The sequence below is a fragment of the Stenotrophomonas maltophilia group sp. SKK55 genome (assembly GCF_057179845.1).
Genome location: NZ_JBXUHP010000048.1, coordinates 57212 through 170477, shown reverse-complemented (window position 1 = coordinate 170477; position 113266 = coordinate 57212). Strand labels below are relative to the sequence as shown.

Sequence of the window (113266 nt, the reverse complement as noted above, 5' to 3'; positions counted from 1 at the left end):
GCTGCCCAGCAGCATGGTGGCGATGACGGTCACTGCATAGGTTTCAAAGAGGTCGGCCGCCATGCCGGCGCAGTCGCCGACGTTGTCACCGACGTTGTCGGCGATCACCGCCGGATTGCGCGGATCGTCTTCGGGAATGCCGGCTTCGACCTTGCCGACCAGATCGGCGCCCACGTCGGCGCCCTTGGTGAAGATGCCACCGCCCAACCGCGCGAAGATCGAGATCAGTGAAGAGCCGAAGGCCAGGCCGACCAGCGCGTGCAGCGCCTGTTCCATCGGCAGGCCCATGCGCAGCAGCAGTGCGTAGTAGCCGGCCACGCCCAGCAGGCCCAGCCCGACCACCAGCATGCCGGTGATCGCGCCGCCGCGGAAGGCGACGTCCATCGCCGCACTGATGCCATGGCGTGCGGCCTCGGCGGTGCGCACGTTGGCGCGTACCGACACGTTCATGCCGATGTAGCCGGCCGCGCCGGACAGCACCGCGCCGACCGCAAAGCCGACCGCGGTGTACCAGCTGAGGAACACACCGACCAGTACGAACAGCACCACGCCGGCGATGCCGATGGTCAGGTACTGGCGGTTGAGGTAGGCACGCGCACCTTCCTGGATCGCGGTGGCGATCGCGATCATGCGCGCATTGCCGGTGGGTTGGCGCAGGATCCAGCGCGCCGAGACGATTCCGAACAGGATCGCGAGAATGGCGCAGCCCAGCGCCAGTGACAGCCCGTGACGTTCCAGCATTAGACCCCTCCGCAGAATGGATGTAGGCATCCAGTGGCGATGAACGGCACCACGAGGGGGACGACGGGCTGCAGCCTGGAACCAACCCGTACCGACCTGGGCGGTCGTCCGACGTATGGCGGTGTTCAGCATTCCCTGGTGCCCGCAGTATGCGTGCCGTCACTTGTAGAGTCGAGCCATGCTCGACTGGCTCCTGGGAGCCGCGGCGCATGCCGTCGGGCCCTGGGCATGATTGGCGAGCCAACGGCCTTTGCACCCCGTTAAGGCAGCCTCTGCAAGCCTGCGCACAGCCCCGTAGGAGATCCCCCATGCGCCTGTCCCTGTTGATGCTTGCCGCCCTGGTCCCGGCCGCACCGGCCTTTGCTGCGGAAACGCCGGAACTGCAGCGTGCGGTCGGTGCGCCGCAGGCGGTGGGCGCGGTGCATACGCTGCGGCAGATCCCCGAGGCCTGCGCGCGGCTGGAAGGTGCGTTCACCGGTGATGCCGCCGCGCCATATCGCTTCTCCGCCGTCCGGACCAGCGAGCAATGCCAGCCACGCGCGCGCTTCGTCGATTACACCAAGGCGCAGCCGAGTGCCGACAAGGGCTGGAAGCTCAATGATGTGATCCGCGTGCCCAATGCCGCGTGCCCGGCGCAGCAGGCGGTGGTGCGGGTGTGGCGCCTGCCGTCGAGCCACAAGGTCGAGCTGGACGGGCAGGGCCAATCGCGCATTTATCTGGAAGAGGCGAAGAAGCAGGCCGCCGCCGGCCAGATTCCGCAGGTGACGATGTTCGCCGCGCAGCTGCAGATGGAAGGCAAGGCTTGCAATTGAGGTGGCGCGGGCGCTGCGCCCACGCCGCCATCCACGCGTGGTAGTGCCAGCCGCTGGCCGGCATCCGGCTGATCAATCCGCCAGCATTGCCCCGCGCGCCACCAGCAGCTCGCGCAATGCCCTGCGGTGGCAGTGCGCTTCATCCTCGCAGTAGCAGCCCACGCTGATGTCGCTGTGTTGCGACATCGCGGCCAGAAGGTCCAGCGCGTGGGCGGCATCGGGCGCCTTCATCTCGGCCTTGTAATGGCGGAAGAAGGCGGTCCAATCGGCCGCCGTCGTTGCCTCATGTGCCCGCTTCACCAGCTCCGCGCTGGGTGACAGGGTCGGAAACCAGACGTCGTACCAGTCCTGTCGGGCGAACTCGCTGCGCGGCACGCCGCGCGGCGGCCGCCGCACCGTGCCGATGCGCAGTCCCTCGCCGGGTTGGCGCGGCGTACCGAGTCGAACAACACGCAGTGCCATGATGACCTCCATGAAAAGGGGACGGAGGGGATTAAGTCGTATCCGACCCACTGCTGATGCTGTTGGAGATGACAGAGGGGCGTATGCGACTTAATCCCCTCCGTCCCCTTTTTCAGGTCAGCCTTCGAAGGCCGGCAGTTTCTGCTTCACCGCCACGTTCTTCAAGGTGACGTACTTCGGCAGGCCATCGGTGCCATAGGGAAGCGGTGCTTCCCCCTTGATCAGTGGTGACAGGTAGGCGCGTGCCCTGGCCGTGATGCCGAAGCCATCGCGGCGGATGAAACCAGCCGGCATCTTCTTCTCGTGGTTGGCGATCTTCGACAGCGGCGCGGCTTCGATCTTCCAACGATACGGTGAATCGCTGCTGCGCACGATCACCGGCATCACGCCATTCCGGCCCTTCAGGGCCAGCTGCACCGCGGCCTTGCCCACCGCCTGCGCCTGCTCCCAGTCGGTCCTGCTGGCCAGGTGGCGGGCCGAGCGCTGCAGGTAATCGGGCAGTGCCCAGTGCACCTTCAGGCCCAGCTGATCCTTGACTCGGCCGGCCAGGTGCGCCGCCACGCCGCCGAGCTGCGAATGACCGAACGAGTCCTTGCCACCGCCGGCATCGGCAACGAAGCGGCCATCGGCGGTGGCAATGCCTTCCGACGCCACCACCACGCAGTAGCCGACGCGCTCGACCACGGCTTTCACCTTGGCCAGGAACGTGGCCTCGTCGTAGGCGCGCTCAGGCAGCAGGATGATGTGCGGCGCTTCGTCATCACCGTTGCCGGCCAGGCCGGCGGCGGCGGCCAGCCAGCCAGCGTGGCGACCCATCGCTTCGTAGATGAAGACACGGGTGGAGGTTTCGGCCATCGCCGCCACGTCCAGTGCCGCCTCGCGCACCGAGACCGCGGTGTACTTGGCCGCTGATCCGAAGCCGGGGCAGGTATCGGTAACGGCAAGGTCGTTGTCGATGGTCTTGGGCACGCCGATACAGGTCAGGTCGTAGCCGGAGGCCTTGGCCAGCTGCGAGACCTTCAGTGCGGTGTCGGCCGAGTCGTTGCCGCCGTTGTAGAGGAACCAGCGCACGTCGTGGGCCTGCAGCACCTCCAGCAGACGGTCATAGCGGGCGCGGTCGGCATCCAGCGATTTCAGCTTGACCCGGCACGAGCCGAAGGCGCCGCCCGGGGTATGGGCGAGGGCGCGGATCGCGGCGGCACTCTCCCTGCTGGTGTCGATCAGCTCCTCGCGCAGCGCGCCGAGGATGCCGTTGCGGGCGGCCAGGACCTTGATGCCCTTGGCCCGGGCCTGCTCGATCACCGCTGCCGCCGTGGCATTGATGACGGCGGTGACACCGCCGGACTGGGCATAAAGGAGAGTACCGTTGCGCATGCTTCTACCTGCTCGGGGGAGGGGACATTGCAGGGACATTACCCGGATGCGGTAAAGTGGCGCTATTGCGGTGCAGCGATACCGGACCGTCCGGGACGCGAACCTTCTTTGTTTTCAACACGTTGGAGTCAGGTCAATGCGATTGGTTCTGTTGGGACCGCCCGGTTCGGGCAAGGGGACACAGGCGACGCGCCTGAAGGAAAAGCTGGGGATCGCCCACATTTCGACCGGTGACATGCTGCGCGCGGAAATCGCCGCCGGCACCGAGCTGGGCAAGCAGGCCAAGACGGTGATGGATGCCGGCAACCTGGTGTCGGACGACATCCTGCTGGGCATGCTGGAGTCGCGCCTGACCCAGGCCGATGTCGCCAAGGGCTTCATCCTTGATGGTTATCCGCGCAACGTGGCCCAGGCCAATGCGATGGACGGCCTGCTGGCCAAGATCGGCCAGCCGCTGGACGCGGTGGTACAGCTGGATGTGCCCACCGAGCTGCTGGTCGACCGCATCGCCGGCCGCGCCAAGGAGCAGGGCCGCGCCGATGACAACCCGGAAGCGGTGCGCCAGCGCCTGCAGGTCTACAACGACCAGACCGCCCCGGTGGTCGATTTCTACGCCGGCCGTGGCACCCTGGCCCGCGTCGATGGCGTCGGTGAGCTGGACGAGATCGAAGCCCGCATCCTGGCAGCGATCAAGGCCTGATCCGGCGGGGCCGGCATGCTTCCGGTCCTTCGGGCGCAAAAAACACAGGCCTGGTCCGCGAGGATCAGGCCTGTGTCGTTTGATAGGCGCCAGCGAAGGGCTTGCTCAGGGCCCCGCAGCATGAGCTCCCTTGGGGATGGCCTCTTGGGGAGTAGGACCGGTTCGGGTACTGCGGCTGGCAGTTCGAATTGTGTCCGGGTTCACAGAACATCGCTATCGGGAATTCCCTGACAGCTGATTGGAGTTTTCTCACATCCCGTGTAGGGGTTGTCTTACCCGATAGCGGACATTGGCCCTATACAGCCGTCATCGGTCACAATCCTCGGTCATGAGCAGCGTACATATCCTTGCAATTGCCGGCACCTTCATGGGCGGCGTGGCCGCCCTGGCGCGGGAACTTGGGCATTCCGTCAGCGGCAGCGACCAGGCCATCTACCCGCCGATGTCGACCCAGCTCGAACAGCTGGGCATCATCCTGGACCAGGGCTACCGTGCCGACAGCGTGCCGGCCGGCACCGACGAGGTGGTGATCGGCAACGCGCTGTCGCGCGGCAATGCCGCCGTGGAAGCCGTGCTCGATGCCGGCCAGCGCTATATCTCCGGCGCGCAGTGGCTGTCCGAGCAGGTGCTGCCGGGCCGCGATACGCTGGCCGTGGCCGGTACCCACGGCAAGACCACCACCACCACCATCCTCACCTGGCTGCTGGAAAGTGCAGGCCGCTCGCCGGGCTTCCTGATCGGCGGTGTCGCCGAGGATTTCGGTGTCTCCGCCCGCTTGGGCCAGGGCCGCGAGTTCGTGGTCGAGGCCGATGAGTACGACACGGCCTTCTTCGACAAGCGCAGCAAGTTCGTGCACTACCGGCCGCTGGTGGCCATCCTCAACAACCTTGAATACGACCACGCCGACATCTTCCCGGACGTGGCCGCGATCCAGCGCCAGTTCCACCATCTGGTGCGTACCGTACCCGCACGTGGGCGGCTTATCGTCAACGGCGAGGATCCGTACCTGGCCGAAGTGCTGGCGATGGGCTGCTGGACCCCGGTCGAGCGTTTCGGATTCGATCCGGCGCTGGAGTGGCATGCCGAGCTGCTGGCCGCCGATGGCAGCGCCTTCCGCGTGCACCATCGTGGGCAGGCGCTGGGTGATGTGCAATGGTCGCTGCTGGGCCGCCACAACGTGCTCAACGGTCTGGCCGCGCTGGCCGCCGCGCACGCGGTAGGCGTGGCCCCGGCCGACGTGATCCCGGCGCTGGCCCGCTTCCGCAGCGTCAAGCGCCGCATGGAAGTGATCGGCAGCCATGACGGCATCACCGTCTACGACGATTTCGCCCACCATCCGACTGCGATCGCCACCACGCTGGAGGGCCTGCGTTCCAAGGTGGGTGATGCGCGCATCGTGGTCGCGATGGAGCCGCGCAGCAACTCGATGCGGCTGGGCGCACATGCGCAGGCGCTGGCTCCCTCGCTGGCGCTGGCCGATGAAGTGGTGTTCCTGCATCGCCCGGAACTGGCCTGGGATGCTGCGGCGGTGATCGCCGCGGTGCGTGGCCAGGCCCACGCGGTGCCCGATACCGACGCATTGCTGGCGCAGCTGCAGGCCAGCGCGCGCAGTGGTGACCACGTGGTATTCATGTCCAACGGTGGCTTCGACGGTGCCCCGCGACGCTTCCTCGCCGCGCTGCAGGCCCGATGAGCGGCGACGGCTCGCTGCCGCTGTTCCCGCTGCACACCGCGCTGGTACCGGGTGCAGCGGTGGGCCTGCGCGTGTTCGAGCGGCGCTATCTGGACCTGGTCCGCGACAGCGGCCGCAGTGGTGAGGGATTTGGTGTCTGCCTGATCCTCGAGGGCGAGGAGGTCGGCGCACCGGCCACACCGGCCGCCTTTGGCGTGCAGGTACGCATCGAAGACTTCGATGTCGGCGCCGACGGCGTGCTGCAGCTGCGCCTGCGCGGCACCCGTCGCTTCCATGTCGAGCGCACCCGCGTGCGCGACAACGGCCTGGTGGTGGCTGATGTGCGCTGGTGCGAGGAAGACCCCGATGACGAACTGCGGCCGCAGCATGCACTGCTGGCCACGGTGCTGGGGCACATCATCGAGCAGGCCGGCGAGGCCTATGCGCCGGCCAATCCGGCGCTGCTGGACCAGGCCAGCTGGGTCGGCTGGCGGCTGGCCGAACTGCTGCCGCTGAGCGAGCAGCAGCGCCTGCAGCTGCTGCAGATGGACGACCCGCACCAGCGATTGCAGCAGCTGCTGGGCTGGATGCCGTAGCAGCCATCCACGCGTCTCGTGGATCTACCTCCGCCGGGCATGGCCCGGCGCTACCCGTCCGTGTTCCGGTAGCGCCGGGCCATGCCCGGCGGCTCCATCACGGTGTGGTCTTCAACCGCAGCACCGGCAACCCGGTTTCGCTGTGCACGTCCTCGCGCTGCGGCAGGTCCTGCACGGCGTCCTTCACGGCATTCAATGCCGGGTCGACGCCACGCAGCGGGTGCCACATGCCGATCCACTCGAAATGGCGTTCGTAGCGCAGGGTCTGCGCACTGCCCAGCCACAGCGGCGTATTGCCCGGCTGCAACTGCGCAGGGGCCGGCCACAGGCGCAGTACGTAGCGCTCATCACGGTGTGTACCCGGGCGTACCATCAACAGCGCTTCCACGCGGGTGTCCAGCGTCGCCGGCAGCACCGGCAGTTCATCGGCGCCGGTGTTCTTGTCCAGCATCAGCAGCGCCTGCTGCCAGCCGGCCTGCTCCTGCCGCTTCCAGCCGCGCGCTTCCAGTTGCGCCTGCAGCGGTGCCAGCGGCCCGGCCACCTGCACGTCCAGCGGCCAGCGCTGGTCGTCATCGAACTCGTTGCGGCGCGCCGGCAGTGTCGCCCAGTCGTGCTGCCACCAGGCCTGCGTGTCCATTGCCTGCGGGGCCGGCAAGGTCGGCTCGAAGCGTTCCAGCTTCACCGGGATATTGCGCGGTGCGTACCACATCGCGGCGACGGCGAAGACGCCGTAGAACAGCCATGCCACCGGCTTCACCCAGAACGAGCGGTTGAAGCGGCGGCGGTAGGCGATGCCCAGCACCAGCAGCCAGAACGTGCCGAACAGCATGCCGCCGATCACATCGCTCAGCCAATGCGCGCCCAGGTACAGGCGCGAGAAGCCGATCAGGCTGACCACGATGCCCGACACCAGGTACGGCCAGACGCGGGTGCGGCCGGGCATCTCGCGGGCGATCAGCACTGCGAAGAAGCCGAAGGTGATGGTGGCCATCGTCACCGACACCGACGGGAAGCCGAAGCCGCTGCTGGCGTCGACCGGGCGCACAACATCGACGGTAGCGCCGAGCAGCATGGTCAGCGCCAGGCCGAAGGCCAGCGCGGCCAGCCAGTGCGCGGCCGCCATCCAGCGCCGGCGCCAGACCAGGTAGCCCATCGCCGCCGCAGTGGCCGGCAGCAGTACCTGCCAGGCGCCCAGTGAGGCCAGCGCGGCCATCGGGTAATCGGCCAGCGGGTTGCGCAGCGCCAGCATGGCTTGGTGCACCAGCAGGTCGATCGCCAGCGGCTCGCCATGCGCGACCACCACGGTCAGCAGCGCGAACCAGCCCCAGCCCAGCACCAGCAGCATCAGCGCCAGCATCGCCAGCGGCACCGACTCGCGCCGCTTCGGGTCCAGCACACCGACGGTGTAGCGGCCCAGCGTCGGATGGCGGTTGGACCAGTCAAGCAGGCGTGCCAGCCAGTTGTCCATGCGCGCGGCCGACCAGCGGTAGCCGTACAGCACAATGGCCCAGACCAGGCCGAGGATCACCGCCAGCAGGCCGACCACCACCACCAGCCGACCGGCTACCGCGGCCACCGCGTCATAGGCCTCGCCAAGAATCCAGCCCGGGGCCAGGAACAGCACCGCCCATGAAATGCTGGCGATGCCACTGGCCTGCACATAGCGGCTGGCTGGCATCTTCATCATGCCCGCGATGGCGGGCACGAACGGCCGGATCGCGCCGACGTAGCGTGCCACCAGGATGCTCTTGAAGGCATTGCGGCGGAACAGGTTTTCGCCGCGGTCGAGCAGCTGCGGGTAACGGCTGAAGGGCCACACGCCACGCAGGCGGTCACCCCAGCGGCGCCCGATCCAGTAACTGATGCCATCACCGGCGAACGCGCCCAGTGCGGCTGCGGCCACCGCGTACGGCCCGGAGATCTGGCCCAGGCCGATGAACACGCCCACCGCGAACAGCAGCGGCAGGGCCGGCACGATGGCACCGAGAATGATCACCGCATCGCAGAAGGCGATGAGGAAGATAACGGCACCCGCCAGCACGGGGTGAGCGGCAATCCACGCGAGCGTGGCGTCGATCCATGAAGAGTCCATTGCCCGATTATAGGGGCGTGAAGGTGACTGGTTCCCAGCCGCTTGGTGACCGTTTGCAACCGGCGCCATCGCCTAGAATGGGCCCATGCCGCATACGCCAGACACGCCACCGCATGCTTTGAAGGCCGACAGCTTCGGTCGCATCCTCCGTGTGGAAGGGCCGGCCGGCCCCTTCGTACGCCGTGACCTGGGCGCCACGCCGCTGTGGTTGCGGCTGCCGGCCTGGTGGCTGGCCCGCCGCGAAGCGCGCGCGCTGCGCCATATCCACGGCATGGCCGATGTGCCGCAGCTGCTGGCGTGGAATGGGCATCATCTCGACCGCAGTTTCATGGCCGGCGACGCCATGTACCAGCGCCCACCGCGTGGCGACCTGGCCTGGTTCCGCGCCGCGCGTCGCCTGCTGCAGCAGCTGCATCGGCGCGGCGTGGCCCACAACGATCTGGCCAAGGAAGCCAACTGGCTGGTGACCGAGGACGGCCGCCCGGCATTGATCGACTTCCAGCTGGCAGTGATCGGCAACCCGCGCTCGCGCTGGATGCGCCTGCTGGCCCGCGAGGACCTGCGCCACCTGCTCAAGCACAAGCGCATGTATTGCCGCGAGTCGCTCACCCCGGTGGAGAAGCGGGTGCTCAAGCGCACCTCGTGGGTGCGCGAACTGTGGTTCGCCACCGGCAAGCCGGTCTACCGCTTCGTCACCCGCCGCATCCTGCATTGGGAAGACAACGAGGGGCAGGGGCCCAAGCCGTGAGTCCACTGCAGGTAGTGACCGGCCCGCCGAGCGTGGGCAGTGTCCTGCGCCCACAGCTGGTCAGCGCCGACTTCGTGCATGCCTGCCAGGCAACGACCCATCGTGATGGGCGTTCGGCCTTGCAGGCCTATCGCGATATGGCCGCGACCATTCCCGGCTGGTTCGACGGATTGATGGCGCTGCGCAACCACGGCATGCGCCTGCTCGGCATGAAGGACCTGGGCTCGTTGCGTGCGGTGCAGGGTGTTGCGGATCCTCAACCCGGGCAGCGGCTGGGCATCTTCACCCTGCAGTCGCTGGATGACGATGCCATTCTGTCCCTAGGTGCAGACGTGATGGCGGCTGGTGAAGTTCGTTTTGTAAATGGTGCGGTACGATCGATTGACAATGCGTCCGGTCACTATAGGCCAACCGGAGCCTCTGCAAGACAGGCGGCAGAGGCTGCGTTCGGGCGTTCTGGTTTTGATGCTGTGGGTAAATATTCCGAGAAGGTTTTCTAATGGAGAATTCAGCGGCAGTTGAATTGCTTGATATATTGATTGGCAACTCTTCCCGCATTCTGTTGGCGGGATTTGGGCTGCGTGATGCAGAGTCAGCGTTTTTCGGCGTTGTCGATCTATTGAGGGAGGTCAAAGGTCTGAAGCCGTGCTTTCTGGATAGAGTGGGTGAGACATTTTCTAGACGGGCACTTGGCGGGTTGGGGCAGGGTGAAGTCCCGGTGGAGCTTATCGAGTTGGTGGCGCATGAGTTGCGCTGGCCAGAGCTAATCGAGCTTGCGAGGAGGCGACTTGATCTGGTATTCCATGGAGACACTAGCCTCGCCGTCGGAGACATAGCAGTTCGGTTGCCCTTGGCATATGTTGAGCAATGGGAGGACCGAGAGTTTTATCGGCGCTACGGATTTGACGAGAATGGAAAAAAAGCGCCGACATAATTGGCAAGCCTGGTTGCCAATGAATTTATATCAGCACGTTCTGCCAAGCGGTTCCAGCGAATGACTCTCCGCGAGTCCCGCCAATGCCGGCACGCGTATACCGCAGTCGGCCTCGCCGGGCATGGCCCGGCGCTACCAGAGCATCGCGACGCATAACGCCTTACGGCGTCGCCGGCACCACCTGCTGGCCAATGAAGTTGCGCTTGGCGTCGAAGTCATAGGCGATCTGCAACTGTCCCACGTCCGGGCAGGCGTGGCAGTCGCGCAGCGGCGTGCGGTACAGCAGGCGGATGCCGCCGTTCTCGAGCGGCGTGGCCCCGGCCGACTGCGCCGGTGCGAACGGCGTGGCCTGCGGGTGGTCCTTCAGCAGGGCCTGCACGGCGGGGTCGGCACGCAGGGTGTCGTCCAGCTGCACGGCATCCACATCGATGCGCTTGCCGGTGGCGTCGACCAGGCGGGTGCCCTCGTTGGTGTTGGCGCGGAACGGATACTCGACCGTGGCAATGCCCAGACCTTCATTCTCGTGCCAGGCCGTCACGTAGGCCAGCTCGCCGCCGGTGGACAGCTGTTCGGCGGCGGTGATCGCATCGGCGCTGGCGCCGCCGGCGCGCATCGCATCGCGCAGGCACTCACGCGTGGCCGCATTCTCGCCCTGGCGGCAGGCGTTGAGGTCGCCATCCCACACCACTGCCTCGCTCCAGCGCAGCTTGCCGTCCGCGGCGGCTTTTTCTGCGCTGGGCGTGTCACCGGCCGACGGTTCCTTGCCGGGTTCCGGCGAACGGCCTTGGCAGGCGGTCAGCAGGGCAAGCCCCAGGGCAGGCAGCAACAGGCGGGAACGGCGCATGGCGTGGACCTCGTGCGTTGGCTGGAGGCGCCAGTATCGTCAAGGCCGGGTGAACTCCACGTCGGCGCGGCATACTAGCGGCTCATTGCATACGCTGGAGTGTGGAACGTGGGCAGTCTGCAGGGCAAAACGCTTTTCATCACGGGTGCCTCGCGTGGCATCGGCTTGGCCATCGCACTGCGCGCTGCGCGTGACGGCGCCAACGTGGCGATTGCGGCCAAGTCGGCGGTGCCGAACCCAAAGCTGCCGGGCACCATCCATACCGCAGCCGAAGCCGTTACCGCGGCCGGCGGCCAAGGGCTGGCGCTGAAGTGCGACATCCGCGAGGAAGAGCAGGTGCAGGCCGCGGTTGCCGCCACGGTCGACGCCTTTGGTGGCATCGACATCCTGGTCAACAATGCCAGCGCGATCTGGCTGCGTGGCACGCTGGATACGCCGATGAAACGCTTCGACCTGATGCAGCAGGTCAATTCGCGCGGCAGTTTCCTGTGCGCGCAGGCCTGCCTGCCGTACCTGCTGCAGGCGCCGAATCCGCACATCCTGACCCTGGCGCCGCCGCCCAGCCTGGAACCGAAGTGGTGGGGCGCGCATACCGGCTACACGCTGGCGAAGATGGGCATGAGCTTCGTCACGCTCGGCCTGGCCGCGGAATTCGGCCCGCAGGGTGTGGCGGTGAACGCGCTGTGGCCGCGCACGGTGATCGCCACCGATGCAATCAACATGATTCCGGGCGTGGATGCCGCGGGCTGCCGTACGCCGCAGATCATGGCCGACGCCGCGCATGCGGTGCTGGTGCGCGAGGCGGCGGGTTTCCACGGCCAGTTCCTGATCGACGATGAAGTGCTGGCACAGGCCGGCGTCAGCGATCTGTCCGGCTATGCCGTGGACCCGTCGCGGTCGTTGTTGCCGGATCTGTTCCTGGACTGAGTGCTACATTGCGCAAGGGCCGAGGGCTGCGGCCCTCGGCCTGCTGCGCTAGAATGCAGGGCTGTAATCGTTTTCAACAGGGATGTGAACACATGACACGTACGCTTTCCATCGCGGCGCTGGCCGCTTCGCTGTCGCTTGTCCTGGCCGCCTGCGGTGGCAAGGCTCCTGCAGCCGCTGGCGACGCCGGCGCCTCGGGCAAACCGGAGGCCAACACGGTACCGTCCGATGCACAGCAGCAGTTGACTGCGAAGCTCAACGCCTACATCGGCTGCTTCAACGCGCTTGATTCGAAGACGCACGACAGCCTCCAGTCCTATACGCGCTGGATCAAGGACGTCGAGACCGGCCCGAGCGGGCGCGAGACACAGGTGTACGGTCCGTTCGAGATCAGCGATTACGACATGAAGCAGTGCGATGGCCCGGTGACCGAGGCGACGGCTGCCAAGCCGGCACTGGCCGAACTCGATGCTGCTGCCAGCCATTATCAGCAGGCGCTGAAGGCGCTGGTGCCGGTCAGCAAGGAGGCGCACGACTACTATGATCGCCAGGACTACGAAGACGACCAGTTTGCCAAGGGCAAGCAGCTGCACGCGCCCTTGATGGCCGCATTCAAGGACTTCGTGGCTGCCAGCGAAACGTTCAACGCCGAGCTGGAGCGCCAGAATGACGCTGCCCAGCGCGAGCAGCTCAAGGTATTGGAACAGGCCGAGGGGCGAACGCGCGAGTATTACCGTCTGGCGATGATGCTGGAAGCCAAGGCGATCGTGGAGCTGATGAGCGAGGACGACTTTGATCCGGCCCAAGCCCGTGAACGACTCGACGCCTTCAACCGTATTTCCGACGAGGCGCATGCCAAGGTGGCCGATCAGGAGCCGGGCAAGCTGGACTGGAACAGCTTCGAGCGCGAAGCCGAGAACTTCCGTCGGGAAGGCAAGGAGCGGCTGCAGCGGGTCAGCAGCAAGACGCCCTACAGCGATTTCGAACGGCGCATGCTGGATTCGCCCTCGATGGCACCGCGTGGCTCTGCCAGCAAGCTGATGCAGGAATACAACTCGCTCGTTTTCCAGAGCAACCGCCAGTAGGCGGGAAGCTCAACGCGTTATTTTTGTCGCAATTGAGCAGGTTGATCGCGACATGACACGCCCCGCAGCCCCGAATGCCAGCACCTTCCCGAGGTGCTGGAGCGCGCGCTCGCGCCATGCATGACGATGCCTGCAGTTTTCACTGGTGCAAGGAACTGATTTGAACGCATCCACACGCCTGATTCCTGTTCTCCTGCTCTGCGCGCTGGCCGGCTGCAACAACCCGGCCGGGCTGGCTGTCGCCGATCCCGGGCTGGAAAAGGTGAACGCCTATATCGAGTGCTACAACGGCGTCGAACAGCCCATCCACGAGGGTTTCCAGACCTACACCGGTTGGATGAAGGATTCCGAAGCCGGTCCAACCGGCAAGGAAGCGCAGCCGCGCTCACCTGGCAAGGTGTTGTCGCACCGCGTCGAGTACTGCGGCCAGCCGGTGACCGATGCGCTGGCAAAGACCCCTGCCACGCCGCTGGATGCACCCGCGCGACAGTACCAGCAGGCATTCCAGGCACTGAACACCCTGATCGAGCGTGCCGATGGGTACTTCACCCGCGAGGACTATCGTCGCGATGGTGGCGAAGGGATGCGCAGCCAGCATGCCCCGCTGATGCAGGCCTATGCTGATTTCTTCAAGGCCAGCGAAGCAATGGATGCGGCGCTGGAAAAGAACGAGAACGATCGCCGCGCCGCCCAGCTGAAGCAGATCGAGGAAAGCGAAGGCCGCTCGCTGGCCTATTACCACCTGCGCCTTGTCGGCGATGGCAAGCAGCTGGCGATGGCGTTCCAGAGCGACGCACCGGACGTTGCGGCGTTGCGCGGCCAGCTGGCCGACTATCAGGCGCTGGTGACGGAAATCCAGAACAGTGGTGTCGGCAAGGACGACCCGATGTGGGGCCATGTGCAGCGTTCGGCCGACAAGCTGGTGCGTAGCGCCGGTCGCGGAGTCGAGCGTCTGGAGCAGGGCAAGCCGATCACCGCCGATGCGTTGGCCGCCGAGCGCAAGGCGTCGGGCAGCTGGCTCACCACCGACCCTGAAGGCGCACAGTCGACGATTCTGGATGCCTACAACGACCTGGTGACCACCAGCAACCGCATGCGCTGAGGGCGATCCACACAGGGCGTGGCCCTGTCCACGGTGGCACCGGGCCATGCCCGGCGCGCACCCTGTTGGTCCGGTAGTGCCGGCCGCTGGCCGGCATCTGCCTCAATGGCTGAATGCATCCGGCAGTTCACCGCCACATCTGCGGCAATGCCGTGCATCCGGCTCGTGGCCTTCCAGCCCGCAGTGCGGGCAGCCGCGGGCATCCCGGCGCGCCGCCAGCTCGGCTTCGCGCATGGTGCTGGCCAGTTCGGCGGTGTAGATGCCGGTGGGCACGGCGATGATGCTGTAGCCGATCAGGATCAGCACCGAGGTGACGAAGCGGCCGAGCACGGTCTGGGGCACGATATCGCCGAAGCCGACCGTGGCCATGGTCACCACCGCCCAGTACATGCTGGCCGGGATGTTGGTGAAGCCGTGTTCGGGGCCCTCGATCACGTACATCAGCGCACCGGCGATGATGGTGATGGTGATCACCGTGAACAGGAACACCAGCACCTTGCGCCGGCTGCGCCACAGCGACGTCATCAGGACGCCGCTTTCCTCGATGTAGCGGGTCAGCTTGAGGATGCGGAATACCCGCAGGATGCGCAGCGCACGCACCACCAGCAGGCTCTGCGCGCCCGGGATGAACATCGACAGGTAGGCGGGCAGGATCGACAGCAGGTCGATGATGCCCCAGATGCTCACCGCGTAACGCAGCGGGCGCTTGACCACCGCCAGGCGCAGCAGGTACTCGGCGGTGAAGATGATGGTGAAGCCCCATTCCAGGATGTACAGGCCGGTGGACCACTCGGCATGCAGGTGCTGCACGCTGTCGATCATCACCACCAGGATGCTGGCGACGATCGCCACCACCAGGATCAGGTCGAAGTTGCGCGAGGGCCGCGAGTCATGGCGGTAGATGATGTCGAACCACCGACGGCGCCAGCCGGTCTCGGTGGCGGGGTTCAGCTGGGGGGCGGAAAACGGTCGCATGGGCGCATTGTGCCGCAGGGGTTCCGGCGCGAGAATGGGGATTCCTGAACCCTGCCGACTGCCATGACCGCCGCTACCGATCCGCTGATCTCCCTTTCGCACTATTACCTGCCGGTCTACAAGCCCCGCCAGGTGGTACTGGAACGAGGCCAGGGCGCCCGCGTGTGGGACAGCCAGGGCCGTGAGTTCATCGACCTGGCTGCGGGTATCGCCGTGTGCGGCCTGGGCCACAACGATCCGGACCTGGTGGCCGCGCTGGTCGAGCAGGCCGGCAAGCTCTGGCACACCAGCAATGTGTTCTACAGTGCACCGCCGCTGCACCTGGCCGAGGAGCTGGTGAAGGCCAGCCGCTTCGCCGAGCGCGTGTTCCTGTGCAATTCCGGCGCCGAAGCCAACGAAGTGGCGATCAAGATGGTCCGCAAGTGGGCCTCCAGCCAGGGCCGTCCCGCCGACAAGCGGGTGATCATCACTTTCCGTGGCAGCTTCCACGGCCGCACGATGGGCGCGGTGACCGCTACTGCCCAGCCGAAGTACCAGGAAGGCTACGAGCCGCTGCCCGGTGGCTTCCGCTACATCGATTTCAACGATGAGGTGCAGCTGGAAACCGCGATGGCCGCCGGCGACGTGGCGGCGGTGATGCTGGAGCCCATCCAGGGCGAGGGCGGCGTGATGCCGGCCAAGTCCGGCTTCCTCAAGCGCGTGCGCGAGCTGTGCGACCAGCACAACGCACTGCTGGTGCTGGACGAGATCCAGGCCGGCATGGGCCGCACCGGCACGCTGTTCGCGCACTGGCAGGATGATGTGGTGCCGGACATGGTCACCCTGGCCAAGGCACTCGGTGGCGGCTTCCCGATCGGCGCGATGCTGGCCGGCCCGAAGGTGGCTGAGACCATGCAGTTCGGCGCGCACGGCACCACCTTCGGCGGCAACCCCCTGGCCGCCGCGGTGGCCCGCGTGGCACTGCGCAAGCTGGCCTCGGCGGAGATCGCCGCCAATGTCAGCCGCCAGTCGAAGGCGCTGCGCGATGGCTTCGCCCGCATCAACGACGAGTTTGGTGTGTTCAGCGACGTGCGTGGCCGCGGCCTGATGCTGGGCGCGGTGCTGGGCAAGGACTTCGCCGGCCAGGCCGGGGCGATCCTCGACCATGCCGCCGAGCACGGCCTGCTGACCCTGCAGGCCGGCCCGGACGTGCTGCGCTTCGTGCCGTCGCTGAACATCACCGACGAAGAAGTGGCCGAAGGCCTCAAGCGCCTGCGCGCAGCGATTGCTGCGTTCATTGCCGCGCGCTGAAGCCGGCAGAGGCATCTGTAGAGCCGAGCCTACGCTCGGCTCATCGCGATGTCAGGCAACAGGAGCCGAGCATGGGCTCGGCTCTACAGCGCGTCACGCGATCCTATAGCGCTTCAACACCTTGCCCAATCCACGGCCATCGCGCACGGTTTCCGCGTGCAGGCCGGCGGCGCGTGCGCCGCGCACATTGGCGAACAGGTCATCGACGAACAGCGTGTGCGAAGGCGCCACGCCCAGTACGTCGAGTGTGCGCAGGAATACTGCGGGCTCAGGTTTGCGCAGGCCGAAATCGGCGCTGCAGAACACGCGTCCCTGCAGCGCAGGGAACAGTTCCGGCAGCAGGGTGGGCAGCGCCTGTGCCATCAGCGCGCCGTTGTTGGTCAGTACCGCCAGTGGCAGCTGCAGAACCTGCAGCCGCTGCAGCACCGCGTGCTGCGGATGGCTGGCCGCCTGGCGTGCGGCGATCCAGCTGGGTACATCGACGGTCCTGCCCAGGCACGCCCCCAGCTGCGCCAGATAGGGCGGACCCTGCAGCGTGCCGTTGTCATGCGCCGCTTCCAGTCCGCTGTCGAACAGCGCCGCCTGCACTGCGGCAGGGGTAACATCCAGTGCCTGCGCCAGGTGCAGCACGCGCTGCGCGCGCTGGTACTGCACCAGCACGCCGTCCACATCCAGCAGCAACAGGTCGATCCGCATCGGTCGAGCATGCCATTGCAGTGAGTGCGCGGGAAACCCTGGAGTGGGCATGCGACAGACGGTCGCAGACGCGGCCGCAGGGGCCTGCCTAGAATGGTGCTTGAACCGCAGGAGAGGCAACGATGAAGGCTTGGTGGGTGGCAGTGGGACTGGGCGCGCTGATGCTGGCGCCGTCGGCGATGGCGCGGGTGTGTGCGGTGAGCATCGACAGCACCGACCAGATGAGCTTCAGCAGTCGCGAGATCAAGGTCGCCGCTGATTGCACCGCCGTGGATCTGACCCTGCGCCATACCGGCAAGCTGGCCGCTACCGCGATGGGCCATAACTGGGTGCTGACCCGCACGGCCGACTACCAGCCGGTGGCACTGGCAGGCATGCGCATGACCCTGGCCGACAGCTACCTGCCGAAGGCCGACAAGCGCGTGCTGGCGCACACCAAAGTAATTGGTGGTGGCGAGACCACGCGCGTGCGCTTTTCCACCCAGGGCCTGCAGAAGGGCGGCGACTACACTTTCTTCTGCTCGTTCCCCGGCCACTTCGCGATGATGAAGGGCAAGTTCGTCTTCGGTTGAAAAAAGGGGACGGAGGGGATTAAGTCGTTTATGCACAAACGACTTAATCCCCTCCGTCCCCTTTCTTTGCGATCAGCCCTTGGCGGCCTTGAATGCCACGCGTGCAGCGGCGAGGGTGGCCTCGATCACCGCGTCATCGTGGGCGCTGGACAGGAAGCCGGCCTCGTACGCCGACGGCGCCAGGAACACGCCCTGCTCCAGCATCGCGTGGAAGAAGCGGTTGAACGCTGGGATGTCACAGGCGGTGGCCTGCGCATAGGTCTCCACCTTCTCACTGGTGAAGAACAGCCCGAACATCGCGCCCACGCGGGTGGTGGTCACCGCCACGCCGGCTTCGGCGGCGGCCGCTTCCAGGCCGGCGCACAGGCGTGCGGTGCGTTCGGCCAGGTCGTCGTGGAAACCCGGCTGCTGGATCAGCTCCAGCATCGCCAGGCCAGCGGCCATCGCCACCGGGTTGCCGCTCAGCGTGCCAGCCTGGTAGATCGGGCCGGCCGGGGCGATCTGCTGCATCAGCTCGCGGCGACCGCCGTACGCACCCACCGGCATGCCGCCGCCGATGATCTTGCCGAACGTGGTCAGGTCCGGGGTGATGCCGTAGTGCGCCTGCGCACCGCCGAGGGCGACGCGGAAGCCGGTCATCACTTCGTCGAAGATCAGCAGCGCGCCGTGTTTCGTGCACAGTTCGCGCAGGTGCTGCAGGTAGCCCTCGCGCGGCGGGATGCAGTTGGCGTTGCCGACCACCGGTTCGATGATCAGGCCGGCGATGTCATCGCCCTGCTGCTCGAACAGCGCAGTGGCCGCTTCGAAGTCGTTGTAGGGCAGGGTCAGGGTCAGTTCGCTCAGCCCGGCCGGGACGCCCGGCGAGGTCGGCACGCCCAGGGTCAGCATGCCGCTGCCGGCCTTGACCAGGAACGAGTCGCCGTGGCCGTGGTAGCAGCCTTCGAACTTGACGATGCGGTTGCGGCCGGTGGCGCCACGCGCCAGGCGGATCGCCGACAGGGTGGCCTCGGTGCCGGAGTTGACCATGCGCACCATCTCGCACGACGGCACCAGGCGGGTGATGGTCTCGGCCATGGTCACCTCGGCCGCGCATGGCGCGCCGAATGACAGGCCGTTGTCGATCGCCTTCTTCACCGCCTGGCGTACCGCCGGGTGGTTGTGGCCGACGATCATCGGGCCCCAGGAGCCGACGTAGTCGATGTAGCGGTTGCCGTCGACGTCGTACAGATAGGCGCCGTCGGCGCGCTCGACGAAGAACGGTTCGCCGCCGACCGACTTGAACGCGCGCACCGGCGAATTGACGCCGCCCGGCAACAGCTGCTGGGCGCGGGAGAACAGGGCGTGGGACTGGTCGTGGTTCATGGGGGAATATCCTGGGCGTTACGCGAACTGGGCGAGGAAGGCGCGCTGGGTCGCGACCGGGTCTTCGGCGGCGAACACGCTGCTGACCACGGCGACCAGATCGGCACCGGCGTCGATGATGGGACCGACATTGTCCGGCGTCAGCCCGCCGATCGCCACCCGTGGCACGCCCAGTGCGGCGCTTTGCCGCAGCAGGTCGGCATGGGCGCGGCTGGTGGTGATCTTGGTGGTGGTCGGGAAAAACGCGCCGAAGGCCACGTAGCTGGCGCCGGCGGCCACGGCCCTCTCGGCATTGGCCAGCTGGTCATAGCAGGAGGCGCCGATGATGGCCTCGGGGCCGAGCAGGGCGCGCGCGCTGGGGATGTCGCCGTCGGTGCCGCCCAGGTGCACGCCCGCCGCGCCCACGGCCTTGGCCAGCGCCGGGTCATCGTTGACGATCAGCGGCACGCCGTGGTCCGCACACAATGCCTGCAGCGCGGTGGCCTGCTCCCGCCGCAGCGCGTCGCTTGCGGTCTTGTTGCGGTACTGCAGCCAGGTGGCGCCGGCGGCCAGCAAGGGTGCGGTACGGGCCAGCAGGCGTGCGGTATCGGGCTCGTCCGGGGTGATCAGGTAGACGCCGCGGGGCGCCGGGGAAGCAGAAGTCATCGATGGCTACCGGTGAGTGGACCGCGATGGGACAATGGCGGCCCGTGAATCCAGTCCTGATTATCCGATGAGCGATGCCACCCCCACCACCTTGCGCACCTGGATGTGCGTGGTCTGCGGCTTCCTGTACAGCGAAGCGGAAGGCTTGCCGGAGGAAGGCATCGCGCCAGGGACGCGCTGGGAGGACATTCCCGAGACCTGGACCTGCCCGGATTGCGGGGTGACCAAGGCCGATTTCGAGATGGTCGAGGTCGATTGACTGGAGGGCCATCCGGCCCATCCGGTGGGTGTGGACCGTTGGTCCACACACCGACTCCCTCAATGCAGCCGCGGCATCGGCCCGCCGAGGTCGATCAGCTTCTCGCGCAGCCACTGCGCATCGCTGGCTTCCGGATTGCGCTTCAGGTACTGGCCCAGATCGTGGCGGGCACCGGCCAGGTACTCCAGCTGCAGATAGGCCAGGCCGCGGTCGCGCAGCGCATCGTCCTGCTCCGGGGCCAGCTTCAGCAGGCGGTCGGCACTGCGCGCGGCGCGGTCCCACTCGCCGGCTTCGGCATACACGCCGTGCAGGTTGCGCAGCATGCGCATCAGGATCGCGCGCGCGGGCGCCGGGTCGAGGATCTGCGCCAGCACCTGGTCGTCGGGCATCTGCCCGCCCAGATGTGACTTGGCCCGCTCGCGCAGTTCGTCCACGTCCAGCGGTCGGCCACCGTTGAACGGGTCCATCACCAGCACGCCGTCGTCCACCGGCAGGCGCACCAGGAAGTGGCCGGGGAAGGACACGCCATCGAGCGGAATACCCAGCCGGCGCGCGACTTCCATCTGCACCAGCGCCAGCGAGATCGGATTGCCCAGGCGGCGCTCGAATACCTGGTTGAGGTAGCTGTTGCGCGGGTCGTAGTACTCGTCGTGGTCGCCGCTGTAGCCCAGCTCGTCGAACAGGTGGCGGTTGATCGCCGCCATCTTCAGCGGGCTGTTGTCGATGCTCTCCACTTCCGAGCGGAGGTGCTCGACATGGCTCTGGATCAGCGCGTCGTAGGTGGACGGCTGCAGATCGGGGTATTCATCGCGCGCGATCAGCAGCGCGGTCGGCAACAGTGGCAGCGCCTCGTCTTCGAGGTCGGCCAGGGCATCCCAGTCGGGGAGTGTGATCCGGTCCTGCATGGCCACAGACTGGCGTCATTCGCAGGCGGTTTCAAGCGGTATCGCGTGAAAAATTCAGGGGTCAGATGCCTTTCGCGAGCGAATGGGATCTGACCCCTGCAGGGTTGCCGGCCAGCGGCCGGCACTACCGCGGGCAGAACCCTGTTACTCGATGCCTGGGCCGAATTTCAGCTCCGTGCCGTCCTTGAGCTGCAGCTTCTCGGCCTGGCCGGCGTTGAGTTCCAGTACATAACGCGCCGGGCCACCGCTGGGGTAGGGCGGACACATGTCGCCGGCCGAGCACGGCGGTACGTCGCGCTGCTGGCTGACCAGCCTGCGCTGGCTGTCGAAGTACAGGATGTCCAGCGCGATCCTGGTGTTCTTCATCCAGTACGCCTGCATTTCTTCGCGGTCGTGGATGAACAGCATGCCGTGGTCGGCCGCCATCTGGTCGCGGAACATCAGCCCGCGCGCGCGGGTTTCATCGTTGGTGGCCAGCTCGACCTGGTAGCGGGCGCCGTCCAGCTCGACCCAATGGCGGGCCGCGTCGGTGGCGCAGCCGGCCAGGGCCAGCAGCGGAAACATCAGCAGCGAACGCAACAGCGACATCGTCAGGCTCCTTCGGAAGGGTCAGAGCACGACCGGCGGCTCGCCGCCGACGATCACCACATCGGCGCGACGGCGCGCGAACAGGCCGACGCAGACCACGCCCGGCAGCTGGTTGAGCTCGCGCTCCAGCTTTTCCGGATCGGTGATCTGCAGGTTGTGGATGTCCAGGATCTGGTTGCCGTTGTCGGTGACCACGCCCTCGCGCCAGGTCGGCTGGCCGCCGGTCATGTCGCGGATCTGGCGGGCGACCAGGCTGCGCGCCATCGGGATCACTTCCACCGGCAGCGGGAACTTGCCCAGCACCGGCACCTGCTTGCTCGGGTCGACGATGCAGATGAAGCGCTCGCTGGCCTCGGCGATGATCTTCTCGCGGGTCAGTGCGGCGCCGCCGCCCTTGATCAGGCACTTGTTCGGGTCGCACTCGTCGGCGCCATCGACGTACAGCGACAGGTTGCCGCTGTGGTTCAGCTCGACCACCTCGATGCCGTGCTGCTTCAGGCGTGCGGTGCTCTGCTCGGAGCTGGACACGGCGCCCTTGATGCGGTGCTGGATGCGGGCCAGGGCATCGATGAAATAGGCCACGGTGGAACCGGTGCCGACACCGACGATCATGCCGTCTTCGACGTACTCGATGGCTTTCTCGGCGGCCAGGCGCTTGGCTTCGGACATGGGAAGAACTCTCAGGCAGGGAATCAGGATTTCTTTTCCAGCGACAGCAGCAGCTTCCACTGCGCGGCGGTCACCGGGAACACCGACAGGCGATTGCCCCTGGCAACCAGCGGGAAGCCCTCGCCCAGCTCGTCAGCGTGCAACTTGATCTCGTCCAGCGCGATCACCTGCTTGAGCTTGCGGTCGAAGGCCACGTCCACCAGCATCCAGCGCGGGTTCTCGCGCGTGCTCTTGGGGTCGTGGTAGTCGGATTTCGGGTCGAACTGGGTGTCGTCCGGGTAGGCTGGGCTGGCGACGGTGGCCAGGCCGACAATGCCGGGCACCTTGGTGTTGGAGTGGTAGAACAGGATGCCATCGCCCACCTGCATGCCATCGCGCATGAAATTGCGCGCCTGGTAGTTGCGCACCCCGTTCCAGGGTTCGACCTTGACCTTGGCCAGATCATCGATGGAGAAGGCGTCCGGTTCGGACTTCATCAGCCAGTAGCGCTTGCGGGCGGTCATGCGTTCACGGGGGCAGCGGAGGGGAACAGGGTGCCGTCTTCGGTGCAGATCGCATCCACCGGCACGTCCCACGACGCCACCGGCAAGGACTCGACCTGCTGCACCGCGAACGCAGCACCGACCAGCCAGGGCGGCGCCGGCCGGTCGTGGCGGAAGGCGAAGCTGCGATCATACCAGCCGCCCCCCATGCCCAGCCGGCGGCACTGTGCGTCGAACCCCACCAATGGGGTCACGACCAGCGCCATCCGTTCCGGTTCCAGGGTGTCTTCCACGGCCACGTCCGGCTCGGGGATGCCATAGCGGTTGCTGGTCAGCGGCTGCCCGGGCCGCCATGGTGCGAAGCGCAACACATCGCCGGCCAGTACCGGCAGGCAGTAGGTGAGTCCTTCGGGCAGTTGCAGCTGCCAGCGGTGCAGGGCGATTTCGCCATCCAGCGCCCAGTAGCCGGCCACCGCGCCTTCGCGCGGGGCGAACGGCAGGGCGAGCAGGGCATCGGCAAGCGATTCGGCGGCGGCGATGCGCTCACCAGCGTTAAGGTCACGGCGGCGTTGCCGCAGGTCGTGGCGCAGGGCCTGGCGCGGGTCGGTCATGGCAGCGAGCGGCAAGGATCAGCCGCCATTGTGCCGGAAAGAACAAGGGCGACGCCCGAAGACGCCGCCCTTGCTGGAATATTGCATTCTCCGCAATGTCGATGCATGCGAAACGACCTTGAACCCGGGGGCTCAAGTGGGAACGCTGGAGAACCATCGGGCTTCCCGCTACAAGGCGGACCTGCACTCCCGGCGCTGTCGCGCTCCCGGTGTCGTTCTTAAGGGACAAGGCGAATGTTTGCACATGCCGTCGAGTACCGCAGAGAACGCGTGGTCATTATAGCCAGCACGCAGGATCTGGATAGGCCGTTCGTCGGCAACAGTCCGTGCCAATTCAGATATGAGAAGACGCGTTGTGCACGGTCTTCAGGCGCCGCCGTCGATCGCGCGGTCCAGGCGCCGGTTCAGGTCGGCCAGCGTCTGCTGCAGCGCCACGGCCTGGCGGGCGTTCTCGTCGCGCAGCAGCTGCAGTTCGTGGGCCAGGTTCAGCGCGGCCAGCACGGCGACGCGGTCGACGGCGGCCATGCGGTTGCTGCCGCGGATCTCGCGCATGCGCGCATCGAGCAGGCGCGCAGCCGCCATCAGGCTGTCGCGTTCGTCGGCGCCGACGCCCACGGTGTATTCACGATCGAGGATGCGGACACTGACCGGTTCGGCGCTCATGTGTGCTGCTCCAGGGATTTGAGCCGGCTGATCATCGCTTCAACCCGCGAGCGCGCCTGCTCGTTCTTGGCCAGCAGCGTCGAGCGCTCGGCCACCAGCTGTTCCTGCTGGTGGCGCAGGCTGCGGTTCTCCTCGGCCAGGCGCTGGTTGCGTTCAAGCAACGCGTCCACGCGGGCGGCAAAGTCCTGCAGCTGGGCAAGGGGATCGGCGGGTTCCATGCGGGCACGATAGGCAAGCCGGGTGAGGGCGGTCAAGCGCTGTCGCAGCAAGGCCGGACGGCCACGAGAGGATGCCGCAGGGTTGCTACACTACGGGGTCTCACGGGCGCGCGCGTGCGCACCCCGGGTTTCCTTATTCCGAACGAGCCGCACGATGACCGAACTTCCCTCCGTCGACGACGTTACCCGCGCCAGCCAGGCGCTGGGCCTGGGCGCTACCGCTGCCGAGCTGCACGGCGCGCTGTGCGGCTGGCTGGCCGCCGGCGGCGCCCCCGGCAACGATTGGCCGGCGCGCGTGCTGGCCGACGACACCCTGCCGCCGGTGGCCGCCGACAGCGTGCTGGGGCAGCTGCTGCAGGCCACCATCAAGCAGCTGGAAGACCGCGACTTCGCCTTCGAACTGCTGCTCGCCGACAGCGACGACGTGTCCGCGCAGGCCGATGCCATGTTCAGCTGGACCCGCTCGTTCCTGGGCGGCTTCGGCCTGGGCAGCGGCGGCCGCCGCCCGTCCCTGTCCGAAGAGGGCGAAGAAGCGCTGACCGACATGGCCAGCCTGGCGCGTGCGTCCAGTGAGGATTTCGAGGCCGGCGGCGATGACGACGACGAAGCCCTGTCGGAGATCGAGGAGTTCATCCGCGTGGCGGTGCTGCTGCTGCACGGCGACGTGGTGCTGGCCGCGCGCCATCGGCAGCGCCTGAACTGATGGATATCAGGCAGCGCACCGGCATCGCGGCCGGCGAATACAAGCGTCGCCGCCGCCAGCTGATGGACATGGCTGGCGAGGATGCGATCCTGGTGCTGCCGGCCGCAGCCGAGAAGGTGCGCAGCCTCGATACCCATTATCCGTTCCGCCAGGATTCGGATTTCCAGTACCTGAGCGGCTTCCCGGAACCGGAAGCGGTGCTGGTGCTGATTCCGGGCCGCCGCCACGGCGAGGCCATCCTGTTCTGCCGCGAGCGCGATGCCGAGCGCGAGGCCTGGGACGGCAGCCGCGCCGGCCAGGAAGGCGCGGTAGCGCAGTACGGCATGGACGATGCCTACCCGATCGATGATCTGGACGACATCCTGCCGGGCCTGTTGGAAGGGCGCTCGCGCGTCTACTACCACTTCGGCCGCGACGCCGACTTCGATCTGAAGCTGATCGGCTGGGTCAACCGCGTGCGCTCGCAGGTACGCCACGGTGCGCAGCCGCCCCATGAGTTCCTGGAGCTGGGCCACCTGCTGCACGAGCAGCGCCTGTTCAAATCCGGCGCCGAAGTGGCACTGATGCACCACGCCGCACAGATCAGCGTGCGTGCGCATCTGGCGGCGATGAAGGCCGCCAGGGCCGGCATCCACGAGTATGAACTGCAGGCCGAGCTGGAACGCGTGTTCCGCGCCAGCGATGCGGTACCTGCGTATTGCAGCATCGTCGGTGCCGGCCGCAACGGCTGCATCCTGCATTACCGGGACAACAACGCGCGGTCGCGCGATGGCGAGCTGGTGCTGATCGACGCCGGCGCCGAGTACCGTGGCTACGCCAGCGACATCACCCGCACCTTCCCGGTGAACGGCCGCTTCAGTGCCGAGCAGCGCGCGCTGCACGACCTGGTCGGCGAGGCGCAGGCGGCGGCGCTGGCCCAGGCCAAGCCGGGCGTGCCGTACGAGGCCGGTCACCTGGCCGCAGTGCAGACCTTGACCGAGGGCCTGCTGCGGCTGGGCCTGCTGAAGGGCACGCTGGAAAAGAATCTGTCCGAAGGCCTGTACCAGCGCTTCTACCGGCACAAGACCGGCCACTGGATCGGATTGGACGTGCACGATGTGGGCGATTACCGCCTCGCCGGTGATTCACGCCTTCTGGAGCCTGGCATGGCGTTCACCATCGAGCCGGGGCTGTACATCGGCGTGGACGACACGACGGTGGAACCGCGTTGGCGCGGTATCGGCATCCGCACTGAAGACGATGTGCTGATCACCGATGACGGCCATCGCGTGCTGACCGAGGGCCTGGCGCGCAGCGCCGATGAGATCGAAGCGGTGATGGCGGGGTAGGGGTTTTCGGCAGGGCTTGCAGCCCTGCACCTGAAGAGGCCACAGCAACAGCAACCGCAACAGCGGCATTCCGTGGGATGGCGGGGTACTGTGGGTTTGCGGGGCCGCCGCAAGTACGTCCTTGTAGGCTTGGTCGCCGCATCCATGCGGCTCACACCTCGCAAACCCACAGTACCCCGCCTTCGACAGGTTCACGCGGCTGTTGGTAGGTGTCGACCTTGGTCGACACAGAGCGAGCGCAGCGAGCGACCCGCTTCTGCTTTTCTTTTTTCTTTTCCGTGGTTGGACGCGCAGGAAACTGTCAAAGGTGGGGCGGGTGGGCCATGCAGGGGCGTTGGCGCCATGGATGGCGCCATCGAGCTTACAGGGACGTACTTGCAGCGTCCCCTGCATGGCCCACCCGCCCCGCCAAGCGCGGCTTTTGCTCTGAGCGCCCAACCACGAGGGGCTCAGCCGTTGGCCGCCGCAAACGCCGGCCGCGTCAGGTTGTCCGCCTCGCCATCAGTGCACAGCACTTCGTCTTCGATGCGGATGCCGCCATACGGACGGAAGAAGTCCACGCGGTCCCAGTTGATCGCATCACCGTGGCCAGCGTCCTTCACTTCATTCAACAGCATGTCGATGAAGTACAGGCCCGGTTCGATGGTCACCACCATGCCCGGCTCCAGCACGCGGGTCAGGCGCAGGTACGGGTGGCCCGCCGGGCGCTCGATGCGGCCGCCTTCGTCGCTGGCCGCGAAACCGGCCACGTCGTGCACCTGCAGGCCGATCAGGTGGCCGATACCATGCGGGAAGAACGCGGCGCTGACGCCGGTCTCCAGCGCGGTCTGCGGCGAGACCTTGATCACGCCGAAGTCCTTCAGTACGCCCATCAGCGAAAGATGTGCGTCCACGTGCAGCTGCTTGTAGTCGAAGCCCGGGCGCACCGCTGCGCACATCTGCTGCTGGGCAGCGTCGACGGCGGCGATCATCGCCGCAAACTCGTCGTGGCCCTGCGCGGCGTAGGTACGGGTGATGTCGCTGGCGTAGCCGTGGGCACTGGCGCCGGCATCGATCAGGAAGCTGCGCAGCGGCTGCGGTGCCTTGCGGCCCAGCTCGGTGTAGTGCAGCACGGCGGCATGTTCGTTCAACGCCACGATATTGCCGTACGGCAGCTCGTTGGCGTCCTGGCCGACCGCCTGGCAGTACGCCATGTGGATGCTGAACTCGTCGGCGCCATTGCGGAATGCGGCCTCGGCAGCGCGGTGGCCGCGCACGCCCAGCACCTGGGCCTGGCGCATCAGTGCGATCTCATACGGTGTCTTGCTGCCGCGGTGCCATTCCAGGTAGTTCACCACCGGGGCCGGGTTGTTCGGCACGTAGCTGCCCAGCGCGCTCTGCGGCTCGCCGAGGATCGCGCAGCGCGATGGATCGGCCGGCAGCAGCGCCAGCGCGTCTTCCGGCTTGCGGATGATGTGGATGTCGAAGTGATCCACCCACCAGCCGCTGGGGGCATCCGGCACCACGTGCCAGTAGTCGAAGGGCTGGTGGAAGATCACCGCCGGGCGCTTGCCCGGGGTGAACACAATCCAGCTGTTGGGCACGCGGGTGAGCGGCAGCCAGGCCTTGAACTGGGGGTTCACCGCATACGGATAGTCGCGATCATCGAACACCTGGTAGTGCAGGGTGCCGCTAGGCACCACCAGGTGATCGAAGCCGCCGCGGGCCAGCGCCTGTTCGGCACGTCGGCACAGCACGGCCAGGTGGTCGGAATACAGGGCGCCGGGGTCTTGCTGGATCATTGCGGTGGCTCGACACGGAAAACGGCCCTAGATTCTGCCGCATACCGGGAAAAACCGCTGTGCTGGAACCGGCACTCAGGCCGTCGAAACCGGCCCCTCGTCGCTGTCTTCGCCCACCCACTGGCGCAGCAGCTGCCGATGCTCGCGCGACAGGGTGAGGAAGCGGAAGCCGGTCCAGCTCTGTCCGGGGGCGTGTGCAGGTTCGCTCCACAGCAGGTGCACGCCCACGTCGATGTCCTGGTGGCGGCCGTCGCCCAACGGCAAGGGGAAGCGCAACTGGTACAGCGCATCCTCGCGCAACGGTGCGCTGGCCAGCATCAGCATGCCGGTTTCGGAGATATTGCCGAGCCGGCCCACCACGCTTTCGCGCATCTGGTCGGTGACCGGTACCAGGTCCGAGACCTGGCGGCGCGGCGCGCGCCGGGTGTCCTGCGGCGGTTGGGTGATCATGCGGAGGTCTCCTGCGTATGGCCGGCCGCCAATGCACGCAATGCGCCAAGGCTGGCCTCCCAGGCACGGTCAACCAGCCGGGCCTTGTCCTCAGTGACCAGCTGCGCCTGGCCGGCGCTGATCTGCCGGGCCAGCGTATCCAGGTCGGTATCGGCGATCTTCTGCCCGCGCGGATTGACCAGCAGGGCGTGGCCGGTCAGCAGGCTGTACCAGGACAGGCGCTGGCGGCGCAGCGTGCCATCGCCGGTATCGATGTCGAACCAGCTGCCGAAGGGCAGGGAGGACAGCTGCTGGTAAGCGGCTTCCTCGGCACTGCTGCGCGGTGTGGCGGGCGTCGTGCCGGCGGCCGTACCGGCGTGCTCGCCCAGGCGCGCGCGTGCCTTCAGGCGGGCACTGAGTTCGGTACGCGAGGTGCTCTCGTCCTCGCCGCCAGGCGTGGCCAGCCTGCGTGCGACGGCGGCGGCTTCCTCGGCGTGGTAGCCGACCTGCAGCAGGGCGGCCTCGACTTCGGCAGCAAGCGTTGCATCGGTGCCGCCGGGCGCATCAACGGGTTGCGCGGTGATGGCGGCGATGCGTTGGGTCTGCTGCAGGCGTTCCTGCCACTGCGGTGAATCGTCGCCGTGGCGCAGGCGGGTCAGGGTGAGGGCATCGGCCCAGGCCTGACGCAGCAGGGTCTGCACGAAGCGGGGCGGCTCCTGCGCGTCGCAGCACTGGTCGATCTGTGCACTGGCCTGTCGCCGCGCGAGTTCCAGCCGCTCCTTGCCGCGTGCAGCTTCGACATGGCGGCGTTCGGCCAACTCGGCGCGATGCGCTGCGGCACGCTGATGCTGCTGCACGTCCTCGTTCGCGCTGGCGAAGGCCTCCGGCGCCCGCGCATCCTGGCCCAGCAGGCCCTGCACGCTCTGCGCCATGCGCTGCAGCAACTGCGGGTCGACGTCATCGTCGCCCAGCCAGTTGGCGCCGACTTCGGCAATCTGGTTGAGCAGTTCGCGCGCGGGGTGCTCGTCGCGCACGAAGAAGCCGGGGTCGGCCATTGCCGCACGTGCCAGCGGTACCTGCAGGCGCGCCAGCAGGGCGGCCGGCACCGGGTCCGGACGCTGCTGCTGCTGCACCTGCTGCATCAGCATGCGCAGCAGGTCGAGGCTGTCGCGGTCGTGGCTGCCCAGCTGGGCCTGCGTGCCATGCTCGCTGCGCAGTTGCGCCACCACGGCCGCCTGCAGGTCGGCTACGCCGGTGGCGGCGCTGGACTGCGCCTGCAGGCGTGCGAGGACCGCATCCACGGCCGCGCTCGGCACAGCATCGCGATCCGCAGGTGCTGCGCTGGCATGGCGTGCCTGCTGCAGCAGCGCATGCAGCGCGCTGCCCGTGGAGGTGGTCAGGCCCGGCAAGGCCGCACCGGCCGTGCTGTCATCCTGGAAAGCGTCCTGCACCAGGCTCGACCAGGAGCCGGCCGGTGCCGATCCGTTCCAGCCGGTCAGTGGCGCGGCGGCACGCTTTGCCGGCTGCGTGGTGCGACCACCGCCCACCGACTGGGTGATGATCCGCCGGGTGCTCGATGAACGCGCCAGATAGGGGGTGTAGACCAGGCCGGGCAGCACGCCGTGCTGGGCCAACAGGGCATTGGCACGGTCGAGGATGTCGCCCAGGCGTTCCAGCACCTGGCGTTCGAAGCTGCGGTACAGCGCCAGCTGAACGTCGACAGCGAGCGAATCCTGTTCGGCAATCCGGCGCAGCATGGCGCACAGTGCCTGCGGTGCCAGCGGCAGGGTGTCGGCCTCGAAGGCCGGTGCTGCCGCCAGTACGCCCAGGCGTTGGCCCAGCAGGTTCAGCGTGTTGGTCGAGCGCAGCGTTTCCCGCCGCACCATCTCGGTCAGCAGCAGGTCGCGGTCCACTTCATGTTCATCGACCAGCGACAGCCCGAGCATGCCGGGCAGTGGCGGTGGCGTGGAACCGGGGCTGAAGTGGGCCGTGGGTTCGCGCAGCCGTATCAGCGCATCGGCCACGGCATCAAGCATGCGGTCAGCGAAATGACCGGAAAAGGCATGCAACTGGCCGCGCCGGGCCATCAGCTCCGCCTGCAGCTGCGGATTGCGCGCGCGATCCGCGTCGTGCAGCAGCGTCTGCTCCAACGCTTCGACGGTCAGGATCAGCGGCGCGGCCAGCGTCTGCCGGCACAGGCCGATCAACGCGCCCAGCAGCTCACGCACCCGCGGTGGCAGGTCGCTGGCGGCCAGGCGGGCTTTGTCGGCAGAGGTAATGGAAAAGACAGCTGACATCGGCGAGCGGTACCCGGATTCCCGCGGATCGATCTTGTGAATCTACCGTGTCGGCCGCAGTCGGCGCTACTTTAGGGTGAACGTGTCTCACGTCCGCTGGGGAGGGACGACGGATGAACGGTGGTGCCGGTCGCTGGCCGGCAACGCTGTCTCCACCGGAGTACCGGCCAGCGGCCGGCGCTACCCGCTACGGCGGAAGGTCTAGTCCTCCAGGAACAGGCTCACCACGTCGTTGGTGAATCGACGGCCCAGCTCGGTCGGCTGCACGTGGCCATCCGCCACGTCCAGCCAGCCGCGCTGCACGGCCTCGCCCAGGGGCGCGTCCAGAACGCTGCGCGGCAGCCCGGTGCGCGACTCGAAATCGCGCAGGCCGAAGCCTTCGTGCAGGCGCAGCAGGTTGAGCATGTATTCGAACGGCAGGCGCGCGGGCGCGATCACATCGTCACCACCGAACGAGGCCGGCGTGCCGGCGCTGTCCAGGTAGGCCTGCGGGTGCTTCAGTTTCCAGCGGCGCAGCACGTGTTCTTCGGCACCCGAGCTGATCTTGCCGTGCGCGCCGGCACCGATGCCCAGATAGTCACCGAAGCGCCAGTAGTTCAGGTTGTGCGCACTCTGCCGACCGGGGCGTGCGTAGGCGCTGACTTCGTACTGGCTGAAACCGGCCTGCGCCAGCAGCGCCTGGCAGTGCTCCTGCATGTCCCAGGCATTGTCTTCATCGGGAATGCCCTGCGGCGGACGCGCGAAGAACACCGTGTTCGGTTCCAGGGTCAGCTGGTAGTGCGAGATATGGGCCGGTTGCAGTGCAAATGCACGTTCCAGATCGGCCTCGGCACCGGCCAGGGTCTGTTCCGGCAGCGCGTACATCAGGTCGATGTTGACGTTGTCGTAGCCCGCGTCCTGCGCCATCTTCACCGCGCGCTCGGCTTCGCTACTGTCGTGGATGCGGCCCAGGCGCTTGAGCATGGCGTCGTCGAAACTCTGGATGCCGAAGCTGAGGCGGTTCACGCCGGCCGCGCGGTAGCGGTCGAAGCGGCCATGCTCGGCGGTGCCCGGGTTGGTTTCCAGCGTGATTTCGGCATTGGGCGCGAAGCGCAGGCGTGCGCTGGCCTGCTGCAGGAAACGGTCGATCGCTTCCGGCGGGAACAGGCTGGGCGTACCGCCGCCGAAGAACACGCTGTGCACCACCCGGCCCCAGACCAGTGGCAGGTCCTGGTCCAGGTCACGCAGCAGCGCGTCGATGTAGGCATCGAACGGCAGTTCACCCTTGGCCTGGTGCGAATTGAAATCGCAGTACGGGCACTTGCGCACGCACCACGGCAGGTGCACGTACAGCGACAGCGGTGGCGGCACCAGCCGCGGCGGGCTGTCGTGGGCAGCGGAGCAGGCTTCGCCGGGCAGGTGGTTGCAGTGGTCGTGGGCGTGCGGCATGGGCTTCATCGGTAGTGCCGGCCACTGGCCGGCTTCCCTGGTTCGATCAGGCGGCGTCAGTACAGCGTCGCCAGCTGCTGCTTGAGCTGCTGCAGGGCGATGGCACGGTGGCTGATGGCATTCTTCAGTGCCGGCTCCATTTCCGCGGCGGTCAGGCCGTGGGTGGTGTCCAGGAATACCGGGTTGTAGCCAAAACCATTCGTGCCACGCAGCTCGCGGATGATCTGTCCTTCCCAGCGGCCTTCGCAGATCAACGGCTGCGGGTCGGTGGCGTGGCGCAGCAGCACGATCACCGCATAGAAGCGGGCGCTGCGCTGGCCGTCGGGAATGTCGGCCATTGCGTCCAGCAGCTTGGCGTTGTTGGCCGCCGCGTTGGTCGGGTGGCCGGCATAGCGCGCGCTGTACAGGCCGGGCGCGCCGCCGAGGGCATCGACGATCAGGCCTGAATCATCGGCCAGTGCCGGCAGGCCGGTCGCTTCGCAGGCCGCGCGTGCCTTCAGCAGCGCGTTCTCGACGAAGGTCAGGCCGGTCTCTTCCACGTCGCCCAGGCCCAGTTCGGCGGCCGAGGTGATCTGCAGCGGCAGGTCGGCGAGGATCTCCTGCATCTCCACCAGCTTGCCGGTGTTGTGGCTGGCCAGTACCAGTTTCTTCATTGACGGGGCTCCAGCAGGTCCCAGGTGTTGCCATACAGATCGCGAAACACCGCGACCGTTGCATAGGGTTCTTCGCGCGGCGCTTCCAGGAACTCGACGCCGGCGGCCAGCATCGCCGCGTGGTCGCGGTGGAAGTCGTCGGTGTTGAGGAAGAAGGCGACGCGGCCACCGGTCTGGTTGCCGATGCGGCTGCGCTGTGCCTCGTCGCTGGCACGGGCCAGCAACAGGGCGGCGGCGCTGCCGTCGGTCGGGCCGACCACCACCCAGCGCTTGCGGCCCTGGTCGATGTCTTCCAGCAGCGTGAAGCCGAGCTTGCCGGTGTACCAGGCAATGGCTTCGTCATAGTCGGCCACCACCAGGGTGGTCAGGGCAAGGCGCCGGTTCATGCCGACAGCGCCGCCTGCTGCGCGGCCAGCAGCTCGGCCACGCCCTTTTCGGCCAGGCCCAGCAGCGCGTCCAGTTCATCGCGACGGAAGGCGTGGCCTTCGGCGGTGCCCTGCAGTTCGATGAAGCCGCCACCGTCGTTCATCACCACGTTCATGTCGGTGTCGCAGTCGCTGTCTTCGGCGTAGTCCAGGTCCAGCACCGGGGTGCCGCGGTACACGCCCACCGACACCGCCGCCACTGCGCCCAGGATCGGGTTGCGCTTGATGTCGCCACGCTTCATCAGCACGTTCACCGCATCGACCAGGGCCACGTAGGCGCCGGTGATGGCGGCGGTGCGGGTGCCACCGTCGGCCTGCAGCACGTCGCAGTCCAAGGTGATGGTGCGCTCGCCCAGCGCGTTGCGGTCCACGCACGCGCGCAGGCTGCGGCCGATCAGGCGCTGGATCTCCAGCGTGCGACCGCCCTGCTTGCCACGGGCTGCTTCGCGGTCGCTGCGGGTGTGGGTGGCGCGCGGCAGCATGCCGTACTCGGCAGTCACCCAGCCTTCGCCCTTGCCGCGCAGGAAGCCCGGCACGCGGTTCTCGACGCTGGCGGTGCACAGCACACGGGTTTCACCGAAGCACACCAGTACCGACCCTTCGGCGTGGCGGGTGAAGCCGCGTTGGATGACGACCGCGCGGAGCTGGTCGGGCTGGCGGCCGCTGGGGCGGGAATCGGACATGGTGCGGGGTTCCGTAATGGCGAGGGAGTACGCCGCCACGCCCGCGGCCTTCACGGGGCGGGCAAGGGGGCTCTGGTGAGGGCGCTAGGGTACCATTCCCCCTTTGCACGCACCGGACACATTCCATGATTCGAAGCATGACCGCCTATGCCGGCGGCGAGCGGGTCACCCCGTGGGGCACGCTGGGCTGCGAGCTGCGCTCGGTCAACCACCGCTTCCTGGAGGTCGGCACCCGCCTGCCCGAAGAACTGCGGGCGCTGGAACCGCAGCTGCGCGAGCGCATCGCCGCACGCCTGAGCCGTGGCAAGCTGGATCTGGTGATGCGCCTGCGTGCACCGGAGGCAGCGGCCAACCTGCAGGTGGACGAGGCCCTGCTGGGCCAGCTGGGCCGCCTGGCGCACCGGCTGACCTCGGATTTCCCCAATCTGCAGGTCAGCTTCACCGAGCTGCTGCAGCTGCCCGGCGTGACCCGCGGCGAGGCCACCGATGCCGCCGCCCTGCAGGCCGAGGCACTGGCCCTGCTGGACCAGGTGCTGGACGGCTTCGTCGAGGCCCGTGAGCGCGAAGGCGGCAAGTTGTCGGCCGCCATCAGCGAGCGCGTGGACGGCATCGAACGCATCGCCACCGAAGTGCGCACCTTGATTCCGGCCATTCGCGACGGCCAGCGCGCCAAGCTGGCCGCCCGCCTGGCTGACCTGCCGCACCCGGTCGACCCTGGTCGTGCCGAACAGGAGCTGGTGCTGTGGCTGCAGAAGCTGGACGTGGATGAGGAGCTGGACCGCCTCGGCAGCCACATCATCGAGATCCGCCGCGTGCTCAAACAGCGCGAGCCGGTCGGTCGCCGCCTGGACTTCCTGCTGCAGGAGTTCAACCGCGAAGCCAATACGCTGGGCTCGAAGTCGGTGGACAGCCGTACGTCCAATGCCGCGGTGGAGCTGAAGGTGCTGATCGACCAGATCCGCGAACAGGTGCAGAACATCGAGTGATGCTGCATCCCGCGGTACAGCAGGGGCGTCTTCGGGCGCCCTTGTCGTTTCAGCGCATCAGCGCACGCTGACGCCTGGCGCTCCTTCGCCCAGCCGCCCCACCACGGCCGCCTGGCCGAACCCTGCGTCGTGGAAGCAGGCCAGCACCGCGTCCACCGCTTCAGGGGCGCAGGACACCAGCAGCCCACCGCTGGTCTGTGGGTCGGTCAGCAGCGGCTGCCAGTGTGCCGACAACCCATCGGCGAAACGCACCTCCGCACCATACGAGGCCCAGTTGCGATTGGAGGCGCCGGTTACGCAGCCGCGCTGCAGCAGGTCCAAGGCCTGCGGCAGCAGCGGGATCTGCGCGCTGTCCACTTCGGCGGCAACGCCACTGGCCCGGCACACTTCCAGCAGGTGGCCGAGCAGGCCGAAACCGGTGACGTCGGTCATCGCGTGCACACCGTCCAGCGCGGCCAGCGGCACGCCCACGGTATTCAGGCGGGTGGTCGACGCGATCATCTGCTGGTAGCCCTCGGCATCCAGCACTTCTTTCTTCAGCGCCGACGAATACACGCCCACGCCCAGCGGCTTGCCCAGCACCAGTACATCGCCGGCGCGGGCATCGGCATTGCGCCTGAGCCGCTGCGGGTCGAGCACGCCGATCGCGGCCAGGCCATAGATGGGTTCCACCGAATCGATGCTGTGGCCTCCAGCGACCACGATGCCGGCATCGGCGCAGGCACGCTCGCCGCCCTGCAGGATGCCGCGGATGGTCTCCTGCGGCAGCGTGTTGATCGGCATGCCGACGATGGCCAGCGCGAACAATGGTCGTGCCCCCATCGCATACAGGTCCGACAGCGCGTTGGTGGCAGCGATGCGGCCGAAGTCGAACGGGTCGTCCACAATCGGCATGAAGAAATCGGTAGTGGCGACGATTGCCTGGCGATCATCGAGGCGGTACACCGCGGCGTCGTCGCTGGTCTCGCGGCCGACCAGCAGTTCGGCCGGTGCCGGAAGCGCTGGCACGCCCCGCAGCAGTTCGGACAGCACGCCCGGCGCGATCTTGCAGCCGCAGCCGCCGCCGTGTGCCAGCGAAGTCAGTCGTTGCGGGGCATCGGCCGTTGAAGGGGCGGGGGACTGCGCGTGCGTGGCCATGCCGACATCTCCTGCGGAAACACCAATGGCGGAAGGCAGCAGGAGTCGAACCTACCAGGGAACGATCGACGCCCCCTACTGGGTTTGAAGCCCAGCCGCATGCCCGGATGCGCATGCCTTCCGAAAGTACGGCGGTACCGGTGGGCTCAGTCGCGGGCTGCGTTCCACTGCAGGTCTCCGCGCGGCCGATGCTGGTCACCGACGCGTCGAGTGTAGCCAACGCGATTGAAGAACTCCAAGATCTGGATGCTGCGCTTGCGGCCCAGGCCGATGGCATCGCGGAAGGTGGCCGCATCCACCGTGCCGGTGGCCTGCGACAGCTGCGCGACGATCGCGGCCAGCTCGGCAATGCGGGCCGGTGCATAGAACAGGTCCGGCACTACCTGGAACAGTTCGCCACGCGCGGTGGCGCGGCGCAGGACGGCGCGGACCTCGTCTTCGGCCAGACCGGCGTCGGTGGCCAGCGTGCGCACCCACGGTGGATCAAAGCGACCGGCGTGCAGTTGCGGCAGCACGCGTTCCAGCAGAAGTCGCTCGCGTTCCGGCGGCGCATGGTCATGGCCGGGCAGGCGCCACCAGGCGCCCACGCGCTGCACGCTGCCGTCGTCCAGCAGGCCCTGCAGCAGAGCATTCCACAGGCTCGTTGCAAGCGCGGGCAGCGTACTGCGCTGCAGGCGCCCGCTATCAACACCGGGTTCATCCGGACGTCGCTCGTGCCAGCTGCGCAGCGACATGGTCACCTGTTCGCGAAGCGCCTGCCAGTGCGAAGCAAGGATGACCACCGTGTCTTCGCGGGTGACGATGCGCCGTGTGTCTGCAGGCAGATCGATCCGGTCGGCCGCGCGCCGGCAGTAGCGTTGCAGGGCGGCCATGGCTATGCCGAAGGAAGCCTGCTGCAACAGCGGGCCGATTCCTGCCCCTGCCGCCAGCTGCTCCAGTGCGCCCAGCCAGGCGAGCCGTGCCGGGCTGCGCCGGCGCCGCTGTGGTGGGTCCGGATCGAGCACGATGCCACCACCCAGCGTGCGGATGGCCGCTGAATCACGGGCGATGAATCGATCACCGCACATCGCGCAGACCGGTGCATCGAACACCAGTTGCACCAACTGTCCGTCGCCGTGATCGACATCCTCCAGCAGCACCACATGGGCCTGCCGGTGCATCGTGCCCCAGTGGATGTGCAGCGGCGCCCAGTCCCGCAACGGTGCGGCCAGTGCGGAAAGCCGCAGGCGCACGTCGACGCGACGGGTCGCCAGCAGGGCGCGCGGGTCGGCGATCCAGTCGCCACGGTGGATGTCGTCGCGGGCGATGGCAGCCAGGTTCAACGCGCAGCGCTGCCCGGCCATGGCGTGTTCGCTGGCCTGGTTCTGCGCGTGGATGCTGCGTACGCGCACGTCCGTGGCGGCCGGCATCAGCTGCAGATGCTCACCCACGGCAGCGATGCCGCCGTGCACTGCGCCGGTCACCAGCGTGCCGTGGCCGGCCAGCGAGAACACGCGGTCCACCGGCATGCGGAACAGCTCGCCGCGCAGTTCGGCCTGGCGCGTGTTGGCGTCGTCCGACGCCCACGCGTGCAGCTGGGTACGCAGCGCGTTGATGCCAGCATCGTCGGGTACGGTGCTGTTGCAGGCGAATACGGGGGAATCCTGCAGCGGCGTTCCGGCCAGCAGCGCGGCGATCTCGATCTCGACCCGGGCGATGCGCGCGGCGTCCACGCGGTCGATCTTGGTCAGGGCGACTGCACCGCGATCCACGCCCAGCAACTGCAGGATTGCCAGGTGCTCGCGGGTCTGCGGCATCACACCGTCGTCGGCGGCGATCACCAGCAGGGCGACATCGATGCCGGTGGCGCCGGCCACCATCGTATGCACGAAGCGTTCATGGCCCGGCACATCGACGAAACCCAGCGTCGCCTCGGCATTCCCTCCGCCTGTGTTCTCCACCGGGACATAGGCATAGCCCAGCTCGATGGAGATGCCGCGTGTGCGTTCTTCCTGCAGGCGATCGGTTTCGATGCCGGTCAGTGCGCGCACCAGGCTGGTCTTGCCATGGTCGATATGCCCGGCGGTGCCAACGATCATGCCTGCAGCGTGCTCCATTGCGCGAGGAAGGCGGCTTCGTCAGTGGGTTCCAGGCAGCGCAGGTCCAGCCAAAGCGCGTCATCGGCAATGCGGCCCAGCACCGGCCGCGGCAGCTGGCGCAAGCGCTTGGCCAAGCGATCCAGCCCGCCGCGGCGCGCGCTGGTAACGCGCAGTCCGGCGCTGGCCAGCTGCGCCTGTGGCTGCGCGCCGCTGCCGATCTGGCTGTACATCGAAGCCCGTTCAAGCGCATAGTCGGCGGCCAGCGACGCGCGCATCGGCTGCAGCAGGCGGTGTGCCTGCTCGTCGATGTCATCCCGCAGGCGCGAAAGGCTGCGCAGGGTCGGCAGCCGCAGTGCCAGCAGTTCCGGTTCGCGGTACAGGGCCAGCACGGCTTCCAGTGCGGCCAGGCCCATCTTGTCCATGCGCAGCGCCCGCTTGAGCGGGTTGCGGTTGATCCGCGCGATCAGGTCGGCGCGGCCGGCGATGATCCCGGCCTGGGGGCCGCCCAGCAGTTTGTCGCCACTGAACGAAACCAGATCGGCGCCGGCCGCCAGTGCTTCCTGCACGGTGGGCTCGTGCGGCAGGCCGAAGGTCGCCAGGTCGCACAGGCTGCCACTGCCCAGGTCCACCACCAGCGGCAGGCCGTGCTCGTGCGCGATCGCAGCCATTGCCGCAGTGTCGACCTTGGCGGTGAAACCGGTGATCGCGTAGTTGCTGGCATGCACTTCCATCAGCAACGCGGTACGGGCGCCGATGGCATGGGCGAAGTCGGCCGGGTGGGTACGGTTGGTGGTGCCCACTTCCAGCAGTCGCGCGCCGGCGCTGCGCATCACATCGGGAATGCGGAAGGCGCCGCCGATCTCCACCAGTTCGCCGCGCGAGACGACCACCTCGCGGCGGTTGGCCAGGCTGTTGAGCAGCAGCAGAACCGCCGCCGCATTGTTGTTGACCACGGTGGCGGCTTCGGCGCCCGTCAGTTCGCAGACCAGCGCCTGCACCCGTGCATCGCGGTCGCCGCGGCGGCCGCGGGTGATGTCGAATTCCAGATCGACCGGCACTGTCATTGCGCGGGTGACCGCCTGCACAGCGACATCGGGCAACAGGGCGCGGCCCAGGTTGGTGTGCAGCACGGTGCCGGTCAGGTTGAAGATCGGCTGCAGGTCCAGCCGTGCATCGGCCGCCAGTGCGGCGTCGAGCGCCGCGACCAGCGACGGGCCGTTGATGGCCTGTTCGAGGCGTTCGGCCGAGAGCTGCGCGGCGCTGATACGGTCGCGCAGTTCCTGCAGGTGTGCGCGCAGCAGTTGGGTGATGCGGCTGCGGCCGTGGCGTTCGATCATGGCCGACAACGCAGGTAGGCGCAGCAGCCGGTCCAGCGAAGGCAGGGCGGCGGCCGATACCGGTGTGGCGTGCGTGCGTGGCATAGGTCAGTCGCCGTCGGATTGCCACAGCAGCGGGTTCTGGCTGGCGCGCGCATAGCCTTCCTCGGCCAGCAGCAGGTCCAGCGCCAGCGTGCCGAGGTCATCGGCCACCGGCTCCAGTGACGGATCTTTCTCCAGGTACAGGATCTTGCGATAGCTGTGGCAGTGGTCGCAGGTCTCGGCGCGCACCGCACTCTCGCGCACCGCCTCGCCGCGGTCACCGTCCACATCGGCCAGGGCGCGATAGGCAATGTCCTTGCCTGCGGCGCCGCACTGGCTGCACTGCACGCGCACGTAATGCCACTGGCAGGCACACAGCGAGCACGACAGGTAGCGATAGGCGGCGTAGGGTGGGCGCGCCTGCACCACGCTGGCCACCGGCAGCGTGCCACAGAGCGGGCACAGCCCTGGTGCATCGGCCAGCGGCTTCAGGTCGGTCGGATGGAAGCTGGCGGCGAGCACCGCCCAGTACACCTGCAGCGCGTTCATCACCAGCAGCGCAGCGACGGCGTCGACCGAGGGCGCGTCATCGCGTTCCAGCACCGCATGCGCCTGTGCATCCAGCCACGCATCATCAGCAGCCGCGACGCGCTGCAGCTCCTGCCGGGTTTCCGCAGGCAGCCCGGCCTCGTCGGCACAGTGCCGGCACAGCGTGCGCAGCCAGTCGCGCCAGCGCCCATCCAGTTGCAGCGAGTTGGCCGGCCGCAATGGCATGCCGGCGCTGGCCGCCGCGCTCGACTGCTGTGCACGCGCCTGTGCCTGCAGGTCCTCGCGTTGCTGCGGTGTCAGATCCTCCAGCAGCGCCTGCTGTGCATCGGCCAGCGCCGCCAGCAGCTGCAGGTAGCCGCCGATGGCACTGTGCGCGGCGAGGCTGCGCAGGCGTGCCGCGCGTGTGGCGAACAGCGACTCGGTATCAGGCAGGATGATGCGCGGCACATCGCGCGAGGCGAGCGTCTCGATCTCACCGGGTTCAAGGATGCGTTGCGCCATGCAGGGCCAGCCAGAAGAACCAGGCTCCATCCTCGCTGTTGTCGGCGCTGGCGTCCAGCGTGTTGCCGGCCATCTGAAATGGTTGGGGTCAGATCCGTTTTCCACAGGAAAACGGATCTGACCCCATCGGTTGGTTGAAAGTGGATCCCGAGCGTTGGTCGGGATTCGATCAGTGCCGACCAACGGTCGGCGCCCACCGACAGATCGCGGCCAACTGTCGAAGGCGGGGTGGATCCGGTTGCGGAAGCGTGAGCCGCATGGGCCGGAGGCATGCCTCGGGCGGGTTGGGCAGGACGCCCAACCCCGGTCTTGCCGCGTGCGCAGGATTGCGCACACGAGCAAGCGGCGACCGAGCTTACATGGGTGAGGGCGCTTTGCTTGCGAAGCACTGCTTCGCAAGCGCCCGAACGCACAGCCGCCAGCGGCTGGGCCGGGCCCCGGAGGGGTACTTGCAGCGTCTCCCGCAACCGGATCCACCCCGCCATCCCACGGATAGCCGCTGTTGCTGTTGCCTTGGCTTGAAGCGGGTGCAGGGCCGCAGGCCCTGCCGCTACCCCTGTTCCCGGCGCCCGCGCAGGATGTCGCGGAACCACTGGCGGTGGTGCTTGTACGCCCACCCATAGGTCACCTTGCCCTGGGTCATCGCCCGCACCGATCCCTTGATCCAGAGCGCCGCATAGATGTGCACCACGATCGCGCAGACCAGCACCCAGCCGAACAGCGCATGGGCCAGCACCGAGAAGCGGATCACTCCGATCGGGAAGAAATGACTGAAATACTGCCGCCAGATCACGAAGCCGGTCAGCAGCAGTGCTGACAGGCAGCCGATGATGGCCCAGAACAGCAGCTTCTGGCCGGCATTGAAGCGACCGACCGGTGGCAGCTTTTCATCCTCGTTGCGCAGCACATCGCGCATGCCGCGCATCCACGCGCGGTCATCGGCGGTCGGTAGATTGTCGCGCCACATGCGCAACGCCAGCAGCGCAAAGCCCACCACCATGGCCAGGCCGATGAACGGATGCAGGATGCGCGTCCACGGGCCGCCACCGAACAGCTGGGTCAACGGGAACAGGGCAGGGTGGAACAACGCCAGCCCGGACAGCGCGGTCAGCACGAAGCAGATCGCCACGATCCAGTGATTGATGCGGGTCGGCGCGCGGTAGCGGACGATCTGCCGCGGGTGCGGGGCGTACTTCATGGCCGCTGCTCCTCTTCGATCCTCTTCGACTCGTGCTCGGCTTCTTCTTCTTCCTCGTCGTTGACCGTGTTGCGGCCGATGCCGATGTAGTGCAGGAAGCCGGCGAAAGCGGTGGCAGCGATCGCCAGCACGCCCAGCGGCTTGGCCACGCCCTTCCAGACTTCCACCATCGGGCTGATGCGGGGGTCCTTGGGCAGGTCGGCGTACAGCTCGGGCTTGTCCACGTGCTGCAGCACGTACATCACATGGGTACCGCCGACGCCCTGCGGGTCGTACAGGCCGGCATTCTCGTAGCCGCGCGATTTCAGGTCTTCCACGCGACCGGCGGCATGCTCGGTCATCGCCTGTTTGCTGCCGAAGGTGATCGCCCCGGTCGGGCAGGTCTTCACGCATGCCGGCTCCTGACCGACCGCCACCCGGTCCGAACACAGCGTGCACTTGTAGGCCTTGTGGTCCTTCTTGGAGATGCGCGGTACGTCGAACGGGCAGCCGGTCACGCAGTAGCCGCAGCCGATGCAGTTCTCTTCCTGGAAGTCGACGATGCCGTTGGCATACTGGATGATCGCGCCGGGCGACGGGCAGGCCTTCAGGCAGCCCGGGTCGCTGCAGTGCATGCAGCCCTCCTTGCGGATCAGCCACTCCAGCTTGCCCTTTTCGTCCTCGTACTCGCGGAACTTCATCACCGTCCACGACTGTTCGCTCAGATCGGGCGGGTTGTCATAGCTGCCAACGCAGCTGCCCACTTCGTCGCGCAGGTCGTTCCACTCCATGCAGGCGACCTGGCAGGCCTTGCAGCCGATGCACTTGCTCACATCGATCAGCTTGGCGACCTGGCCGGTGTGCGCACCGCGCGCCTCCGGTGAGGGCGTGGTGGTGGCCGAGCGGCGGATGATGTCCAGCGATTGCAGTGACATGGCGTTTCTCCTACACCTTCTCGACCTTGACCAGGATGCACTTCGATTCGGGCGTCTGCGAGTTGCCGTCACCGATGGCATTGGTCAGCGTATTGGCGATATATCCGGGCTTGGCCGCACCGAGGAAGCCCCAGTGGATCGGCACGCCCACCTGGTGCACGGTCTTTCCATCGATCTGCAGGGCCTTGATCCGCTTGGTCACCATCGCAACGGCTTCGATATGGCCACGCTTGGAACTCACGCGAACGCGGCTGCCGTTGGTGATGCCCAGCTCGTCGGCCAATGCCGCGCCGATCTCGACGAACTGCTCGGGCTGGATGATGGCGTTCAACTTGCCGTGCTTGGTCCAGAAGTGGAAATGCTCGGTCAGGCGGTAGGTGGTGGCCACATGCGGGAACTCGTCCGGCGAACCGATCTGTGCACGGTCGCTGGCGAACACGCGTGCCGCCGGGTTGTTCAGTGTCAGCGCCTGGCCGGGGCTGAGCGGGTTGCTGCGCAGCGGCGTATCAAAGGGCTCGTAGTGCTCCGGGAACGGTCCCTCGGCCATGCCGGCCTTGGCGAAGAAGCGGGCGATGCCTTCCGGGTTCATGATGAACGGGCCCATCCCGTCGGCGGGATCTTCGTCGGCCTTGAAGTCCGGCACGTCCACGTTGCCCCAGTTCTTGCCGTTCCAGGCCAGCAGCGTGCGGCGCGGATCGAAGGGCTGGCCGGCCACGTCGCACGAGGCGCGGTTGTACATCACGCGGCGGTTGGCCGGCCACGCCCAGGCCCAGCCCAGGGTGTTGCCGATGCCGGTCGGGTCACTGTTGTCACGCCGCGCCATCATGTTGCCGCTCGGGCCCCAGGCGCCGATGTAGATCCAGCAGCCGGAGGCGGTGCTGCCGTCGTCGCGCAGGTCGCCGAACGTCGCCAGCTGCTCGCCGGCCTTGCGCACCAGCCTGGTCGGATCCTTCGGATCGAACACGTCCACGAGCGCCTTGCCGTTGTATTCCATCGCCAGTTCTTCCGGCGTCGGCAGCTCCGGGTTGGCGTACTTCCAGGCCAGGTCGCGCACCGGCTCCCACCACGCACCGCCATCCTTCTCGTACATCGCTTTGATGCGATGGAACAGCTCGGACATGATCTCGATGTCGCTGCGCGCTTCGCCCGGCGGGTTGGCCCCCTTCCAGTGCCACTGCAGCCAGCGCGATGAATTGACCACCGCGCCGTTCTCCTCGGCGAAGGAGGTGGTGGGCAGGCGGAACACTTCGGTTTGGATCGTGCTCGGGTCGACGTCGTTCAGTGCGCCGTGGTTCTGCCAGAAGGCGATGGTCTCGGTTTCCAGCGGATCCATGCTGACCATGAACTTCAGCTTGGAGAACGCGCTGATCAGCTTGCCCTTGTTCGGCGCCGAAGCCAGTGGGTTGAAGCCCTGGCAGATGTAGCCATGGATCTTGCCCTCGTTCATCAGCTCGTACGCCTGCAGCATGTCGTACGGCTTGTCGAGCTTGGGCAGGTAATCGAAGCACCAGTTGTTGTCGGCGGTGGCGGCATCGCCCCACCACGATTTCATCAGGCTGACGTGGAACTTCGGGTAGTTCTGCCAGAACGACATCTGGTTGGCGCGCAGGGGCTTCTGCGTGCGCTTGGCGATGTACGCGTTGTAGTCCTGCTCATCCTGTTTCGGCAGCGTCAGGTAGCCGGGCAGCAGGTCGGACATCAGGCCGATGTCAGTCAGGCCCTGGATGTTGGAGTGCCCGCGCAGCGCGTTCATGCCACCACCGGCCACGCCGATGTTGCCCAGCAGCAGCTGCACCATGGTGCCGGCACGCACGTTCTGCGCGCCGATCGAGTGCTGCGTCCAGCCCAGCGCGTACAGGATGGTCATCGCCTTGTCCTTGCCGGCGGTGGACGCGATCATGTCCCACACCTGGCGGATGCTGTCGGCCGGCGTGCCGCAGATGCGCTCGACCATCTCCACGGTGTAACGCGCGTAGTGTTGTTTCAGCAGGTTGTAGACGCAGCGCGGGTCCTTCAGCGTCGGGTCGCTGCGCACGAAGCCATCGTCACCGTAGGCGTAGTCCCAGCTGGAACGGTCGTAGCTGCGCTTCTCTTCGTTGTAGCCCGAATACAGGCCGTCCTTGAAGGCGAACTCGTCCATCACCAGGAACGACATGTCGGTGTAGTTCAGCACGTACTCGTGCTGGATGCGGTCCTCGGTCAGCAGGTAGTTGATCAGGCCGCCCAGGAACACGATGTCGGTACCGGTGCGGATCGGCGCGTACACATCGGCCACCGCGGCCGAGCGGTTGAAGCGCGGATCGACCACGATCAGCCGGGCCTTGTTGTGCGCCTTGGCCTCGGTCACCCATTTGAACCCGCACGGATGCGCCTCGGCGGCATTGCCACCCATGATCAGGATCAGGTCGGCATTCTTGATGTCGACCCAGTGATTCGTCATCGCACCACGGCCTAGCGTCGGGGCAAGACCTGCCACCGTCGGGCCGTGTCAGACACGTGCCTGGTTGTCGAATGCCAGCATGCCAAGGGAGCGGACGACCTTGTGGGTCAGTACCGCGGTTTCATTGCTGGTGGCCGAGGCCGCCAGCATGCCGGTGGTCAGCCAGCGGTTGACCGTCTGCCCGGCTTCGTTCTTCTGCACGAAGTTGGCATCGCGGTCTTCCTTCATCAGCCGCGCGATGCGGTCCAGCGCATCGTCCCAGCTCAGCCGCTTCCACTCGTTCGAGCCCGGCGCGCGGTACTCGGGGTAGAGCAGGCGCGACTTGCTGTGGATGATGTCGGCCAGGCCGGCACCCTTCGGGCACAGCGTGCCGCGGTTGACCGGATGGTCCGGGTCGCCCTCGATGTGGAAGATGCTCGGCTCGGCGTTCTTGGCGCCATCGCCGAGGCTGTACATCAGGATGCCGCAGGCCACCGAACAGTAGGTACAGGTGTTGCGGGTCTCGGTCGCGCGGGTCAGCTTGTATTGCCTGACCTCCGCGAGCGCGATGCCGGGCGCGAAGCCCATCAGTGCCAGGCTGGAGCCGACCAGGGTTGTCCCGGTCACTTTCAGGAACTGGCGGCGGCTCATCGATGGCATGCCGTTCTCCTGGGATGGCGGGGAGGCGCAGGCCTCCGGGCTGTCGTTGGGTACGGGCCGGTTATAGCACAGGCCTCCGGATGCCCATGTGGCACAAGGCGCGGCGCCTGCCGGACGGGCCCGGAAAGGGCCTGCTCTGGTAAAGTTGCGTGCCCGCCCCCTGGGGAAGCGTCTGCCGGGCCTGGTTCCAGGATGTTCCGCGCAGCCCCCGCCGTCCTGGCGCGATCCTCCGCGCCGGACCTGGAACACCGAGGAAAAATTTTGCGAAATCAACCAATTGGGTTCCGCGCATGAGCGCCCCGTCGAAGCCGTCGGACGCCGTTGCGCGCGGCACGCTGTACATCGTGGCCGCCCCGTCCGGCGCCGGCAAGAGCAGCATCGTCAATGCCACCCTGGCGCGTGACCCGCAGATCGCCCTGTCGATCTCCTTCACCTCGCGCGCGATGCGCCCCGGTGAGGTGAACGGCCAGCACTACCACTTCGTCAGTGCCGAGAAGTTCGAGCAGATGATCGCCGCCGGCGACTTCTTCGAACACGCCTGGGTGCACGGCGACTGGAAGGGCACGGCCCGGCAGTCGGTGGAACCGCAGCTGGCCGCCGGCCAGGACGTGCTGCTGGAGATCGATTGGCAGGGCGCGCAGCAGGTGCGCCAGCTGGTGCCGGGCACGGTCACCGTGTTCATCCTGCCGCCGTCCAAGCAGGCCTTGCAGGACCGCATGCGCAAGCGCGGCCAGGACAGCGAAGCGGTCATCGCCCAGCGGCTGGGGGCAGCCCGCGATGAAATGCTGCACTTCAACGAGTTCGACTACGTCATCGTCAACGAGGTATTCGACACTGCCGTGGACGAGCTGTGCGCCATCTTCACTGCCAGCCGCCTGCGCCGGGAGGCCCAGAAGGTCCGCCACGCCGGCCTGATCCAGGCGCTGCTGACCCCCGATCCGGGTGCAACTGACTGATTCCAAAAGAATCGGGTAGGGGTTGGCTTGATTTTGTCCAGCCCCTGCCAGTACACTCCGTCCCCTTTCCCTCATTCGACTGAGCGGCCGACCGGTCGCCGGGAGCCCGTATGGCCCGCATCACCGTAGAAGATTGCCTGGAAGTCGTTAACAACCGTTTCGAACTGGTCATGATGGCGTCCAAGCGTGCCCGCCAGCTCGCCAACGGCGTGCAGGCCACGCTGGACAACAGCGAGACCGAGGACAAGCCGACCGTGCTGGCGCTGCGCGAAATCGCCGCCCGCAAGATCGACAACGCCCTGATCGACGAAGTCGAGAAGGCCGAGCGTGAGCGCGCCGAGCGCGAAGCGCTGGAGTGGGCTGCCGCCGAAGTGGTCGCCGACGAAGACATGTCCAAGAACGACGATTGATCGCATCGATCAACGTAATCGTTGGATACACCGAACAGCCCGCCCCGTGCGGGCTGTTTCGCATTCAGGATTTGCCGTAAACGTCGCGCTGGAATAGGCTTCGGGCATGAACCCAGGCCCCACTGCCAAGGTCGCCGCAGCCCCCGCTGCCGCCGTACCCGACTATGTCCTCCAGCTTGAACGCGCCGCCCATTACCTGCCGCCGGAACAGCTGCCGCTGTTGCGCCGTGCCTGGGAAGTCGGAGCCTCCGCGCACGCTGGGCAGACGCGCAAGTCGGGCGAGCCCTATATCACCCATCCGGTGGCCGTGGCCCAGGTGCTGGCCGAGCTCGGCCTGGACGTGGAAGCGCTGATCGCCGCGATCCTGCACGACACCATCGAAGACACCCCGCTGACCCGCGAGGCGCTGGCCGCCGAGTTCGGCGAAGCCGTGGCCGAACTGGTCGACGGCGTTACCAAGCTGGACAAGCTGAAGTTCCGCGACCGCCAGGAAGCGGCCGCCGAGAGCTTCCGCAAGATGCTGCTGGCGATGTCGCGCGACCTGCGCGTGATCATGATCAAGCTGGCCGACCGCCTGCACAACATGCGCACGCTGGGCGCGCAGAGCCGCGAAGCGCGCGGCCGCATCGCCCGCGAGACGCTGGAGATCTACGCGCCCATCGCCCAGCGCCTGGGCATGAGCCTGGTCAAGAGCGAGCTGCAGAACCTGGGGTTCAAGGCGCTCTACCCATGGCGCCACGCCATCATCGAAAAACACATCCGCAGCCAGCCGGTGGTGCGCCGCGAAGCGATGGCGCAGGTGGAAGTGCAGCTGTCGCAGCGCCTGGCCAAGGAGGGGATCGAGCATCGGCTGATCAGCCGCATCAAGACCCCGTGGAGCATCTACAACAAGATGCGCGACGAGAACAAATCCTTCGACCAGGTGATGGATGTGTTCGGCTTCCGCCTGGTCGTGCGCAGCGTGCCCAGCTGCTACCACGCGCTGGGTTCGGTGCACGCCACCTTCAAGCCGCTGGATGGGCGCTTCCGCGATTTCATCGCCATTCCCAAGGCCAACGGTTACCAGTCACTGCACACGGTGCTGTTCGGGCCGTATGGCTCGCCGATCGAAGTGCAGATCCGTACCGAGGAAATGGACCTGATCGCCGAACGCGGCGTGGCCGCGCACTGGACCTACAAGTTCGGTGGTGACTCGCCCAACAGCGCGCAGAGCCGTGCCCACGCCTGGATCGTCGAGCTGATCGACTCGCAGCGCGCCGCCGGTTCCTCGCTGGAGTTCCTCGACAACGTCAAGGTCGACCTGTTCCCGGACGAGGTCTACCTGTTCACCCCGAAGGGCAAGATCCTGGCGCTGCCGCGCAACTCCACCGCGCTTGATTTCGCCTACGCCGTGCATACCGACGTGGGCAACATGGCGGTGGCCTCGCGCGTGGACAAGAAACTGGTGCCACTGCGCACCAAGCTGGTGTCGGGGCAGTCGGTGGAGATCATCACCGCTCGCTCGGCCACGCCGAAACCGCAGTGGCTGGAATTCGTGGTGACCAGCAAGGCGCGCACCGCCATCCGCCACCAGCTCAAGCAGCTGGAGCACGAAGACGCCGTGCAGCTCGGCCACCGCATGCTCGACCGCGCGCTGGAAGCGATGGATTCGTCGCTGGAGCGCCTGCCGAAAGGCCGCCTGGACGCGTTCCTGGCCGAACACCGCTTCCCGCGCCTGGAAGCGCTGCTGGCCGAGGTCGCACTGGGCAACTGGATGCCGACCCAGGCCGCACAGGCGCTGATGGCCTACGCCGAACTGCGTGGCGGCCCGCATTCGCGTCACCATTCGCAGGAGAAGATCCTGATCAACGGCAGCGAACGCGGCGTGGTCACCTTCGCCGGCTGCTGCCAGCCGATACCCGGCGACGAGATCATGGGCTACCACACCGCCGGCAAGGGCATCGTGGTGCACCGCATGGACTGCCCGAACCTGGCCGAGCTGCGCAAGTCGCCCGAGCGCTGGGTGCCGATCGGCTGGGACACCACCGTCTCCGGCGACTACGACACCTCGCTGGTGGTGGAAGTGGAGAACGGCACCGGCGTGCTGGCGCAGCTGGCCGCCGCCATCGCACAGAGCCATTCCAACATCGAGCGCGTGGACTACCTGGACCGCGACTTCAACGCCGCCGTGCTGGCGTTCAACATCCAGGTGCGCGACCGCAACCACCTGGCAGAAGTGATGCGCCGCCTGCGCCGCCTGTCGGTCGTGCAATCGGTACGCCGCCAATAACCCCACCCCATGCGTGGATGGTTTTTGTAGAGCCGAGCCCATGCTCGGCTGCTCTTGCCTGAAGCAGCCGAGCATGGGCTCGGCTCTACAGGCGGCGCATCACATGCCCGGACTGCGGTAGATCCACGCCATGCGTGGATGCACCCCCAGCCGGTACAATCACCGCTCTGTTTTCCCCCAAGCACCGGAGCGACCCATGTCCCGCCAGATCATCAACACCGAAAAGGCCCCCGCCGCCATCGGCCCGTACTCGCAGGCCGTGCGCGCCGGCAACACCGTGTACTTCTCCGGCCAGATCCCGCTCGACCCGGCTACCGGCGACATCGTCGGCGCCGGTGACGTCGAAGCACAGGCCCGCCGCGCCTTCGACAACCTCAAGGCCGTGGCCGAAGCCGCAGGTGGTTCGCTGGACAAGGTCGTGCGCCTGGGCCTGTACCTGACCGACCTGGGCGAGTTCGCCAAGGTCAACGCGGTCATGCAGGACTACTTCCAGGCCCCGTACCCGGCCCGTTCCACCATCGAAGTCTCCGGCCTGCCGAAGGGCGCCAGCTTCGAGGTCGACGCGGTGATGGTCATCGACTGACCGCCACGTGGCACGCAAGGCGGCGGTCACCCCGGTCCTGTCACCGTCCGGCGAAGCATCCCTGGCGATGCTCGCCGGCGTCGGTCCGGCCGTGGCCGCCAAACTGCAGGCGCGTGGCCTGGCCACCCTGCAGGATCTCTGGCTTCATCTGCCGCTGCGCTATGAAGACCGGACCCGGCTGACCCGCATCGAAGACCTGCGCAACGGCGTGCCGGCGCAGGTGGAAGGGCGGGTGGTCGCGGTCGAGCGCGGCATGCGCTACCGGCCGATGCTGAAAGTGGCGGTGGAGGACGAAGGGCAGGGCACCCTGGTGCTGCGCTTTTTCCACTTCCGCCAGCAGCAGGTCGGGCAGTTCGCGGTCGGCACCCGGCTGCGCTGCTTCGGCACGCCCAAGCCCGGCCACCTCGGCCTGGAAATCGTCCATCCCAGCTACCAGGTGCTGGGCCGCAACGACGATCCCGAACTCGGCGACCGCCTCGACCCGGTGTATCCCACCGTCGAAGGCGTCGGCCCGATGACCATGCGCAAGCTGATCGGCCAGGCGCTGGACCGCCTGCCCGAGGAAAGCACGCTGGAACTGCTGCCCAGCGGTTGGCTCGATGGCCTGGGCCTACCTTCGCTGCGCAGCGCGCTGCTGACCGTGCACCGGCCACCGCCGGATGCCGATCTGGCCGCGTTGGCGGCTGGTACCCACCCGGCGCAGCGTCGCCTGGCGATGGAAGAACTGCTGGCCCATCACCTCAGCCTGCGTCGCCAGCGCATTGCCTTGCAGGCACACCATGCGCCGCCGCTGGCCGGTCCTGGCAAGCTGGCCAAGGCGCTGCTGAAGCAGCTGCCGTTCGCGCTGACCGGGGCGCAGGCACGCGTGTTCAAGCAGATCCGTGAAGACCTCGCGCGGCCCAGCCCGATGCTGCGGCTGGTGCAGGGCGACGTCGGCTCCGGCAAGACGGTGGTGGCCGCGCTGGCCGCCATGCTGGCGGTGGAGCAGGGCAAGCAGGTTGCGTTGGCCGCACCCACCGAACTGCTGGCCGAGCAGCACCTCAACAATCTGCGCGGCTGGCTGGAACCGCTCGGTGTGCGCATCGCGTGGCTGGCCGGCAAGGTCACCGGCAAGGCACGTGCCAAGGTGATGGAGCAGGTCGCCAACGGCGAAGCGCAGGTGGTGGTCGGTACCCACGCGCTGATGCAGGAGGCGGTGGTGTTCCAGGACCTGGCGCTGGCCATCGTCGACGAGCAGCACCGCTTCGGCGTGCACCAGCGCTTGGCCCTGCGCGACAAGGGCGCGGGCGGCAACAGCGTGCCGCACCAGCTGGTGATGACCGCCACGCCGATTCCGCGCACGCTGGCGATGTCCGAGTACGCAGACCTGGACGTGTCGGCCATCGACGAACTGCCGCCGGGCCGCACGCCGGTGCAGACCGTCGCACTGAACAATGACCGTCGCCCGGAGCTGATCGAGCGCATTGCGCTGGCCTGCCAGGAAGGGCGGCAGGTGTACTGGGTGTGTACGCTCATCGAGGAAAGCGAAGAGCTGGATGCCACCCCGGCGCAGGCCACCTACGAATCACTGCAGGCGCTGCTGCCCGGTGTTCGCGTCGGGCTGGTGCATGGCCGCCTCAAGGCCGCCGAGAAGCTTGCGACGATGGTGGCGTTCAAGGCCGGCGAGATCGACCTGCTGGTGGCGACCACCGTGATCGAAGTGGGCGTGGACGTACCGAACGCCTCGCTGATGGTGATCGAGAACGCCGAGCGCCTCGGCCTGGCCCAGCTGCACCAGTTGCGTGGCCGCGTGGGTCGTGGTTCGGCGGTATCGCGCTGCGTGCTGCTGTACCAGGCCCCGCTCTCGCAGATGGCGCGCGAGCGCCTGCAGACCATGCGCGAGACCAACGATGGTTTCGTCATCGCCGAGAAGGATCTGGAACTGCGTGGCCCCGGCGAACTGCTGGGCACGCGCCAGACCGGCCTGGCCGGTTTCCGCATTGCCGACCTGGCCCGCGACGCCGGCCTGCTGCCCGGCGTGCATGAATTGGCCGAGCGCCTGCTGGACCAGCAGCCCGCGCTGGCCGACCGCGTGGTTGCACGGTGGATCGGCACCGCTGTGCGTTACGCCTCGGCATAATGCCGCCTTGGTGGGTGTGGACCTTGGTCCACACATCCACGCATGGCGTGGATCTACTGTAGAGCCGAGCCCGCGCTCGGCTGCTGTTCGCGCTGCGCGCGGGAGTCGAGCATGGCTCGTCTCTACAGACGGCGCTTTCGATCATTCTCCCGTCATCCACGTATGGCGTGGATCTACAACACCAAGCGTTCCGAAAGGCCGGGAAGCACGAGATACTCGGAAGCCTTCCCGACGCGCTCTTTGCTGACAAGTCCGGCAGCCACCAATCCATTCAGATCCTTCAATGCGGTCGGATAGGTAATGGTGTGTGCCGCCTGGTGGCTGGCGACGGTGTAGGTCCGGTCAGGATCTTTCAGCGCGTTGGCCAGCAACGCGCGCTGACGGTGATTGAGCTGCATACCGCCAAGCCGGGCGGTTCGCAACATACGTCGCGCCGCTTGATCCTCTGCATGCTTCCTGGCGATGTAGGCATGCAGTCCCTGGATCGATTGCTCAATGGCCTCCAGTTGTTGCGCAACGAAGTAGCCAAGATCCCGGTTGTCACTTTCGGTGTACAGGTAGGCCCGCATGTACTTGCCTGGAGACTTCTTCAGCACGCTGGAAATGGAGAAGTACTCGGTCATCCAGTACCCGGCATTCATCATTGCCCAGTAGAACAGTGCGCGCGCCGTACGGCCATTTCCATCCACGAAAGGATGGTCATAGCCAATCTGGAAATGTAGTGCGATGGCTTTGGCGACGGGATGCACGAACGGTGTGCTTTCTTCATTGATGAACGTGCACAGCCGCTCAATCCGTGCAGGCACTTCCTCGGCCGGAGGAGGGGTGTGCAGAAGCGTAGGCGGTGAGCCGCGGTCGAAGATCGCGACGTTGTCTTCGGCGGTTCTGAAACGCCCGCTGTCGGTTGGCAGCTCCAGCGTGCCGTCGGTGAGGATGCTGTGCAGTTCCAGAATCTCGCCGGGAGTGATCGGGCGTATGCCGCGCTCGCGGATCACGTTCATTGCCACGTAGTTGTTGTAGATCATGCGCTCGGACTGGTCGCGCGGCGCGCGGCCCGTGCTCAACATTTCCTTTGCCACGGCCCGCGTGGTCGAGGCGCCCTCCAACTGCGATGAGGTCATCGCTTCCTCGATCAGCGACCGGATCATGAACCGTCCTTGGCCGCTGGCAGCATCCACACCCTTCACCGAGCCTGCGGCCTCCCGGTCAATGTAGTGCAGGTGCCGCTGCATTGAATCGGTAAGTGCGAGCTTGAAGGGTTGCTGCGTCTTGTCCAGCAACAGCGGCAGCGGCTTCAGCAATGCTGCGCGCGTCCACGTGATACCCAGCCACCACTGCTCCGCGTTCAGGCCTGCCGGTGGCGCTCTGTGGCGCACCTTGTCCCAGTGCTCATAGGCGCCGTTCACCTCTGGCCCAATCCGGGCGTCCAGTATGGTACCGAGGGTCTCAATGTACTTCCGGGTGAGGGTTGCCAGATCGGGAGCTGGCATGGGCAGCTTCATGGCGGATTTCTATAAAATATGTATTACTTTTTATAGCAGGTGATGTTGAGCGCTCCAAGCGTGCCCAATCAAATCTGTTCATTTTTGTGAAAGAGTCGGGCGGGGCCGTTAGTGGCGGGCAAGGGAGCCCACGCTCTCCCCGACACCTTATGCCGTTGGGATAGTGCGGTATTGCAACGGTCATCATCCCGGTCCACACTTCGTTGCCGATCTGAAGACGGCAACGATGACCCACAAGATCCCCCTGTTGATCGACACCGACCCCGGTGTGGACGACGCCCTGGCCCTGCTGATGGCCTTTGCCGATGAACGGCACGACGTGGTCGCCCTGACCATCGCCGCCGGCAATGTCGGCCTGCAGTACACCGTCCGCAACGCCCTCAAGCTCTGTGACATCGTCGGCCGCCCCGACGTGCCGGTGTTTGCCGGCAGCCCGGATCCGCTGCTGCACCCCTCCGTTGACGCTGCCCACGTGCATGGCCGTGATGGCTACGGCGACGTGGACCTGCCGCCGCCGAGCCGCCAGGCCGAGGCCGAGCACGCTGCCCTGGCCATCCTGCGCCTGTCGCACGAACACGCCGGCGAACTGATGCTGGTGATGTTGGGCCCGCTGACCAATCTGGCGCTGGCACTGAAGCTGGACCCGACCCTGCCCCAGCGCATCAAGCGCATCGTGGTGATGGGCGGTGCGGTTACCTGCCACGGCAACATCACCCCGGCAGCCGAATTCAACATTGCGTTCGATCCGGAAGCCGCGCACGTGGTGTTCACCTCGTTCAAGCACCTGCTGGTGTCGGACTGGGAGGCGACCGTTGCTCACGGCCTGCCGCTGGAGGACGCCGAGAAATGGCTGCAGGCCGATTCCGATCGCGCCCGCTTCTACGAACTGATCTCGCGCAAGACCCGCGCGCTGTCGGAAGATGCCAAGGGCGGTCGCTGGTACACCGCCGATGCGGTGGCCATGGCCTGGGCGCTGAACCCGGAAGGGCAGCTGCAGGTCGAGTCGCGGCCGCTGAACGTCGAGCTGAATGGCACGTTCAGCCGCGGCGCCACCATCGTCGACTGGAACCGCCAGACCGGCCAGCCGGACAACTGCGATCTGCTGATGGCCTACGACCAGGGGCGTTTCGAGGCCCTGGTGCGCCAGGCCCTGGGCGCGGACTGACGTCCGTTGCCGGCCACCGGTTGCCCCGAACGGCAACCGGTGCTTATAATGCCGCTCTTGACCACCAGCCCATTTACGGTGTGAGCCCATGAAGGCCGATATCCATCCGAACTACCGCGACGTCGTCTTCCATGACGTCACCTCCGATTTCAAGATCCTGACCCGCTCCACCATGGCGACGAAGGAAACCATCCAGTGGGAAGACGGCAACGAATACCCGCTGGTCAAGGTTGAAATTTCCTCGGCTTCGCATCCGTTCTACACGGGCAAGCACAAGGTCATCGACACCTCGGGCCGTATCGACAAGTTCCAGAAGCGCTACGCGCGCTGATCTGTCGATCCAGCTTCGAACCGACGGCCGCGCTCTGCGCGGCCGTTTGTTTTTCCCCAACGCCAACCCAACGGGCGTTTGGATGGACGGAACACTGCGTTCGTGTGACAACGCTTTTGCCGATCCGGGCCGCTCAACGGCCGGTGTCTGGCCGCCTGTCGTATACGACTTCCGTCTAGCACCCGACAAATGCTGCTGTGCGATAATGACATGATCCCCGGCACAGGCCGAGGACGTCATTCACGTGCCTGACCAATGCGCTTGGGCAGGCGCCTTCCCATGAAGGAGCGCACACAGTGTCCGATCTTGATCAGGTCACGCTCAACGCCGGCGACAAGTCGGTCGTTCTGCCCGTCATCAAACCCACCCTTGGCAACGACTGCGTCGACATCGCGAAGCTGACCAAGGAAACGGGGTTCTTCACCTACGATTCCGGCTTCACCGCGACGGCCAGCTGCAAGTCCGCCATCACTTACATCGACGGCGACAAGGGCGTGCTGCTGTATCGCGGCTACCCGATCGAGCAGCTGTCGGAAAAGTCGAGCTACGTCGAAGTGGCCTACCTGCTGATCAACGGCGAGCGCCCGAGCGCCGAGCAGCTGAAGGCCTTCACCGATGAGCTGACCGCCGAAGCCAACGTCGACGAGTCGATCAACACCCTGATCGGCAGCTTTGCCAAGGATGCCCACCCGATGGCGATCCTGGCGGCCGCGATCGCGCAGCTGTCGGCCATCTACCACGACTCGCTGGACCTGTCCGACGCCGAGCAGCGCCGCAAGGCCGCCGTGCGCCTGATCGCCAAGGTGCCGACCCTGTCGGCGCTGATCTACCGCCATGGCAAGGGCCTGCCGGCCAACAAGCCGGACACTTCGCTGGACTACGTCAGCCGCTTCCTGAAGCAGACCTTCGAGTCGGCTGACGGCCAGTACGACCTGAACCCGGACGTGGTCAAGGCACTGGACCTGCTGTTCATCCTGCATGCCGACCACGAGCAGAACGCCTCGACCTCGACCGTGCGCCTGGTCGGCTCGACCGGTGCCAACCCGTACGCGTCGGTCGCTGCGGGCGTCACCGCGCTGTGGGGTCCGGCCCACGGCGGTGCCAACGAAGCCGTGCTGAAGATGCTCGAAGAGATCGGCAGCGCCGACAACGTCGAGTCCGCCGTGGTCAAGGCCAAGGACAAGACTTCCGGCTTCCGCCTGATGGGCTTCGGCCACCGCGTCTACAAGAACTTCGACCCGCGCGCCAAGGTCATCGGTGAGATGACCAGCAAGGTGCTCAAGCAGCTGGGCGTGCAGGATCCGCTGCTGGACGTGGCCGTGAAGCTGGAACAGGCTGCGCTGCAGGACGAGTACTTCGTCGCCCGCAAGCTGTACCCGAACGTCGATTTCTACAGCGGCATCATCTACAAGGCGCTGCAGATCCCGACCGAAATGTTCACCGTCATGTTCGCCCTGGGCCGTACTTCCGGCTGGGTGTCGCATTGGCTGGAACAGCAGGTCGATCCGGAAATGAAGATCGGCCGTCCGCGCCAGGTCTACACCGGCAGCGACGTGCGCGACTACCAGGGCTGATCGCCCGCGGAGGTTGTGCCGAGAACGCCCCGCATCCGCGGGGCGTTTTTTTTGTGCCCTGATCGTGTTCGACGGAGGGTGGGTGCGGACCGCTGGTCCGCACGATTCCCGGATGGTCGCTGTAGAGCCGAGCCCATGCTCGGCTGGCGCCCGTCCACACCGCGCAGCCGAGCGTGGCTCGGCTCTACAAGAGCCCGCTTCCGGGTCTGAACGCGCTCTGATAATGAATGTCGCTTTCATGTCTTTTCGGATCTATTGCATGGGGATCACATCGAAGGCGATAGAACCTGTGCGTACTCATCCCTGTATGGAGAACGCCATGAACCGACTGATCGCCATCGCTTTCATCGCCACGCCGCTGGCCCTGCTGAGCCCGCAGGCCGTCGCGCAGTACACCGGGCCGGGGGCAGGGGCCGCTGCCAGTACTGTCGCCGACGCACGCGCGCAACGTGATGACCATCCGGTGGTGCTGCGCGGCACCCTCATCGCCAAGATCGGTGACGAGCGCTACCAGTTCCGTGATGCCAGCGGCCAGATCGACGTTGAGATCGATGACGAAGATCTGCCGCCGCAGGCCATCGGCGCCGACACCGTGGTCGAACTGCGTGGCAAGGTCGACACGCATCGCTTCAAGCCGACCGACATCGATGTTGATCACGTCACCGTCGTGCCGGCAGGTTGAAGCGAACGGCAGCCGAGCATCGGCTCGGCTCTACAAATTCAATGCAATGAGGTTTGTTGCATTGAACCGATGAGGGAAATTGCATAACCCTCAAACATTGAGCGAATTCAAGAATTCTCCTTAACGTTCAACGTTTTAGGAATCCTTGAATGGCCTGCATGGCAATGGATTTCTAACATTCTCTCCGTCGCCCGCACCCATCCCCGCGGGCGGCGCTTCCCTCCCTTTTCTCCTTGGGGAGGGGAGCTTTCAAATTCCCCCTTGTCCGAGAGAGACAACCATGCACGCCATTCTCAAGAAGGCCGCGCTCGCTGCAGCGCTGGCTACCGCTTCGCTGTCCGCGCACGCTGTTGAAACCAAGATCTCCGTCTACGCCGACGTCGACCCGACCTTGGCCCTGCTGCGTGATGACGGCAGCGCACTGCCGGACGCCGTCACCCTGACCCACGATCCGCTGCGCGGCCTTGTGCCGAGCACCCAGCATGTGCGCATCCACTCCAACGATGAGAAGGCCGATATCGAAGCCAAGATCGGCGGTGCCTTCGCGCTGGTCAACGGTGACGGCAAGGTCACCGTGCCGATGACCGTCAGCCTCAACCGCCGCGCACTGACGGAGAGCCCGATCGAATTCAAGGCTGCCGATCTGTTCACCGGCGCCGGCTCCACCCCCGGTGCTTCGATTTCGATGCCGCTGACCATTGCCCAGACCACCCCGGCGCCGATCACCACCAAGGGCGCCTACACCGGCATCGTCAACATCGTGCTGAACCAGAAGGCCACCACGCCGTAATCCCCGCGCCGGCCCGCACGCCGGGCCGGCCGCTTCTCCAGCGGTACTCCCATGACCCCACATGCCCCCGCCGTTACCCGGCTGGCGGTCGCGCTCGCCTTGGCGCTGGCAACGCCGCTGGTGGCGGCGCGCGGCGTCCCGCCCGGTTTCGAGGATCTGGTTGAAGGCCAGACCGAACAACTCGACATCCAGCTGTTCGGCCGCTCGGCCGGGCTGTCGCCGGTACGCGTGACCCTGGAACACGTGCAGCTGGAAGCGCCCGGGCAGGTGTTGCAGTCGCTCGATCTGTCAGCCGAGGCGCAGGCCGTGCTGCTGCCTGCGTTGTCGCAACCGATGCCGCGCAACAGCCACCTGGCCTGCCGCTTCGGTGGCGCCACGGCCGGTTGCGGCTATCTCGACCCACCGGAGGACCCCGCTGCCGTGCGCGCGCTGTACGACGAAGGCGAGGGCGCGGTGCGCCTGTTCGTTGCCCGCCAGTGGATTCCCGGCGAGCCAGCCGCAGAACGTTTCCACACCGTCAGCGCCAATGCCGAGAACGCTTTCCTGCACCAGCAGGTGATCAATGTCAGTGGCAGCCGCGATTACCAAGCGCTGTCCGCGCGTGGCACCGGCGTGCTGGGCCTGTTCGATCGCGGGCACGCCTTTGCCGAATGGAACTTCAATCAGCAGCGCTACCGCAGCCGCAGCAGCGACAGCGCGTTCCAGTTCGACAACGTCTATTACCGCCATGACCTGGGGCAGGCGCACTACCTGCAGGCCGGGCGCATGGACCGCCGCAACCTGTCCAGTCCGCAGGGCGGCACCTTCAGTTTCAGCATGCTGCCGCTGGACCGCTTCCAGGGCGTGCGCGTGGGCACCACCCAGGCCTATGTGGATGCCGATGCCGCCGTGCAGGCCACGCCGTTGACCGTGCTGCTGGCCCGCGACGCGCGCGTGGATGCCTACGACGGCACGCGCCTGCTGCAGACCTCCTACCTGCAGGCCGGCATCAACCAGATCGATACCCGCACCTTCCCGTTCGGCAACTACAACGTCACCCTGCGCATCTACGAAGACGGCGTGCTGGTGCGTACCGAAGACGCGCCGTTCGACAAGGGCGGCGACTGGACCAACAGCCAGTGGCAATGGTTCGTGCAGGGTGGCAGGCGCAACGAGCGCCGCAGTGACCGCTTCGATGGCGAGCGCGTGGCCGTGGCCGGCATGCGCGTGCCGCTGGGCCGCGACGTGGCGATGGTGGCCGGTGCCGCCGACCTGGGCGGCATCCGCTATGGCGAACTGCGCGTGGACCTGCGCCGCCTGTATGCCACCCAGGAACTGCGCGCCAGTTTCGGTGGCATGCGCGGCAACGATGGCAGTACCGGCCAGCAGCACCAGCTCTCCTACCGTCGCACCGCGTCCTGGAACATCTACCGGCAGCGCATGCGCGGCAAGGCCTGCCAGTTCGAGGCCGATGCGCGCGACCAGCTGGGCTGCATCAATTCGCTCAGCGCCTCGATGGCGCTGCCGGTGGCCGGTGGCAGTGCCCATGTGGGCTTTACGCGGCGCCAGACCTGGCGCGCCGGGCGCACCCTGCCAGGCCTGGAAGACGATCCGCTGGCCGGGCTCGACCCGCTGCTGCCGCCACCGGCGCCGTGGCAGCCGCGTCGCGAGCCGCAGCTCAGCCGCACCTGGCAGGCCAGCTTCAACCGCAGCCGCCGCTGGCAGGATTTCAACGTATCGACCCGGGTGGGCGTGTGGCAGCAACGCAGCACGGACAGCCTGCGCGGCAGCGACCAGCGCGACCGCGGTATCTATTTCAATCTGAGCCTCACGCGTCTTCTGCGCGGCACCGCCGGCAGCGGCCAGCGCCGCTACAGCGTGGACGTGCGCCAGCCACAGCATCAGCGTCCGGATGTCACGTACAGCATTGGCCAGAGTCTGCGCCAGGAGCTGGACGCACAGTACCGCGAGGTGTCTGCCGAACTGCGCGGCAACAACAGCAATCGCTACAGCGCCACGCTCAGCGGCCAGCTGCAGAACAGCCTGGGCCAGAGCGGCGCCACCCTTGCGCACTACCAGCAGCGCGGCCGCAGCGAAACCGCCTACAGCGGTATGCACAGCTCCGGTTTTGCACTGGGCAAGCGCGGCTTCTACTGGAGCGGAAGCAACGGCGCTGACGCGGGCCTGGCCGTGCAGGTGGCCGGCTCCGACGACATCGACCTGCGCGGGGTGGCTGCCGAACTGCAGGTGGGCGGGCTGCGCCGACAGCGTTTGCAGATCGGCGAGCGACGGCTGCTGCCGCTGCAGGCCTATCAGTCGCAGCGCGCTGAAGTGCAGGACGCCAGTACGCTGGACAGCATCGCCGCGATCCGCGTGAGCGGCGTGGGCGGCGCGCGGCCGATGTTCCTCACCCCCGGCAAGCTGATGCGCATGCCGGTGCCGATCGAAGTGACCTACACCTTCATCGGCAGCGCCAAGGACCTTGGCGGCGCGCCGCTGGGCGGCGCCCGCATCCTCAATGCGCCGGTGCCCGGCACCAGCGCCAACGGCAGCTTCGTTGCCGATTTCCCGCGTCGCGAAACAACGCTGTACCTGCTGCAGGACGACCGCCTGCTGCACTGCCCGCTGCAGGTGCGCGAGCGCCGCCAGGTGGTGCTGCTGGTGGGCGCCGTGCATTGCGAGCCGCTGGCCGTGGCCCAGCTGCCGCCCGAGATCCGCCAGCAGGCCCGCGTGACCCGCCTGCTGCAGGAACGCGCGTTGGTTGCCGCCACGCCCCAGACCGCTGCTGCAGGAGGTACGCCATGAGCCGGCGTTGGATGTTTGTGTTGATGCTGGTGTGTGCGCTGGTGCTGGTGATGCCACGGGCCTGGGCACAGTGGCCGCCGGAGACGCATCCGACGGACCAGAGCAGGGACATCGTCATGAGCTGGGATCGCTCGGCGGTGCCGGGTGATGTGGTGCTGTGGACGCCGCGGACGGTGCTGGGGTTCAGTCACGACCTGGCGTTCAAGTATGGGCAGATCCATGTGGTTTGCGGGTCTGCTTCTGATAGTGAGTTTGGGAAGTGCCCGACGGAAAGTGAGCCGAGCATGTCAGGGGGGAGAACAGAGATTGCGTTACGTCTCGTTGAGCTGAGGACTGGCCTGCAAACGGAGATTCGTGCGGTAGGAAGCCTGCAGCGGGCTATGTCGGGCTATCGCTGCGCTAGCGATCTCTGGGACAGTGACAAGCGCATTCTGAACGGATCATTCTGGTTCACCTGTGGCATAGGGAGCGGGGCAGATCAGCCGCTCGGAACCGGCGTCGAGATGATCCTGCCTCAACGCGAAATTTCGCGACTCGTCGCAGGCCACTGGAAGGCCACGATGCGCCTGAACATCAAGGCCGATCCGACCGCACCTCCGGTTGCCACAGCTACCTTCAACTTCGACTTCATCGTCACCGACTACGACGCGATCTCGATCTACTTCCCCGGCTTCGATGGCATTGCGCCGCTGGTCAACATGGACCTGCGCTACGACCCCATCCGCAAGATGGTCGGCGGATACAAGGAAGTGGACATGTGCCTGTACGACGGGGTGGGCTCGCAGAGCGAGTTCCTCGGCGTCACAGTGCGCGACAGCGGGCCGCGTCCGCCACCCGGGCGTGACTTCGCGGTCTGGCACCAGGACGGTGGCAGCGACGATGCCCAGCGCCTCGACTACCACGTTCGGCTGAGTTACGGCGGCAACGAGCTGGCCATGAAACACGGCGAGGAACAGCTGCTGCGCGGCATCGACAGCGCTCAGCTGCGCATGGTGCTGCTGCCGGGCATCAGCCAACCCGTGTACTGCGTGCCCACGCCGCTGACGCTGGAGACACCGCCTACCCCCATCGCCAGCCAGCGCCCCGGTATCTATGAGGGCGAGCTGACGGTAGAGCTGCGCGTGCCGACCGCCAAACCCTGATCCCCACGGAGGCTCATCATGAAGAAGCTGCTGTTCTGCCTGTTGCCGTTGAGCGCGCTGCTGGCCCAGCCGGCACAGGCCAACCTGTCCATCTATCCGATGCGTGCAGCGGTGGATGCCAGGCACGGCACGCAGATCCGCGTGTACTCGCAATCCACCCAGCCGCAGTACGTGCAGGCACGGCTGTTGCGCATCACCAACCCGGCACAGCTGGATGAGGAAGAGATCGAAGTAGAAGCCGCCGACGCGGCGATTGCCATCACGCCCGGCAAGCTCGCACTCAGCGGTGGTGGCAATCGCCTGATCCGGGTGATTCCGCTGCAGACCGTGGAAAAGGAGGCGGCGTACCGCATCTACTTCGAGGGTGTCAAAGGCCCGGATGAAGCCCCTCTGGAAGACGCTGAACAGACCGCGCAGGCCAATGTCGGCGTCAGCCTGGTCTGGGGGGCACTGGTGAACGTGGTGCCGACCAAGGGCAGCGTGGATCTGCAGCTGCAAGGTGACACCCTGCGCAACACCGGCACGCTGCGTGTCGGCATTACCGGTGCATCCGAGTGCAATGCCAGTGGCGTGTGCACACCGCTTGAGCTGTCGAAGAGCCTCTACCCCGACGCCGCGCTGACCCTGCCGGTCCAGCTCCAGCCCGGCAGCACGCTGCAACTGCAGTACCGCCTGTCGAACGACGGCTATCGCGATCACGTAACGACCCTGGCGCCGAGCGCCTGACCTTCATGGCCCCGCGTCAGCGCGGGGCTTCATTTCCCTTGTCCTGTTAAGGAGAGAAACATGAACCACATCTACCGCCGCATCTGGAGTCACGCCAAGCAATGCTGGGTCGTGGCCAGCGAGTTCGCGGCATCATCCAAGACTGTCAGCGGCGTGAGAAGGCGCCCCTCGATGAGGTCTGCGGCGGTGCATTCGCTGATAGCTGCGATGATTGCCACGGGTACTGCACAGGCAGCCACGTATCCGTTCTGTGACCAGAACTTCGATGAGTTCGAGGGAGCGTGCTTGCCATCGTTGTTCAGTGGTGGCGCCGGTCTATTGGGCGCAACGGGTTCTGGTTATGCAGTGCTGGGGTATAACGCCTATATCCCCGACACCGGCAGTGTCTCAGTCGGGTACAGCGCTTACTCAGCCAAGCAGGATGTCGCAGTCGGAGCGTATGCCCAGGCGCTTGGGTACGATAGCGTTGCTATTGGATATGAAGCCAAAACAAACGGCGATCACAATGTGGCTGTTGGTGCAAAGGCTGAAGCCCATTACCTTGGAGCGGCGTCCTTCGGAAATGCAGCACGATCAATTGCCGCCGATGCGGTTGCGCTTGGGAGTGGTGCGCTCGCTTCCGCCGCCAACGCTGTCGCGCTGGGAGCAAATTCGCGGGCAACCGAGCTGAACTCCGTTTCGGTGGGTAGTGTCGATAACAAGCGACGAATCGTGAACGTACAGGACGCACGTCTTAACAGCGCCAGTTCGGACGCTGTTACGGGCAGACAGCTGAATGCCACCAACAGCAATGTCACGGCTGCGCGCTCCGTCGCGGACTCGGCCAAGACCAATGCCGACAGTGCACTGACAAAGGCCAACACGCTTTCGCGCCTCCTGGGCGAGACGTCTGCCTCGGGGAATGTCCGTCTGGGCGCGTCCAACGGTGGTACCGTCCTGGACGTGCGCAACAGTGCCAGCGCCAACCGCAGGATAACGGGTGTTGAGGACGCGACATTGTCTTCAACCAGTACCGATGCGGTGACGGGCCGGCAGCTCAACACCACCAACAGCAATGTCACGGCCGCGCGCTCCGTCGCGGACTCGGCCAAGACCAATGCCGACAGTGCACTGACAAAGGCCAACACGCTTTCGCGCCTCCTGGGTGAGACATCTGCCTCGGGGAATGTCCGTCTGGGCGCATCCAACAGTGGTACCGTCCTGGACGTGCGCAACAGTGCCAGCGCCAACCGCACGATCACGGGTGTTGCGGACGCGACATTGTCTTCAACCAGTACCGATGCGGTGACGGGCCGGCAGCTCAACACCACCAACAGCAATGTCACGGCCGCGCGCTCCGTCGCGGACTCGGCCAAGACCAATGCCGACAGTGCACTGACAAAGGCCAACACGCTTTCGCGCCTCCTGGGCGAGACGTCTGCCTCGGGGAACGTCCGTCTGGGCGCATCCAACAGTGGTACCGTCCTGGACGTGCGCAACAGTGCCAGCGCCAACCGCAGGATCACGGGTGTTGCGGACGCGACATTGTCTTCAACCAGTACCGATGCGGTGACGGGTCGGCAGCTCAACACCACCAACAGCAATGTCACGGCCGCGCGCTCCGTCGCCGACGCCGCGAAGACAAATGCCGACAGCGCGCTGGCGAAGGCCAATACGCTCTCCGGCCTCCTGAGCCAGACATCAGCCTCGGGGAACGTCCGTCTGGGCGCATCCAACAGTGGAACTGTCCTGGACGTGCGGAACAGTGCCAGTGCCAACCGCAGGATCACGGGTGTTGCGGACGCGACGTTGTCCTCGACAAGTACCGATGCGGTGACGGGTCGGCAGCTCAACACCACCAACAGCAATGTCAGCATCGCGATGAGCGATGCCAGTTCCGCCAAGACCACAGCGAACACCGCGATGACGCAGGTGGGGACGCTCAACGGGCTGTTGAATCAGGTCAGTGCCAGCGGCAATGTTCGCGTGGGTGAGAAGAATAGCGGGACCGTACTGGATGTGCGCAATAGCGCGAATGCGAACCGGAAGCTGACCGGCGTGGCCGATGGTGTGGTCAGCGCCAGCAGCTACGAGGCCGTCAACGGCAGGCAGCTCAACGCCACCAATAACAAGGTGACGACGGTGGAGGGTGTGGCCAGGTCTGCGGGTGCAGACGCTGCCGTGGCAAAGACGGATGCGACCAAGGCGTTGGCCGAAACAGCGGCGCTGGGCGGGCTGGTGGCGCAGGCTTCTGCAACTGGCAATGTGCGCCTGGGTGAGGAGAACAGCGGTACGACGTTGGACGTGCGTAACAGCGCCAATGCCAATCGGAGAATCAGTGGTGTGGCGGATGGATTGCTGAGCGCAAGCAGTGCTGAGGCTGTGTCCGGGAAACAACTGTACTCAACGAATTCGCGCGTCTCAGATCTTGAGGATGTCGCGCAGTTTGTAAGTATCGGCTCAGCTCCCTTCAGTGAACGCGCACAAGCCGGTGTGGCAGGTGTCGCGGTCGGAAATTCTGCCAAGACGGGACTGGATGGAGGAACCGCGGTAGGCACGTTTGCGGAGGCGATGGGGAAGAACTCCACCGCAATTGGTCGAGCGGCAGCCGTTTCTGAGGATTCCGAGAATGGATTCGCCATGGGGGCGGGTGCACAGGTTGGCGGAGACGCTGGCGGTGCGTATGCAGGTGTGGCGATTGGTGCTAGCGCAAGCGTTGAAAGTGGTGCTCACGGTTCGCTGGCACTTGGAAATGGCTCACTAGCGGATGAAGAAGGAGTTGCGTCATTCGGGGGGGTCGGCATCCGGCGCCGCCTTGTAAACATCGCCCGTGGTACCGCTGACCATAATGCCACCACTGTCTCCCAGCTCAAGGACTCCCTCGCCACCCTCGGCGGCGGCGCAGGCATGGATGCCAGCGGCAACATCATCGCCCCGACCTACGCGGTGCAGGGCGGCTCGCAGAACACCGTCGAGGATGCACTGATGGCACTCGATGGCGCTGTCATCACCGCAGGCCGTCGCACGGACAAGGTGGAAGGCCAGCTGAGTTCAATCTTCCAGGAATCACCCTCGACTCGCGCCGACGGCATGAACCAGATCGCGCTGAATGGCGTGAATGGCATGGTGCTGACCAACCTGGCTGACGGCCGAGTGGCACCAGGAAGTCGTGATGCCGTAACCGGCAGTCAGTTGTACGCCGCCGAGCAGAAGATCTCGCAGAATCGGAATGATCTGGAGGCGATGCGCAAGGAGCGGGAGATGGGCGAGCAGGCAATGCGTGGATTGGATGCGAGCGTCATCGACTACGGTGGTGCGCGTTTGACTGGCGTGGCCGAGGCGAAGCTGTCGGCTGATAGCTCGGACGTTGTGCGCGGAAGTCAGCTCTTCTCGACGAACAATCGATTGGGCCTGGTTGAAAGCAAGGCTGAGTATTTTGATTTTGGGTCAAGTATTCCGGGGCTGGAGTGGAGGGCTCCACGCGCCGGACGTGCCGGGGTCGCGATTGGCGAGGGGGCGATGGCGTCACTATTGACTGATGGCGCTGTCGCAGTTGGCTTCTACGCAACCGCGCACGGTGAAAACTCTGTGGCTCTTGGTCGTGGGGCTTGGGTTCAGGCCGGCGCCGATCATGGATTTGCGCTCGGTACACGGTCCGTAGTTGAGGAACGTGGCGGCATTGCGCTTGGCGCGGGCAGCCTCGTGAGAAAGGGGGCGCTGAGCAGTGTTGCTGTCGGAGGCAACTCTGTGGCTCATGAAAGTCATACCGTGTCTTTTGGAGATGGATTGCTGCAGCGCCGCCTCGTAAACATCGCAAACGGCACCGCCAACCACAACGCCGCCACCGTCGGCCAGCTGCGCGGCGCGCTCTCCGCCCTCGGCGGCGAAGTCGATGCCAACGGCAACATCGTCGGCCCCAGCTTCAACGTGCAGGGCCAGTCCCAAACCACGCTCAATGGTGCATTGGAAGCGCTCGACGGCGCGGTCGTCAGCACCACCTCGCGGGTGAACCAGGTCGAGTCCCAGCTCCGCTCCGTGTTCCAGGAAACCCCGTCGGTTCGCGCAGACGGTACCCAACAGCTCACCCTGGCCGGTGCCAACGGCATGGTCATCTCCAACGTGGCCAACGGCCTGATCGCGGCCGGCAGCCGCGATGCGGTCAATGGTGGCCAGCTGCATTCGATGCAGCAGCAGCTCAATGGCCGCATGGATGGGCTGGAGCAGCGCATCCATGATCAGCCGCAGGCCCGCGCCATGGCGGCAGCATCCGCGCCTTCGCCGTCCACCGAAGAGATCGCGCCGACGCCGGAAACCAGCGGTTCGCCGCAGATTGCCTCAATCGGTGAAGGTGACAAGCCGGCGCCGCAGCCGAAGTCGAAGTCGAAGCAGGACGACACGCCCAAGCCGCAGGTCGACACCGCCGACCTGGAGAAGATGCTGGCCCGTGCCAACGAGTACACCGATGGTGCGATCAGCAATTTCGAGCGCCGCCTGGACAAGATGGACAAGCGCTTCAACCGCATGGCGGCAATGAGCAGCGCGCAGAGTGCGATGGCGATGAACACCGCCGGCCTGGCCACCTACAACCGCCTGGGTGCGGGCGTGGGTTACAGCGAGGGTGAGTCGGCGATGGCGGTGGGCTACCAGCGCGTGCTCAACGAGAAGGGCTCGGCCACCTTCAGCCTCAATGGGGCGTTCACCAACAGCGGTGAGCGCAGCATGGGCGTCGGCGTCGGCATCGGCTGGTAAGCGATGGAGCCCCGGCGTGACGCGCGTAACCCGCCCCGCCGCGCCGGGGCCCTTGCCGAGGAAATGGCCATGTACCGTTGGGTAAGCCGATTCATCAGCTATCGCACGTTCTATCTGTGGCGGGCGCGGTATTACTACTACACCCGCAATCTGGACCGCTGGCTGCTGTTCGCCCTGCTGTGCGTGGCGGGCACGGGCTTGGCGGCCTGGTACACCTGGCGGGTATCGAGCGTGCCGCCGCCGCGCGTGCATCCGGAGGCGGCCGCGCTGCGCGTGGAGAACATCACCCAGGAGGCGATCCATCGCATCGTGCTGGTGCGGCATGGCGGCCCAACCCCGGGTGAGCCGTTCACCACGCCGGAGGATGTCCGCGCCGGCACGCTGCGCACACTGCGGGTGCGGCAGCTGCTGGACAGTGCGATGGTGTGGCAGCTGAAGGCTCACATGTTGGCCGACATCGCGGCGTACATTGATGCCACGGGAAGCTGCTTCCCTTTCCCGTGCTGGCAGGTGAGCCATCGGCTGGAACTCATGCGTGCGGCGGAGGCGGAGAACGCGGCCATCAACCGGGCGCTGGAGCCGGTACTGGAGATCCCGCTGGACAGGATGCCCAACCTCAACGGCGGTGAGCGCGCGCGGATACAGACGGCGTGGTCCGATCCGTTCGGCGATGTCTACAACCAGACCTGGTTGCTGGGCGATCTGCAGAACATGCACGCGCGGATGATGATGGCGTACCCGCAGCGGGTGGGAGCCCCCTGGTTGATGCGCCTGCTTGGCGATGAAACGGAGGAGCAGCACCATGATGTCTGGTAGGGCAACGCACCTCCTGTAGAGCCGAGCCATGCTCGGCTGCTCTTCGGTCAGCTATCCGGATGCCTGATGCACCGTGCGGACCAACGGTCCGCACCTACCAGAACCTGCGCGACCGTCACCCGCCGACGTACGCGGTGATCTCCGCTTCGGCCAGCAGCTGCCGCAACTGTGCGACAGACGCGCGCCGCATCGGCTTCTCATCCACCGGGGACAGCGGCGCCTGGCGCAGCGCATCGTACGGCAGCACGGCCAGGTCGAAGGTCAGCTCCTCGGCACTGAACACCCACACTGGCACATCCAGGCTGCGCTCGCGGTCCATGCGCAGCCGGCGCGTCCGCGATTCGGCGGGGATGCCGTGCTCCTCCAGGAAGCGGTGCACGGCTTCCGGGTCGTCGCTGTGCAGGTGCAGCTGCACCGGGCTGTTGGCATCGGCGGTACCTTCCAGCACCGGGCCGGCCAGCCGTGGGGCGAAGCCGTGCAGGAACTCCAGCGCACGCATCGCGGCCTCGCGGCGGCGCTGAAGTTCGCTGCCGTGCTGGGGGCCAGCGAACAGCCGCTGGTACTCGCGCAGGGCGTCTTCGATCTCGGTGTTGCGGGGCAGGGAGGCATCGTCGTGGATGCCGAGCCGGCTGGCGGCCTTCAACTTGGCCTGGTGGTAGTCGCGGATGCCGCCTTCAGCCATCAGGCGGGCGGCTTCGTGGGCGAGGCGGTGGCGCCGCTCGCGGGTCTGGCTGGCAGCATGCTGACGGGCGCGGTGCATGCGATGACTCCTGTTGCGACCTGGCTACAGACTAGCGCACGGATGTGACATCCGCGTGGGTATTTCAAGGTGGGGATGTAGAGCCGAGCCCATGCTCGGCTGCTCTACGCGGGGGCCCTGAGCCGAGCATGGGCTCGGCTCTACAGTCGTAGCGGTGCCAACCCACGGTTGGCACCCACCTGGCCCTTCCTCAGAAGATATCGAACGCGGCGGCGTCGGCCTGCGGCGTATTGAGGTTCAGGTCGTAGTCGGTCAGGCGGTCCATGTCTTCCACCTTCACCCACTCGGTCGCGCCGTTGAGGGTGGCCTGGACCATGCCGCTGGGCGGCTCGTTCTGCGCGATCGGGGTGTCCTTCAGCGCGGTGCGCATGTAGTCGATCCAGATCGGCAGCGCCGCCTTGCCACCGTATTCGCGGTAACCCAGCGAGCGGAAGTCGTCGCGGCCCACCCACACGGTGGTCACGTACGGGCCGCCGAAGCCGGAGAACCAGGCGTCACGATGGTCGTTGGTGGAGCCGGTCTTGCCGCCCACGTCCTCGCGGCCGAGCACCTTGGCCTGCACACCGGTACCGCGCTGGACCACGTCGCGCATCATCGACACCAGCTGGTAGGCGGTACGGGCGTCGATCGCGCGCGGGGCAGTGCGGGCGTCCGGGTTGGCCGGAGCGGCGGCAGTTTCGGTCTTGGCTTCGGCCTTGGCCGCAGCGGCCGGGTCCACCTTCGGGGCCGGGGCGCCGAAGTTGAAGCCATCCACCACCTGGTTGACCGGCTGATCGCTGCTGCCCGCACAGTCGCGGCAGGCCAGTGCCGGGTTTTCCTTGAACACCAGGTTGCCGTCGCGGTCATTGACCTGGTCGATCAGCCAGGTATCCACGCGCGAGCCGCCATTGGCGAACACCGCGTAGCCACGCGCCACCGACAGCGGGGTCAGCGAGGCAGTACCCAGCGACATCGACAGGTTCGGCGGAAGCTCCGATTCGGCGAAGCCAAATTCGCTGATGTACTTGCGCGCATAGTCCACGCCCATGCCATCGAGCAGGCGCACCGAGACCAGGTTGCGCGACTGCACCAGCGCTTCACGCAGGCGCATCGGGCCGCGGAAGCCGCCGCCGTCGTTCTGCGGGGCCCAGGTCTTGCCGCGGCGATCGCGGAACACGACCGGGGCGTCGAGCACGATCGAGGCCGGGTTGTAGCCCTTGTCGAACGCTGCGGCGTAGATGAACGGCTTGAAGCTGGAACCCGGCTGGCGGCGGGCCTGGGTGGCGCGGTTGAACTTGTTGCCGGAGAAGCTGAAGCCACCGACCAGCGCCTTCAGCGCGCCGCTGTGGGCATCCAGCGAGACCAGCGCGGATTGGCCGCGCGGGATCTGGTCCAGCAGCCACTCGCCCTCCTTGGCACCGGCGCGTACGCGCACGATGTCGCCGCGCTGCACCAGCTTGCCCGGGGTCTTGTTGGTCCACTTGGCGGCACCGGCCGGCAGCACGATCTCGGTGCGGTTGGCCAGCACCACCGTGGCGCTGCCGTCGGCAGCGGTGCTGGCGACGATTGCCGGCAGCAGGCCGGCCTGGCCGTACATGCCACGCAGGTGCTCGGCCAGGGCGGCAGCATCGTCGCCGGCGCCCAGCTGCACCTGCTTCTCCACGCCGTGCCAACCGTGGCGGTGGTCGTACAGCAGCAGGCCATCACGCACGGCCAGGTTGGCCGCAGTCTGCAGGGTGGAATCGATCGTGGTGGTGACGTGGTAACCCTTGTTGACCACGTCGCCGCCGAAGCGGGCGATCATTTCCTGGCGCACCAGCTCGGCCACGTACGGGGCATCGACCTGTACCGGCGGCTCATGCGCGGTGGCGTGCATCGGCACGGCCTTGGCCGCGTCGGCCTCGGCCTGGCTGACGAACTTCAGGTCGGCCATGCGCTGCAGCACGTAGTTGTCGCGGCGCTGGCGGGCACGTTCCGGGTTGGAGATCGGGTTGCCCGAGGACGGGAACTTGGGGATACCGGCCAGCGAGGCCATCTCGTCCAGGTCCAGCTCGTTCAGCTTCTTGCCGTAGTAGAACTCGGCGGCGGCGGCCACGCCGTAGGCGCGGTTGCCGAAGAAACTCTTGTTCAGGTACAGCTCGAAGATCTCGTCCTTGCTCAGCTCGGACTCGATCTTCCGCGCCAGCAGGATCTCGGCCAGCTTGCGGGTGTAGCTGTACTCGGAGCTGAGGAAGAACTGGCGGGCGACCTGCTGGGTGATGGTGGAGCCACCCGGCACGCGCTTGTCGTTGGTGGTGGCCAGCAGCCAGACCGCACGGCCGATGCCCATGTAGTCCACGCCGCCATGCTCGTAGAAGCGGGCGTCCTCGGTGGCCAGGAAGGCCTGCTTCAGCCGCTCGGGCACGTCCTTCATGGTGACCGGGGTGCGCCGGGTCTCGCCGAACACCGCCATCAGCTTGCCGTCGGCAGCGTAGACGTACATCGGCTCCTGCATTTCCACGTCGCGCAGGGTCTGCACGTCGGGAAGCTTGGAGGAAACGGCATAGTACAGACCGCCCACGGCGGCCGCGCCGATCAGCGCCAGGACCAGGACAATCAGGAAGATCCAGCGCAGCCAGCGGCGGAGTCGAGTCATCGGGTTCAGATTCCGATTGCGAATTTCGTGGTCGCAGAGTATAGATTACGCAAGGTGGCGGCTGGGGTCGGCACCGGGGAGCGCAAGGGGAACAGTCAGGGGCTGCATGGTGAATCCGTGAGGGATTTCACAGCAGGGCCGTTGCCATTTGCTAAGAATACGTTATTAATGCTCGGACGCAGGTCTTGCGTCCAAGTGCCCGTCGGCAGGGGAGAAACCGTGGGGCTCATCCCAAAAAGTCAGTCGCCGCTTGTAGGCGTCGACATCAGTTCGACTGCGGTAAAGCTTTTGCAGCTGTCCCGCAGCGGCAATCGTTTCCGCGTGGAACATTACGCTGTGGAACCTCTTCCGCCGAATGCGGTGGTGGAGAAGAACATCGTCGAAGTGGAGGCCGTCGGTGAGGCCATCCGCCGGGCGATGAACCGTTCAGGCAGCAAGGCCAAGCTGGCCGCTGCCGCCGTCGCGGGGTCGGCGGTGATCACCAAGGTGATCCCGATGCCGGCCGATCTCGACGAAAACGACATGGAAGCCCAGATCGAGCTGGAAGCGGTCAACTACATTCCGTATCCGATCGAGGAAGTGAACCTGGACTTCGAGGTGATCGGGTCGATCCCGAACAACCCGGAGATGGTCCAGGTGCTGCTGGCCGCGTCGCGTTCGGAGAATGTCGAGCTGCGCCAGTCCGCACTGGAGCTCGGTGGCCTGCAGGCCAAGGTGATGGACGTGGAGGCCTTTGCGGTCGAGAACGCCTACGCCCTGGTCGCCAGCGAGCTGCCGGTGTCCATCGACGGTGTGGTTGCGCTGGTCGACATCGGCGCCACCATGACCACCCTCAATGTCCTGCGCGGCGGCCGTAGCCTTTACAGCCGCGAGCAGGTGTTCGGTGGCAAGCAGCTGACCGACGAGATCATGCGCCGCTATGGCCTGAGCTACGAGGAAGCCGGGCTGGCCAAGCGCCAGGGTGGCCTGCCGGAAAGCTACGAGATGGAAGTGCTGGAGCCGTTCAAGGAAGCCACGGTCCAGCAGATCAGCCGCCTGCTGCAGTTCTTCTATGCGGGCAGCGAATTCAACCGCGTCGATCACATCGTGCTGGCCGGCGGCTGCGCCGTGCTCGGTGGCCTGCCGGAGATGGTCGAGGAGCAGCTGGGCGTGCCGACCGTGGTCGCCAACCCGCTGGCGCAGATGACCCTGGGGCCGAAGGTGAACGCGCATGCGTTGGCCCAGGATGCCCCCGCGCTGATGATCGCGACCGGTCTGGCGCTGAGGAGCTTCGACTGATGGCACGCATCAATCTATTGCCCTGGCGCGCCGAACGGCGCAAGCAACGCCAGCGCGAGTTCTACGCAATGCTGGGCATGGCCGCTGTCGGTGGCCTGCTGTTGTCGCTGATGATCTGGTTCTATTACGACCGCCAGGTGAGCGGCCAGATGGACCGCAACGCCTATCTGGAAGCCGAGATCGAGAAGGTCAAGGAACAGAACAAGGAGATCGATCGCCTCGACGCGCAGAAGGAACGCCTGCTGGCCCGCAAGAAGGTGATCGAGGAACTGCAGGCCAAGCGCTCGCAGATGGTCCACCTGTTCGACGCACTGGTGCGCACCATCCCCGACGGCGTGGTGCTGACCGCACTGAAGCAGGAAGGGGATGTGCTGACGCTGGAAGGTCGCACCCAGTCCAATGCCCGCGTTTCGGCCTACATGCGCAACCTGGAGACCTCCGGCTGGATGACCAATCCGGAGCTGTCGATCATCGAAGCGCGTGACCCGGAGAAGGACAAGGATGGCAAGGTCGGTCCGCTGGCCGACATCAAGGCGCTGCCCTACGTGTTCGTGGTCAAGGTGAAACTGCCGGCACAGAGCGAAGAGGTCTCGGCGACGCCGGGCCTGAACGCCGATGGCTCGGTGGCGACGGCGGCGCCGGCACCGGTGGCTCCGTTGGCCGCAGGTCCGGATGCCGCGACGCCTGCGGCTCCGGCAACGGGCCAGCCGGCAGCGGCTCCCGCCGCACCGGCCGCTGCACCGCCGGCCACTCCGGCCAAGCCGAACCAACCGGCCGCTCCGGCCCCGGCACCTGCCCCGAAGCCTGAGGGCAGCCGCCTGGCGCAGCCGCCGCAGGCCTTCAATGCGCTGCTGCAGGGGGATCGCGCATGAGCCAGAAGATCGACATCAAGAACCTCGATTTCAACGACATCGGCAACTGGCCGCAGAAGGCCAAGATCGTCTTCTGCTCGTTGCTGGCACTGGTCATCATGTTCGTGGCGTGGATGCTGCTGATCAGCGGCAAGCGCGAGGAGCTGGCCGGCCTGGAATCGAAGGAAGTCGAGCTGCGCACCGAGTTCACCAAGCAGCAGGAACGCGCGGTGAACCTGGAGCCGCTGAAGCAGCAGCTGGCGCAGATGGAGCAGGTGCTGCAGCAGATGCTGCGGCAGCTGCCGAGCAAGACCGAAATGCCCGACCTGATCATCGACATCTCGCAGACCGCGCTGTCCAGCGGCCTGACCAACGAGCTGTTCGAGCCGGAGCAGGAGCAGATCAAGGAGTTCTACGCCGAGAAGCCGATCAAGCTGCGCATGGTGGGCAGTTACCACCAGTTCGGCGCATTCGTCAGTGGCGTGGCCTCGTTGCCGCGGGTGGTGATCCTGACCATGCATGACATCAACCTCAAGCCCAAGGAAAAGACCGGCGGCAACGTCCGCAGCGGTGCACTGGAACTGTCCGGTACGGTCAAGACCTACCGTTACCTGGACGAGACCGAAGTGCAGGCGCAGCAGGCGGCTGACGCGGGCAAGGAGGGCAAGAAGTGATGCGCGCGCAGACCGTACGTGGTGCGATGGTGCTGGCTGTACTGCTGCTGGCCGGTTGCGGCCGTGGCGTGACCAGCACGCCCGGCGACGCACCGAACCTTGAGAAGTGGGTGGAAGGCGAGCGCGCGCGACCGGCGCAACCGCTGGAGCCGCTGCCGGTGATGCAGCAGTTCGAGACCTTTGAATATTCCGCGCAGGGCATGCGCGATCCGTTCACCGATGCTTGGACCAATCCGCAGCAGGGGAACGGCGGATTGCGACCGGACCCGAACCGGCGCAAGGAGCCGCTGGAAGGCTTCCCGCTGGATGCGCTGGACATGGTCGGCACCATCGGTACCGGTGCAGGCACCGTGGCGCTGGTGATGGGGCCGGACAAGGTCACCTACCGGGTTCGCCCGGGCGGTTACCTGGGGCAGAGCGACGGGCGGGTCACGGCGGTCTTCGAAGACCGCGTGGAGCTGATCGAACTGGTGCCGGATGGCGCGGGTGGCTGGCTGGAACGGCCGGCAACGCTCTCGCTTGAAGATCAATGATCGTTTACTGGGGATAGCACGATGACCTTTCACCAAGCCAAGGGGCTGCGTCCCATCCGGCGCTCTACCTTGAACCGTGTCAGCGCGCTGGGAGTCGCGCTGATGCTGGCCTGCGCTCCGGCGCTGGCTGCCGCACCGGCGGAAAAGCCGGTGGGCGCCACCGTGGCACCGGCCGCTGCGCCGGCAGGCCTGTCGGTGGCCAAGATCGATTTCAAGCGTGGCGATGACGGCGCCGGGCGCCTGATCGTGCAGTTCGACGGGCAGGGCGCGATCCCTGACCTGCGCACGCAGGGCAACAGCGTCGTGGTCGACGTCGGCAATGCCCGACTGCCGGCCAACCTGCAGAAGCCGATGAACGTCACCGACTTCGCCACGCCGGTACAGCGCATCGACGCCAAGCCGTCCGGTGCCGGTACCCAGCTGGTGCTGAGCACCGGCGGTGCAGTGGAGTCGCTGGCGTACCAGAGCGGCAATGAGTACGTGGTCGAGATCAGCCCGCGGCAGGCCCCGGCCGCCGTCGGCGCGGTCACCGCCGGCAGCGTCACCCAGGCGGCCAAGGCCGTCGGCCAGCGTGGTTTCACCGGCAAGCCGGTGACCTTCAACTTCCAGGACGTGCCGGTGCGCACCGTGCTGCAGTTGATCGCCGAGGAGTCCAACCTGAACGTGGTTGCGTCCGACTCGGTGCAGGGCAATGTGACCCTGCGCCTGGTCAATGTGCCGTGGGACCAGGCGCTGGACATCGTCCTGCGCGCGAAGGGCCTGGACAAGCGTCGCGATGGCAGCGTGATCTGGGTGGCGCCGCAGGCTGAACTGGCCAAGTTCGAGCAGGAGAAGGAAGACGCGCGCATCGCCATCGAGAACCGCGAAGACCTGCAGACCGACTACATCCAGATCAACTACCACAGCGCCACGCAGATCTTCAAAGCGCTGACCGAGGCCAAGGGCATCGGCGGCAGCGGTGGCGGTGGCAGCGGCGGTGGTTCGGGCAGCTCGTCGCAGGAAGACAGTGGCTTCCTGTCCTCGCGCGGCCGCATCGTGGCCGACGAGCGCACCAACACGCTGATGATCAGCGACATCCCGAAGAAGATCGCGCGCATGCGCGAGCTGATCAACGTGATCGACCGCCCGGTCGACCAGGTGCTGATCGAAAGCCGCATCGTCATCGCCACCGATACCTTCGCCCGCGAACTGGGCGCGAAGTTCGGTGTCAGCGGCAGCCGTGACAACGTGTACTTCAGCGGCAATCTCGAAGCCAACCGCTTGACCCGGGAATCGCAGGTCAAGTCCGCGCAGGACAACGCCAAGGCCGAACGCGACTGGATCGCCGGTGGCCGCGTGGGCCCGGCTCCTGTCCCGGTGGGCTCGACCATCACCCGTGGCCTGAACTGGAACCTGCCGGTGGCTGCCGCCAGCAACCCGGGTTCGCTGGCACTGTCCATCCTCAATGCTGGGTACCTGCTGGACGTGGAGCTGTCGGCCATGCAGCAGGAGTCGCGAGGCGAGGTGATCTCCAACCCGCGCGTGGTCACCACCAACCAGCGCGAAGCGATGATCAAGCAGGGCAAGGAAATCGGCTACGTCACCATCAGCGGTGGTGGCGCTGGTGGCGTGGCGACGCCGAACGTGCAGTTCAAGGAAGTGGTGCTGGAGCTGAAGGTCACCCCGACCATCACCAACGACAACCGCGTGTTCCTCAACATGCAGGTGAAGAAGGACGAAGTCGACCAGCTGATCCAGCTGGAGGGCTACGGCACCGTGCCGTCGATCAACCGCCGCGAAGTCAATACCGCGGTGCTGGTCGAGGACGGGCAGACCGTGGTGATCGGTGGTGTCTACGAGTTCACCGATCGCAACAGCATCAGCAAGGTGCCGTTCCTGGGCGACGTGCCGTTCCTGGGCAACCTGTTCAAGAAGCGCGGCCGCAACAAGGACAAGGCCGAACTGCTGGTGTTCGTCACCCCGAAGGTGCTGCGCGTGGCCAAGCAGAACTGAGCCACCGCTCCGAAGTCTTCGAAGAAGGGCCGCCCTGTGCGGCCCTTCCTCGTTTCCGCCGGTAGATCCACGCCATGCGTGGATGCGCTGTTCAGCCGTTCTTGATGCCAATCGCAGGGCACCCTGCGATGATGTCGGGAACCCGTGCCGTCCTGCGCCGGTCAAAGGCCCCCATGAACCTGCCACCGCCGATGCCCGAAACCATCTCGCCGCCGCCCGCGCCGGCCATCTCCCGCCTGCATGCGGCATTCACCGGACTGCGCGACGCGTTGTCGGCCGAGATCGTCGGCCAGGCGGCACTGGTCGAACGCCTGCTGATCGCGCTCCTGGCCGACGGCCATCTGCTGGTGGAGGGGGCACCGGGCCTGGCCAAGACCACGGCGATCCGTGCGCTGGCTTCGCGCCTGGAAGCGGACTTTGCCCGCGTGCAGTTCACCCCCGACCTGCTGCCGGCCGACCTCACCGGCACCGAGATCTGGCGCCCACAGGAAGGCCGGTTCGAGTTCGTGCCTGGCCCGATCTTCCACCCGATCCTGCTCGCCGACGAGATCAACCGCGCGCCGGCCAAAGTGCAGTCGGCGCTGCTGGAAGCCATGGGCGAGCGCCAGGTCACGGTCGGCCGCCATACCTATGCGCTGCCGCCGCTGTTCCTGGTGATGGCCACGCAGAATCCGATCGAACAGGAAGGCACGTTCCCGCTGCCGGAAGCGCAGCTGGACCGCTTCCTGATGCATGTGCGCATCGGCTACCCGGACCAGGCCGCCGAATCGGAGATCCTGCGGTTGGCCCGTGAGCGTGCCCGTGGTGCATTGGGCGAGGCCGCGCCGGCGCCGGACAAGATGCCGATGCAGGACGTGTTCGACGCCCGCCGCGAAGTGCTGGACCTGCACATGACACCGGCACTGGAGCGCTACCTGATCGAACTGGTGCTGGCCTCGCGCGATCCATCGCGCTACGACGCCGGCCTCGGCCGCCGCATCGCATGGGGGGCAAGCCCGCGCGGTTCCATCGCACTGGAGCGCTGTGCCCGTGCGCGCGCCTGGCTGGCCGGCCGCGACTTCGTCACCCCCGATGACGTGCGTGCGGTTGCCGCCGACGTGCTGCGCCATCGCGTGCTGCCCAGCTATGAAGCCACCGCCGAAGGCTGGGACGGCGAGCGCCTGGTGCAGGAGCTGCTGGCCCGGGTGCCGGCACCCTGAGCCTGCGCATGACCGATCGATCCCTGGAACAGGCACCGTCTGCGCTCGAAGGTGACGGGCTGCGCCCGCAGCTGGCCGAACTGGTCGCGCTACGCCGGCTGGCACAGCGTCCGCCGCCGCCGCGCCGTGGCCGCACCGGCAACGCGGGCCAGGCACCATCCCCGCTGCGCGGCCGCGGCATGGAGTACGCCGAGTCGCGCGAATACGTGGCCGGCGACGACGCGCGCCACATCGATTGGCGCGTGACCGCGCGCACCGGCCGCGCCCATACCAAATTGTTCCAGGCCGAGCGTGAGCGGGTCAGCCTGATCGTGGCCGACACGTCGCCGGCGCTGTACTTCGGTACCCGCGTGCGCTTCAAATCGGTGCAGGCCGCACGCGCGGGTGCTGTTGCCGCGTGGTCGGCGCAGCGCCGTGGCGACCGCGTGGGCGCGCTGCGTGGCAGCGACCGCGAAGCGCCGATCACCCCCGCAGGTGGGCCGCGCGGTGTGCTCCGCGTGCTCGACGCGCTGACTCGCTGGTATGCACAGCCGCCGGCCGACGATCTGGGCCTGGAGCGCGCGCTGGACCATGCCGGCCGCGTGCTGCGCCCAGGCGCGCGCATGCTGGTGCTGGCCGATCCGCAGCAGGCCATCCGCATTCCGCCCGCGCGCTGGAGCGCGCTGGCCCAGCATCACGACCTCAGCCTGGTGCTGCTGGTCGATCCACTGGAGCTGCGGCCACCGTCGGCGGCGTTGCAGTTCCAGACCGCGCAGCAGCGCATCGGTCTCGACCTGCGCCGCAGCGACGTGCAGGCGCACTGGCAGGCGCATTTTGTCGAGCCGCTGCAGGAGCTGCGGCGCCAGCTCGGCGCGCGCCGCGTCGACGTGCAGGTGCTGTCCTCCGATGCGCCCAGCGACGCCTGGCTGGCGCCGTCGCCGACCGAGGTGCCGGCATGAGCGCCGCGCTGCCGTTGCGCGATGTGCAGCTGCCGCCGGCACCGTCATGGTGGCCGCCAGCCCCCGGTTACCTGATGATCGGCGCGGCGGTCGTGCTGGTGCTGCTGGTGATCGCCGTGGTGATGTGGCGACGTCGCCGCCGTCGCCAGCGCTGGTTGCAGCTGTTCGATCAGGAACTGGCAACCGCCCCCGACGCTGCGGCCGAACTGGCGGCCATCGCCGGACTGCTGCGCCGTGCCGCACGCCATGCACGGCCGGGCAGTGAATCGCTGCGCGATGACGCCTGGTGGCAACGCCTCGACCCGCAGCGCACGCTGGCCGATGACCACCGCAGCCTGTTGGCCGAAGGCGCCTATCGCCCGCGCGTCGACAACCGCGACGTGGCGGCCATACGCAGCTGGGCCCGCGAACGCTACTTGGCGATGCTGCTGGAGCGCCGCCGATGAACCTGCTGGCAAGCTACTGGCTATGGCCGGACCTGCAGCTGGCGTGGCCGCTGGCTTTGCTGGCGTTGCCGTTGCCGCTGCTGATGCGCTGGTGGAAGCGCCGTGCAGCGCCGGGTGCTGCACTACGCGTCCCCTACGCTGCCGCCGAGCTGGAAGCGCTGTCCGGTGGTGGCCGCGTCGACGTGTCGTGGCTGCGCACGCTGCTGCTTTGGCTGGGGTGGTGTGCACTGTGCATCGCGCTGGCGCGACCGCAGCAGCTGGGTGACGCCATGACACCCCCGCAGCAGGGCCGACAGATGATGTTGGCGATGGACGTGTCCGGAAGCATGGGCGAGGGCGACATGGTGCTGGGCGACCAGGCGGTCGATCGCCTGACCGCAGCCAAGGCCGTGCTTGCCGACTTCCTTGATCGTCGTGCGGGCGACCGCGTCGGCCTGCTGATCTTCGGTGACCGCGCCTACACGCTCACGCCGCTGACTGCGGACCTGGCCAGCGTGCGCGACCAGCTGCGCGACAGCGTGGTCGGCCTGGCCGGGCGCGAGACCGCCATCGGGGATGCCATCGGCCTGGCGGTCAAGCGCCTGCGCACCCAGCCGGAGGGACAGCGCGTGCTGATCCTGCTGACCGATGGTGTCAGCAATGCCGGTGTGCTGGAACCGCTGCGCGCCGCGGAAGTGGCGCGCGCCGAGGGCGTGCGCATCCACACGGTCGCATTTGGCGGCGATGGCAGCATGCGGTTGTTCGGCATTCCGATTTCCACCGACCAGGATCCGGTCGATGAGGCCACCCTGAAGAAGATCGCCAGCATGACCGGCGGCCAGTTCTTCCGCGCGCGTGATACCGCGCAGCTGGCCGGGATCTACGCCGAGCTCGATCGCCTGGAGCCAGTGGCCGCAAAGGGCCCGAGCCTGCGCCCTCGCGAGGAACGCTATGCGTGGCCGTTGGGGCTGGCGTTGCTGCTGGGCGTGCTGGCCTGGCTATGGCCGGAGCGTCGCCGATGATCGCGTTTGCTTCGAATCTTCCCGATTGGAGCGCATTGCACTTCCTGCGACCGGAGTGGTTGTGGGCGCTGCTGGCGCTTCCCCTCATCCTCGCGCTGTCGCTGTACCGGCAGCGACGCAGTGATGCGTGGCGGCAGGCGGTGGACGCACACCTGTTGCCACATCTGCTGGCCGCGGGTGCGAAGCGTCGCGTGCGCCTGCCATGGGCGCTGCTGCTGGGCTGGACACTGGCATCGCTGGCGATGGCCGGGCCGAGCTGGCGGCAGCAGGCGCAGCCGATGTTCCAGGCCAGCGCACCGCTGCTGGTGGTACTGGACCTGTCCAGCCGGATCAGTGCAACCGATCTGCCACCGTCGCGCCTGCTGCAGGCGCGCGCGAAAGTGGGCGAGCTGCTGCGCGCCCGCCAGGGCGGGCAGGTGGGCCTGGTGGTGTATGCCGATGATGCCTACACGGTGGCGCCGCTGACTGATGACGGCAGCAATGTTGCGCTGTATCTGGATGCGCTGGCGCCGGACGTGATGCCACGCGATGGCCAGCGTGCCGACCGCGGCATCGACTGGGCAACACGGCTGATGCGGCAGATCGGTGCGCTGCAGGGGCAGATCCTGCTGGTCAGCGACCAGGCGGATGGTGAAGCTGCACTGGCGGCAGCGCAGGCACGCAGCCTGGGCCTGCAGGTGTCGGTGCTGGGCCTGGGCACGCCTGCCGGTGCGGCCTACCGCGATGGCAGCGGGCAGATCCGCCAGGCTGCGCTGGATGAGGGCAGCCTGCGCGCGGTGGCCACTGCAGGCGGCGGCCGCTATGCACGCATCGCCGCCGATGACAGCGATCTGCGTGCGCTCGGTGTACTCGACGCGCGCGAAGGCACGGCGGCGCAGCGGCCGGGCGAAGGCAGGCAGTGGCGTGACGAAGGCTTCTGGCTGCTGCCGCCGGTGATGCTGCTGGCATTGCTGGCCTTCCGCCGTCGTGCGCTGCTGGCGGCGGTGCTCGCGGTCGGCCTCGTGCCATGGATGAATGACGCGCAGGCGCAGGCACCTGCGACGCAGGCCTCGCAACCCGCGCAGGGCACGCTGTGGAAGCGTAGCGACCAGGCGCAGCATCAGCGCCTGGCCGAGGGGGTCCAGGCTTACCGCAACGGCGACTTCACCACTGCACGCAAACGCTTCGAAGGCATCGACAACGATGCCGGTTGGTACAACCTGGGCAACACGCTGGCACGCGAAGGCAACTACGACGAAGCGATCGCCGCCTACGACCGCGCGCTGGCGTTGCATCCCGGCATGGCCGATGCGGTCGCCAACCGTGCCGTGGTCGATGCCGCGCGCAAGCGCAGGCAGTCGGGTGGCAAAGGCCAGGATCATCAGAAGCCACCGCAGAGCGGGCAGCAGAAGCAGCAGAACGATACCCCGGGCCAGCAGAGCCCGCAGGGCCAGAAGCCGCAGCAGGGCCAGCAGAATCCCGGCCAGGGCCAGCCGCCGTCGGGCCAGCAGGGGCAGCCCAAGGCGGGTGACGACAAGAACCCGTCGAGCCCGCAGCCCGGCCGCGATGGCCAGCAGGCGCCACCACAGGTGGAGGATGCCAAGGCACAGGCCCAGGCCGATGAGCAGCAGCGCCAGCGCATGCAGCAGGCGATGCAGCAGGCACGCGAAGGCGAGGCTGGCAAGGACGGCAAACCCGTACCGGGGGCTGAGGGCCGCACACCGCGCGAGCGCGAGGAGCAACAGGCGGTGGAAGCGTGGATGCGGCGTGTGCCGGATGATCCGGGCGCGTTGCTGCGGGCCAAGTTCCAGCTGGAAAACGAACGCAGGAAGAGGGAAGGGCGATGACGTGGGCGATCAACATGCACGGGCACTGGTCACGGCCGGTACTGGCGGCGCTGTTGCTGTGGCTGCCGCTGCTGGCCTGGGCGCAGCCACGCGCCTGGCTGGATCGCGACCGCATCGCGATGGGTGATACGGTCACCCTCAATGTTGAGAGCGATCAGGGCGCTCCCGACTTCACGCCATTGCGCACCGACTTCGACCTGAGCGGCCAGACCAGCAGCCGCCAGGTAGAATGGAGCAATGGCAGCATGCAGCAGCGCAACCTGTATGGCGTGGCGCTGACGCCGCGGCGCAGTGGTGCGCTGGTGGTACCGGGCCTGCAGGTGGGAAGTGCGCGAACCGCGCCGCTGACGCTGCAGGTCGATGCGGCCGCCGTGGCCGGACCTGACAGCAATGCGATGGCCTTCATCGAAACCGTTGTCGATGACGATACGCCGTACGTGCAGCAGAGCGTGGGCGTGGTGGTGCGGTTGTATTTCGCCTCGCAGCTGGCCTCCGGCGAGCTGGTGCTGGATACCCCGGCGGGCGCGTCGTTGCAGCGGGTGGGCGACGACCGCACCGACGTACGGCAGGTCAACGGGCGCCGCTACAACGTGGTCGAGCGACGTTTCCTGCTGATCCCCGAGCGCAGCGGCGCGTTGCGGCTGTCCGGTGCGCGTTTCAGCGGGCGCAGCGCCGGAGGTTTCTTCGATGACTTCTTCGGGGGCGGCGATGGCCGCATGAATGCCACTGGCGTAGACCGCACGTTGCAGGTGCAGGCACAGCCGGCACAGGCGCCGCAGCCGTGGTTGCCCCTGCAGAGCCTGCAGCTGCGCTACACCAGCGCGCCCACCAGTGCCCGTACCGGCGAGGCAGCCAACGTGGTGGTCGAAGCGGTTGCCGAAGGCGCGACCCGAGCACAGTTCACCGACCTGCCGGTGCCGGATGTCGGCGCCAACGCGCAGGTGTTCGCCGAACCGGCACAGTACGAAGAGACCTTCAACGGCAGCACGCCGCGCCTGAAGATCACCCGCCGCTATTCGATTGTGCCGCGCCAGCCGGGTTCGCTGGTGGTGCCGGGACCACGCCTGCCCTGGTGGGATGTGCGCAACGGCAAGGCACAGGAAGCGAAGCTGCCGGACCTGACGCTGGCCGTTGCGGCCGGTACCGGCGCCGCCACTGCCTCGCCGGCAGCGCTGCCACCGATCGACACCGCTGCCGCGCTGCCGGGCAGCGATGGACAGGATGGGCGTATCGCCGCGACCGATCCACGCGCCAGCGGCCTGTCCGAGCGTCCGTGGCCGTGGATGGCGGCGGCCATTGGCCTGGCGCTGCTGTGGCTGCTGACCCTGTTGTGGGGCTGGCAGCGAGGCCGACGCCCGCGTGTGGCGGCGCCTGCAGCCGGCACGCCCTCTGTGCCGACCGTGGTGAGCGGGCGTGCCGGCTTGGCCGAACTGCGCCGTGCGCTGGATGGTGAAGGCTTCGACCAGGTGGAGGCACGGCTGTGTGCGATGGCCGGTGTGAAACGCATCGAGCAGGTGATCGCCCGGCTGGATGACCCGGCCCAGCGCCAGGTGTTGCTGGACCTGCAGCAGGCGCGCTGGGGCGGGCAGGGCGAACTGGCCCCGTTGCGCACGCGCCTGCGCGAGGTCTTCCGTGACGGACCGCACTGGTCGGCGGCTAAGGGCACCGCCGAAACTGGCCTGGCGCCGCTGTATCCACCGCGGCGAACCTGAACCGGCGCCGCTTGCGCGCTTTGTTAGAGTGCATTCATTTTTCGAGGAAACCCGCGCATGACAGTAGCTGCTGCCGACAAGAAGAAGTTGCCCCTGCATTGGAAGATGGGCATCGGCTTTGCGATCGGCCTGATCCTGGGACTGATCGTGCACGCCCTGGGCGGCAGCGTCGATGGCCTGCAGGCCGGTGCCAAGTGGGTCATGGACTACGTCACCACCCCGGCGTCGGGCCTGTTCCTCAACCTGATCTTCATGCTGATCGTGCCGCTGATCTTCTCGGCGCTGATCATGGGCGTGTCGGAGATGGGCGACATCCGCGCCCTGGGCCGCATCGGCTGGAAGACCCTGGCCTATACCGTGCTGCTGTCCGGCATTGCCGTAGGCATCGGCCTGGTGCTGGTCAACCTGCTCAAGCCGGGCGCCGGCGTGGATCCGCAGGTCGCCGCGATGATGCTGTCGGAGAACGCCGAGCGCAGCAAGGAAATCGTCGCTGGCATCCATGGCACGCCGAAGGGCATGGACATGCTGCTGTCGATCGTGCCGAGCAATGTGCTGCAGGCCGCGTCGGACAACGGCGCGATCCTGTCGCTGATGTTCTTCGCGCTGATGTTCGGCATCGGCATGGTACTGACCGACAATGAGAAGGTCGCCCCGCTGCGCCGCGCCATCGAAGGCGTGTTTGAAATCTCGATGACCCTGATCAACCTGGTCATCCGCCTGGCCCCCTATGCGGTGGCCTGCTTCATGTTCAACCTGGCCGCGCTGTTCGGCTTCGAGCTGATCATCCGCCTGGGCGCCTACGTGGGCGTGGTGGTGCTGGCACTCGGCCTGCACATGGTGGTGACCTACGGTACTGCCGTATGGCTGTCTGGCCGCTCGCCGCTGTCGTTCTTCCGCGATACCCAGGAAGCGACGGTGATGGCGTTCTCCACCGCCTCCAGCAACGCGACCCTGCCGACCGCACTGCGCGTGGCGGACCAGATGGGCCTGCCGCAGCGTGTGTCGCGCTTCGTGCTGACCGTGGGTGCCACCGCCAACCAGAACGGCACCGCCCTGTTCGAGGGCGTGACGGTGATCTTCCTGGCCCAGTTCTTCGGCGTGGACCTGAGCATTGGCCAGCAGATCATGGTGATGGCGGTCTGCATCCTTGGCGGCATCGGCACGGCGGGCGTGCCGTCGGGCTCGCTGCCGGTGGTGGCGATGATCTGCGCGATGGTCGGGGTGAACCCGCTGGGCATCGGCCTGATCCTGGGCGTGAACCACTTCCTGGACATGTGCCGTACCGCCCTGAACGTGACCGGCGACCTGGCCCTGACCACGTTGGTGGCCAAGGGCGAGTCCCATGACGGACCGGCGCTGGGCACGCCCCTCGATTGAACGCGCCCTGAATGCCATGGATACTATCCCGACGCATGGAAGGCGTCGGGATTGGCGCCGTGCGAAAGGGAGCAGAAATGAGGATTTCGTACGTGATGGTCGCCGCCCTGGGCCTGCTGGCTTTCGACGCCAGTGCCCAGAAGGCCTGTGAAACCAACTACACCAAGACCGGCAGCTTCTTCGCCGGGCGCACCTTCACCACCTGGGACGTGGTGCCCAACGTTACCCCGGCCGACGCTCTCAAGCGTATCCAGATCGAGGGCGTGAAGTCGGGCCTGAAGGTGGCCAGCGTGGACAAGGACCTGGGCATGCTGACCCTGGAACAGAACGTCCAGTTCAATGGTGGCCAGACCACCCTGCCGTGGAACGTGCTGGTTGAAGCCGAGGGCAAGGGTTCGAAGATCACCGTGACCAAGACCACCCCGGCTACCTACGCCACTGGCGAGGACTTCCAGAAGAAGTCGATGTGTGGCGTGATCGAGGCTGCCGCGCCCAAGTAAGGGGTTGGCGGGACCAGATCCCTTTCACCGGCAAGGGATCTGGTCCTACGCCTGAACCCGGCCCCGCGTCTGTGGGACAATAGGCCGCCCGCACGTCCGCGGCCGCCTCCCGATTCCGACAGAACCATGACGCAGCCTACCCGTCGCCAGTTGGCCAACGCCATCCGCTTCCTCGCCGCCGATGCGGTTGAAACCGCAAAGTCCGGCCACCCCGGCATGCCCATGGGCATGGCCGACATCGCCGAAGTCCTCTGGAACGACTACCTCCGCCATAACCCGAGCAACCCGCACTGGTTCAACCGCGACCGTTTCGTGCTGTCCAACGGCCACGGTTCGATGCTGCAGTACGCGCTGCTGCACCTGAGCGGTTACGACCTGCCGATCGAGCAGCTCAAGCTGTTCCGCCAGCTGGGCAGCCACACCGCCGGCCACCCGGAGCGCCACGAGACCCCGGGCGTGGAAACCACCACCGGCCCGCTGGGACAGGGTTTCGCCAATGCCGTGGGCTTCGCCCTGGCCGAGAAGCTGCTGGCACAGCGCTTCAACCGCCCGGAGCTGGAAGTGGTCGACCACCGCACCTGGGTGTTCATGGGTGATGGCTGCCTGATGGAAGGCGTGTCGCACGAAGCCGCCTCGCTGGCCGGCACCTGGGGCCTGCACAAGCTGGTCTGCTTCTGGGACAACAACCACATCTCCATCGACGGCAACGTCGAGGGCTGGTTCACCGACAACACCCCGGAACGTTTCGAGGCCTATGGCTGGAACGTGGTTCGCGATGTTGACGGCCACGACCCGGAAAGCATCAAGGCCGGCATCGAGGTCGCGCTGTCGCAGAGCGACAAGCCGACCCTGATCTGCTGCCGCACCACCATCGGCTTCGGTTCGCCGAACAAGGCGGGCAAGGAATCCAGCCACGGTGCCCCGCTGGGCAAGGACGAGCTGGAAGCCACCCGCAAGCAGCTGGGCTGGGAATACGGCCCGTTCGAGATCCCGCAGGCGATCTACGACGGCTGGCGCGCCAATGGCGCCGGCACCCTGCGTCAGGCCGAGTGGGAACAGCTGTTCGACAAGTACGCCAGCCAGTATCCGGCAGAGGCGGCTGAGCTGACCCGCCGCTCGCACGGCGAGCTGCCAGCCGACTTCGTTGCCAAGGCCGATGCCTGCATCGCCCAGGTGGCCGCTGAAGGCCCGACGATTGCATCGCGCAAGGCCTCGCAGCTGGCCATCGAAGCCTATGCGCCGCTGCTGCCGGAAATCGTCGGTGGCTCGGCCGACCTGGCGCACTCCAACCTGACCCTGTGGAAGGGCAGCAGGTCGGTCGCCAGCGACGACGCCAACGCCAACTACGTGTACTACGGCGTGCGCGAGTTCGGCATGACCGCCATCGCCAATGGCCTGGCCCTGCACGGTGGCTTCATTCCGTTCGACGCCACCTTCCTGGTGTTCAGCGATTACGCCCGCAACGGCGTGCGCATGAGCGCGCTGATTCCGGCCCACGCCATCCACGTCTATACCCACGACTCGATCGGCCTGGGCGAAGACGGCCCGACCCACCAGCCGGTGGAGCACCTGGCCTCGCTGCGCTACATCCCGAACAACGACGTGTGGCGCCCGTGCGATGCGGTCGAGTCGGCGGTGAGCTGGAAGGCCGCGATCACCCGCCAGGACGGCCCGAGCTGCCTGGTGTTCAGCCGCCAGAACCTGCCGCACCAGCCGCGCAGCGCCGAGCAGATCAAGCAGATCGAGCGCGGCGGTTACGTGCTGGCCGATGCCGCCGGTACCCCGGACGTGATCCTGATCGCCACCGGTTCGGAAGTCTCGCTGGCTACCGAAGCCAAGGCCCAGCTGGATGCGGCCGGTATCAAGACCCGCGTGGTCTCGATGCCGTCCACCGACGTGTTCCTGCGCCAGGATGCGGCCTACCGTGAATCGGTGCTGCCGAACGCGGTGCGCAAGCGCGTGGCCGTGGAAGCTGGCGTCACCGGTTTCTGGCGCCAGTTCGTAGGCCTGGACGGTGCGGTGATCGGTATCGACACCTTCGGTGCCTCGGCCCCGGCCGACCAGCTGTACAAGTACTTCGGCATCACCACGGCGCACGTGGTGGAAGCTGCCAAGGCGCTGTAAGCAGCGACATGGAGTGATGAACGAAAGGCCGGCGCAAGCCGGCCTTTCTCTTTTTCTGTGGGGCGAAACGAATCGGTCGTCTTGCCAGTAGATCCACGCCGTGCGTGGATAAACGCTACATCGCCTCGCGCACGTCCATTAACGCGAACCCCAGCAGGTTCAATCCGCGCCACTGTGCCGGGTTGTGCGCGTCGGCGTGGTCCTTGGCCAAGCCGATGCCCCAGATGACGTCCACCGGGCTGGCTTCGACCAGCACCCAGCCTTCGGTAGAGCGCAGGAACGCGCCCAGTTCCGGGTTCTGCGCGAACTTGGCCTTGTTGCCCTCCACGACTAGGTCGTAGCGTGCCTGCGTCCAGAGCGCCTCGTCGAAGCCTTCGATCTTGCGGCCGAGCGCCTTGGCCTTGTCCGGCGTGGCGCTGGCGATGATCGTGTCGAGCAGGCCGGTGGCACCGAACAGGCGCGCCTTGCCGGCCATCATGTAGTGCTCGGCGGTGCGGTAGTGCATGCCATCGATGTCGAAGCCTGCGTCATACCACTGGCTGAAGCACGAGGCGGACACACCGATGCGCGGCGGCTGGTGGCCCCAGAAGCAGAGGTAACGCAGGTCTTCGCCTGTGGCCTGGCGCTGCTGCAGGTCACGCAGGAAACGGGAGTCGTCTTTCATCGCTACAGGATACCGCGTCAGCGACGGCGCTCCGGGAGCTGCCAAGCTTGGTTGGCAGCGATCCCCATTCGCCGGGCATGGCCCGGCGCCACCAGTGCTTACGCAGTGCGCGCCAGTGCCAGGCGCAGCAGTCGCGCATCCAGGCGCTCTGCGAAATCCTTCGGTGCCTGCAGACCCATGCGCTGCAGGTACACCGCATCGCCGTCGCCGGCCGGTTGCCGCAGCGCTGCCCAGACGGTGCGCAGCTTGCCGCTGCGGGTCTGCGTATTGGCCTTCAGCCAACCCAGCGCTTTGACCAGCACCTGCTCGATCTCGTTGAAGTCGCTGCCCAACGGATAGTCCGGCAGGCTGCCATCGGCGCGGAACGGTGCCAGCGCTGCCGCCAATGCCTGCGGCGTATTGCGCTGCAGACGCGCCGGATCCGGTTGCGCGGCCGCCAGAAGCTTGCGCGCGGCCTGCGCCTGCTGCAGCAGCTCATCCTGGAACGGCGCCTCGGTGATCGCGGTCATTGCGTGCACGCAGTCCTCGTCGGTCAGCCCGCGCAGATCGGCGATGCCGTACTCGTTGAGGTAGATGTCACGCAGGTGGCGAGGGATGGTGGTGTGGCCGTAGTTCCAGCGCACGTTCGATTCCCGGCGGCCCTTGTCATCGCGTGCGGCACGGAACATCAGCACGCTGCGCGCTTCCGGCAGGGCATGTGCCATCGCCACGAAGTTGTACTGGCCGCCCACGCCGGACACCACGCGTCCATCGTCCAGCGCATCCGATACCGCCGCGCCGAGCGCGGTAGCCATCATGCAGGAATTGAAGAAACGCGCATGGCGGCGCTGCAGGCGCTCCAGTGCCTCGTTACCGCCATACAGCTGGTTGATCTCGCTGATGCGGCGCATGCCGATCGCACGGCATTCGTCTTCCGGCAGCGTGCGCAGCCACTCGTAGAACTCCGGCGAGCCCAGGTAGAACGCGCCATGCAGGTACTCGCCTTCCGCGGCGAGGGTGGCGTGGTCGATCGACAACGTGCTGCCATTCTCGATGCGCTGCATCAGCGCCAGGTCGTCGTGCACCTTGCGCCTGATCACCCCGGTCTGCACCAGGCGGCGGAAGCCTTCATTGAGCATCTCGCTGCAGCCGTACAGGCCCACCTCGAACGGATCCACACCGCCGATTTCCTGCACCAGCGGGTGGCTGGCCAGCTGCGGATCCAGCGCGTGCAGCACGCGGCGGTAGCGCGCGTTGTCGGTGTGGCGCAGCACCAGCGCATGGCTGAGGGCATCGGCCAGCGTGCCGATGCCGATCTGCAGGGTGCCGCCATCGCGTACCAGGGTGCTGGCATACAGGCCGATGGCGTAGTCGGCGTCGCCGACCGGCTGCCGCGGCAGCCCGAACAGCGCCGGGTACGGCGGAGGCGGAGTGATCACGAGATCGAAGAACGACACATCGACCGTCGCCGAGCCGCCCAGATAGGGCAGCTGCGGATCGATCTCGGCAATCAGCAAAGGGCGTGGCAGGCCACGCGCGGTCATCGCATCGAGCGTGTCCTGGGTGATGTCGTTGTTGCACGACAGCGAAAGCCGACGGTCATTCGGCCGCATCGCCACCTTCTGCACGATCACCTGCGGCGCGCGCTGCGCGACCGCGTCGGCGGCATGGGTGTAGTTCAGGCTGGTATAGCTGGATTGCGCCCGCCGCGAACCGAGCAGGGCGCCGGACTGCATGTAGAACTCTTCCACCTGCACGTGCGCTGGCAACGCGTCGCGCGCGATCGCATCGGCATAGGCCAGGCGCGGGAAATCGTCGCCGAAGTGGCGCTGCGCGAACGGCGCAAGGAAGCGTGCCTCCAGGCCGTTGCCACGCGCCTTCGGCGGGTTCAACGACAGCGCGGTATACAGCTGCAGCGGCCGTGAGGGATCGTGCTCGACGCGCGCATACAGGGCGTTGAGCAGCCGATGCGGCTTGCCCAGTGCCAGCGGTGCCCCGATCCGCAGCGGCCCGTCCACGCGCGCAAACAGCCAGTCGACGGCGGCGTCCAGGTCGGTGAGGTGTTCGGTCATGCGCGGCGGTCCTGCGTGTGGGGGAGTGCGGGCATTACAGCATGTCGGGCTTGAACCGCCGTCGACGCGAGACTTCTGCGCCGGACACCATGAACTGCCCATCGCCGCGGTAATGCACCGTGCGCGGCAGTTTCGGCCGGGGCGCAACATGGGCGCGCACGATCTCCCAGATGAACAGATTGCTCGACGCCACCTGGCTGTCGTCGTACAAGCGGCATTCGAAGTTCGAGTGGCACTGCCCGACCAGCGGCGCGCCGACCTCGCGCGCGGGCAGCGCATCGAGCCCGAAACGGGCGAACTTGTCGACCTCGCGGCCGCTGCAGTTGCCGATGTCCACCACGGTATCGAGCAGTTCCACGCCGGGTACGTTGATCACGCACTCGCCACTGCCGACGGCCAGTGCATGGCTGTGGTTTTCATTCCACAGGTAGGTGGCGACCAGCGACGGCGAGAAGCCCATCACCATGTGCCAGCCCATCGTCATCAGGTTGTGCTGGCCGCGCCAGGCGGTGCTGACCAGCACGATCGGGCCGGGTTCGAGGAAGCGGCGGGCCTGCTCGACCGGGAATTCCTTCTTGGGAAGCGCTTTCATCCGAGGCCTCGGCTGGGAGGGCTCGATGCTGGCGCAAAGCCGATGAATCCGGAGTCGAGGGGCTTGACAGCCGGTTCGATTACGAGCGTAATCGAACTGTCGATTACGGATGTAAATCATGACCCCGATCAGCGAAGCCGAAGCCGTTGTGATGGAGGTGCTGTGGCATCAGGCACCGCGTAGTGCCGACGAAGTGGTCGCCGCGCTGGCCCACCGTGACTGGGCCGAGCCGACCATCAAGACCCTGCTCAACCGCCTGCTGACCAAGGGCGCGATCGCCGCCGAGCGCGATGGACGGCGCTATCTGTATCGCCCGCTGTTGCAGCGCCAGGCCTGGGTGGAGGCGCAGAGCCAGGACTTCATCGGCCGTGTCTTCGAAGGGCGCGTGGCGCCGCTGGTGGCGCACTTCAGCGAGCGCGGCCAGCTGAGCGCACAGGACATCGCCGAACTGAAGAAGCTGATCCAGGAGCTGGACCATGACTGAGCTGCTCGGTGGACTGTGGCAGGCCAGCGTGTGGCTGGCCATGGGGGTGATCCTGCTGGCCGTGCTGCGACCGCTGCTGGTGTGGGTGGGGGGCGCTGGACTGGCTTATCGCAGCTGGTGGTTGTTGCCGATGCTGCTGGTGACCTTGCTGCTGCCGTTGCCGCAGGCTGCGCTGTTGCAGCACGTGCCGACAGTGCCGCTGAAAGTCGAGCCAGGGGCGGTGGACGAACTGGCAGGGCCGTCGCTGCCATGGGCACCGCTGTTGCTGCTGGCATGGGCGCTGGGCATGGGCATCTGCCTGCTGCGCGACCTGCGCGCACAGCGTCGTTTCGAACGGCGCATGGGCCCGCTGAAGCCGCGCGCCGATGGCAGCTGGCAGGCCAGTAGTGATCCAGGCCTGCCAGCACTGGTTGGCCTGTGGCGGCCGCGAATCGTGGTTGGCCCGGACTTCGATCAACAGTTCAGCGCACAGGAACAGGGGCTGATCCTGCAGCACGAGCGCAGCCACCGTCGCAATGGCGATCACTGGGCCAACGGCGCGTTGCTGCTGGCGCGCGCGGTGTTCTGGTTCCACCCGCTGCTGTCCTGGGCCGCACGCCGCTTCCTGCGCGACCAGGAACTGGCCTGCGATGCCCGTACCATCGCCCCGCAGCCTACGCTGCGCGGCCTTTATGCCGGCACGCTGCTGAAGGCGCAGCTGGTCCACCCGGTTGCGCCAGCGGTCTGCCATTGGCGCAGCCAACCCGTGTTGAAGGAGCGTATCGCCATGTTGAAGCAGTCCAAGCGGAAGGCATTGCCGTGGGTATCGGGGCAGGTGCTGGTCGTCGGGTTGTGCCTGGGAATGGGCGCAGTAGCGTGGGCCAGCCAGGGCGGTGCGATGGCCGGCCGCCCGGCAGCGGCGGTCACGGATCGGGAGATCCAGGTCGTCAAGATGCCACCGCCCTCCTATCCCAGGTCCGCGTTCGAGCAACGCCAGGTGGGCGTGGTGAACCTGCGCGTGGAAGTGGACGCCAGCGGCCAACCCACCGATGTCAGAGTGCTCAGTGCCACCAATCCGGGTGTGTTCGACGCGGTGTCGATCACCGCAGCGCGCAGCTGGACCTATCGGCCGGCGATGAAGAACGGCAAGCCGGTGGCAGGCGCAGTGAAGATTCCGATCACCTTTGCGATGGACAACAGCGAGGACGCCCAGTGAAGTCCGCGCCGCTGCTCGTGGTGGCGGCGCTGATGGTGGGGTGTGCGAGCCAGGAACGGCTGGCCACCGTGCACACCCGCAGCGAGAATGTCGGCCACCAGCGACTGCAGCCGCAGGCGGACGGTGGCAGTGGGCAGTTGCAGGCGTATTCGCTGGGTGCGACCGAAGGCTACCGGATGCCGCAGTTGTACGCGGCACCGGACCCGGAGGTCGGCGATCGTGACCCGCGTGCGGAACTGGCGCCGACCACGATCTGCCTGCAGGTGGTGGTTGATGCCAACGGCGTCGTCGAGCGCAGCCTGCCATTGACCGATCGCCCGGAGTGCGCGGCAGGTGCTGCGGGCGAGAATGCGCCCCTGCTGCAGGCCGCGCAGGAGGCCGTGGCGATGTGGAAGTACTCGTCCGCAGCGGTCTGCCACTTCGCGGCTGGCAAGGTGCCTGCCGACCGCGGCGACTGTCGCGGCGCCGAGCGCGTCGAGCCGGTGGCGGTCACCCTGCAGTACGCCTTCACCTTCGAGATCGTGAAGGGCCAGCACGTGGTGCGCACGCAGGGAAAATGATCGCTCGCGATGACCGGGGTAGCGCCGGGCCATGCCCGGCGGGCGCAGCGGCGTGGATCAGGCCCCACCCTGGATGTTGGCCTTCACCGCCGGTTGCATCAGCTTCGGTTCTTCCAGCGTGGCATCGCGGGCCTGGCGCACGCTGACGAACTCTGCCTCGGCCACGCCGTCATGCACGTGGATGTTGTGCGCGCGCTGTTCGCCGATGGTGGTTTCGTTGGCGAAGTCGCGGCCGCCCGGGCCGTAGTCGTGGCAGACGAACACGCGGGTGGCATCGGGCAGGGCCAGCAGGCGCTGGATCGAGCGGTACAGCTGTGCGGCATCGCCACCCGGGAAATCGCAGCGTGCGGTGCCTCCGTCGGGCATGAACAGCGAGTCACCGGTGAACAGCGCATCGCCGATCAGGTAGGCGATGCTGTCGCTGGTGTGGCCGGGCACGGCGATCACCTGTCCTTGCAGCTCGCCAATGGCAAAGGTTTCGCCGTCGCTGAACAGGTGATCGAAGATCTCATCGGCGGCCGGAAGCTGCAGGCCATAGCGCGGCGCGAACGTGGCCTGCACCGCGCGGATGCCTTCACCGATGGCCAGCGTGGCCTGCGGGAAGCGCTGCTTGAGCCGGCGCCCGGCCGATACATGGTCGGCATGGGCATGGGTTTCCAGCAGCCAGCGCAGCTGAAGGTCCTGCTGTTCGATGGCCTGCAATGCCCCGCGCAGCGGTGATTCGCTGCTGGCGTCGGTGTCCGGGTCGTAGTCCAGGACCGGGTCGATCAGCGCCGCCTCACCGCTGGCCGGATCGCTGACCAGGTAGCTGAAGGTATTGCTGTCACGGTGGAAGAACGACTGCACCTGGACCGGCATCGGGATTCTCCTCAGCGCGTGCCTAGCACGCGATTCAGCAACTGCGCCAGGTTTTCACCGGCCAGTCGCAGCTGCGCTTCGGCCAGCGGCCGGTAGCGCTCGGTGTATTCGTCACCGATTTTATGCGACGCCGGATAAACGCCAGCTTGCATGGAAATGCGGCAGCTGGCTTCGGCCCAGGCCTGCGGGTCGCGCTGCGGGTTGGACTGGCGCGCCAGCTTTGGCGCGCGCTGGCCCTGCAGCACCGGCAGGTAGCCGGCATCGTCCAGCTTGCGGGTGTTGAGCATGCCGCTGTCCCACAGCGAGTGCAGGTTGGTACCGCGGTTGCCGAACTGCAGCTGGAAATCGTTGCCGCCCTTGTCGTGGGCGTAACCGGCGTGCATCGGCTGGTGGATATCGCCGACCAGGTGCACGACGAACTTCAGTGCCTGCAGGCGCTCGCCATCGGTCAGGCTGCGATCGCCGAGGATGGCGCTCTGTGCCTTCAGGGCCTCGACGATGCAGTTGCCGTTCTTGCAGTGCTTCGGTGCTTCGTAGTGGCAGTCGTCTTCGGCGATGTTGACGTAGTGCCAGCCGGCCGAGCGACGGCCCAGACCCGGGTCCTTGGCGCGCAGCTGGTCGGCCCAGGGCGCGATGCTGGCCAGCGTGGCGTCTGGCTCGATGGCCAGCAGGCGGTCCACTTCGGCGCGGGCGGCGGGGTTGAGGCGGGCGTCGGCGACTTCGGCAACCAGGCGGTGGCCTTGCGCGCCCCAGGCATGGGCGGGGGCGGAGACGGACAGCAGGGCCGGCGCCAGGGCGGCGGCGAGGAACAGGGAGTGCAGGGCTTTCATGCACACATTCTAGCGGGGTAGGTGGATTGAGGAGCGGCGCGTTCCTGTCTGCTGGGGGCTGGCTGCAGGGGCAGGCGCTGCGGGACACGCTGCAAGTACGTCCCTGTAAGCTCGTCCGCGGCATCCATGCCGCGGACGGTCCCGCCGCCCCTCCCGCTGCGCTCCCCTCCAAACATGGCGGCGGAGACGGATGTAAACGTCAAAGGCAGGATCAAAAACAAATGCGGGATCAGAATCGGTCTCCTGCAGTTGCAGGCAACCATTACGCTTCGAATGACCGGGCGTGCTGCTGCTTTTGCTTGAGCTGGTACGCGCGCGCAGATGGGAAGGGTGGAGAGGGTGAGGTGAGCGGGACCGTTCGCCGCATGGATGCGGCGATCGAGCCTACAGGGACGTATTTACGGCGTGTCCCGATCACCTCACCCTCTCCGCCCAATTCCAGAAGCCGGTGCTTCTCGCACAAACAAAAAAGCCCCGGCAATCACCGGGGCAACATGCTGCGAGGGTTTCTGCGTGCAGCGGGGGAGCGGGGGCGAAGCCCCCGCAATCAACACACCGCTTAGAACTTGAAGACGTAGGACGCGCCGTAGACCAGCGGATCGATGTTGACGGTGCCGATCTTCTCGCCGTTCAACTTCACCTTGCTGTCGATGTCGATCCAGCGCATGTCCACGCGCAGGGCGCCCTTCTCGCCGATCGCGAAGTCGATGCCCGCATGCGCGGCCAGGCCCCACGAATCCTGCAGCTTCAGCTTGCTGCCGGCCAATGCACCGGTGGTGTCTTCGCTGAAGAAGGTGGTGTAGTTCACGCCCGCGCCGATGAACGGCGACACCTTGCCCTTGCTGTTGAAGTGGTACTGCACGGTCACCACCGGCGGCAGCTGCTTGGTGCTGCCGACGCGGCCCAGGCCGTTGATGTTGATGTCGTGCTTGAACGGCAGTGCGGCCAGCACTTCGATGCCCAGGTTGTCGGCGATGAAGTACTCGCCGGTGATGGTCGGCTTGACGTCGTTGTCGACGTCGACCTTCAGGGTGCCGCCGGCCAGCCAGCCGTTGTTCGACTTCGGCGCCACCTGGTGCACGCCGGCCGAAACGGTCCAGTCGCCCTTGGACTGGGCCATGGCCGGGGCGGCGGCGAGGGACAGGGCGGCGGCCAGGCTGGCCACGATCAGGGGGGAGGTCTTGCGCATGGGGGTGTTCTCGTTGCTGGGTGGATGGCGACAGTCTCGGCCTCACGCCGCGCTAACGCTTTGATCCGGATCAAATCCTGTCCGCCGACCTGCTGGCGGCCCGGCCTGGCCCACGGTGGCCAGCCTCGGCCTGCTAGACTTGTGGGCCCTATCCATCCCGCCGCACCCGTCGCGGCTGCAGGAGCTTGAGAAATGGCAATCAAGGTTGGTATCAACGGTTTCGGTCGCATCGGGCGTAACGTCCTGCGCTCGGCGGTGCTGAACTTCGGCGACGACATCGAAATCGTGGCCATCAACGATCTGCTGGAGCCGGATTACCTGGCCTACATGCTCAAGTACGACTCCGTGCACGGCCGCTTCGAGGCCGACGTGGCGGTGCAGGGCAACGACCTGCTGGTCAACGGCAAGAAGATCCGCCTGACCCAGGAGCGCGACCCGGCCAACCTGAAGTGGGACGAAGTCGGCGCCGACGTGGTGCTGGAAGCCACCGGCCTGTTCCTGACCAAGGAAACCGCGCAGAAGCACATCGATGCCGGCGCCAGGAAGGTCATCATGTCGGCCCCGTCGAAGGACGACACGCCGATGTTCGTGTTCGGCGTGAACGACAAGACCTATGCTGGCCAGGCAATCATCTCCAACGCCTCGTGCACCACCAACTGCCTGGCCCCGCTGGCCAAGGTCATCAACGACAAGTGGGGCATCAAGCGCGGCCTGATGACCACCGTGCATGCGGCCACCGCCACCCAGAAGACCGTCGATGGCCCGTCCAACAAGGACTGGCGCGGTGGCCGTGGCATCCTGGAAAACATCATTCCCTCGTCCACCGGTGCGGCCAAGGCCGTCGGCGTGGTCATTCCGGAACTGAACAAGAAGCTGACCGGCATGAGCTTCCGCGTCCCGACCTCGGACGTGTCGGTGGTCGACCTGACCGTCGAGCTGGAGAAGGAAGCCACCTACGCCGAGATCTGCGCTGAAGTGAAGGCACAGAGCGAAGGCGCGCTGAAGGGCATCCTGGGCTACACCGAAGACAAGGTGGTGGCCACCGATTTCCGCGGCGAGACCTGCACCTCGGTGTTCGACGCCGACGCCGGTATCGCCCTGGACGGCACCTTCGTCAAGCTGGTGACCTGGTACGACAACGAGTGGGGTTACTCCAACAAGTGCCTGGAAATGGCCAAGGTCATCGCCGCCAAGTAAGGCCGGTGTAGATCGAAGACGGACCCCGGCTTGGCCGGGGTTCGTCGTTTATGGGCCCCACCCTGTCGTAGCATGGGGCGGTCGACCGCCGCCGCTGGGGCGCGGGATCGCATTGGAAGCACGCAATGGAAGCACTGATAGCCCTGGTCGTACTGGTTCTTCTGGCCATCCCGCTGTTGCTGGTGGTCGCGCTGGTGATGATTGCCGGCCTGCGCCGCCGCGTCGCTGCGCTGGAAAGCGCGATGGCCGCCGCGCCGGCCGCCGTCAGGCCGGCCGCCACCGCACCCGCGCCTGAACGGCCTGTGGCCGCGCCTGCTGCCAGCGCCGATCCACCGTTCCTGCGGCCGGCCGCCGCTGCTGCGCCTCAGCCCCCGCAGCCACCGGTGCGCGAAGCAACGCCCACCGGGGTGCCTGTCCCCCGTCCTGCTGCGCCACCGCCGGTGCCGCCGGTGCCGGTGCAGCCGCCGCTGCCTTCCGAACCGGCACTGCCCAATGTCATCGAGCGTGGCATCGGTGCGGTCAAGCGCTGGTTCACCGAAGGCAACGTGCCGGTCAAGATCGGCATGCTGGTGCTGCTGGCCGGTGTCGCTGCGCTGCTGAAGTACGTCAGCGACCAGGGCTGGCTGGTGCTGCCGATCGAGCTGCGCCTGGCCGGTGTCACCGTGGGGGCGCTGGGCCTGTTGGCGTTCGGCTGGCACCAGCGCGAGCGCCGGCGCCTGTTCGCACTGGCGCTGCAGGGCGGTGCCATCGGCGTACTGCTGCTGACCATCTTCGCGGCGTTCAAGCGCTTCGACCTGATTCCGCCGGCCTTTGCCTTTGCCAGTTCGATCGCACTGGTGGCCGGGCTGTGCGTGCTGGCGGTGGTGCAGAACTCGCGCACGCTGGCCGTACTGGGCATCCTGGCCGGCTTCATGGCACCGCTGTGGTTGTCCACCGGCAGTGGCAACCACGTGGGGCTGTTCAGCTATTACGCCGTGCTCAACGCGGGCATCTTCGCCATCGCCTGGTTCCGGCCATGGCGCGCGCTGAACCTGCTGGGTTTCGCCTTCACCTTCGGCATTGGCACCTTCTGGGGCGTGCTGCAGTACGCACCGGACAAGTTCAGCAGCACCGAGCCGTTCCTGGCGCTGTTCTTCGTGTTCTACCTGCTGATACCGCTGCTGTACGCGCGTCGCCAGCCGGCCGGCCGCCGTGACCTGATCGATGGCAGCCTGGTGTTCGGCACGCCGCTGGTCGCGTTCTCGCTGCAGGCGGGCATGCTGCACGAGCAGCCGATGACGCTGGCGCTGTGCGCGCTGGGCCTGGCGGCGATCTACGCCGTACTGGCGCGGGCACTGATCGCGCGCGCGTCTTACACCGTGCTGGCGCAGTCGCATGCGGTGCTCGCGGTGGGCTTCGCCACGCTGGCGGTGCCGCTGGCATTGTCGGCGCGCGCCACCGGCGCCGTGTTTGCACTGGAAGGTGCTGGCCTGGCGTGGTTGGGGCTGCGCCAGAAGCGCTGGCTGCCGCAGGTCTCCGGCGCGTTGCTGCAGATCGGCGCCGCATTCGCCTTCGTTGCCGGTGGCGATCACTGGCACGAAGACCTGCGCTTCCTGATCAACCCGACCGCCATTGGCGCGCTGCTGCTGGCCCTGGCCGGCTTCGCGTCGGCGTGGAGCTACCAGCGCAGGCCGCGTCATGAGGTCGCACTGGTGTATTACCTGTGGGGCCTGCTGTGGTGGCTGGGCGGCCTGGTCCATGAGATCACCCGCTTCTTCCCGTATCGCACCGAAGTGGACGCGTTGCTGGTGCTGGCCGCGGTCACTGCCTGGCTGGCGGCCGAAGCGCAGCGTCGCCAGCCGGCGCGTGCGCTGGGCGTTACTGCGCTGGCCATGCTCGCGCTGGGCTTCCCGCTGGCCCTGATGCAGAGCGATGCACACCACCAGCCGTTCGCCGGTCATGGCGCGCTGGCCTGGGCGGTGTTCGCGGTGCTGGGCGTGCGGACCCTGCTGTGCCTGCGCCAGGGCGGCGATACCGTGGCCCGCATCGCGCAGTTCCTGTGGTGGCTGCTGTGGCCGTCGCTGCTTTCGCTGCTGGCCTTGTGGGGTGGTGGCGAGGCCGGCCTGGCGCAGGGTAGGACGACCCTGCTGGTGACCTTGCCGTGGCTGCTGATGGCGGCGCTGTCGCTGTGGCGCTGGAACGCATTGCGCTGGCCGCTGGGCGCGGCCTTCGACAGCGTGCGCGTCCCGCTGCAGTGCGTGCTGTTCGGCCTGCTGGCGATCGGCTGGCTGTTCGGCCAGCTGCTGCCGGGCGACGCCGCACCGCTGCTGTGGCTGCCGGTGCTGAATCCGGCGGAGATCGGCCAGTGGCTGAGCTTGTTGCTGCTGGCGCGCTGGCTGTACGGCAGTGAGGCACCGCAGGCATTGCTGAACATCCGCATGCCGCTGCTGGCATTGGCGGCCTTCCTCGCGTTGACCAGCCTGGTGCTGCATGGCGTACACCAATGGGGTGGACTGGCGTGGAATGCGTCGATGATGCGCTTCAGCCTGGCGCAGACCAGCCTGACCGTGTTGTGGAGCGTGCTGGGTGTGATTGCCTGGGTGTGGGGTTCGCGTCGCAGCCAGCGTGTGTTGTGGATGGTCGGTGCCGTGCTGATGGGCGTGGTGCTGGCCAAGCTGGTTATTGTCGATCGCCAGCACCTGGGCAACCTGCTGGGCATCGCATCGTTCATCGCCTACGGCCTGCTGTGCACGGTAGTGGGTTATCTGGCACCGGCACCGCCAAGCGCGGCGCCGACCGTGGAGGAAACGCAATGAGGAAGTGGAGCAGGGCGCTGCTGCCGGCGATGTTCGGCATGCTGGCCGCCGTCGTGGTACAGGCGGCTGATTACCGCACGCAGTATGCCGAGCAATGGCCGCTTACATTGTCCAGTGCGCAGTCCGGTGCCTACCGTATCGTGCTGGAGCCGGCGATCTACCGCCGTGCCGTAACCGCCGATCTCAGCGATCTGCAGGTGTTCAACGCGGCCAGCCAGTTGTTGCCGTCGGCACTGCTGGCGCCGGACCAGCCGCTGGCGCAGTCGCCGGTGCAGCGTGAACTGCCGTGGTTCGTGCTGCCGCCGCTGGCCGATGCCCAGCGCAACGACCTGCAGCTGCTGACCGAGCGCGATACCGATGGGCGCGTGCGCCGGGTCGAAGCGCGGGTGGGTGGCGGGGCAGCGGCGAGCGGGCAGGGCGGCTGGCTGATCGACGCCAGCATGCTCGACCAGCAGCCGCTGGCGGCACTGGTGCTGGACTGGACCGACAGCGGCCAGCCGCTGCAGGCGCAGGTGCAGCTGGATGCCAGTGACGACCTGCAGCACTGGCGATCGATTGGCCGCGACGTGCCGCTGGTGGATCTGCAGCGCGCCGGCAAGCGCCTGCTGCAGCGCCGCCTGCAGGTGGACGGCGCTGCACGCTACCTGCGCATCCTGGCGCAGGGCGACTCGCGCCTGCCGACCCTGCGCGGCGTACTGGCGGAACTGCCGCCAGCACCGGCCACGCTGCCTTGGGAATGGCTGTCGCTGGAGCCGACGTCGAGGGGCAAGGGCGAGTACACCTTCGAGATGGATGGCCGGTTCCCGGTGGCGCGTGCCGATGTGGCCAGCACCGATAACAGCCTCGTGCAATGGACGCTGTTCAGCCGCGATGACGAGAGTGCGGAATGGCAACGCCGCAGCGCGCCGTGGATCGCCTATCAGGTGCAGCAGGGCACGCAGGGCCAGCGCCAGCAGTCGGCGGCACAGCCGCTGGGCGGGGTGCACCGCGACCGCTACTGGAAACTGGTGGCGAATCCGGCGGAAACCGCCACCGCGCCGACACTGCGCCTGGGCTACCAGCCGGAAGTGCTGGTGTTCCTGAGCCAGGGTGCGGCGCCCTACGCACTGGCGGTGGGCAGCGCGACCGCGCGCCGCACGGACGCGCCGATCGGGGTGCTGATCGAGGAACTTCGGCAGCGCAACGATCCTTCGTGGCAGCCGACACTGGCGCGCCTGGAAGGCAGTCCGGAGCCGCTGGCCGGCGATGCGGCGCTGAAGCCGCAGCGCGATTGGAAATCGTGGTTGCTGTGGGCGTTGCTGGGCCTGGGCGTACTGGTGGTGGGTGGCCTGGCGCTCAGCCTGCTTCGGCAGAAGCCTGCGCCTTCGGAATAGGTTCCAGCGAACGGCGCAGCCCCTCGTGGGTGGGCGGTTGGTCGCGTAAAGCAAAAGCAAAAGCAGCGCTTGGCCGGGCGGGGCGGGTTCGCGGGGGACGCCGCAAGTACGTCCTTGTAGGCTTGGCAGCCGCATCCATGCGGCTGACACCCCCGCGAACCCACCCCGCCCGGCCTCTGACAATTTCCGTGTGCGTCCACCCACGGAAAGAAAAAAAGAAGAGCAAAAGCTGCTTGGCAGGGCGCTCTTTGTAGAGCCGAGCCCATGCTCGGCTGCTGTTCGCGATAGACCCAGCCGAGCACGGGCTCGGCTCTACATTTTTCTCCGACACCAGAAACCGCTTTTGCCTTTGCCATCTGCATCACCTCAGGTGCCTGTCGAGGCCGGGGCGGTGTGGGCTGACACCCCTGCCAGCCCACACCACCCCTGCCAGCCCACACCACCCCGGCCCACTCACAGCACCACGAAGCGCCAGCGCTTTGGCCGTTGCCGTTGCTGTTGCATTTGCCCTGCGCCTCTGCCTGCCGCAGGCAGAGGCCCTCCCACCAGCCGCACCCGATACAATGGCCGTCTGCCGCAGTCCGGCATCCCGTCCCCGAGCCAAAGAGTTGCCCATGTCCATTGTCCGCATGACCGACCTCGACCTCTCCGGCAAGCGCGTGCTGATCCGCCAGGATCTGAACGTGCCGATCGAGAATGGCCGCATCACCTCCGAACAGCGCATCACCGCTTCGCTGCCGACGCTCAAGCGCGCGCTGGAGCAGGGCGCGGCGGTGATGGTCACCTCGCACCTGGGGCGCCCGAAGGAAGGCGTGTGGAGCGAGGCCGATTCGCTGGCACCGGTCGCCCAGCGCCTGTCCGAGCTGCTGGGCCGCGAAGTTCCGCTGGTGCGCGACTGGGTCGACGGCGTCGACGTGCAGCCGGGCCAGCTGGTGCTGCTGGAAAACTGCCGCATGAACGTCGGCGAGGGCAAGGACGACGAGGCCCTGTCGAAGAAGTACGCCGCCCTGTGCGACGTGTTCGTGATGGATGCCTTCGGTACCGCGCACCGTGCGCAGGCTTCCACCCATGGTGTCATCCGCTTCGCACCGGTCGCGGCCGGTGGCCCGCTGCTGATGGCCGAGCTGGACGCGCTGGCGCAGGCGCTGGATGCACCGGCCAAGCCGCTGTTGGCCATCGTCGCCGGCAGCAAGGTCAGCACCAAGCTGGAGTTGCTGGCCAATCTGGTTGGCAAGGTCGACCAGCTGATCGTCGGTGGCGGCATCGCCAACACCTTCATCGCCGCAGCTGGCTACAACGTCGGCAAGTCCCTGTACGAGCCGGACCTGCTGGACACCGCGAAGAAGATCGTGGCCGATGCCAAGGCGCGCGGCGCCGACATTCCGCTGCCGGTTGACGTGGTCACCGCCAAGCAGTTCCTGCCCGACGCTGCCGCAGAAGTGAAGGCGGTCGATGCCGTTGCCGAAGACGACCTGATCCTGGACATCGGCCCGCAGACCGCCGCGCAGTACGCGCAGCTGATCGAGAAGGCCGGCACCGTGGTCTGGAACGGCCCGGTCGGCGTGTTCGAGTTCGAAGCCTTCAGCAAGGGCACCGAAGCGCTGGCCCGCGCGATCGCCAGCTCGAAGGCGTTCTCCATCGCCGGCGGTGGCGATACCCTGGCCGCGGTCGACAAGTTCGATATCGCCGGCGACGTCAGCTACATCTCCACTGGTGGTGGTGCGTTCCTGGAATTCCTGGAAGGCAAGACCCTGCCGGCTGTCGCCGCACTCGACGCGCGCGGCGCATGAGTGCCGAGCGCGGCAAGGATGTGCTGTTCTTCGATCTCGACGGCACGCTGATCGATTCGCAGGTGGGCATCACCGCCTGCATCGCCTATGCGCTGCAGAAGATGGACCATCCGGTGCCGCCGCAGGAAACCCTGCTGGGCTGGATCGGTCCGTCGCTGCGCACCACCTTCGCGCCGTTGTTCGTCGAACCGGCGCGGGTGGAACAGGCCGTGGGCTACTACCGGGAGCGCTTCGACGTCGAAGGCTGGCGCGAGCACACGGTGTACCCGCAGGTGGAAGGCACGCTGCGCACGCTGCATGGCCGTGGACACCGGCTGGCGGTGGTCACCGCCAAGAACGAGCCGCACGCGCGCCGCATCCTCGCCCACCTGCCGTTCGGTGGGCTGTTCGAGGAGATCGTCGGTTCAACCCTGGATGGCTCGCGCAGCCACAAGCCGGAACTGGTCGGCGAGGCACTGCGCCGGCTGCAGGTGCAGCCGGCACAGTGCTGGATGATCGGCGACCGGCGCATGGACATCGAAGGCGCGCGCCACCATGGCCTGCGCAGTGTCGGCGTGCTGTGGGGCTTTGGCGGAGAGGCGGAATTGACGGAAGCCGGTGCCAGTCAGCTGGCACGTGAGCCGGCGCAGCTGGAAACGCTGCTGGCCTAGCTTCCTGTAGAGCCGAGCCCATGCTCGGCCCCACAGAACCGCCCCTGCGCCAGCGTATGTCCGGACGATGTCCGCTTCATGACCCGCGAAGTCAGGCGGCACAAGGCTGTAACCGTATACATGCGGCGTGAAGGATGTGCTAATTTCCGTTCTTTACCGGGAGAGGCCCATCCACCATGTTCGAGCGTCAGCGTCGCACCAAGATCCTTGCCACCCTCGGTCCGGCCACTGACCCGCCGGGCGTGCTGGAGGATCTGTTCCGCGCCGGCGTCAACGTGGTGCGCCTGAACTTCAGCCATGGCGATCCGTCCGGCCAGGCCAAGCGTGCCGCCGAAGTGCGTGCCGCTGCGGCCCGCGTGGGCGTGGAAGTGGGCATCCTGGCCGACCTGCCGGGCCCGAAGATCCGCATCGAGCGCTTCGCCGAAGGCAAGGTGCAGCTGAAGGCGGGCGACCGCTTCGACCTGATCGCCAGCGAGAACGCCGGCCCGGGCACTGCCAGCGAGGTGGGCGTGAGCTACCTTGGCCTGCCGCAGGACGTCGGCCCGGGTGATGTGCTGCTGCTCGACGACGGCCTGATGCAGTTGCAGGTGGTGGAAGTGCAGGGCGACCGTATCGTCAACACCGTGCTGAATGATGGTGTGTTGTCCGACCGCAAGGGCCTGAACAAGCAGGGCGGCGGCCTCTCGCTGGGTGCGCTGACCGAGCGCGACAAGGAGCTGATCGGCATCGTTGCCAAGATCGGCGTGGACTTCATCGCCGTGTCGTTCTGCCGCAATGCGCAGGACATGAACGATGCGCGCGACATCGCCCGTTCGCATGGCTGTGATGCCGCGCTGGTGTCGAAGATCGAGCGCACCGAGGCAATCGAGAACCTGGAAGAAATCGTCGAGGCCAGCGACGTGGTGATGGTCGCCCGTGGCGACCTGGGCGTGGAAATCGGCGATGCCGAGCTGCCGGGCCTGCAGAAGAAGATCATCAAGGCCTCGCTGGCGCAGAACAAGGTGGTGATCACCGCCACGCAGATGCTGCAGTCGATGGTGGAAAGCCCGATCCCGACCCGCGCCGAAGTACTGGACGTGGCCAACTCGGTCATCGACGGCACCGACGCAGTGATGCTGTCGGCGGAAACTGCCGCTGGCGCCTACCCGGTCAAGGCCGTGGAGGCGATGGCACGCATCTGCCTGGGGGCCGAGCGCCAGTTCCAGACCGAGACCGACTTCAACGCGTCGCCGCGCAACCTGGAACGTGCCGACCAGGCGATTGCCATGGCCACCATGTTCCTGTCGCAGCACGTGGGCGTGCGCGCGATCGTGGCGATGACCGAATCCGGTGGCACCGCACGTTACCTGTCGCGTTTCCGCGCCAAGGCGCCGGTGTTCGCGGTGACGCGCCATGACGGCGCGCGCCGCCAGATGGCGCTGATGCGCGATGTGTTCCCGATCAACTTCGACAGCCGCGGCCTGACCCCGCGCGAAGCCGCGCGCGGCAGCATCCGCCTGCTGGTTGAATCGGAACTGCTGCAGGCCGGTGATCGCGTCGTGTTCACCAGTGGCGAGCACATGGAAACCCACGGTGCCACCAATACCCTGCGCCTGCTGGAAGTGGGTGAGGACGGCCGCGCCATCGGCCTGGGCGACCTGTAAGTAGTGCTGCCCTGGGGCCGGCGCCGCGTTGCGGATCCGACCCCGGGGGCAGACCCCCGCAGAGGCCCTGACCCCCGACGGCGGGACACGGCGTGTCCGGTGCGGACATTGGAAGCGTTTCCATCCTGTCCTCCACGGCGAGGCAACGGGCCGCGGGGCTATACTTGTGTTTTTCCCGCACCCGCCACAGGAAATACATGAGCATCGAACAGCTGGCTGAAACCGCCCAGGCCATGGTCGCCCCGGGCAAGGGCATCATCGCGATCGACGAATCCACTGCTACCATCGCCAAGCGTTTCGCCGGCGTCGGTATCGAGAACACCGAGGAGAACCGTCGCGCCTACCGCGAGCTGCTGCTGACCACGCCGAAGCTCAACGAGCACATTTCCGGCGCCATCCTGTTTGACGAAACCATCCGCCAGTCGACCAAGGACGGCGTGCCGTTCGCCAAGTACATGGCCGACCACGGCATGATTCCGGGCATCAAGGTGGACAAGGGTGCGCACCCGCTGGCCGGCTGCCCGGGCGAGCTGGTGACCGAAGGCCTCGATGGCCTGCGTGAGCGCCTGCAGGAGTACTACAAGCTGGGCGCGCGCTTCGCCAAGTGGCGTGCTGTGATCAACATCGGCGAGAGCATCCCGTCGGGCACCTGCATCGAGTCCAACGCCCATGCGCTGGCCCGCTATGCAGCGCTGTGCCAGGAATGCGGCCTGGTGCCGATGGTCGAGCCGGAAGTGATCATGGACGGCGATCACGACATCGAAACCTGCTACGAAGTCACCGAAGCCACCCTGCGTTCGCTGTTCGACGCCCTGTACCAGCAGAACGTGCTGCTGGAAGGCACCATCCTGAAGGCGTCGATGGTCATCTCCGGCAAGGGCTGCGATGAGCAGGCCGACGTCGAGGAAGTGGCCGAATCGACCGTGATGTGCCTGAAGAGCACCGTGCCGGCGATCCTGCCGGGCGTGGTGTTCCTGTCCGGTGGCCAGAGCGACGAGCAGTCCACCGAGCACCTGAACGCGATGAACCAGCTGGGCAACCTGCCGTGGCCGCTGAGCTTCTCCTACGGCCGCGCCATGCAGCAGGCCGCGCTGAAGCTGTGGGCCAAGGACATGAAGGGCAACTACGCTGCTGCCCAGAAGACCGTGTACGAGCGCGCCAGGGACAACGGCCTGGCGGCGCTGGGCAAGTGGAACGGTTGATCCGTCCCATCGCTGGATGAACAAGGCAGCGCCGGCATCACGCCGGCGTTTGCTTTTGCGGGTATCTTTTCCGCCCCCATGCGCCCGGCCGGTGCGTGGGAACCACATGGAAGGCCAAGGAGAAACAACATGCGTTTGGCAGCAATCACACTGGCCGTAGCCACGGTCCTGGTCGCCGGCGGGTGCAACCGCATCGGCGGCGGCGCGGTTGCGGGCAAGGCCGCGTCGCTCGATTTCGACAAGCCGGTCTCCGGCGAGATCACCTCGCGCAGCGGCATCAACTTCAACGACGGCAGCCATCACCAGCTCTACCAGATCAAGCTGGAAGACAGGGATCTGGTCGGCCTGAAGCTTACTGGTGCCCTCAGCGGCTCGATTGCGGTGTTCAACAATGGCAGCCTGGTATCCACCAGCAACACCGGCTATGAGCGCGAGGGGGACGTCTCGCTGGCTTTCCGCGCCAACGGCAGTGGTACCTACCAGGTGGCAGTCAACGCCGATGGCCCGACCGCGTTCGGCCCTTATCGCCTTCGCGCCGAGAAGCTGAAGCCGTACGACGGCAAGCCGCTGGTGGGCAGTGGCGAGATCGTCGATATGCTGGCCAGCAACTCGCAGGACTACACCTTGCAGGTGGACAAGGCGGGCCTGTACGAGATCCGGCTGGTCTCGGATGCCTTCGACCCGGTGCTGAAGCTTTCCGGGCAGGGCGTGGATGCCGAGAATGACGACGGCGGCGACAGCACCAACTCGCGCCTGACCCTGTCACTGAAGCCGGGCAAGTACACGCTGACCGCGCGCGGCCTCGGCGACGGCGTCAGTGGCATGTTCACCTTGTCGGCCAATCGCATCGAGCTGCCGGGCAACCTGGTCGATCGCGATGGCACCGCATTGCCGAAGTCCGGCAGCGTGTACACGATGCTCGACAACGATGGCGTCCGCCGCTTCCTGCTGACGTTGGACCGTCCGACCAATGTGCGGTTGGATGCGATCTCCGGCCAGCTCGATACCGTGCTGCGCGTGGTTGGCGGCGATGTCGAACTGACCGACGATGACGGTGGCAACGATACCAACGCACGCCTGGAAGAAGCATTGCCGGCTGGTCATTACACCGTCGAGGTGTCCAGCCTGAGCAACGGCGCGGGCATGGTGGAAGTACGCGTGCAGGTGGACGGCGCCAGCGCCGACGAGGCTGCGGCCTCGGCGGCAAGTGCCGCTGCCGACGCCGCCGCTGCTGTGGCCGATGACGCCACCGCGGTGGAAGCTGCCAGCCGTTGAACGTGTTCCACACTCCGTGGGAGTGTGGACAACGGTGCTACAGGAAAGGCCGGGCAATGCCCGGCCTTTCCTTGACGCTGACCGCCGGATTCAGTGCGCGGCGGCAAAGCCCGCATCACCCAGGGGCGGCAGCAGCGACCCACGCGGTTCGCTGTCAGCACTTTGCCCGGCGGCGCTCAACGCCTGCTGGTAGGCCTTGGCCGTTGCGGTATTGAACGCCACCAGCACGATGCGCATCGGTTGCGCATGGCTGCGCTGCCAGGCCAGTGTCTCGGTCACGGCGATCTGCGCCGCCTGGTACAGCGGATAGCCATACACACCGCAGCTGATCGCCGGGAAGGCGATCGACTGCACCCCCAGCGACTCGGCCAGCTGCAGTGATTTCCAGTAGCAGTTGGCGAGCAATGCCGGCTCGTCGCGCTGGCCGTCGTGCCAGACCGGGCCCACCGTGTGCAGTACATGCCGTGCCGGCAAGGCGTAAGCGCCGGTGGCACGCACTTCGCCGGTCGGGCAACGCACGCCGGGGCGCAGCTCGGGCAACCGCTCGCACTCGGCCCGCAATGCGGACCCGGCTGCACGATGGATCGCGCCGTCGACACCGCCGCCACCGAGCAGCGTTTCATTGGCCGCGTTGACGATCGCATCCACCGCCAGGGTCGTGATGTCGCCCTGCCAAACCTCGATCTTCATGCGTCCGTCTCCTGCCTGTGAGGTGATCCGCGCAGCATCTGCGCCGGCTGTTCCCACGGTAGGGGACAGGGCATCGATGCTGCGTCATGACCGTCTCACGCGCTGCGATCCAACGGCCTTCGCGCACGATGGCGGGCGACGCCTTCACGCAGGCTGAAGCGGGAAGGAGCCGGATCCTTTTCCGAACGGAAAAGGCTCTGACCCCGGCTGTTACGGCAGGCCGGCCAGCCAGTCGTCGTCGGATCCTTCGTTCACATCGGCGAACAGCGGTGTGGAGAAGTAACGTTCACCAGTATCCGGCAGCATCGCAAGGATCACCGAGCCCGGTTCAGCGCGGGCAGCGATGTCCAGTGCGCTGGCCACGGTGGCGCCGGCGGAGATGCCGACGAAGATGCCTTCCTCGGCGGCCAGGCGACGCGCGGTGGCGATCGCGCGATCATCTTCGACCGAGACCAGTTCATCCACCACGTCGCGGTTGAGCACGTCCGGCACGAAGTCCGGGGTCCAGCCCTGGATCTTGTGCGGCTTCCAGTCATCCCCCTTGAGCAGGGCGGCGCCGGCCGGTTCGGTGGCGATGATGCGGGTCTGCGGGCGTGCCACCTTCAGCACTTCGCCTACGCCAGTGAGCGTGCCGCCGGTGCCCCAGCCGCTGACGAAGTAGTCCAGCCGCTTGCCGGCGAAGTCGCGCAGGATCTCGGCAGCGGTGGTGTTGCGGTGATACGCCGGGTTGGCCGGGTTGGCGAACTGGCTGGCCAGGAACCAGCCGTGCTGCTCGGCCAGCTCGGCCGCCCTGCGCACCATGCCGCTGCCGCGCTCGGCGGCCGGGGTCAGGATCACCTTGGCGCCGTAGGCACGCATCAGCTTGCGGCGCTCGACCGAGAAGGTTTCGACCATGGTGGCCACGAACTTGTAGCCGCGCGCGGCGGCGACCATCGCCAGTGCTACGCCGGTGTTGCCCGAGGTGGCCTCCACGATCGTGTCGCCCGGCTTGAGCAGGCCACGTGCTTCGGCATCGAGGATGATCGCCAGCGCCAGGCGGTCCTTCACCGAGCCGCCCGGGTTGAACGACTCGACCTTGGCGTAGACGCTGACCTGTGGCGGCGCCAGGCGCTGCAGCCTGACGATGGGGGTGTTGCCGACGGTATCGAGGATGGAGTCGTACAGGGCCATGGGAGCGCTCCGGAAACGGGGCCGCGCCGGGTTACGGCGGGCGAAGGGGGGAGGGCTGGCCGTTCAGGCCAGCGGCTGCCGGCTGACCGTAGCGCCGGCATATGACGCCCGGAAATGACCAGATACCTTTCTTAAACAACCTTTGGTTATAAGCTGGTGACGGCAATTGACCCTAGAGTGGACTTCCGCCCCATGCCGCCTGCCTGCCCATGACGCTGACCCAGCTGCGCTACCTGGTAGCCATCGCCGACGCCGAGCTGAACATCACGCTGGCCGCCTCGCGCGTGCACGCCACCCAGCCCGGCCTGTCCAAGCAGCTCAAGCAGCTGGAGGACGAGCTCGGCTTCCTGTTGTTCGTGCGCAAGGGACGCAGCCTGGAGTCGGTTACCCCGGCCGGAACCGAAGTCATCGCGCGTGCCCGCGCGGTGCTGGCCGAAGCCAACAACATCCGTACGTACGCGGCAAACCAGCGGCGTGAAAGCCAGGGCCAGCTGATCCTGACCACCACGCACACCCAGGCGCGCTTCGTGTTGCCGCCGGCGGTGGCGGCGATCAAGCAGGCCTATCCGCAGGTCAGCGTGCACCTGCAGCAGGCCGGTGAAACCGACGCGCTGGACCGCTTGAACCAGGGTGACGCCGATATCGCCATCATCAGCACCGCAGGCGGTGAGCCAACCGATGGCATCGCAGTGCCGCTGTTCCGCTGGCGACGCCTGGTGGTGGTACCCAAGGGCCACCCGTTGGACCGCGCCGGCCGCGCACCGGACCTGGCCGCGCTGGCCCGCCAGCCGCTGATCAGCTACGAATCGTCAACCCGACCGAACTCATCCCTGCAACGCGCCTTCGCCACCAATGGGCTGGTGCCCGACCTGGCGCTGACCGCGCTCGATGCCGACCTGATCAAGACCTACGTGCGCACGGGGCTGGGCGTAGGCCTGCTGGCCGAGATGGCGGTCAGTTCCAATGACGAAGACCTGAGGTCGTGGCCGGCGCCGGATCCGATCAGCGAGTGCATCGCCTGGGCGGTGTTGCCGCGCGACCGCGTGCTGCGTGATTACGCGCTGGAGCTGGTGCACGTGCTGGCACCGCAGATTGATCCGCGCGACCTGCGCAGGGTGCTGGATGGCAACCAGGCCGCAGCGTGGCCGGTGCCCCCGACGTGGGAGTCATTGACCCAGACCATCACGGTGTGAGGGGTTGGTCGAGCAGGGCTTGCAGCCCTGCACCCGCCGAATCAATGGCAACAGCCGAAGCAACAGCAACAGCTGGCTTCCGTGGGGGGCGGGGCGGTGTGGGCAGGCAGGACACGCCTTAAACCCATCCTTGGGGGCTCGATGGCGCCATCCATGGCGCCAACGGTCCTGCCTGCCCACACCGCCCCGCCTCTGACAGATCCCGATGGCTGTTGGTAGGTGTCGACCTTGGTCGACACAGTAGATCCACGCCATGCGTGGATGCTTTTCGATTCCAATTCGAAATATTCGATTCCGATGGAGATTCATCCACGCATGGCGTGGATCTCCTGCAGATCGCGGGAAGCTGTCGAAGGCGGGGTGGGTCCGGTTGCGGGGGCGTGAGCCGCATGGGCCCGAGGCATGCCTCGGGCGGGTTGGGCAGGACGCCCAACCCCGGTCTTGCCGTGTGCGCAGGACAGCGCACACGAGCAAGCGGCGACCGAGCCTACATGGACGTATTTACGGCGTCCCCCGCAACCGGACCCACCCCGCCTACCTACAGGAAGCCCGCTTTTGCTTCGGCTGTTGCTGTTGCTCCAGCTCGCAGCGGGTGCAGGGCGCAGCCCTGCCGATAAACCCCCTCCTGCGACGGTTCGTCGCACAGGGCAACCCTGGACCTGCCTCTACACTAGCGCGGTGACCCGCCTGTCCCGCCCGCAGCGCCTTCTGCTCCAGCTCGCCGTCCTGGCGACGCTGCTGATGGTGCTTGCGCCACTGGTCAGCCGCGCGCTGCAGGCGCCGCCGATGGACCACGCGGCGATGGCAGGCATGGACCACGCGGCCATGGGACATGACATGCACGACATGACCATGGCCGGGCACGACCCGCATGGCGCTTCGCAGGCAGCACCCAACCGCCCGGCCGACCCCCACGCCATGCACGGCGAAGCCTGCGAATACTGCGTGCTGGCCATGCGCCTGCTGCCGTGGCTGGCGGTGCTGGTGCTGCTGTTGCCGTTGCTGTGGCGGCCGCGGCTGGTATTCCCGTGGTCGCAACAGGTGCTGCCGGCACTGCGTTGGCCGGCGCACGCCGCACGTGGGCCACCGCGCCCCGCCATCGTCCGCTGATGTCCCTATCGAATCTGCCGCACGACGCCTGACCGGGCGCCGTGCGCGCGTGCGTACTTTGGAGCTGTTCCGATGAAAATGACTTCCCGCCCCGCGGGCGCCTGCGCGCGCCTGCCGGTTGCCCTTGGCCTGGCCGTGGCTGCAACGCTGGTCCACGCCGCGCCTGCCGAAGAGGCGCGCACTCTCGACACGCTGGTGGTCACCGCCGCCGCGCCTTCGTCGCCACTGCACTGGGTGACCGATCCACGCCTGCCACGGCAGCCGGTTCCGGCCAGTGACGGCGCCGACTATCTGAAGACCGTTCCTGGCTTCTCCGCCATCCGCAACGGCGGCACCAACGGTGACCCGGTGCTGCGCGGCATGTTTGGTTCGCGCCTGAACATCCTCAGCAATGACGGCAACCTGATCGGTGCCTGCCCCTCGCGCATGGACAACCCGCTGTCCTACATCGCACCGGAGAGCTTCGACCGGCTGACCATCATCAAGGGCCCGCAGAGCGTGCGCTGGGGGGCAGGTGCCTCGGCCGGCACCGTGCGCTTCGAACGCGATACACCGCGCTTCGAGGAACCGGGCCTGCGTGCCGATGCCAGCGCGCTGGTCGGTTCGCGCAACCGCAACGACCAGGTGCTGGACCTGACCCTGGGCAACCCGACCGGCTATGTGCGCGCCAGCGGCAACCGTTCCGAAGCCGATGACTACAAGGACGGCCACGGCGATGTGGTGCCATCGAGGTGGCGCAAGTGGAACGGTGACGTGGCCATCGGCTGGACGCCGGATGCCGACACGCTGCTGGAAATCTCCG

The 113266-nt window shown here is 66.8% G+C and carries 100 protein-coding genes, 1 tRNA gene and 1 other RNA gene (2 of these 102 cut by a window edge); 59 read left to right on the top strand and 43 right to left on the bottom strand.

The annotated features are described in order from the left end of the window. Positions 1-741, bottom strand: partial view of a sodium-translocating pyrophosphatase gene (locus AC2A1N_RS15300; protein WP_061480502.1) — the start only. The gene continues 1287 nt to the left of window position 1, outside the view; 741 of the gene's 2028 nt are visible here — the first part of the coding sequence; its start codon is at positions 739-741; its stop codon lies beyond the left edge, outside the window. A gap of 308 nt (positions 742-1049) precedes the next feature. Between AC2A1N_RS15300 and AC2A1N_RS15295 the strand changes: the two genes are divergently transcribed. Next, on the top strand, positions 1050-1553 hold the full coding sequence (locus AC2A1N_RS15295) for a hypothetical protein (protein ID WP_061480501.1): 504 nt from the start codon (positions 1050-1052) through the stop codon (positions 1551-1553). 72 nt (positions 1554-1625) lie between these two features. Here the strand turns inward: AC2A1N_RS15295 and AC2A1N_RS15290 are convergent, their stop codons facing one another. After that, positions 1626-2015, bottom strand: a complete 390-nt coding sequence (locus tag AC2A1N_RS15290) for a DUF488 domain-containing protein (protein ID WP_005419050.1) — start codon at positions 2013-2015, stop codon at positions 1626-1628. 117 nt (positions 2016-2132) lie between these two features. Continuing rightward, the gene (locus AC2A1N_RS15285) at positions 2133-3389 is read right to left on the bottom strand and encodes a 6-phosphofructokinase (RefSeq protein ID WP_061480500.1); all 1257 of its coding nucleotides are present in this window, start codon (positions 3387-3389) and stop codon (positions 2133-2135) included. A gap of 136 nt (positions 3390-3525) precedes the next feature. Here AC2A1N_RS15285 and AC2A1N_RS15280 point away from each other — a divergent pair, with 136 nt between their 5' ends. The 3 genes from AC2A1N_RS15280 to AC2A1N_RS15270 all read left to right on the top strand — a co-directional run bounded on the left by AC2A1N_RS15280 (position 3526) and on the right by AC2A1N_RS15270 (position 6357). Further along, positions 3526-4089, top strand: coding sequence for an adenylate kinase (locus AC2A1N_RS15280; protein WP_005419045.1), 564 nt, complete (start codon positions 3526-3528; stop codon positions 4087-4089). 328 nt (positions 4090-4417) lie between these two features. After that, on the top strand, positions 4418-5782 hold the full coding sequence (gene mpl, locus AC2A1N_RS15275) for a UDP-N-acetylmuramate:L-alanyl-gamma-D-glutamyl-meso-diaminopimelate ligase (protein WP_154351378.1): 1365 nt from the start codon (positions 4418-4420) through the stop codon (positions 5780-5782). Continuing rightward, positions 5779-6357, top strand: a complete 579-nt coding sequence (locus AC2A1N_RS15270) for an LON peptidase substrate-binding domain-containing protein (protein ID WP_005419042.1) — start codon at positions 5779-5781, stop codon at positions 6355-6357. Before mpl ends, AC2A1N_RS15270 begins: the two co-directional genes overlap by 4 nt. A gap of 97 nt (positions 6358-6454) precedes the next feature. Here AC2A1N_RS15270 and AC2A1N_RS15265 read toward each other — a convergent pair whose 3' ends face one another. Next, complete coding sequence (locus AC2A1N_RS15265; protein WP_484372776.1) at positions 6455-8449, bottom strand: bifunctional DedA family/phosphatase PAP2 family protein; 1995 nt, start codon at positions 8447-8449, stop codon at positions 6455-6457. 85 nt (positions 8450-8534) lie between these two features. Here AC2A1N_RS15265 and AC2A1N_RS15260 point away from each other — a divergent pair, with 85 nt between their 5' ends. The 3 genes from AC2A1N_RS15260 to AC2A1N_RS15250 are packed head-to-tail and all read left to right on the top strand — an operon-like array spanning position 8535 to position 10131. Then, the gene (locus tag AC2A1N_RS15260; RefSeq protein ID WP_049413709.1) at positions 8535-9197 is read left to right on the top strand and encodes a serine/threonine-protein kinase; all 663 of its coding nucleotides are present in this window, start codon (positions 8535-8537) and stop codon (positions 9195-9197) included. Beyond that, positions 9194-9697 (top strand): DUF2867 domain-containing protein, encoded by a 504-nt coding sequence (locus AC2A1N_RS15255; protein ID WP_484372774.1) that lies wholly within the window; start codon positions 9194-9196, stop codon positions 9695-9697. The genes AC2A1N_RS15260 and AC2A1N_RS15255 overlap by 4 nt, the downstream gene beginning before the upstream one ends. Continuing rightward, entirely contained in the window at positions 9697-10131 is a 435-nt protein-coding gene (locus AC2A1N_RS15250) for a hypothetical protein (protein WP_484372772.1), read from the top strand. Before AC2A1N_RS15255 ends, AC2A1N_RS15250 begins: the two co-directional genes overlap by 1 nt. Positions 10132-10291: 160 nt before the next feature. Here AC2A1N_RS15250 and AC2A1N_RS15245 read toward each other — a convergent pair whose 3' ends face one another. Further along, a complete protein-coding gene (locus AC2A1N_RS15245) occupies positions 10292-10975 on the bottom strand; it encodes a hypothetical protein (protein ID WP_180870912.1) in 684 nt (227 codons plus the stop codon). Positions 10976-11083: 108 nt separating this feature from the next. On the opposite strand from AC2A1N_RS15245, the gene AC2A1N_RS15240 reads away from it, so the two are divergent. The 3 genes from AC2A1N_RS15240 to AC2A1N_RS15230 all read left to right on the top strand — a co-directional run bounded on the left by AC2A1N_RS15240 (position 11084) and on the right by AC2A1N_RS15230 (position 14089). Continuing rightward, positions 11084-11902, top strand: coding sequence for an SDR family oxidoreductase (locus AC2A1N_RS15240; protein ID WP_049439911.1), 819 nt, complete (start codon positions 11084-11086; stop codon positions 11900-11902). A gap of 92 nt (positions 11903-11994) precedes the next feature. Beyond that, complete coding sequence (locus AC2A1N_RS15235) at positions 11995-12987, top strand: YiiG family protein (RefSeq protein ID WP_484372769.1); 993 nt, start codon at positions 11995-11997, stop codon at positions 12985-12987. Between the two features lie 160 nt (positions 12988-13147). After that, the gene (locus tag AC2A1N_RS15230) at positions 13148-14089 is read left to right on the top strand and encodes a YiiG family protein (RefSeq protein ID WP_242893400.1); all 942 of its coding nucleotides are present in this window, start codon (positions 13148-13150) and stop codon (positions 14087-14089) included. A gap of 102 nt (positions 14090-14191) precedes the next feature. On the opposite strand, the gene AC2A1N_RS15225 is transcribed toward AC2A1N_RS15230, so the two are convergent. Beyond that, positions 14192-15064, bottom strand: coding sequence for an ion transporter (locus tag AC2A1N_RS15225; RefSeq protein WP_049439908.1), 873 nt, complete (start codon positions 15062-15064; stop codon positions 14192-14194). Positions 15065-15127: 63 nt separating this feature from the next. Here AC2A1N_RS15225 and AC2A1N_RS15220 point away from each other — a divergent pair, with 63 nt between their 5' ends. Continuing rightward, complete coding sequence (locus tag AC2A1N_RS15220) at positions 15128-16354, top strand: acetylornithine transaminase (protein WP_053497478.1); 1227 nt, start codon at positions 15128-15130, stop codon at positions 16352-16354. Positions 16355-16447: 93 nt separating this feature from the next. Here AC2A1N_RS15220 and AC2A1N_RS15215 read toward each other — a convergent pair whose 3' ends face one another. Next, positions 16448-17050: an HAD-IA family hydrolase gene (locus tag AC2A1N_RS15215; RefSeq protein ID WP_484372766.1), complete on the bottom strand. Its 603-nt coding sequence runs from the start codon at positions 17048-17050 to the stop codon at positions 16448-16450. A gap of 122 nt (positions 17051-17172) precedes the next feature. On the opposite strand from AC2A1N_RS15215, the gene azu reads away from it, so the two are divergent. Continuing rightward, on the top strand, positions 17173-17622 hold the full coding sequence (gene azu / locus AC2A1N_RS15210) for an azurin (RefSeq protein WP_049413722.1): 450 nt from the start codon (positions 17173-17175) through the stop codon (positions 17620-17622). 72 nt (positions 17623-17694) lie between these two features. Here azu and hemL read toward each other — a convergent pair whose 3' ends face one another. Beyond that, positions 17695-18984, bottom strand: coding sequence for a glutamate-1-semialdehyde 2,1-aminomutase (gene hemL / locus AC2A1N_RS15205; protein WP_061480491.1), 1290 nt, complete (start codon positions 18982-18984; stop codon positions 17695-17697). A gap of 18 nt (positions 18985-19002) precedes the next feature. Then, on the bottom strand, positions 19003-19629 hold the full coding sequence (gene thiE, locus AC2A1N_RS15200; RefSeq protein WP_099495439.1) for a thiamine phosphate synthase: 627 nt from the start codon (positions 19627-19629) through the stop codon (positions 19003-19005). A gap of 34 nt (positions 19630-19663) precedes the next feature. Here thiE and AC2A1N_RS15195 point away from each other — a divergent pair, with 34 nt between their 5' ends. Further along, positions 19664-19888 carry a rubredoxin gene (locus AC2A1N_RS15195; RefSeq protein ID WP_014038358.1) on the top strand — a complete coding sequence of 75 codons (225 nt, stop codon included), beginning with the start codon at positions 19664-19666 and terminating at the stop codon, positions 19886-19888. Positions 19889-19947: 59 nt separating this feature from the next. Here AC2A1N_RS15195 and AC2A1N_RS15190 read toward each other — a convergent pair whose 3' ends face one another. The 8 genes from AC2A1N_RS15190 to AC2A1N_RS15155 all read right to left on the bottom strand — a co-directional run bounded on the left by AC2A1N_RS15190 (position 19948) and on the right by AC2A1N_RS15155 (position 24024). Next, positions 19948-20793 (bottom strand): SirB1 family protein, encoded by an 846-nt coding sequence (locus AC2A1N_RS15190; protein WP_005419007.1) that lies wholly within the window; start codon positions 20791-20793, stop codon positions 19948-19950. Positions 20794-20937: 144 nt separating this feature from the next. Then, the gene (locus AC2A1N_RS15185) at positions 20938-21381 is read right to left on the bottom strand and encodes a DUF192 domain-containing protein (RefSeq protein WP_061480755.1); all 444 of its coding nucleotides are present in this window, start codon (positions 21379-21381) and stop codon (positions 20938-20940) included. A gap of 21 nt (positions 21382-21402) precedes the next feature. Beyond that, complete coding sequence (rpiA, locus tag AC2A1N_RS15180; RefSeq protein ID WP_484372763.1) at positions 21403-22050, bottom strand: ribose-5-phosphate isomerase RpiA; 648 nt, start codon at positions 22048-22050, stop codon at positions 21403-21405. Between the two features lie 23 nt (positions 22051-22073). After that, positions 22074-22553 carry an EVE domain-containing protein gene (locus tag AC2A1N_RS15175; RefSeq protein WP_061480756.1) on the bottom strand — a complete coding sequence of 160 codons (480 nt, stop codon included), beginning with the start codon at positions 22551-22553 and terminating at the stop codon, positions 22074-22076. After that, positions 22550-23143 carry a 5-formyltetrahydrofolate cyclo-ligase gene (locus AC2A1N_RS15170; RefSeq protein ID WP_032954483.1) on the bottom strand — a complete coding sequence of 198 codons (594 nt, stop codon included), beginning with the start codon at positions 23141-23143 and terminating at the stop codon, positions 22550-22552. The genes AC2A1N_RS15175 and AC2A1N_RS15170 overlap by 4 nt, the downstream gene beginning before the upstream one ends. Positions 23144-23226: 83 nt before the next feature. After that, a non-coding RNA gene (ssrS, locus tag AC2A1N_RS15165) (6S RNA) lies at positions 23227-23412 on the bottom strand. A gap of 97 nt (positions 23413-23509) precedes the next feature. Further along, positions 23510-23806 carry a cell division protein ZapA gene (locus tag AC2A1N_RS15160; protein WP_180877994.1) on the bottom strand — a complete coding sequence of 99 codons (297 nt, stop codon included), beginning with the start codon at positions 23804-23806 and terminating at the stop codon, positions 23510-23512. Next, positions 23803-24024 (bottom strand): TIGR02449 family protein, encoded by a 222-nt coding sequence (locus AC2A1N_RS15155; RefSeq protein WP_005418996.1) that lies wholly within the window; start codon positions 24022-24024, stop codon positions 23803-23805. Before AC2A1N_RS15155 ends, AC2A1N_RS15160 begins: the two co-directional genes overlap by 4 nt. Before the next feature lie 154 nt (positions 24025-24178). On the opposite strand from AC2A1N_RS15155, the gene AC2A1N_RS15150 reads away from it, so the two are divergent. After that, complete coding sequence (locus AC2A1N_RS15150) at positions 24179-24727, top strand: UPF0149 family protein (RefSeq protein WP_154351369.1); 549 nt, start codon at positions 24179-24181, stop codon at positions 24725-24727. Positions 24728-24732: 5 nt separating this feature from the next. Further along, a complete protein-coding gene (locus AC2A1N_RS15145; RefSeq protein ID WP_134968839.1) occupies positions 24733-26055 on the top strand; it encodes an aminopeptidase P N-terminal domain-containing protein in 1323 nt (440 codons plus the stop codon). A 449-nt stretch (positions 26056-26504) separates the two neighbouring features. On the opposite strand, the gene pepQ is transcribed toward AC2A1N_RS15145, so the two are convergent. From pepQ to rph, 7 genes are all read right to left on the bottom strand, one after another. Continuing rightward, entirely contained in the window at positions 26505-27836 is a 1332-nt protein-coding gene (gene pepQ / locus AC2A1N_RS15140) for a Xaa-Pro dipeptidase (protein WP_484372760.1), read from the bottom strand. Positions 27837-27911: 75 nt separating this feature from the next. Then, on the bottom strand, positions 27912-28286 hold the full coding sequence (locus AC2A1N_RS15135) for a PilZ domain-containing protein (protein ID WP_005418979.1): 375 nt from the start codon (positions 28284-28286) through the stop codon (positions 27912-27914). Continuing rightward, on the bottom strand, positions 28283-30562 hold the full coding sequence (locus tag AC2A1N_RS15130; RefSeq protein WP_484372758.1) for a DUF1631 family protein: 2280 nt from the start codon (positions 30560-30562) through the stop codon (positions 28283-28285). The genes AC2A1N_RS15135 and AC2A1N_RS15130 overlap by 4 nt, the downstream gene beginning before the upstream one ends. 201 nt (positions 30563-30763) lie before the next feature. Next, positions 30764-31990: a radical SAM family heme chaperone HemW gene (hemW, locus tag AC2A1N_RS15125; RefSeq protein ID WP_484372756.1), complete on the bottom strand. Its 1227-nt coding sequence runs from the start codon at positions 31988-31990 to the stop codon at positions 30764-30766. A 56-nt stretch (positions 31991-32046) separates the two neighbouring features. Continuing rightward, the gene (gene rdgB / locus AC2A1N_RS15120) at positions 32047-32643 is read right to left on the bottom strand and encodes an RdgB/HAM1 family non-canonical purine NTP pyrophosphatase (protein WP_154351365.1); all 597 of its coding nucleotides are present in this window, start codon (positions 32641-32643) and stop codon (positions 32047-32049) included. Beyond that, the gene (locus AC2A1N_RS15115; protein ID WP_134968834.1) at positions 32640-33029 is read right to left on the bottom strand and encodes a VOC family protein; all 390 of its coding nucleotides are present in this window, start codon (positions 33027-33029) and stop codon (positions 32640-32642) included. Before AC2A1N_RS15115 ends, rdgB begins: the two co-directional genes overlap by 4 nt. Next, positions 33026-33751: a ribonuclease PH gene (gene rph / locus AC2A1N_RS15110; protein WP_061480721.1), complete on the bottom strand. Its 726-nt coding sequence runs from the start codon at positions 33749-33751 to the stop codon at positions 33026-33028. Before rph ends, AC2A1N_RS15115 begins: the two co-directional genes overlap by 4 nt. 125 nt (positions 33752-33876) lie before the next feature. Between rph and AC2A1N_RS15105 the strand changes: the two genes are divergently transcribed. After that, positions 33877-34737: a YicC/YloC family endoribonuclease gene (locus AC2A1N_RS15105; RefSeq protein ID WP_061480720.1), complete on the top strand. Its 861-nt coding sequence runs from the start codon at positions 33877-33879 to the stop codon at positions 34735-34737. Positions 34738-34794: 57 nt separating this feature from the next. On the opposite strand, the gene selD is transcribed toward AC2A1N_RS15105, so the two are convergent. The 8 genes from selD to fdnG form a co-directional block, all read right to left on the bottom strand. Continuing rightward, on the bottom strand, positions 34795-35874 hold the full coding sequence (gene selD, locus AC2A1N_RS15100) for a selenide, water dikinase SelD (protein ID WP_242893383.1): 1080 nt from the start codon (positions 35872-35874) through the stop codon (positions 34795-34797). A 26-nt stretch (positions 35875-35900) separates the two neighbouring features. Next, positions 35901-35996: transfer RNA gene (locus AC2A1N_RS15095), tRNA-Sec, on the bottom strand. Between the two features lie 24 nt (positions 35997-36020). Continuing rightward, positions 36021-37952 carry a selenocysteine-specific translation elongation factor gene (selB, locus tag AC2A1N_RS15090; RefSeq protein ID WP_484372752.1) on the bottom strand — a complete coding sequence of 644 codons (1932 nt, stop codon included), beginning with the start codon at positions 37950-37952 and terminating at the stop codon, positions 36021-36023. Beyond that, positions 37949-39373, bottom strand: coding sequence for an L-seryl-tRNA(Sec) selenium transferase (selA, locus tag AC2A1N_RS15085; protein WP_484372750.1), 1425 nt, complete (start codon positions 39371-39373; stop codon positions 37949-37951). The genes selB and selA overlap by 4 nt, the downstream gene beginning before the upstream one ends. A gap of 3 nt (positions 39374-39376) precedes the next feature. Continuing rightward, positions 39377-40360 carry a formate dehydrogenase accessory protein FdhE gene (gene fdhE / locus AC2A1N_RS15080; RefSeq protein ID WP_484372748.1) on the bottom strand — a complete coding sequence of 328 codons (984 nt, stop codon included), beginning with the start codon at positions 40358-40360 and terminating at the stop codon, positions 39377-39379. Between the two features lie 550 nt (positions 40361-40910). After that, entirely contained in the window at positions 40911-41558 is a 648-nt protein-coding gene (locus AC2A1N_RS15075; protein ID WP_061480581.1) for a formate dehydrogenase subunit gamma, read from the bottom strand. Further along, positions 41555-42472: a formate dehydrogenase subunit beta gene (fdxH, locus tag AC2A1N_RS15070; protein WP_484372746.1), complete on the bottom strand. Its 918-nt coding sequence runs from the start codon at positions 42470-42472 to the stop codon at positions 41555-41557. The genes AC2A1N_RS15075 and fdxH overlap by 4 nt, the downstream gene beginning before the upstream one ends. 10 nt (positions 42473-42482) lie before the next feature. Further along, positions 42483-45551, bottom strand: a complete 3069-nt coding sequence (gene fdnG / locus AC2A1N_RS15065; RefSeq protein ID WP_156476696.1) for a formate dehydrogenase-N subunit alpha — start codon at positions 45549-45551, stop codon at positions 42483-42485. Positions 45552-45841: 290 nt separating this feature from the next. Between fdnG and gmk the strand changes: the two genes are divergently transcribed. From gmk to recG, 5 genes are all read left to right on the top strand, one after another. After that, on the top strand, positions 45842-46507 hold the full coding sequence (gene gmk, locus AC2A1N_RS15060) for a guanylate kinase (protein ID WP_005410878.1): 666 nt from the start codon (positions 45842-45844) through the stop codon (positions 46505-46507). A gap of 110 nt (positions 46508-46617) precedes the next feature. Then, on the top strand, positions 46618-46917 hold the full coding sequence (rpoZ, locus tag AC2A1N_RS15055; RefSeq protein WP_005410877.1) for a DNA-directed RNA polymerase subunit omega: 300 nt from the start codon (positions 46618-46620) through the stop codon (positions 46915-46917). A 106-nt stretch (positions 46918-47023) separates the two neighbouring features. Continuing rightward, positions 47024-49186, top strand: coding sequence for a RelA/SpoT family protein (locus tag AC2A1N_RS15050; RefSeq protein WP_005410876.1), 2163 nt, complete (start codon positions 47024-47026; stop codon positions 49184-49186). Positions 49187-49382: 196 nt separating this feature from the next. Next, a complete protein-coding gene (locus tag AC2A1N_RS15045; RefSeq protein WP_005418954.1) occupies positions 49383-49769 on the top strand; it encodes a RidA family protein in 387 nt (128 codons plus the stop codon). Positions 49770-49776: 7 nt separating this feature from the next. Beyond that, on the top strand, positions 49777-51888 hold the full coding sequence (gene recG, locus AC2A1N_RS15040) for an ATP-dependent DNA helicase RecG (protein ID WP_061480585.1): 2112 nt from the start codon (positions 49777-49779) through the stop codon (positions 51886-51888). Between the two features lie 173 nt (positions 51889-52061). Here recG and AC2A1N_RS15035 read toward each other — a convergent pair whose 3' ends face one another. After that, positions 52062-53390, bottom strand: a complete 1329-nt coding sequence (locus tag AC2A1N_RS15035; RefSeq protein ID WP_057502246.1) for a Fic family protein — start codon at positions 53388-53390, stop codon at positions 52062-52064. Between the two features lie 226 nt (positions 53391-53616). Between AC2A1N_RS15035 and AC2A1N_RS15030 the strand changes: the two genes are divergently transcribed. The 10 genes from AC2A1N_RS15030 to AC2A1N_RS14985 all read left to right on the top strand — a co-directional run bounded on the left by AC2A1N_RS15030 (position 53617) and on the right by AC2A1N_RS14985 (position 68128). Beyond that, positions 53617-54555 carry a nucleoside hydrolase gene (locus AC2A1N_RS15030; RefSeq protein ID WP_061480587.1) on the top strand — a complete coding sequence of 313 codons (939 nt, stop codon included), beginning with the start codon at positions 53617-53619 and terminating at the stop codon, positions 54553-54555. Positions 54556-54643: 88 nt separating this feature from the next. Further along, a complete protein-coding gene (locus tag AC2A1N_RS15025; protein WP_005410871.1) occupies positions 54644-54886 on the top strand; it encodes a type B 50S ribosomal protein L31 in 243 nt (80 codons plus the stop codon). 296 nt (positions 54887-55182) lie between these two features. Next, positions 55183-56460, top strand: a complete 1278-nt coding sequence (locus AC2A1N_RS15020; RefSeq protein ID WP_061480588.1) for a citrate synthase — start codon at positions 55183-55185, stop codon at positions 56458-56460. A 319-nt stretch (positions 56461-56779) separates the two neighbouring features. Next, a complete protein-coding gene (locus tag AC2A1N_RS15015) occupies positions 56780-57142 on the top strand; it encodes a NirD/YgiW/YdeI family stress tolerance protein (protein WP_061480589.1) in 363 nt (120 codons plus the stop codon). A 280-nt stretch (positions 57143-57422) separates the two neighbouring features. After that, entirely contained in the window at positions 57423-57932 is a 510-nt protein-coding gene (locus tag AC2A1N_RS15010; protein WP_061480590.1) for a CS1 type fimbrial major subunit, read from the top strand. Positions 57933-57983: 51 nt separating this feature from the next. Then, positions 57984-60716: a TcfC E-set like domain-containing protein gene (locus tag AC2A1N_RS15005; RefSeq protein WP_484372742.1), complete on the top strand. Its 2733-nt coding sequence runs from the start codon at positions 57984-57986 to the stop codon at positions 60714-60716. Next, a complete protein-coding gene (locus tag AC2A1N_RS15000; protein WP_484372740.1) occupies positions 60713-61858 on the top strand; it encodes a CfaE/CblD family pilus tip adhesin in 1146 nt (381 codons plus the stop codon). The genes AC2A1N_RS15005 and AC2A1N_RS15000 overlap by 4 nt, the downstream gene beginning before the upstream one ends. Before the next feature lie 18 nt (positions 61859-61876). Then, positions 61877-62584: a pilus assembly protein gene (locus AC2A1N_RS14995; protein WP_484372738.1), complete on the top strand. Its 708-nt coding sequence runs from the start codon at positions 61877-61879 to the stop codon at positions 62582-62584. A gap of 60 nt (positions 62585-62644) precedes the next feature. After that, positions 62645-67312: an ESPR-type extended signal peptide-containing protein gene (locus tag AC2A1N_RS14990; RefSeq protein WP_484372736.1), complete on the top strand. Its 4668-nt coding sequence runs from the start codon at positions 62645-62647 to the stop codon at positions 67310-67312. Between the two features lie 69 nt (positions 67313-67381). Beyond that, on the top strand, positions 67382-68128 hold the full coding sequence (locus tag AC2A1N_RS14985; RefSeq protein ID WP_061479341.1) for a hypothetical protein: 747 nt from the start codon (positions 67382-67384) through the stop codon (positions 68126-68128). Between the two features lie 115 nt (positions 68129-68243). Here AC2A1N_RS14985 and AC2A1N_RS14980 read toward each other — a convergent pair whose 3' ends face one another. Further along, positions 68244-68888, bottom strand: a complete 645-nt coding sequence (locus tag AC2A1N_RS14980) for a hypothetical protein (RefSeq protein ID WP_061479340.1) — start codon at positions 68886-68888, stop codon at positions 68244-68246. 190 nt (positions 68889-69078) lie between these two features. Next, on the bottom strand, positions 69079-71502 hold the full coding sequence (locus AC2A1N_RS14975) for a penicillin-binding protein 1A (protein WP_049439722.1): 2424 nt from the start codon (positions 71500-71502) through the stop codon (positions 69079-69081). 219 nt (positions 71503-71721) lie between these two features. Here AC2A1N_RS14975 and AC2A1N_RS14970 point away from each other — a divergent pair, with 219 nt between their 5' ends. The 14 genes from AC2A1N_RS14970 to tkt all read left to right on the top strand — a co-directional run bounded on the left by AC2A1N_RS14970 (position 71722) and on the right by tkt (position 87953). Further along, positions 71722-72780, top strand: a complete 1059-nt coding sequence (locus tag AC2A1N_RS14970) for a pilus assembly protein PilM (protein WP_014038321.1) — start codon at positions 71722-71724, stop codon at positions 72778-72780. Beyond that, the gene (locus AC2A1N_RS14965) at positions 72780-73652 is read left to right on the top strand and encodes a PilN domain-containing protein (protein WP_484372733.1); all 873 of its coding nucleotides are present in this window, start codon (positions 72780-72782) and stop codon (positions 73650-73652) included. The genes AC2A1N_RS14970 and AC2A1N_RS14965 overlap by 1 nt, the downstream gene beginning before the upstream one ends. Continuing rightward, positions 73649-74305: a type IV pilus inner membrane component PilO gene (locus AC2A1N_RS14960; protein ID WP_049411380.1), complete on the top strand. Its 657-nt coding sequence runs from the start codon at positions 73649-73651 to the stop codon at positions 74303-74305. Before AC2A1N_RS14965 ends, AC2A1N_RS14960 begins: the two co-directional genes overlap by 4 nt. Next, positions 74305-74838, top strand: coding sequence for a pilus assembly protein PilP (locus AC2A1N_RS14955; protein WP_005418914.1), 534 nt, complete (start codon positions 74305-74307; stop codon positions 74836-74838). The genes AC2A1N_RS14960 and AC2A1N_RS14955 overlap by 1 nt, the downstream gene beginning before the upstream one ends. A 21-nt stretch (positions 74839-74859) precedes the next feature. Next, a complete protein-coding gene (locus tag AC2A1N_RS14950) occupies positions 74860-76830 on the top strand; it encodes a type IV pilus secretin PilQ (protein WP_061479337.1) in 1971 nt (656 codons plus the stop codon). Between the two features lie 173 nt (positions 76831-77003). Then, on the top strand, positions 77004-78029 hold the full coding sequence (locus tag AC2A1N_RS14945; protein WP_484372730.1) for an AAA family ATPase: 1026 nt from the start codon (positions 77004-77006) through the stop codon (positions 78027-78029). Between the two features lie 8 nt (positions 78030-78037). Next, the gene (locus AC2A1N_RS14940; protein ID WP_061479336.1) at positions 78038-78967 is read left to right on the top strand and encodes a DUF58 domain-containing protein; all 930 of its coding nucleotides are present in this window, start codon (positions 78038-78040) and stop codon (positions 78965-78967) included. Continuing rightward, positions 78964-79413 carry a DUF4381 family protein gene (locus AC2A1N_RS14935; RefSeq protein ID WP_484372728.1) on the top strand — a complete coding sequence of 150 codons (450 nt, stop codon included), beginning with the start codon at positions 78964-78966 and terminating at the stop codon, positions 79411-79413. The genes AC2A1N_RS14940 and AC2A1N_RS14935 overlap by 4 nt, the downstream gene beginning before the upstream one ends. After that, complete coding sequence (locus tag AC2A1N_RS14930; protein WP_061479334.1) at positions 79410-80414, top strand: vWA domain-containing protein; 1005 nt, start codon at positions 79410-79412, stop codon at positions 80412-80414. The genes AC2A1N_RS14935 and AC2A1N_RS14930 overlap by 4 nt, the downstream gene beginning before the upstream one ends. Next, complete coding sequence (locus AC2A1N_RS14925; protein ID WP_061479333.1) at positions 80411-82240, top strand: tetratricopeptide repeat protein; 1830 nt, start codon at positions 80411-80413, stop codon at positions 82238-82240. The genes AC2A1N_RS14930 and AC2A1N_RS14925 overlap by 4 nt, the downstream gene beginning before the upstream one ends. After that, positions 82237-83952 (top strand): BatD family protein, encoded by a 1716-nt coding sequence (locus AC2A1N_RS14920; RefSeq protein WP_484372725.1) that lies wholly within the window; start codon positions 82237-82239, stop codon positions 83950-83952. Before AC2A1N_RS14925 ends, AC2A1N_RS14920 begins: the two co-directional genes overlap by 4 nt. Before the next feature lie 57 nt (positions 83953-84009). Continuing rightward, positions 84010-85329, top strand: a complete 1320-nt coding sequence (locus AC2A1N_RS14915) for a dicarboxylate/amino acid:cation symporter (RefSeq protein WP_061479331.1) — start codon at positions 84010-84012, stop codon at positions 85327-85329. Between the two features lie 77 nt (positions 85330-85406). Continuing rightward, positions 85407-85829, top strand: coding sequence for a hypothetical protein (locus AC2A1N_RS14910; RefSeq protein ID WP_227837915.1), 423 nt, complete (start codon positions 85407-85409; stop codon positions 85827-85829). 126 nt (positions 85830-85955) lie between these two features. Further along, positions 85956-87953, top strand: coding sequence for a transketolase (tkt, locus tag AC2A1N_RS14905; protein ID WP_484372723.1), 1998 nt, complete (start codon positions 85956-85958; stop codon positions 87951-87953). A gap of 115 nt (positions 87954-88068) precedes the next feature. On the opposite strand, the gene AC2A1N_RS14900 is transcribed toward tkt, so the two are convergent. The 3 genes from AC2A1N_RS14900 to AC2A1N_RS14890 all read right to left on the bottom strand — a co-directional run bounded on the left by AC2A1N_RS14900 (position 88069) and on the right by AC2A1N_RS14890 (position 91260). Next, positions 88069-88617, bottom strand: coding sequence for an NADAR family protein (locus tag AC2A1N_RS14900; RefSeq protein WP_484372721.1), 549 nt, complete (start codon positions 88615-88617; stop codon positions 88069-88071). 98 nt (positions 88618-88715) lie between these two features. Beyond that, the gene (locus AC2A1N_RS14895) at positions 88716-90668 is read right to left on the bottom strand and encodes an acetyl-CoA hydrolase/transferase C-terminal domain-containing protein (RefSeq protein ID WP_061479328.1); all 1953 of its coding nucleotides are present in this window, start codon (positions 90666-90668) and stop codon (positions 88716-88718) included. Between the two features lie 34 nt (positions 90669-90702). After that, on the bottom strand, positions 90703-91260 hold the full coding sequence (locus AC2A1N_RS14890; RefSeq protein WP_005418896.1) for a flavin reductase family protein: 558 nt from the start codon (positions 91258-91260) through the stop codon (positions 90703-90705). Positions 91261-91378: 118 nt separating this feature from the next. Here AC2A1N_RS14890 and AC2A1N_RS14885 point away from each other — a divergent pair, with 118 nt between their 5' ends. From AC2A1N_RS14885 to AC2A1N_RS14875, 3 genes are read left to right on the top strand one after another with little or no spacing between them, the layout of a single operon-like run. Beyond that, on the top strand, positions 91379-91744 hold the full coding sequence (locus AC2A1N_RS14885; protein WP_061479327.1) for a BlaI/MecI/CopY family transcriptional regulator: 366 nt from the start codon (positions 91379-91381) through the stop codon (positions 91742-91744). Further along, the gene (locus AC2A1N_RS14880) at positions 91737-92939 is read left to right on the top strand and encodes a M56 family metallopeptidase (RefSeq protein ID WP_061479326.1); all 1203 of its coding nucleotides are present in this window, start codon (positions 91737-91739) and stop codon (positions 92937-92939) included. The genes AC2A1N_RS14885 and AC2A1N_RS14880 overlap by 8 nt, the downstream gene beginning before the upstream one ends. Beyond that, positions 92936-93499 (top strand): hypothetical protein, encoded by a 564-nt coding sequence (locus tag AC2A1N_RS14875; protein WP_061479325.1) that lies wholly within the window; start codon positions 92936-92938, stop codon positions 93497-93499. Before AC2A1N_RS14880 ends, AC2A1N_RS14875 begins: the two co-directional genes overlap by 4 nt. A gap of 57 nt (positions 93500-93556) precedes the next feature. On the opposite strand, the gene AC2A1N_RS14870 is transcribed toward AC2A1N_RS14875, so the two are convergent. The 3 genes from AC2A1N_RS14870 to AC2A1N_RS14860 form a co-directional block, all read right to left on the bottom strand. Further along, positions 93557-94357: an MBL fold metallo-hydrolase gene (locus AC2A1N_RS14870; protein WP_061479324.1), complete on the bottom strand. Its 801-nt coding sequence runs from the start codon at positions 94355-94357 to the stop codon at positions 93557-93559. Between the two features lie 11 nt (positions 94358-94368). Further along, on the bottom strand, positions 94369-95187 hold the full coding sequence (locus AC2A1N_RS14865) for a S1/P1 nuclease (RefSeq protein ID WP_061479323.1): 819 nt from the start codon (positions 95185-95187) through the stop codon (positions 94369-94371). A gap of 559 nt (positions 95188-95746) precedes the next feature. Beyond that, entirely contained in the window at positions 95747-96376 is a 630-nt protein-coding gene (locus AC2A1N_RS14860) for an OmpW/AlkL family protein (RefSeq protein WP_061479321.1), read from the bottom strand. A gap of 192 nt (positions 96377-96568) precedes the next feature. On the opposite strand from AC2A1N_RS14860, the gene gap reads away from it, so the two are divergent. From gap to AC2A1N_RS14820, 8 genes are all read left to right on the top strand, one after another. After that, on the top strand, positions 96569-97573 hold the full coding sequence (gene gap, locus AC2A1N_RS14855) for a type I glyceraldehyde-3-phosphate dehydrogenase (RefSeq protein ID WP_061479320.1): 1005 nt from the start codon (positions 96569-96571) through the stop codon (positions 97571-97573). Between the two features lie 125 nt (positions 97574-97698). Further along, positions 97699-100368 (top strand): DUF2339 domain-containing protein, encoded by a 2670-nt coding sequence (locus tag AC2A1N_RS14850; protein WP_484372716.1) that lies wholly within the window; start codon positions 97699-97701, stop codon positions 100366-100368. Next, positions 100365-101741, top strand: coding sequence for a DUF3999 domain-containing protein (locus tag AC2A1N_RS14845; protein WP_154351335.1), 1377 nt, complete (start codon positions 100365-100367; stop codon positions 101739-101741). Before AC2A1N_RS14850 ends, AC2A1N_RS14845 begins: the two co-directional genes overlap by 4 nt. 614 nt (positions 101742-102355) lie before the next feature. Next, a complete protein-coding gene (locus AC2A1N_RS14840) occupies positions 102356-103531 on the top strand; it encodes a phosphoglycerate kinase (RefSeq protein WP_061479317.1) in 1176 nt (391 codons plus the stop codon). Next, positions 103528-104181, top strand: a complete 654-nt coding sequence (locus AC2A1N_RS14835; RefSeq protein WP_049413168.1) for an HAD hydrolase-like protein — start codon at positions 103528-103530, stop codon at positions 104179-104181. Before AC2A1N_RS14840 ends, AC2A1N_RS14835 begins: the two co-directional genes overlap by 4 nt. Before the next feature lie 176 nt (positions 104182-104357). Next, positions 104358-105824 carry a pyruvate kinase gene (gene pyk / locus AC2A1N_RS14830; RefSeq protein WP_005418863.1) on the top strand — a complete coding sequence of 489 codons (1467 nt, stop codon included), beginning with the start codon at positions 104358-104360 and terminating at the stop codon, positions 105822-105824. A gap of 197 nt (positions 105825-106021) precedes the next feature. After that, positions 106022-107026 carry a class I fructose-bisphosphate aldolase gene (locus tag AC2A1N_RS14825; protein WP_005418861.1) on the top strand — a complete coding sequence of 335 codons (1005 nt, stop codon included), beginning with the start codon at positions 106022-106024 and terminating at the stop codon, positions 107024-107026. Between the two features lie 129 nt (positions 107027-107155). Beyond that, on the top strand, positions 107156-108301 hold the full coding sequence (locus AC2A1N_RS14820) for an ABC transporter substrate-binding protein (protein ID WP_484372712.1): 1146 nt from the start codon (positions 107156-107158) through the stop codon (positions 108299-108301). A 90-nt stretch (positions 108302-108391) separates the two neighbouring features. Here AC2A1N_RS14820 and AC2A1N_RS14815 read toward each other — a convergent pair whose 3' ends face one another. Both AC2A1N_RS14815 and cysK read right to left on the bottom strand, forming a co-directional pair. After that, positions 108392-108991, bottom strand: coding sequence for an O-acetyl-ADP-ribose deacetylase (locus AC2A1N_RS14815; protein ID WP_484372710.1), 600 nt, complete (start codon positions 108989-108991; stop codon positions 108392-108394). 210 nt (positions 108992-109201) lie between these two features. Continuing rightward, positions 109202-110161, bottom strand: a complete 960-nt coding sequence (gene cysK, locus AC2A1N_RS14810; RefSeq protein ID WP_061479314.1) for a cysteine synthase A — start codon at positions 110159-110161, stop codon at positions 109202-109204. A gap of 209 nt (positions 110162-110370) precedes the next feature. Here cysK and AC2A1N_RS14805 point away from each other — a divergent pair, with 209 nt between their 5' ends. From AC2A1N_RS14805 to AC2A1N_RS14795, 3 genes are all read left to right on the top strand, one after another. Continuing rightward, on the top strand, positions 110371-111354 hold the full coding sequence (locus tag AC2A1N_RS14805) for a LysR family transcriptional regulator (RefSeq protein ID WP_061479313.1): 984 nt from the start codon (positions 110371-110373) through the stop codon (positions 111352-111354). A gap of 678 nt (positions 111355-112032) precedes the next feature. Beyond that, positions 112033-112464, top strand: coding sequence for a DUF2946 domain-containing protein (locus tag AC2A1N_RS14800; protein WP_061479312.1), 432 nt, complete (start codon positions 112033-112035; stop codon positions 112462-112464). A gap of 72 nt (positions 112465-112536) precedes the next feature. Continuing rightward, positions 112537-113266 carry the 5' portion of a TonB-dependent copper receptor gene (locus AC2A1N_RS14795; protein WP_484372707.1) on the top strand. Its footprint extends 1334 nt past the window's final position, so only the first 730 of its 2064 coding nucleotides appear in the window; the start codon lies at positions 112537-112539; its stop codon lies off the right edge, out of view.

What these genes read in the sequence shown, in the direction of transcription:
- AC2A1N_RS15295 (WP_061480501.1), top strand. Translation starts at nt 1,050, where the DNA reads ATGCGCCTGTCCCTGTTGATGCTTGCCGCCCTGGTCCCGGCCGCACCG.
- AC2A1N_RS15290 (WP_005419050.1), bottom strand. Translation starts at nt 2,015, where the DNA reads ATGGCACTGCGTGTTGTTCGACTCGGTACGCCGCGCCAACCCGGCGAG.
- AC2A1N_RS15285 (WP_061480500.1), bottom strand. Translation starts at nt 3,389, where the DNA reads ATGCGCAACGGTACTCTCCTTTATGCCCAGTCCGGCGGTGTCACCGCC.
- AC2A1N_RS15280 (WP_005419045.1), top strand. Translation starts at nt 3,526, where the DNA reads ATGCGATTGGTTCTGTTGGGACCGCCCGGTTCGGGCAAGGGGACACAG.
- mpl (WP_154351378.1), top strand. Translation starts at nt 4,418, where the DNA reads ATGAGCAGCGTACATATCCTTGCAATTGCCGGCACCTTCATGGGCGGC.
- AC2A1N_RS15270 (WP_005419042.1), top strand. Translation starts at nt 5,779, where the DNA reads ATGAGCGGCGACGGCTCGCTGCCGCTGTTCCCGCTGCACACCGCGCTG.
- AC2A1N_RS15265 (WP_484372776.1), bottom strand. Translation starts at nt 8,449, where the DNA reads ATGGACTCTTCATGGATCGACGCCACGCTCGCGTGGATTGCCGCTCAC.
- AC2A1N_RS15260 (WP_049413709.1), top strand. Translation starts at nt 8,535, where the DNA reads ATGCCGCATACGCCAGACACGCCACCGCATGCTTTGAAGGCCGACAGC.
- AC2A1N_RS15250 (WP_484372772.1), top strand. Translation starts at nt 9,697, where the DNA reads ATGGAGAATTCAGCGGCAGTTGAATTGCTTGATATATTGATTGGCAAC.
- AC2A1N_RS15245 (WP_180870912.1), bottom strand. Translation starts at nt 10,975, where the DNA reads ATGCGCCGTTCCCGCCTGTTGCTGCCTGCCCTGGGGCTTGCCCTGCTG.
- AC2A1N_RS15235 (WP_484372769.1), top strand. Translation starts at nt 11,995, where the DNA reads ATGACACGTACGCTTTCCATCGCGGCGCTGGCCGCTTCGCTGTCGCTT.
- AC2A1N_RS15225 (WP_049439908.1), bottom strand. Translation starts at nt 15,064, where the DNA reads ATGCGACCGTTTTCCGCCCCCCAGCTGAACCCCGCCACCGAGACCGGC.
- AC2A1N_RS15220 (WP_053497478.1), top strand. Translation starts at nt 15,128, where the DNA reads ATGACCGCCGCTACCGATCCGCTGATCTCCCTTTCGCACTATTACCTG.
- AC2A1N_RS15215 (WP_484372766.1), bottom strand. Translation starts at nt 17,050, where the DNA reads ATGCGGATCGACCTGTTGCTGCTGGATGTGGACGGCGTGCTGGTGCAG.
- azu (WP_049413722.1), top strand. Translation starts at nt 17,173, where the DNA reads ATGAAGGCTTGGTGGGTGGCAGTGGGACTGGGCGCGCTGATGCTGGCG.
- hemL (WP_061480491.1), bottom strand. Translation starts at nt 18,984, where the DNA reads ATGAACCACGACCAGTCCCACGCCCTGTTCTCCCGCGCCCAGCAGCTG.
- thiE (WP_099495439.1), bottom strand. Translation starts at nt 19,629, where the DNA reads ATGACTTCTGCTTCCCCGGCGCCCCGCGGCGTCTACCTGATCACCCCG.
- AC2A1N_RS15195 (WP_014038358.1), top strand. Translation starts at nt 19,664, where the DNA reads ATGGCGGCCCGTGAATCCAGTCCTGATTATCCGATGAGCGATGCCACC.
- AC2A1N_RS15190 (WP_005419007.1), bottom strand. Translation starts at nt 20,793, where the DNA reads ATGCAGGACCGGATCACACTCCCCGACTGGGATGCCCTGGCCGACCTC.
- AC2A1N_RS15185 (WP_061480755.1), bottom strand. Translation starts at nt 21,381, where the DNA reads ATGTCGCTGTTGCGTTCGCTGCTGATGTTTCCGCTGCTGGCCCTGGCC.
- rpiA (WP_484372763.1), bottom strand. Translation starts at nt 22,050, where the DNA reads ATGTCCGAAGCCAAGCGCCTGGCCGCCGAGAAAGCCATCGAGTACGTC.
- AC2A1N_RS15175 (WP_061480756.1), bottom strand. Translation starts at nt 22,553, where the DNA reads ATGACCGCCCGCAAGCGCTACTGGCTGATGAAGTCCGAACCGGACGCC.
- AC2A1N_RS15170 (WP_032954483.1), bottom strand. Translation starts at nt 23,143, where the DNA reads ATGACCGACCCGCGCCAGGCCCTGCGCCACGACCTGCGGCAACGCCGC.
- AC2A1N_RS15160 (WP_180877994.1), bottom strand. Translation starts at nt 23,806, where the DNA reads ATGAGCGCCGAACCGGTCAGTGTCCGCATCCTCGATCGTGAATACACC.
- AC2A1N_RS15155 (WP_005418996.1), bottom strand. Translation starts at nt 24,024, where the DNA reads ATGGAACCCGCCGATCCCCTTGCCCAGCTGCAGGACTTTGCCGCCCGC.
- AC2A1N_RS15150 (WP_154351369.1), top strand. Translation starts at nt 24,179, where the DNA reads ATGACCGAACTTCCCTCCGTCGACGACGTTACCCGCGCCAGCCAGGCG.
- pepQ (WP_484372760.1), bottom strand. Translation starts at nt 27,836, where the DNA reads ATGATCCAGCAAGACCCCGGCGCCCTGTATTCCGACCACCTGGCCGTG.
- AC2A1N_RS15135 (WP_005418979.1), bottom strand. Translation starts at nt 28,286, where the DNA reads ATGATCACCCAACCGCCGCAGGACACCCGGCGCGCGCCGCGCCGCCAG.
- AC2A1N_RS15130 (WP_484372758.1), bottom strand. Translation starts at nt 30,562, where the DNA reads ATGTCAGCTGTCTTTTCCATTACCTCTGCCGACAAAGCCCGCCTGGCC.
- hemW (WP_484372756.1), bottom strand. Translation starts at nt 31,990, where the DNA reads ATGCCGCACGCCCACGACCACTGCAACCACCTGCCCGGCGAAGCCTGC.
- rdgB (WP_154351365.1), bottom strand. Translation starts at nt 32,643, where the DNA reads ATGAAGAAACTGGTACTGGCCAGCCACAACACCGGCAAGCTGGTGGAG.
- AC2A1N_RS15115 (WP_134968834.1), bottom strand. Translation starts at nt 33,029, where the DNA reads ATGAACCGGCGCCTTGCCCTGACCACCCTGGTGGTGGCCGACTATGAC.
- rph (WP_061480721.1), bottom strand. Translation starts at nt 33,751, where the DNA reads ATGTCCGATTCCCGCCCCAGCGGCCGCCAGCCCGACCAGCTCCGCGCG.
- AC2A1N_RS15105 (WP_061480720.1), top strand. Translation starts at nt 33,877, where the DNA reads ATGATTCGAAGCATGACCGCCTATGCCGGCGGCGAGCGGGTCACCCCG.
- selD (WP_242893383.1), bottom strand. Translation starts at nt 35,874, where the DNA reads ATGGCCACGCACGCGCAGTCCCCCGCCCCTTCAACGGCCGATGCCCCG.
- selB (WP_484372752.1), bottom strand. Translation starts at nt 37,952, where the DNA reads ATGATCGTTGGCACCGCCGGGCATATCGACCATGGCAAGACCAGCCTG.
- selA (WP_484372750.1), bottom strand. Translation starts at nt 39,373, where the DNA reads ATGCCACGCACGCACGCCACACCGGTATCGGCCGCCGCCCTGCCTTCG.
- fdhE (WP_484372748.1), bottom strand. Translation starts at nt 40,360, where the DNA reads ATGGCGCAACGCATCCTTGAACCCGGTGAGATCGAGACGCTCGCCTCG.
- AC2A1N_RS15075 (WP_061480581.1), bottom strand. Translation starts at nt 41,558, where the DNA reads ATGAAGTACGCCCCGCACCCGCGGCAGATCGTCCGCTACCGCGCGCCG.
- fdxH (WP_484372746.1), bottom strand. Translation starts at nt 42,472, where the DNA reads ATGTCACTGCAATCGCTGGACATCATCCGCCGCTCGGCCACCACCACG.
- gmk (WP_005410878.1), top strand. Translation starts at nt 45,842, where the DNA reads ATGAGCGCCCCGTCGAAGCCGTCGGACGCCGTTGCGCGCGGCACGCTG.
- rpoZ (WP_005410877.1), top strand. Translation starts at nt 46,618, where the DNA reads ATGGCCCGCATCACCGTAGAAGATTGCCTGGAAGTCGTTAACAACCGT.
- AC2A1N_RS15050 (WP_005410876.1), top strand. Translation starts at nt 47,024, where the DNA reads ATGAACCCAGGCCCCACTGCCAAGGTCGCCGCAGCCCCCGCTGCCGCC.
- AC2A1N_RS15045 (WP_005418954.1), top strand. Translation starts at nt 49,383, where the DNA reads ATGTCCCGCCAGATCATCAACACCGAAAAGGCCCCCGCCGCCATCGGC.
- AC2A1N_RS15035 (WP_057502246.1), bottom strand. Translation starts at nt 53,390, where the DNA reads ATGAAGCTGCCCATGCCAGCTCCCGATCTGGCAACCCTCACCCGGAAG.
- AC2A1N_RS15030 (WP_061480587.1), top strand. Translation starts at nt 53,617, where the DNA reads ATGACCCACAAGATCCCCCTGTTGATCGACACCGACCCCGGTGTGGAC.
- AC2A1N_RS15025 (WP_005410871.1), top strand. Translation starts at nt 54,644, where the DNA reads ATGAAGGCCGATATCCATCCGAACTACCGCGACGTCGTCTTCCATGAC.
- AC2A1N_RS15015 (WP_061480589.1), top strand. Translation starts at nt 56,780, where the DNA reads ATGAACCGACTGATCGCCATCGCTTTCATCGCCACGCCGCTGGCCCTG.
- AC2A1N_RS15010 (WP_061480590.1), top strand. Translation starts at nt 57,423, where the DNA reads ATGCACGCCATTCTCAAGAAGGCCGCGCTCGCTGCAGCGCTGGCTACC.
- AC2A1N_RS15005 (WP_484372742.1), top strand. Translation starts at nt 57,984, where the DNA reads ATGACCCCACATGCCCCCGCCGTTACCCGGCTGGCGGTCGCGCTCGCC.
- AC2A1N_RS15000 (WP_484372740.1), top strand. Translation starts at nt 60,713, where the DNA reads ATGAGCCGGCGTTGGATGTTTGTGTTGATGCTGGTGTGTGCGCTGGTG.
- AC2A1N_RS14995 (WP_484372738.1), top strand. Translation starts at nt 61,877, where the DNA reads ATGAAGAAGCTGCTGTTCTGCCTGTTGCCGTTGAGCGCGCTGCTGGCC.
- AC2A1N_RS14990 (WP_484372736.1), top strand. Translation starts at nt 62,645, where the DNA reads ATGAACCACATCTACCGCCGCATCTGGAGTCACGCCAAGCAATGCTGG.
- AC2A1N_RS14985 (WP_061479341.1), top strand. Translation starts at nt 67,382, where the DNA reads ATGTACCGTTGGGTAAGCCGATTCATCAGCTATCGCACGTTCTATCTG.
- AC2A1N_RS14980 (WP_061479340.1), bottom strand. Translation starts at nt 68,888, where the DNA reads ATGCACCGCGCCCGTCAGCATGCTGCCAGCCAGACCCGCGAGCGGCGC.
- AC2A1N_RS14975 (WP_049439722.1), bottom strand. Translation starts at nt 71,502, where the DNA reads ATGACTCGACTCCGCCGCTGGCTGCGCTGGATCTTCCTGATTGTCCTG.
- AC2A1N_RS14965 (WP_484372733.1), top strand. Translation starts at nt 72,780, where the DNA reads ATGGCACGCATCAATCTATTGCCCTGGCGCGCCGAACGGCGCAAGCAA.
- AC2A1N_RS14960 (WP_049411380.1), top strand. Translation starts at nt 73,649, where the DNA reads ATGAGCCAGAAGATCGACATCAAGAACCTCGATTTCAACGACATCGGC.
- AC2A1N_RS14955 (WP_005418914.1), top strand. Translation starts at nt 74,305, where the DNA reads ATGCGCGCGCAGACCGTACGTGGTGCGATGGTGCTGGCTGTACTGCTG.
- AC2A1N_RS14950 (WP_061479337.1), top strand. Translation starts at nt 74,860, where the DNA reads ATGACCTTTCACCAAGCCAAGGGGCTGCGTCCCATCCGGCGCTCTACC.
- AC2A1N_RS14945 (WP_484372730.1), top strand. Translation starts at nt 77,004, where the DNA reads ATGAACCTGCCACCGCCGATGCCCGAAACCATCTCGCCGCCGCCCGCG.
- AC2A1N_RS14940 (WP_061479336.1), top strand. Translation starts at nt 78,038, where the DNA reads ATGACCGATCGATCCCTGGAACAGGCACCGTCTGCGCTCGAAGGTGAC.
- AC2A1N_RS14935 (WP_484372728.1), top strand. Translation starts at nt 78,964, where the DNA reads ATGAGCGCCGCGCTGCCGTTGCGCGATGTGCAGCTGCCGCCGGCACCG.
- AC2A1N_RS14930 (WP_061479334.1), top strand. Translation starts at nt 79,410, where the DNA reads ATGAACCTGCTGGCAAGCTACTGGCTATGGCCGGACCTGCAGCTGGCG.
- AC2A1N_RS14925 (WP_061479333.1), top strand. Translation starts at nt 80,411, where the DNA reads ATGATCGCGTTTGCTTCGAATCTTCCCGATTGGAGCGCATTGCACTTC.
- AC2A1N_RS14920 (WP_484372725.1), top strand. Translation starts at nt 82,237, where the DNA reads ATGACGTGGGCGATCAACATGCACGGGCACTGGTCACGGCCGGTACTG.
- AC2A1N_RS14915 (WP_061479331.1), top strand. Translation starts at nt 84,010, where the DNA reads ATGACAGTAGCTGCTGCCGACAAGAAGAAGTTGCCCCTGCATTGGAAG.
- AC2A1N_RS14910 (WP_227837915.1), top strand. Translation starts at nt 85,407, where the DNA reads ATGAGGATTTCGTACGTGATGGTCGCCGCCCTGGGCCTGCTGGCTTTC.
- tkt (WP_484372723.1), top strand. Translation starts at nt 85,956, where the DNA reads ATGACGCAGCCTACCCGTCGCCAGTTGGCCAACGCCATCCGCTTCCTC.
- AC2A1N_RS14900 (WP_484372721.1), bottom strand. Translation starts at nt 88,617, where the DNA reads ATGAAAGACGACTCCCGTTTCCTGCGTGACCTGCAGCAGCGCCAGGCC.
- AC2A1N_RS14895 (WP_061479328.1), bottom strand. Translation starts at nt 90,668, where the DNA reads ATGACCGAACACCTCACCGACCTGGACGCCGCCGTCGACTGGCTGTTT.
- AC2A1N_RS14890 (WP_005418896.1), bottom strand. Translation starts at nt 91,260, where the DNA reads ATGAAAGCGCTTCCCAAGAAGGAATTCCCGGTCGAGCAGGCCCGCCGC.
- AC2A1N_RS14885 (WP_061479327.1), top strand. Translation starts at nt 91,379, where the DNA reads ATGACCCCGATCAGCGAAGCCGAAGCCGTTGTGATGGAGGTGCTGTGG.
- AC2A1N_RS14880 (WP_061479326.1), top strand. Translation starts at nt 91,737, where the DNA reads ATGACTGAGCTGCTCGGTGGACTGTGGCAGGCCAGCGTGTGGCTGGCC.
- AC2A1N_RS14870 (WP_061479324.1), bottom strand. Translation starts at nt 94,357, where the DNA reads ATGCCGGTCCAGGTGCAGTCGTTCTTCCACCGTGACAGCAATACCTTC.
- AC2A1N_RS14865 (WP_061479323.1), bottom strand. Translation starts at nt 95,187, where the DNA reads ATGAAAGCCCTGCACTCCCTGTTCCTCGCCGCCGCCCTGGCGCCGGCC.
- AC2A1N_RS14860 (WP_061479321.1), bottom strand. Translation starts at nt 96,376, where the DNA reads ATGCGCAAGACCTCCCCCCTGATCGTGGCCAGCCTGGCCGCCGCCCTG.
- gap (WP_061479320.1), top strand. Translation starts at nt 96,569, where the DNA reads ATGGCAATCAAGGTTGGTATCAACGGTTTCGGTCGCATCGGGCGTAAC.
- AC2A1N_RS14850 (WP_484372716.1), top strand. Translation starts at nt 97,699, where the DNA reads ATGGAAGCACTGATAGCCCTGGTCGTACTGGTTCTTCTGGCCATCCCG.
- AC2A1N_RS14845 (WP_154351335.1), top strand. Translation starts at nt 100,365, where the DNA reads ATGAGGAAGTGGAGCAGGGCGCTGCTGCCGGCGATGTTCGGCATGCTG.
- AC2A1N_RS14840 (WP_061479317.1), top strand. Translation starts at nt 102,356, where the DNA reads ATGTCCATTGTCCGCATGACCGACCTCGACCTCTCCGGCAAGCGCGTG.
- AC2A1N_RS14835 (WP_049413168.1), top strand. Translation starts at nt 103,528, where the DNA reads ATGAGTGCCGAGCGCGGCAAGGATGTGCTGTTCTTCGATCTCGACGGC.
- pyk (WP_005418863.1), top strand. Translation starts at nt 104,358, where the DNA reads ATGTTCGAGCGTCAGCGTCGCACCAAGATCCTTGCCACCCTCGGTCCG.
- AC2A1N_RS14825 (WP_005418861.1), top strand. Translation starts at nt 106,022, where the DNA reads ATGAGCATCGAACAGCTGGCTGAAACCGCCCAGGCCATGGTCGCCCCG.
- AC2A1N_RS14820 (WP_484372712.1), top strand. Translation starts at nt 107,156, where the DNA reads ATGCGTTTGGCAGCAATCACACTGGCCGTAGCCACGGTCCTGGTCGCC.
- AC2A1N_RS14815 (WP_484372710.1), bottom strand. Translation starts at nt 108,991, where the DNA reads ATGAAGATCGAGGTTTGGCAGGGCGACATCACGACCCTGGCGGTGGAT.
- cysK (WP_061479314.1), bottom strand. Translation starts at nt 110,161, where the DNA reads ATGGCCCTGTACGACTCCATCCTCGATACCGTCGGCAACACCCCCATC.
- AC2A1N_RS14805 (WP_061479313.1), top strand. Translation starts at nt 110,371, where the DNA reads ATGACGCTGACCCAGCTGCGCTACCTGGTAGCCATCGCCGACGCCGAG.